100 protein-coding genes, 1 tRNA gene and 2 pseudogenes (2 of these 103 only partly in view) are annotated in these 114,200 nt (G+C 67.5%); 58 read left to right on the top strand and 45 right to left on the bottom strand.

Going from position 1 to position 114,200, the window contains the following annotated elements:
* The 6 genes from MF270_RS07900 to MF270_RS07875 all read right to left on the bottom strand — a co-directional run.
* Positions 1–159, bottom strand: partial view of a nickel-dependent hydrogenase large subunit gene (locus MF270_RS07900; RefSeq protein WP_238365333.1) — the 5' end (the start) only. 1,635 nt of this gene lie to the left of the window's left edge; 159 of the gene's 1,794 nt are visible here — the first part of the coding sequence; the start codon lies at positions 157–159; its stop codon lies off the left edge, out of view.
* Between the two features lie 3 nt (positions 160–162).
* On the bottom strand, positions 163–1,260 hold the full coding sequence (locus MF270_RS07895) for a hydrogenase small subunit (RefSeq protein WP_238365332.1): 1,098 nt from the start codon (positions 1,258–1,260) through the stop codon (positions 163–165).
* 218 nt (positions 1,261–1,478) lie between these two features.
* Positions 1,479–3,722 carry a carbamoyltransferase HypF gene (gene hypF, locus MF270_RS07890; RefSeq protein ID WP_238365331.1) on the bottom strand — a complete coding sequence of 748 codons (2,244 nt, stop codon included), beginning with the start codon at positions 3,720–3,722 and terminating at the stop codon, positions 1,479–1,481.
* A gap of 191 nt (positions 3,723–3,913) precedes the next feature.
* Positions 3,914–5,341 (bottom strand): nickel-dependent hydrogenase large subunit, encoded by a 1,428-nt coding sequence (locus tag MF270_RS07885; protein WP_238365330.1) that lies wholly within the window; start codon positions 5,339–5,341, stop codon positions 3,914–3,916.
* Positions 5,338–6,327: an NADH-quinone oxidoreductase subunit B family protein gene (locus MF270_RS07880; protein WP_238365329.1), complete on the bottom strand. Its 990-nt coding sequence runs from the start codon at positions 6,325–6,327 to the stop codon at positions 5,338–5,340. The genes MF270_RS07885 and MF270_RS07880 overlap by 4 nt, the downstream gene beginning before the upstream one ends.
* Positions 6,324–7,634: a sensor histidine kinase gene (locus MF270_RS07875; RefSeq protein WP_238365328.1), complete on the bottom strand. Its 1,311-nt coding sequence runs from the start codon at positions 7,632–7,634 to the stop codon at positions 6,324–6,326. Before MF270_RS07875 ends, MF270_RS07880 begins: the two co-directional genes overlap by 4 nt.
* A 195-nt stretch (positions 7,635–7,829) precedes the next feature.
* Between MF270_RS07875 and MF270_RS07870 the strand changes: the two genes are divergently transcribed.
* The 5 genes and pseudogenes from MF270_RS07870 to mmsB all read left to right on the top strand — a co-directional run bounded on the left by MF270_RS07870 (position 7,830) and on the right by mmsB (position 15,203).
* A complete protein-coding gene (locus MF270_RS07870) occupies positions 7,830–10,085 on the top strand; it encodes an Ig-like domain-containing protein (RefSeq protein WP_238365327.1) in 2,256 nt (751 codons plus the stop codon).
* Positions 10,086–10,154: 69 nt separating this feature from the next.
* Positions 10,155–11,846 carry an adenine deaminase gene (gene ade / locus MF270_RS07865; RefSeq protein WP_238365326.1) on the top strand — a complete coding sequence of 564 codons (1,692 nt, stop codon included), beginning with the start codon at positions 10,155–10,157 and terminating at the stop codon, positions 11,844–11,846.
* Between the two features lie 298 nt (positions 11,847–12,144).
* A complete protein-coding gene (locus tag MF270_RS07860) occupies positions 12,145–13,290 on the top strand; it encodes an acyl-CoA dehydrogenase family protein (RefSeq protein WP_238365325.1) in 1,146 nt (381 codons plus the stop codon).
* A pseudogene (locus MF270_RS28350) lies at positions 13,290–14,255 on the top strand (enoyl-CoA hydratase/isomerase family protein); the annotation flags it as partial. The gene MF270_RS07860 and the pseudogene MF270_RS28350, both read left to right, overlap by 1 nt.
* Before the next feature lie 75 nt (positions 14,256–14,330).
* On the top strand, positions 14,331–15,203 hold the full coding sequence (mmsB, locus tag MF270_RS28345; RefSeq protein ID WP_336246004.1) for a 3-hydroxyisobutyrate dehydrogenase: 873 nt from the start codon (positions 14,331–14,333) through the stop codon (positions 15,201–15,203).
* On the opposite strand, the gene MF270_RS07850 is transcribed toward mmsB, so the two are convergent.
* On the bottom strand, positions 15,200–15,577 hold the full coding sequence (locus tag MF270_RS07850; protein WP_238365323.1) for a hypothetical protein: 378 nt from the start codon (positions 15,575–15,577) through the stop codon (positions 15,200–15,202). The genes mmsB and MF270_RS07850 overlap by 4 nt on opposite strands.
* 115 nt (positions 15,578–15,692) lie before the next feature.
* Here MF270_RS07850 and MF270_RS07845 point away from each other — a divergent pair, with 115 nt between their 5' ends.
* The 3 genes from MF270_RS07845 (at position 15,693) to MF270_RS07835 (ending at position 17,693) form a co-directional block, all read left to right on the top strand.
* Positions 15,693–16,346 (top strand): Crp/Fnr family transcriptional regulator, encoded by a 654-nt coding sequence (locus MF270_RS07845; RefSeq protein ID WP_238365322.1) that lies wholly within the window; start codon positions 15,693–15,695, stop codon positions 16,344–16,346.
* A gap of 85 nt (positions 16,347–16,431) precedes the next feature.
* A complete protein-coding gene (locus MF270_RS07840) occupies positions 16,432–16,635 on the top strand; it encodes a YgaP family membrane protein (protein ID WP_238365321.1) in 204 nt (67 codons plus the stop codon).
* A gap of 95 nt (positions 16,636–16,730) precedes the next feature.
* A complete protein-coding gene (locus MF270_RS07835) occupies positions 16,731–17,693 on the top strand; it encodes a hypothetical protein (RefSeq protein ID WP_238365320.1) in 963 nt (320 codons plus the stop codon).
* A 66-nt stretch (positions 17,694–17,759) separates the two neighbouring features.
* On the opposite strand, the gene uvrA is transcribed toward MF270_RS07835, so the two are convergent.
* The gene (gene uvrA, locus MF270_RS07830) at positions 17,760–20,645 is read right to left on the bottom strand and encodes an excinuclease ABC subunit UvrA (RefSeq protein WP_238365319.1); all 2,886 of its coding nucleotides are present in this window, start codon (positions 20,643–20,645) and stop codon (positions 17,760–17,762) included.
* Between the two features lie 202 nt (positions 20,646–20,847).
* On the opposite strand from uvrA, the gene MF270_RS07825 reads away from it, so the two are divergent.
* Entirely contained in the window at positions 20,848–21,885 is a 1,038-nt protein-coding gene (locus MF270_RS07825) for a LacI family DNA-binding transcriptional regulator (protein WP_336246003.1), read from the top strand.
* Between the two features lie 40 nt (positions 21,886–21,925).
* Complete coding sequence (locus MF270_RS07820) at positions 21,926–22,888, top strand: glucokinase (RefSeq protein WP_238365317.1); 963 nt, start codon at positions 21,926–21,928, stop codon at positions 22,886–22,888.
* A 52-nt stretch (positions 22,889–22,940) separates the two neighbouring features.
* On the opposite strand, the gene MF270_RS07815 is transcribed toward MF270_RS07820, so the two are convergent.
* Positions 22,941–30,908 carry a hypothetical protein gene (locus tag MF270_RS07815; RefSeq protein WP_238365316.1) on the bottom strand — a complete coding sequence of 2,656 codons (7,968 nt, stop codon included), beginning with the start codon at positions 30,906–30,908 and terminating at the stop codon, positions 22,941–22,943.
* 233 nt (positions 30,909–31,141) lie between these two features.
* Between MF270_RS07815 and MF270_RS07810 the strand changes: the two genes are divergently transcribed.
* Positions 31,142–32,521 carry an FAD-binding oxidoreductase gene (locus MF270_RS07810; RefSeq protein WP_238365315.1) on the top strand — a complete coding sequence of 460 codons (1,380 nt, stop codon included), beginning with the start codon at positions 31,142–31,144 and terminating at the stop codon, positions 32,519–32,521.
* A 287-nt stretch (positions 32,522–32,808) separates the two neighbouring features.
* On the opposite strand, the gene lipA is transcribed toward MF270_RS07810, so the two are convergent.
* Positions 32,809–33,759: a lipoyl synthase gene (gene lipA, locus MF270_RS07805; RefSeq protein ID WP_238365314.1), complete on the bottom strand. Its 951-nt coding sequence runs from the start codon at positions 33,757–33,759 to the stop codon at positions 32,809–32,811.
* 310 nt (positions 33,760–34,069) lie between these two features.
* On the opposite strand from lipA, the gene MF270_RS07800 reads away from it, so the two are divergent.
* Positions 34,070–34,615, top strand: coding sequence for a peroxiredoxin (locus tag MF270_RS07800; protein ID WP_238365313.1), 546 nt, complete (start codon positions 34,070–34,072; stop codon positions 34,613–34,615).
* 121 nt (positions 34,616–34,736) lie between these two features.
* Here the strand turns inward: MF270_RS07800 and MF270_RS07795 are convergent, their stop codons facing one another.
* On the bottom strand, positions 34,737–35,918 hold the full coding sequence (locus tag MF270_RS07795; RefSeq protein WP_238365312.1) for an alpha/beta hydrolase: 1,182 nt from the start codon (positions 35,916–35,918) through the stop codon (positions 34,737–34,739).
* A gap of 154 nt (positions 35,919–36,072) precedes the next feature.
* Between MF270_RS07795 and MF270_RS07790 the strand changes: the two genes are divergently transcribed.
* On the top strand, positions 36,073–36,267 hold the full coding sequence (locus MF270_RS07790; protein WP_238365311.1) for a hypothetical protein: 195 nt from the start codon (positions 36,073–36,075) through the stop codon (positions 36,265–36,267).
* 144 nt (positions 36,268–36,411) lie between these two features.
* On the opposite strand, the gene MF270_RS07785 is transcribed toward MF270_RS07790, so the two are convergent.
* Positions 36,412–36,729, bottom strand: a complete 318-nt coding sequence (locus MF270_RS07785; protein ID WP_238365310.1) for a hypothetical protein — start codon at positions 36,727–36,729, stop codon at positions 36,412–36,414.
* A gap of 46 nt (positions 36,730–36,775) precedes the next feature.
* Complete coding sequence (rlmB, locus tag MF270_RS07780; RefSeq protein WP_238365309.1) at positions 36,776–37,552, bottom strand: 23S rRNA (guanosine(2251)-2'-O)-methyltransferase RlmB; 777 nt, start codon at positions 37,550–37,552, stop codon at positions 36,776–36,778.
* 127 nt (positions 37,553–37,679) lie between these two features.
* On the opposite strand from rlmB, the gene MF270_RS07775 reads away from it, so the two are divergent.
* A tRNA-Tyr gene (locus MF270_RS07775) sits at positions 37,680–37,763 on the top strand.
* Positions 37,764–37,819: 56 nt separating this feature from the next.
* Here MF270_RS07775 and MF270_RS07770 read toward each other — a convergent pair.
* Complete coding sequence (locus MF270_RS07770) at positions 37,820–38,287, bottom strand: hypothetical protein (RefSeq protein WP_238365308.1); 468 nt, start codon at positions 38,285–38,287, stop codon at positions 37,820–37,822.
* A gap of 84 nt (positions 38,288–38,371) precedes the next feature.
* On the opposite strand from MF270_RS07770, the gene MF270_RS07765 reads away from it, so the two are divergent.
* Positions 38,372–39,373 (top strand): hypothetical protein, encoded by a 1,002-nt coding sequence (locus tag MF270_RS07765; RefSeq protein ID WP_238365307.1) that lies wholly within the window; start codon positions 38,372–38,374, stop codon positions 39,371–39,373.
* 93 nt (positions 39,374–39,466) lie between these two features.
* Here the strand turns inward: MF270_RS07765 and MF270_RS07760 are convergent, their stop codons facing one another.
* On the bottom strand, positions 39,467–40,051 hold the full coding sequence (locus MF270_RS07760) for a hypothetical protein (protein ID WP_238365306.1): 585 nt from the start codon (positions 40,049–40,051) through the stop codon (positions 39,467–39,469).
* Positions 40,052–40,263: 212 nt separating this feature from the next.
* Between MF270_RS07760 and MF270_RS07755 the strand changes: the two genes are divergently transcribed.
* The gene (locus MF270_RS07755; protein WP_238365305.1) at positions 40,264–41,538 is read left to right on the top strand and encodes an O-acetylhomoserine aminocarboxypropyltransferase/cysteine synthase family protein; all 1,275 of its coding nucleotides are present in this window, start codon (positions 40,264–40,266) and stop codon (positions 41,536–41,538) included.
* A gap of 70 nt (positions 41,539–41,608) precedes the next feature.
* On the opposite strand, the gene MF270_RS07750 is transcribed toward MF270_RS07755, so the two are convergent.
* Positions 41,609–42,331 carry an SIMPL domain-containing protein gene (locus tag MF270_RS07750; protein ID WP_238365304.1) on the bottom strand — a complete coding sequence of 241 codons (723 nt, stop codon included), beginning with the start codon at positions 42,329–42,331 and terminating at the stop codon, positions 41,609–41,611.
* A gap of 64 nt (positions 42,332–42,395) precedes the next feature.
* Positions 42,396–43,094 carry an SIMPL domain-containing protein gene (locus MF270_RS07745; RefSeq protein WP_238365303.1) on the bottom strand — a complete coding sequence of 233 codons (699 nt, stop codon included), beginning with the start codon at positions 43,092–43,094 and terminating at the stop codon, positions 42,396–42,398.
* A gap of 170 nt (positions 43,095–43,264) precedes the next feature.
* Here MF270_RS07745 and MF270_RS07740 point away from each other — a divergent pair, with 170 nt between their 5' ends.
* Positions 43,265–46,411, top strand: coding sequence for a hypothetical protein (locus MF270_RS07740; protein WP_238365302.1), 3,147 nt, complete (start codon positions 43,265–43,267; stop codon positions 46,409–46,411).
* Between the two features lie 255 nt (positions 46,412–46,666).
* Positions 46,667–48,568, top strand: coding sequence for a cation:proton antiporter domain-containing protein (locus tag MF270_RS07735; protein ID WP_238365301.1), 1,902 nt, complete (start codon positions 46,667–46,669; stop codon positions 48,566–48,568).
* Positions 48,569–48,942: 374 nt separating this feature from the next.
* Here the strand turns inward: MF270_RS07735 and MF270_RS07730 are convergent, their stop codons facing one another.
* The 5 genes from MF270_RS07730 to MF270_RS07710 form a co-directional block, all read right to left on the bottom strand.
* Entirely contained in the window at positions 48,943–49,452 is a 510-nt protein-coding gene (locus MF270_RS07730) for a CarD family transcriptional regulator (protein WP_238365300.1), read from the bottom strand.
* A gap of 354 nt (positions 49,453–49,806) precedes the next feature.
* Positions 49,807–50,145, bottom strand: coding sequence for a ferredoxin FdxA (gene fdxA, locus MF270_RS07725; protein ID WP_238365299.1), 339 nt, complete (start codon positions 50,143–50,145; stop codon positions 49,807–49,809).
* 207 nt (positions 50,146–50,352) lie between these two features.
* Positions 50,353–50,739: an RNA-binding S4 domain-containing protein gene (locus MF270_RS07720; protein WP_418887866.1), complete on the bottom strand. Its 387-nt coding sequence runs from the start codon at positions 50,737–50,739 to the stop codon at positions 50,353–50,355.
* Positions 50,736–53,741, bottom strand: a complete 3,006-nt coding sequence (locus tag MF270_RS07715; RefSeq protein WP_238365298.1) for a helicase-related protein — start codon at positions 53,739–53,741, stop codon at positions 50,736–50,738. The genes MF270_RS07720 and MF270_RS07715 overlap by 4 nt, the downstream gene beginning before the upstream one ends.
* 36 nt (positions 53,742–53,777) lie before the next feature.
* Positions 53,778–54,380 (bottom strand): tetratricopeptide repeat protein, encoded by a 603-nt coding sequence (locus MF270_RS07710; protein ID WP_238365297.1) that lies wholly within the window; start codon positions 54,378–54,380, stop codon positions 53,778–53,780.
* Positions 54,381–54,511: 131 nt separating this feature from the next.
* Here MF270_RS07710 and MF270_RS07705 point away from each other — a divergent pair, with 131 nt between their 5' ends.
* The 12 genes from MF270_RS07705 to MF270_RS07650 all read left to right on the top strand — a co-directional run bounded on the left by MF270_RS07705 (position 54,512) and on the right by MF270_RS07650 (position 66,393).
* On the top strand, positions 54,512–54,802 hold the full coding sequence (locus MF270_RS07705) for an SCP2 sterol-binding domain-containing protein (RefSeq protein ID WP_238365296.1): 291 nt from the start codon (positions 54,512–54,514) through the stop codon (positions 54,800–54,802).
* Positions 54,802–55,776, top strand: a complete 975-nt coding sequence (locus MF270_RS07700) for an alpha/beta fold hydrolase (protein WP_238365295.1) — start codon at positions 54,802–54,804, stop codon at positions 55,774–55,776. The genes MF270_RS07705 and MF270_RS07700 overlap by 1 nt, the downstream gene beginning before the upstream one ends.
* A gap of 39 nt (positions 55,777–55,815) precedes the next feature.
* A complete protein-coding gene (locus MF270_RS07695) occupies positions 55,816–56,814 on the top strand; it encodes a ligase-associated DNA damage response exonuclease (RefSeq protein ID WP_238365294.1) in 999 nt (332 codons plus the stop codon).
* Positions 56,811–58,409: an ATP-dependent DNA ligase gene (locus MF270_RS07690; RefSeq protein ID WP_238365293.1), complete on the top strand. Its 1,599-nt coding sequence runs from the start codon at positions 56,811–56,813 to the stop codon at positions 58,407–58,409. Before MF270_RS07695 ends, MF270_RS07690 begins: the two co-directional genes overlap by 4 nt.
* A gap of 54 nt (positions 58,410–58,463) precedes the next feature.
* Complete coding sequence (locus tag MF270_RS07685; RefSeq protein ID WP_238365292.1) at positions 58,464–59,324, top strand: ATPase; 861 nt, start codon at positions 58,464–58,466, stop codon at positions 59,322–59,324.
* A gap of 46 nt (positions 59,325–59,370) precedes the next feature.
* Complete coding sequence (locus MF270_RS07680) at positions 59,371–60,291, top strand: homoserine O-succinyltransferase (RefSeq protein WP_238365291.1); 921 nt, start codon at positions 59,371–59,373, stop codon at positions 60,289–60,291.
* Complete coding sequence (locus MF270_RS07675) at positions 60,275–61,246, top strand: alpha/beta fold hydrolase (protein ID WP_238365290.1); 972 nt, start codon at positions 60,275–60,277, stop codon at positions 61,244–61,246. Before MF270_RS07680 ends, MF270_RS07675 begins: the two co-directional genes overlap by 17 nt.
* Before the next feature lie 261 nt (positions 61,247–61,507).
* Complete coding sequence (ppk2, locus tag MF270_RS07670) at positions 61,508–62,377, top strand: polyphosphate kinase 2 (protein WP_238365289.1); 870 nt, start codon at positions 61,508–61,510, stop codon at positions 62,375–62,377.
* Entirely contained in the window at positions 62,370–62,984 is a 615-nt protein-coding gene (locus MF270_RS07665; protein ID WP_238365288.1) for a TetR/AcrR family transcriptional regulator, read from the top strand. Before ppk2 ends, MF270_RS07665 begins: the two co-directional genes overlap by 8 nt.
* Positions 62,985–62,987: 3 nt before the next feature.
* The gene (locus MF270_RS07660) at positions 62,988–63,767 is read left to right on the top strand and encodes a hypothetical protein (protein ID WP_238365287.1); all 780 of its coding nucleotides are present in this window, start codon (positions 62,988–62,990) and stop codon (positions 63,765–63,767) included.
* A gap of 200 nt (positions 63,768–63,967) precedes the next feature.
* Positions 63,968–65,542 carry a methyl-accepting chemotaxis protein gene (locus MF270_RS07655; RefSeq protein ID WP_238365286.1) on the top strand — a complete coding sequence of 525 codons (1,575 nt, stop codon included), beginning with the start codon at positions 63,968–63,970 and terminating at the stop codon, positions 65,540–65,542.
* 197 nt (positions 65,543–65,739) lie between these two features.
* A complete protein-coding gene (locus tag MF270_RS07650; protein WP_238365285.1) occupies positions 65,740–66,393 on the top strand; it encodes a TorF family putative porin in 654 nt (217 codons plus the stop codon).
* Between the two features lie 104 nt (positions 66,394–66,497).
* Here MF270_RS07650 and rpsI read toward each other — a convergent pair whose 3' ends face one another.
* The 3 genes from rpsI to MF270_RS07635 form a co-directional block, all read right to left on the bottom strand.
* Complete coding sequence (gene rpsI, locus MF270_RS07645; protein ID WP_238365284.1) at positions 66,498–66,989, bottom strand: 30S ribosomal protein S9; 492 nt, start codon at positions 66,987–66,989, stop codon at positions 66,498–66,500.
* Between the two features lie 3 nt (positions 66,990–66,992).
* Positions 66,993–67,457 carry a 50S ribosomal protein L13 gene (rplM, locus tag MF270_RS07640; RefSeq protein ID WP_238365283.1) on the bottom strand — a complete coding sequence of 155 codons (465 nt, stop codon included), beginning with the start codon at positions 67,455–67,457 and terminating at the stop codon, positions 66,993–66,995.
* A 168-nt stretch (positions 67,458–67,625) separates the two neighbouring features.
* A complete protein-coding gene (locus tag MF270_RS07635) occupies positions 67,626–69,065 on the bottom strand; it encodes an aminotransferase-like domain-containing protein (RefSeq protein WP_238365282.1) in 1,440 nt (479 codons plus the stop codon).
* A gap of 98 nt (positions 69,066–69,163) precedes the next feature.
* Here MF270_RS07635 and MF270_RS07630 point away from each other — a divergent pair, with 98 nt between their 5' ends.
* A complete protein-coding gene (locus MF270_RS07630) occupies positions 69,164–69,391 on the top strand; it encodes a DUF1127 domain-containing protein (RefSeq protein WP_238365281.1) in 228 nt (75 codons plus the stop codon).
* A gap of 88 nt (positions 69,392–69,479) precedes the next feature.
* On the opposite strand, the gene MF270_RS07625 is transcribed toward MF270_RS07630, so the two are convergent.
* The gene (locus MF270_RS07625; RefSeq protein ID WP_238365280.1) at positions 69,480–69,914 is read right to left on the bottom strand and encodes a PaaI family thioesterase; all 435 of its coding nucleotides are present in this window, start codon (positions 69,912–69,914) and stop codon (positions 69,480–69,482) included.
* Between the two features lie 49 nt (positions 69,915–69,963).
* Here MF270_RS07625 and MF270_RS07620 point away from each other — a divergent pair.
* From MF270_RS07620 to gluQRS, 4 genes and pseudogenes are all read left to right on the top strand, one after another.
* Positions 69,964–70,758 (top strand): annotated as a pseudogene (locus MF270_RS07620) (enoyl-CoA hydratase); the annotation flags it as partial.
* Positions 70,759–71,027: 269 nt separating this feature from the next.
* Positions 71,028–72,380, top strand: coding sequence for a methylenetetrahydrofolate--tRNA-(uracil(54)-C(5))-methyltransferase (FADH(2)-oxidizing) TrmFO (trmFO, locus tag MF270_RS07615; protein ID WP_238365278.1), 1,353 nt, complete (start codon positions 71,028–71,030; stop codon positions 72,378–72,380).
* Positions 72,377–72,592 carry a hypothetical protein gene (locus MF270_RS07610; RefSeq protein WP_238365277.1) on the top strand — a complete coding sequence of 72 codons (216 nt, stop codon included), beginning with the start codon at positions 72,377–72,379 and terminating at the stop codon, positions 72,590–72,592. Before trmFO ends, MF270_RS07610 begins: the two co-directional genes overlap by 4 nt.
* Positions 72,592–73,425, top strand: coding sequence for a tRNA glutamyl-Q(34) synthetase GluQRS (gene gluQRS / locus MF270_RS07605; protein WP_238365276.1), 834 nt, complete (start codon positions 72,592–72,594; stop codon positions 73,423–73,425). The genes MF270_RS07610 and gluQRS overlap by 1 nt, the downstream gene beginning before the upstream one ends.
* Positions 73,426–73,604: 179 nt before the next feature.
* Here the strand turns inward: gluQRS and MF270_RS07600 are convergent, their stop codons facing one another.
* Positions 73,605–74,405: a hypothetical protein gene (locus MF270_RS07600; RefSeq protein WP_238365275.1), complete on the bottom strand. Its 801-nt coding sequence runs from the start codon at positions 74,403–74,405 to the stop codon at positions 73,605–73,607.
* A 127-nt stretch (positions 74,406–74,532) separates the two neighbouring features.
* On the opposite strand from MF270_RS07600, the gene MF270_RS07595 reads away from it, so the two are divergent.
* Positions 74,533–74,895: an SUF system Fe-S cluster assembly protein gene (locus tag MF270_RS07595; protein WP_238365274.1), complete on the top strand. Its 363-nt coding sequence runs from the start codon at positions 74,533–74,535 to the stop codon at positions 74,893–74,895.
* Positions 74,896–74,930: 35 nt separating this feature from the next.
* Here the strand turns inward: MF270_RS07595 and MF270_RS07590 are convergent, their stop codons facing one another.
* Complete coding sequence (locus MF270_RS07590; RefSeq protein WP_238365273.1) at positions 74,931–75,734, bottom strand: DUF2189 domain-containing protein; 804 nt, start codon at positions 75,732–75,734, stop codon at positions 74,931–74,933.
* Positions 75,735–75,923: 189 nt separating this feature from the next.
* Here MF270_RS07590 and MF270_RS07585 point away from each other — a divergent pair, with 189 nt between their 5' ends.
* On the top strand, positions 75,924–76,820 hold the full coding sequence (locus MF270_RS07585) for a Hint domain-containing protein (RefSeq protein ID WP_238365272.1): 897 nt from the start codon (positions 75,924–75,926) through the stop codon (positions 76,818–76,820).
* Positions 76,821–76,890: 70 nt separating this feature from the next.
* On the opposite strand, the gene prfB is transcribed toward MF270_RS07585, so the two are convergent.
* The 3 genes from prfB to MF270_RS07570 all read right to left on the bottom strand — a co-directional run bounded on the left by prfB (position 76,891) and on the right by MF270_RS07570 (position 81,908).
* Positions 76,891–78,012 carry a peptide chain release factor 2 gene (gene prfB, locus MF270_RS07580; protein ID WP_238365271.1) on the bottom strand — a complete coding sequence of 374 codons (1,122 nt, stop codon included), beginning with the start codon at positions 78,010–78,012 and terminating at the stop codon, positions 76,891–76,893.
* A 188-nt stretch (positions 78,013–78,200) separates the two neighbouring features.
* Positions 78,201–80,726, bottom strand: coding sequence for a penicillin-binding protein 1A (locus MF270_RS07575; RefSeq protein ID WP_238365270.1), 2,526 nt, complete (start codon positions 80,724–80,726; stop codon positions 78,201–78,203).
* Between the two features lie 288 nt (positions 80,727–81,014).
* Positions 81,015–81,908, bottom strand: a complete 894-nt coding sequence (locus MF270_RS07570; protein ID WP_238365269.1) for a DMT family transporter — start codon at positions 81,906–81,908, stop codon at positions 81,015–81,017.
* Positions 81,909–82,056: 148 nt separating this feature from the next.
* On the opposite strand from MF270_RS07570, the gene MF270_RS07565 reads away from it, so the two are divergent.
* The 6 genes from MF270_RS07565 (at position 82,057) to MF270_RS07540 (ending at position 87,557) form a co-directional block, all read left to right on the top strand.
* Entirely contained in the window at positions 82,057–82,989 is a 933-nt protein-coding gene (locus MF270_RS07565) for a CorA family divalent cation transporter (protein ID WP_238365268.1), read from the top strand.
* Between the two features lie 154 nt (positions 82,990–83,143).
* Positions 83,144–84,034, top strand: coding sequence for a cation diffusion facilitator family transporter (locus MF270_RS07560; RefSeq protein WP_238365519.1), 891 nt, complete (start codon positions 83,144–83,146; stop codon positions 84,032–84,034).
* Between the two features lie 60 nt (positions 84,035–84,094).
* A complete protein-coding gene (locus tag MF270_RS07555; RefSeq protein WP_238365267.1) occupies positions 84,095–84,982 on the top strand; it encodes a DMT family transporter in 888 nt (295 codons plus the stop codon).
* A 125-nt stretch (positions 84,983–85,107) separates the two neighbouring features.
* On the top strand, positions 85,108–86,385 hold the full coding sequence (gene eno / locus MF270_RS07550) for a phosphopyruvate hydratase (RefSeq protein WP_238365266.1): 1,278 nt from the start codon (positions 85,108–85,110) through the stop codon (positions 86,383–86,385).
* Between the two features lie 137 nt (positions 86,386–86,522).
* Entirely contained in the window at positions 86,523–86,819 is a 297-nt protein-coding gene (locus MF270_RS07545) for an antibiotic biosynthesis monooxygenase family protein (protein ID WP_238365265.1), read from the top strand.
* 51 nt (positions 86,820–86,870) lie between these two features.
* Complete coding sequence (locus MF270_RS07540; RefSeq protein ID WP_238365264.1) at positions 86,871–87,557, top strand: haloacid dehalogenase type II; 687 nt, start codon at positions 86,871–86,873, stop codon at positions 87,555–87,557.
* Between the two features lie 55 nt (positions 87,558–87,612).
* Here MF270_RS07540 and MF270_RS07535 read toward each other — a convergent pair whose 3' ends face one another.
* On the bottom strand, positions 87,613–87,885 hold the full coding sequence (locus tag MF270_RS07535; protein ID WP_238365263.1) for a glucose-6-phosphate isomerase: 273 nt from the start codon (positions 87,883–87,885) through the stop codon (positions 87,613–87,615).
* A 164-nt stretch (positions 87,886–88,049) separates the two neighbouring features.
* On the opposite strand from MF270_RS07535, the gene MF270_RS07530 reads away from it, so the two are divergent.
* Entirely contained in the window at positions 88,050–88,475 is a 426-nt protein-coding gene (locus MF270_RS07530; protein ID WP_238365262.1) for a cupin domain-containing protein, read from the top strand.
* A gap of 357 nt (positions 88,476–88,832) precedes the next feature.
* Here the strand turns inward: MF270_RS07530 and pgi are convergent, their stop codons facing one another.
* The 3 genes from pgi to zwf all read right to left on the bottom strand — a co-directional run bounded on the left by pgi (position 88,833) and on the right by zwf (position 92,633).
* Positions 88,833–90,434, bottom strand: coding sequence for a glucose-6-phosphate isomerase (pgi, locus tag MF270_RS07525; RefSeq protein WP_418887870.1), 1,602 nt, complete (start codon positions 90,432–90,434; stop codon positions 88,833–88,835).
* A 17-nt stretch (positions 90,435–90,451) separates the two neighbouring features.
* Positions 90,452–91,123, bottom strand: a complete 672-nt coding sequence (pgl, locus tag MF270_RS07520; protein ID WP_238365261.1) for a 6-phosphogluconolactonase — start codon at positions 91,121–91,123, stop codon at positions 90,452–90,454.
* A 61-nt stretch (positions 91,124–91,184) separates the two neighbouring features.
* Positions 91,185–92,633 (bottom strand): glucose-6-phosphate dehydrogenase, encoded by a 1,449-nt coding sequence (gene zwf / locus MF270_RS07515; RefSeq protein ID WP_238365260.1) that lies wholly within the window; start codon positions 92,631–92,633, stop codon positions 91,185–91,187.
* Positions 92,634–92,855: 222 nt separating this feature from the next.
* Here zwf and MF270_RS07510 point away from each other — a divergent pair, with 222 nt between their 5' ends.
* Positions 92,856–93,803, top strand: coding sequence for a radical SAM protein (locus MF270_RS07510; protein ID WP_238365259.1), 948 nt, complete (start codon positions 92,856–92,858; stop codon positions 93,801–93,803).
* Positions 93,804–94,029: 226 nt separating this feature from the next.
* Here the strand turns inward: MF270_RS07510 and MF270_RS07505 are convergent, their stop codons facing one another.
* A complete protein-coding gene (locus MF270_RS07505) occupies positions 94,030–95,124 on the bottom strand; it encodes an anhydro-N-acetylmuramic acid kinase (protein ID WP_238365258.1) in 1,095 nt (364 codons plus the stop codon).
* Positions 95,125–95,187: 63 nt separating this feature from the next.
* Between MF270_RS07505 and tyrS the strand changes: the two genes are divergently transcribed.
* A complete protein-coding gene (gene tyrS / locus MF270_RS07500) occupies positions 95,188–96,441 on the top strand; it encodes a tyrosine--tRNA ligase (RefSeq protein WP_238365257.1) in 1,254 nt (417 codons plus the stop codon).
* Positions 96,442–96,746: 305 nt separating this feature from the next.
* Here tyrS and MF270_RS07495 read toward each other — a convergent pair whose 3' ends face one another.
* The 4 genes from MF270_RS07495 to tatA are packed head-to-tail and all read right to left on the bottom strand — an operon-like array spanning position 96,747 to position 99,180.
* A complete protein-coding gene (locus MF270_RS07495; RefSeq protein ID WP_238365517.1) occupies positions 96,747–97,544 on the bottom strand; it encodes an ATP-binding protein in 798 nt (265 codons plus the stop codon).
* 35 nt (positions 97,545–97,579) lie between these two features.
* Complete coding sequence (gene tatC / locus MF270_RS07490) at positions 97,580–98,491, bottom strand: twin-arginine translocase subunit TatC (RefSeq protein ID WP_238365256.1); 912 nt, start codon at positions 98,489–98,491, stop codon at positions 97,580–97,582.
* Positions 98,488–98,958 (bottom strand): Sec-independent protein translocase protein TatB, encoded by a 471-nt coding sequence (gene tatB, locus MF270_RS07485; protein ID WP_238365255.1) that lies wholly within the window; start codon positions 98,956–98,958, stop codon positions 98,488–98,490. Before tatB ends, tatC begins: the two co-directional genes overlap by 4 nt.
* Positions 98,959–98,964: 6 nt before the next feature.
* Positions 98,965–99,180: a twin-arginine translocase TatA/TatE family subunit gene (tatA, locus tag MF270_RS07480; RefSeq protein WP_238365254.1), complete on the bottom strand. Its 216-nt coding sequence runs from the start codon at positions 99,178–99,180 to the stop codon at positions 98,965–98,967.
* Between the two features lie 183 nt (positions 99,181–99,363).
* On the opposite strand from tatA, the gene MF270_RS07475 reads away from it, so the two are divergent.
* A complete protein-coding gene (locus MF270_RS07475; protein WP_238365253.1) occupies positions 99,364–100,011 on the top strand; it encodes a helix-turn-helix transcriptional regulator in 648 nt (215 codons plus the stop codon).
* Positions 100,012–100,061: 50 nt separating this feature from the next.
* On the opposite strand, the gene MF270_RS07470 is transcribed toward MF270_RS07475, so the two are convergent.
* The gene (locus tag MF270_RS07470) at positions 100,062–101,162 is read right to left on the bottom strand and encodes a hypothetical protein (RefSeq protein ID WP_238365252.1); all 1,101 of its coding nucleotides are present in this window, start codon (positions 101,160–101,162) and stop codon (positions 100,062–100,064) included.
* Positions 101,163–101,263: 101 nt separating this feature from the next.
* The gene (locus MF270_RS07465; protein ID WP_238365251.1) at positions 101,264–102,370 is read right to left on the bottom strand and encodes an ABC transporter ATP-binding protein; all 1,107 of its coding nucleotides are present in this window, start codon (positions 102,368–102,370) and stop codon (positions 101,264–101,266) included.
* Positions 102,371–102,523: 153 nt separating this feature from the next.
* On the opposite strand from MF270_RS07465, the gene secG reads away from it, so the two are divergent.
* From secG to MF270_RS07420, 9 genes are all read left to right on the top strand, one after another.
* Positions 102,524–102,886: a preprotein translocase subunit SecG gene (secG, locus tag MF270_RS07460; RefSeq protein WP_238365250.1), complete on the top strand. Its 363-nt coding sequence runs from the start codon at positions 102,524–102,526 to the stop codon at positions 102,884–102,886.
* A gap of 172 nt (positions 102,887–103,058) precedes the next feature.
* Entirely contained in the window at positions 103,059–104,702 is a 1,644-nt protein-coding gene (locus MF270_RS07455; RefSeq protein WP_238365249.1) for a CTP synthase, read from the top strand.
* A 25-nt stretch (positions 104,703–104,727) separates the two neighbouring features.
* Positions 104,728–105,168, top strand: coding sequence for a tellurite resistance TerB family protein (locus tag MF270_RS07450; protein WP_238365248.1), 441 nt, complete (start codon positions 104,728–104,730; stop codon positions 105,166–105,168).
* Between the two features lie 122 nt (positions 105,169–105,290).
* Positions 105,291–105,728, top strand: coding sequence for a tellurite resistance TerB family protein (locus MF270_RS07445; protein ID WP_238365247.1), 438 nt, complete (start codon positions 105,291–105,293; stop codon positions 105,726–105,728).
* Positions 105,725–106,456, top strand: a complete 732-nt coding sequence (locus tag MF270_RS07440) for a phosphate/phosphite/phosphonate ABC transporter substrate-binding protein (RefSeq protein WP_238365246.1) — start codon at positions 105,725–105,727, stop codon at positions 106,454–106,456. Before MF270_RS07445 ends, MF270_RS07440 begins: the two co-directional genes overlap by 4 nt.
* A 131-nt stretch (positions 106,457–106,587) precedes the next feature.
* Entirely contained in the window at positions 106,588–107,364 is a 777-nt protein-coding gene (locus MF270_RS07435; RefSeq protein WP_238365245.1) for an ABC transporter ATP-binding protein, read from the top strand.
* Between the two features lie 19 nt (positions 107,365–107,383).
* A complete protein-coding gene (locus MF270_RS07430; protein WP_238365244.1) occupies positions 107,384–108,121 on the top strand; it encodes a transporter substrate-binding domain-containing protein in 738 nt (245 codons plus the stop codon).
* A 154-nt stretch (positions 108,122–108,275) separates the two neighbouring features.
* Positions 108,276–109,160, top strand: coding sequence for an ABC transporter permease (locus tag MF270_RS07425; protein WP_238365243.1), 885 nt, complete (start codon positions 108,276–108,278; stop codon positions 109,158–109,160).
* A gap of 118 nt (positions 109,161–109,278) precedes the next feature.
* Entirely contained in the window at positions 109,279–110,085 is an 807-nt protein-coding gene (locus MF270_RS07420) for an ABC transporter permease (protein ID WP_238365242.1), read from the top strand.
* A gap of 123 nt (positions 110,086–110,208) precedes the next feature.
* On the opposite strand, the gene MF270_RS07415 is transcribed toward MF270_RS07420, so the two are convergent.
* Both MF270_RS07415 and MF270_RS07410 read right to left on the bottom strand, forming a co-directional pair.
* Positions 110,209–110,757, bottom strand: coding sequence for a peptidylprolyl isomerase (locus MF270_RS07415; protein WP_238365241.1), 549 nt, complete (start codon positions 110,755–110,757; stop codon positions 110,209–110,211).
* Positions 110,750–111,256 (bottom strand): peptidylprolyl isomerase, encoded by a 507-nt coding sequence (locus MF270_RS07410; protein WP_238365240.1) that lies wholly within the window; start codon positions 111,254–111,256, stop codon positions 110,750–110,752. The genes MF270_RS07415 and MF270_RS07410 overlap by 8 nt, the downstream gene beginning before the upstream one ends.
* 132 nt (positions 111,257–111,388) lie before the next feature.
* On the opposite strand from MF270_RS07410, the gene MF270_RS07405 reads away from it, so the two are divergent.
* Both MF270_RS07405 and MF270_RS07400 read left to right on the top strand, forming a co-directional pair.
* A complete protein-coding gene (locus MF270_RS07405; protein ID WP_238365239.1) occupies positions 111,389–112,576 on the top strand; it encodes a phosphoglycerate kinase in 1,188 nt (395 codons plus the stop codon).
* A 302-nt stretch (positions 112,577–112,878) separates the two neighbouring features.
* Positions 112,879–113,769 (top strand): fructose bisphosphate aldolase, encoded by an 891-nt coding sequence (locus MF270_RS07400; protein ID WP_238365238.1) that lies wholly within the window; start codon positions 112,879–112,881, stop codon positions 113,767–113,769.
* A gap of 354 nt (positions 113,770–114,123) precedes the next feature.
* Here MF270_RS07400 and MF270_RS07395 read toward each other — a convergent pair whose 3' ends face one another.
* Positions 114,124–114,200, bottom strand: partial view of an MmcB family DNA repair protein gene (locus MF270_RS07395; RefSeq protein WP_238365237.1) — the 3' portion only. It continues 367 nt past the right edge of the window; 77 of the gene's 444 nt are visible here — the last part of the coding sequence; its start codon lies beyond the right edge, outside the window; the stop codon is at positions 114,124–114,126.

Here is a 114,200-nt window from a genome sequence, read left to right as displayed (position 1 = left end):
GCGCCACATGGTCCCGGTCGAGACCGCGTTGCGGATATAGCCCTCTTCGTCCACGTTCACCTCACAGCGCATGTGGCCTTCGATACGGGTCACGGGATCGACAACGATCCGCTGGCCCGAATTGTCCAGGTTGAACCCGTTGGGGGTTTGAACGACCATGGATTATGCCTCCTCTTTCGACGGGGCTGCGCCTTGCGTCTTTTTCTGTGCGGATTTCAGCGCCGAGACGGCGGCGTGCAGGGCGATCCCGCCGCCCACGGCGGCAGCGGCGGTCAGGCCCACCTTGTCGGCATTCGCCTCGACCCCGAACTGCGTCAGGTCGGTGACGCGGTCGTAGAAGGACCCCTGGTCCCAGAACCCGTCTTCCGAGCAGCCGATGCAGCCATGGCCGGACTGGATGGGAAAGCTGACCCCTTCGTTCCAGCGCACGGTCGAGCAGGCGTTGTAGGTGGTCGGCCCCTTGCAGCCCATCTTGTAAAGGCAATAGCCCTTGCGCGCGTTGTCGTCGTCCCAGGCCTCGACGAACTGGCCGGCGTCGAAATGCGGACGGCGGTAGCACTTGTCGTGGATGCGCTGGCTGTAGAACATCGCCGGGCGGCCCTGGCGGTCAAGCTCGGGCATCTTGTCGAAGGTCAGCATGTAGGTGATGACGCCGGTCATGACCTCGGCGATGGGCGGGCAGCCCGGCACCTTGATGATCGGCTTGTCGGTGATGACCTTGTGCACGGGCGTGGCACGTGTCGGGTTCGGCTTGGCCGCCTGGACGCATCCGTAAGAGGCGCAGGCCCCCCAGCTGATGATCGCCTTGGCATGTTCGGCCGCGTGGCGCAGCTGGTCGACGAAGGGCTTGCCGCCGACGATGCAATACATCCCGTCCTCGTTCAGCGGCGGGTTGCCCTCGACCGCGAGGATGTAGTTGCCCTTGTACTTGTCGATGGTCTCCTGCAGCGCCGCCTCGGCCTGGTGGCCCGCCGCCGCCATCAGCGTGTCGTCGTAATCGAGGCTGATCATCGACAGCACGACATCCTTGGCCAGCGGATGGGCGCTGCGGATGAAGCTCTCCGAACAGCAGGTGCATTCCAGCCCGTGCACCCAGATGACCGGGGTGCGCGGCTTGGTCTCCATCGCGTGGGCGATCCTGGGCACGAAAGCGGGGCCCAGCCCCAGCGCGGCAGCGGTCAGCGAGCAGTATTTCATGAAACTGCGCCGGGTGATCCCCTGGCTTCGCATGACCTCGTAAAAGGTTTCGATCTGGCTCAAGCTTGTCCCTCCTCCACGAAGTGTACCCGGCGACGGAGAGCCTCCGTCACGCCCTGTCATGGCAGGATCGACGGTATGCCGGCGTGTGCGAAGGGAATAGGAGGCCGTGACGCAATACTGTCGATTTCCCATCCTTGTCAGAGACTTGCAGAACAATCCTGCATGTTAACGCGAAGAGTTAATCGGTTAAGGCGTGACCAGCAGCCGCGGGCGGCCGGTCAATCGCTTTCCAGCCGCGCCAGCGCGACCAGCGCCTGCCCAAACGCCAGCCCCCCGTCATTGGCCGGAGTCGTCCGGTGCGTCAGCACCGGCAGCCCCTCAAGCGCGGTTGTGGTCAACCGCAGCAACAGCGCGTTCTGGAAACACCCGCCCGACAGGGCCACGGCGCCCGCCTGCCCGCTCTCGACCAGCCCACGGGCTGCACCTGCAAAGACCTGCGCGAGGCCCGCGTGAAACCGCCGCGCGATGACCCCGGCCTCCGTCCCGGCGGCCAGGTCCCGCGTCAGCGCCTGCCACATCGGCACCGGGCTCAGCGCGCCATCTGCGGTGCCGAACGGATAGGCATCCGCGTCCTCGGCCCCCGCCGCGAGCGTCTCGAGCCGCATGGCAGCCTCGCCCTCATAGCTCTGCCCGCCAGGACAGATCCCCAGCACCGCCGCCACCGCATCGAACAGCCGCCCGGCCGAGGACGACAGCGGCGCGTTCAGCCCCCGCGCCGCCGCCATGCGCAACATGCCCAGCGGCTGGTCGGCAAACAGCCTGTCGGCCAGGTCGCCCAGTCCCGCCGCGTCCAACTGCATCACGGCGTTCCGCCAGGGCTCCTTCTGCGCCAGGTCCCCGCCGACCAGCCGCACCGGCGCCAGCCATCCGCGCCGCTCGAAACCGTCGTAATCGCCCAGCAGCAGCTCTCCGCCCCAAACCGTGCCATCCGACCCCAGCCCCAGCCCGTCCAGCACAATGCCCGCGACCTTGCCGCCTTGCCGCGGCCAGAGGTTTTCGCCCATGCAGGCGGCGAGATGCGCGTGGTGGTGCTGCACCTCGATCAGCGGCAGAGCCTGGGCCTCCGCCCGATTCCGCCCATGCCGCGTGGCCCGGAAATCGGGATGCAGGTCGACCGCCACCGCCTCGGGCGCATGATCGAACAGCCGCGCATAATCCCGGTCGGCCTGCACGAAGGCCTCCCAGGTCAGCGCCTCGTCCAGCTCGCCCAGGTGATGCCCCAGCAGCGCCTGACCGTTCTTCACAAGGCAAATCGCCGCCTTCATCTGCCCGCCATAGGCCACGACCTGGCGCGGCGCAAAGCCCTTGGGCAGCGGCAGCGTCCCCGGCACCCGGCCCCGCGCCCGCCGCAGCACCATCGGCGGATCGGCCCGCTCGACGCTATCGTCGAGCCGCCGCGCAATGTCGCGGTCGTGCATCAGGAAGGCATCGGCAAAGCCCGAGAGCTTGTCCCGCGCCTCGCCGTTGCCGATCACCTGCGGCGCGCCCGAGAGGTTGCCGCTGGTCATCACCAGCGGACGATCCATCGCAGCGCACAGCAGGTGGTGCAGCGGCGTGTAAGGCAGCATCCAGCCCAGACGCTCCTGCCCCGGGGCAACCACCTCGGGCAGGCCACCGCGCCCCGCGATCAGCACGATCGGCGCCGCGGCGTCGCGGAGCAGGGCCCAGTCCGCCTCTGTCGGCGCAACATGCCGCGCAAGGACCGCCGCATCGGCCATCAGGGCCAACGGCTTGCCCGGTCGCCGCTTGCGGCTGCGCAGCAGTGCGACCGCCTCGGAACGGGTCGCATCGCAGCACAGGTGAAACCCGCCCAGCCCTTTCACCGCAAGGATCTCTCCGCGCGTCAGTGCCTCGACAGCCTGCCCAAGCCACGCGCCGGGCAGCTCGACGCCATCCCGTTCCAGCCAGACACGCGGCCCGCAATCCGGGCAGGCCACGGGCTGGGCATGGAACCGCCGGTCGGCTGGATCCTCGTACTCGGCCCGGCAGGCGGCGCACATCTCGAACGGCGCCATGGTGGTCTGAGCGCGGTCATAGGGCAGCCCGGTCAGGATGGTGAAGCGCGGCCCGCAATTGGTGCAATTGGTAAAGGCATAACCCGCCCGCCGCCCGGCACCCTGAACCTCGGCCACGCAGTCCGCACAGGTTGCCGCATCCGGCGTCACCCGCGTTTCGGCCCCCGGCCCGCCCGAGGCGATGATATCGAACCCCGCGCCCGTCACCTCCGCCGGCGCCCCCTCGACCGCATCGACCCGCGCCAGCGGCGGCGCTTCGGCCGCCAACGCCGCCTCGAACGCGGCCACCTCGGCCCCGCGCGCCAGGATCAGCACCCCCTCGGCATCGTTGGAAACCGTCCCCTCGATCCCCAACCGCCGCGCCAATTGCCAGACGAAAGGCCGGAACCCGACCCCCTGCACCTGCCCCCGCACCCGGATGCGCCGCCCGTTCGCCCCCTCACGCAAACCCGATCCCTTTCATCTTTCCAGAAATATCCCGGGGGACGTCACCAAGTGTGACGGAGGGCAGCGCCCCCAGCTCCGTCTCCCATCCCGCGACACATCCGAACACCCCTCCCGATCCCGCTTCATCTTGCCGATAAACTCCGGGGGAGTCGCCAAAGGCGACGGGGGCTGGCCCCCTGCCCGGCCCGCCATCAATGCACCGTGCAGACCATGCAGGGATCGAAACTGCGCACCACGTGCTGCACGGCGATGGGCGTCTCGTCCCCCGCGCCCACGGGCGTACCGACCAGCGCGGCCTCGACCGGCCCCGGCACGCCGCCCGCATCGCGCGGGCTGAAGTTCCAGGTCGTCGGCGCGACGATCTGGTAGCCGGCGATCCGGCCCTTTTCGATCCGCAGCCAATGGCCCAGAGTGCCACGCGCCGCCTCGACCAGACCGGCGCCCGCGCCGCTGTCGGGCAGCGTCCAGGCCGACATGAAGCGCGCCGAGGGGTCAAGCCGCGTCGCCCAGTCTTCCAGCCAGATCTGCGTGCGGGCGATCTCGAGCAGGCGCCCAACGATACGCGCCCGGACGCCGCCCTCGGCCGTCAGCGCCAGCGCGAGGGGGTGGCCGTCGACCACTTGGCGGGCAAGGGCGCCGACCTCGATCGTTGCGCCGCCCAGGCGCGGGGCCTTGCACCAGGAATAGGCGGGGGCGGTCATGTCCTCGTCGGGCGCGGTCACGCCCGCCTCGGGATGCGCGGCACCTCCCAGCATCCAGGCGTGGCTGACGTCCTCGACGATGGCGGCGGGGTCGAAATCGCGGACCGTGCCATCCGACCAGACCCCGGCCCGCGTGGTGTGAACCCCGTTCATCGGGTAGGCCCCGGACGACAGGTACCGCCCCGGCCCGCGCCCCAGCGGCCCGAGGTCCAGGTCGCGCGCGATCTCGAGGAAGAGCCTCGCAGCCCCGCCCTGCCAGGCCTCGAGCGCGGCGATGCTGTCGAGCCCGGCGAAGGCTTCCAGCCTGTCGCCGAACATCACCGTCTCGAGCACCCGGCGGAAGGCCCGCAGCGAGGTGAGGATGCGCATGCGGTCACGGGCATCGGGGGCGCGGGTCACGCCGCCGGGCTGGATCGCCAGCGTGTGGGGCCACTTGCCGCCCAGGAGGCCGACGATGTGCAAGAGCTTCGCGCGGGCCTCGACCAGGGTCCGGGCGGTGCTGCCCTCCATCGCCGTGAACTCGGCCACGGCGCGGGCGTGCCAGGCGCGGCCCGCGTATACGGGCCGGGCGAAATCGGGCATGAAGAACAGGGAGAAATGGGTGACGTGATCCGCGAGGTTCTCGACCCCGTGCAGGATCGACATGGCCAGCGCGCCCTGCTCGCGCATCCGCGTGCCGCCGCTATCCGCCAGCGCCAGCGCGGCGGCGGCAGACTGGCTGATGCTACAGATCCCGCAGATCCGCGGCGTGATCGTCAGCGCATCGCGCGGGTCCTTGCCCAGCATCATCATCTCGAAGCCGCGGAACAGCGGAGAGTTCACCCGCGCCGCCGACACCCGGCCGTTCTCGATCTCGAGCTGGATCTCGAGGTCGCCCTCGACCCGGTTGAAGGGCCCGACCAGCAGCTGCCGGGTCATTTGCCGTCCTTCCGGCGCGGCGCGATCTCGATCCGGTCGGAATGGGCGTTGACGTCGATCCGTTTCGGCGTTGCGGCTTTCGACAAAGACGCCAGCGCCATGAACCACGCCTTCGGCATGTCGGTCGGCAGGCCCACGGGGATGCCCGCGATGGTCGGCGTCTCGGTGAAGGCGTGGCGCGGTTCTTCGAACTCGGGCGAGGTGCAGGCGATGCAGGGGTAATTGCCGCGCGTGCAGGACCCTTCGCCGTTCCAAGGCCGGATGTTGCAATCGCCCACGGCCTGGGTGCCGACACAGCCCAGATGCTCCATCATGCAGCCCATTTCCGACAGGCTGCGCGCGCTGGCCTTGTATTCGTAGAACTCGTTCTTGGTGCAGCCATGATGCACCAGGTGATCGGCATAGAACCGGGGCCGGCGCAGGTGGTCGAGGCCCGACTCGTCCAGGACTCCCTCGGCCAGCATCAGCAGCGTTTCGGTCACCCAGGCGGGATGCGTCGGGCAGCCGGCCACGTTGATCACCGGCAGGCCGGTCCGGTCGCGGAAGGACCCGGGCAGCGCTCCGCCCTCGTGCTGGCCGTCGTATTGCAGACCGATCGCGCCCGCCGGGTTGCCGCCCGCCGCCGTCATGCCGCCATAGGCCGCGCAGGACCCCACGGCCACCACGTGCCGCGCCCGGGGCGCCAGCGCGCGCAGCCAGTCCAGCATCGACCGGCCCGTGCCCGACAGCATGTGATAGCGCCCCGTCCCCTTGGGCCCGGTGACGATCGACCCCTCGACACAGAGGATGTCGAGCGGGATCTCGCCGCGTTCTACGCCCGCCAAAAGCGCGCGCACCTCGGCCCCGGTCTCGACCGACAGCGCGGGATGCCAGAGCATGGTCAGCCCCGCGTCGGACAGCAGGTCGAGCACGTTCGGATCCTCGGCGCAGAGCAGCGACATGGTGCAGCCCCCGCAGCCGGCCGATTGCAGCCAGAGTATGTTCAAGACGCGCCCTCCAACGGCAATTCCAGCCGAAAACAGCCCCCCGGTCCGGGGTCAAGATGCAGCCGGCCGCCGTGTTCCTCGGCGATCTTGGAACTGATCGCAAGGCCCAGCCCCGTGCCCTGCCCCACCGGCTTGGTGGTGAAGAACGGATCGAACACGGATGCGCGCAGCGCTTCCGGCACCCCCGGCCCGTTGTCGCAGACCGAAAGCTGCGCCTTGCCGTCCCGTTGCGCGATGCGAATGGTCATCTGCGGCGCCTCGGTCCCCCTGAGCGCGTCCATGCCGTTCTGAACGAGGTTCATGACGATCTGCTGCACATGGCCCGGCGCGCCGGTCACGCGCAGGCTGTCCGGGCCTTCGTAGCCCACGTCGATGCCGGATTTCGAGCCGCGTTCGACCCAGCGGGCGGCCACCTGCGCCACCTCGACCAGGTCGAAGGGCACCCGTTCGCCCGTCCCGTCGGCCGAGAGGCGCCGCAGGTCGGCGACGATGTCGCGCACCCGCTCGGCCCCGTCCCGGGCGCCGGTGATGGCCTGGCTGAGGTTGCGCAGGTTACGCTCCAGCTTCAGCTCTTCGCGCAGCGATATCAGCTCCTGCCGGGGCGCGCCGGCCTGCACGCGTTCGAAATAGGTCTCGAACTGGCCGACGTACTTTTCCAGCGCATGGACCGAGGCATAGACGAAACTGATCGGGTTGTTCAGCTCATGCGCCACCCCGGCCAGCAAGCGGCCGAGCGAGGCGAGCTTTTCGTTACGCACCAGCTGGCTCTGCGTCTCCTTCAGTTGGCGGTGGCTCGCCTCGAGCTCGGCATAGGCCTTGCGCAGCTCGCCCAGGGGGCGGCCGGTCAGCACGGCCCCGGCATAGCGCCCACCGTCCGACAGGCGCGCAGCCAGCACGATCTCGACCGGCTGCGGGCCCTCGGGAGTCATCATCTCGCCCTCGAACCGCGCCGTCTCGCGGCTGAGGCGCAGCGCCTCCAGCGCCTGCCCGAGGCGCAGGGCGCCGTCGCCTTCGAACAGCGCGGTCACCGCCCGGCCGACCAGCGCGCCGGGCTCGGACTGCAGGGCGCGGGCGAAACTGGCGCTGACCTCTTCGACCGCGCCGTCGCGGCCGACGACCACCATGACGTCACTGACGGAATCCAGCACGCTGTCGATGAACCGACGCGCCGCGCGCAGCTCTTCGTTCTGCCGTTCCAGCCGTTCCTGGTACTCGACCAGCTCGGCATAGGTGCGGTCGACGGCGGTCAGCACGTCGCCCCAGGCGTCGTCGGAAAACGGGCTGTCTGTCGCGGGCAAGATGGGCATCGCGGGTCTCCTCGATGGTTCAGCCTAGCCCCATCGCGGGACCGGATCAATGATGTCTCCCAAACCCGCATTTTCCCGGTAACGCATTGAAAAATATCGCCCTACAACCCGGGTTTAGAGCGGTTTGATTGACACCTCCGGCGCCGCATCACAGGCAGGTTCCGGAAACGCCGCGCAACCAACCGGAGTATGCAGATGTCCCTCAACACGACCTGCGCCACGCTCGACTTCATCTTCCTGCAGGACCTGTCGGGCTCCTACGCGGACGATCTGCCGATCCTCAAGGCCCAGATCAGCAACGTGATCGCCACGGTCGAGGATATCGACCCCTTTGCCGATTTCGGCGTCGCGAGCTTCATCGACAAGCCGATCAGCCCCTTCGGCGCGACCACCGATTACGTCTACCAGACGCACCTGGCCGTCACCTCGGACAACGACGCGGTGATCGCGGCCATGCAGGCCTTGACCACCCGCTCGGGCGCAGACGGCTTCGAGGCGCAGCTGTCGGGCCTCTTGCAGGTCGCCCTGCGCACGACCGAACTGGGCTACCGCGAGGGCACCAAGCGCATCGTCATGCTCTCGACCGACGCGGGCTTTCACCAGGAGGGCGATTTCGCCTCGGCCGGCACCAACAACGGCGACGCGGTGCTCGACGGCGGCGGCCTGGGCGAAGATTACCCGTCCATCGCCATGGTCGCCGCGGCGCTGGCGGCCGCTAACATCTTTCCCGTCTTTTCGGTCACCGCGGCGACGCGGGCGACCTATGAGGCGCTGGTGGCGGATCTGGGCACCGGCGCGGTGGTCGAGCTGACCGCGAACTCGTCGAACTTTTCCGACGCGGTGCGGCTGGCCATCGCCAAGTCCTGCGGCCATGTCACCCATGAAGGCACCGAGGGCGACGACGACATCCACGGCACCGAGACCGAGGATGGCATCTACGGCAATGGCGGCGACGACAGCCTGCGCGGGCTGCGCGGCGACGACGTGGTCGATGGCGGCTCGGGCGACGACACCTGCGAAGGCGGCTCGGGTCGCGACGACATCCGTGGCGGTTCGGGCCGCGACGACCTGCGCGGCGGCTGGGGTGCGGACACGCTGTCGGGCGGGCTGGACGACGACCTGCTGCGCGGCGATGGCGGGGCCGACACCTTCATCCTCAACCCGAGCGACGGCCATGACACGGTGATGGATTTCGAGAACGGCACCGACGTGATCGACCTGTCGGCCTTCACCCGGCTCGAGGGGTTCAACGCCGTGATGAACGCCGTTCAGGCCGGCCTTGACGTCACGCTCACCCTGCCCGGCGGCACGACGTTGACGCTCAAGGGGTTTTCGCTGGCCGACTTCGGGCTGGAAGACGTGCTGCTGAACACCGAGTTGGGCGCGCCGCTCGTCACCGCCGACACGGCCGAGGTCACCGCCAGCGGCAGCGTCAGCATCGACGTGCTGGCCAATGACCTGGACCCGGACGGAACGCCGCTCACCATCACCGGGACCAGCGCCGCGGCCCATGGCACGGTCACGGTCGAGGCCGATGGCACGCTCACCTACGCCGCGACACCGGGCTATATCGGCACGGATGTCTTCACCTACACCGCCACCAACGGCACCGCCCCGGCCACCACGACCGTGACCGTGACGATCCACCCGAACCTGACCGGCACCTCGGGCAACGATTACCTCGTGGACGACAACGGCAGCCACCTGATGCGCGGGTTTCGCGGCCATGACACGCTGGTCGCCAATGGCGGCGACGACACGGTCCTGGGCCATGCCGGGCGCGATTCCATCGTCGCGGGGCTGGGCAACGATTCGGTCAAGGGCGGTGGCGGCGCCGATACCATCGACGCGGGCGTGGCCACGGCCACCGTTCTGGCCACCGACGACGATACGGTCGGCGGCGGTGCCGGCGGCGACCTCATCAGCACCGGCGACGGGATGGATTCCATCCATGGCGACAATGGCAACGACACGATCCACGCCGGCGACTCGGACGACGAGGCCTTTGGCGATGCCGGCGACGACATGCTTTACGGCGAGGGCGGCGGCGACCGGCTGGCGGGCAATGCCGGCAACGATTCCCTCTACGGCGCGGGCGACGATGACCGGCTTGACGGCGGCACCGGCGACGACCTGATGGAGGGCGGGGACGGCAAGGACGAATTCCTGGCCTCGGGCAATGCCGCCCTGGGTTCGGACAACGACACCATGACCGGCGGCAGCGGCGCCGACACCTTCGTGTGGGAGTTCCGCGACGACCGCAACAACTCGGGTTTCGACGTCATTACCGATTTCGAGGCCGGCATCGACGAGATCCAGCTGGACGGCGACGTCAACGTCACGCTCACAGACACGGCCGATGGCGCGCTGATCGCCAACATATGGGGCGACATGATCCTGGTCGAAGACGTGACCGTGGCCGAGGTGACGCCCTGGATTGTCGGTCTTTGAACCGCTCTGGACCTTCGGGGCAAAAAGGTCTCTGCTGGCGGTAACGCCGCCCGCAGAAGGACCCCGCCCATGGCAGATCTCGAGACCCGCATCGCCCAGGCCCGGGGCGACGCCCCGGCCGACCTCGTCCTGCGCGGGGGCGCCGTGTTCTGCGTCGTCACGGGCGAGAAGATCCCGGGCGACGTGGCGATCTGCGGCGACACCATCGTGGGGATCGGGGCCGACTACGACGGGGCGCAGGTGGTGGACGTGACGGGCCTGACGCTGGTGCCCGGCTTCATCGACACCCACCTGCACGTCGAAAGCAGCCTCGTCACGCCCTTTGAATTCGACCGCTGCGTCACCCCGCGCGGGGTGACGACCGCGATCTGCGACCCGCACGAGATCGCCAACGTGATCGGCGCGCCGGGCATCCGCTGGTTCCAGCACGCGGCCGAGCGCACGGTGATGGACCTGCGCGTGCAGCTTTCCTCCTGCGTGCCCTCGACGGATATGGAGACAGCGGGCGCCGAGCTGACGGCCGACGACATCGCCGCGCTCATGGGCCACCCCTCGGGCATCGGGCTCGCCGAGTTCATGAACTACCCCGGCGTGATCCACCGCGACCCGGCCGCCATGGACAAGCTGCGGCTCTTCGAGGGTGGCCATGTCGACGGCCATTGCCCGCAGCTTTCGGGGCGGGACCTCAACGCCTATGCCGCCGCCGGCATCCGGACCGAGCACGAGGCGACCACCGCCGAAGAGGCGCGCGAAAAGTTGCAAAAAGGCATGCGGGTGCTGATCCGCGAAGGGTCCGTCTCCAAGGACCTGCACGCGCTGCAACCGCTGCTGACCGAGGCGACGAGCCCCTACATGTGCCTGTGCACCGACGACCGGAACCCGCTGGACATCGCGGAACACGGCCATCTCGACTACATGATCCGCGAGCTGATCGCGCTTGGCACCTCACCGCTTGCCGCCTACCGCGCGGCGTCGCTCTCGGCCGCGCAGGCCTTCGGGCTGCGGGATCGCGGCATGATCGCGCCGGGCTACCGGGCGGACATCGTGGCGGTGGACAGCCTCGAGGGCTGCCATGCGCAGGCGGTCTGGTGCGCGGGCCGGCTGGCCGACGCCGCCGCCTTCGCCGCGCGGGGGGACCTGCCGCCCATAGGCCGGAACTCCGTCGCGGCGCCCAGGATCACCGCCCGCACCTTCCGACACGCCGGCAACCACGAGGACACGCCGGTCATCGGCATCCTCGAAGGCAAGATCATCACCGAGCACCTGACCGAGCAGATCCCCATCACCGATGGCGACAAGCGCCCCGACCCGGCCCGCGACCTCGCCCGGATCGCGGTGATCGAACGGCACGGCAAGAACGGCAACGTCGGCACCGGCTTCGTGCGCGGCTTCGGGATGACCCGCGGGGCCATCGCCTCGACCGTCTGCCATGACCACCACAACATCGCCTGCGTCGGCGCCGACTATGACGACATGGCCCTTGCCGCCCGTCGCCTGACCGAGATCGAGGGCGGCTTCTGCGTCGCCGCCGGCGGAGAGATCCTGGCCGAGCTCGCCCTGCCCGTCGCCGGGCTGATGAGCCTCGAGGATTTCGAGACGGTCGAGACATCACTGGAAGTCCTGCGCGCCGCCGCCAAGTCCCTGGGCGTGGTGTTGCAAGAACCCTTCCTGCAACTCGCCTTCCTCGCCCTGCCCGTCATCCCGGCATTGAAGTTGACGGACCGCGGCATGGTCGACGTGACCCGGTTCGAGATCATCTGACCGGGTCATGTATCCCGACGCCGCCCCACGAGGGGGCGCCGCCGCGATGCCTCCGGCGGAGGTATTTATGGAAACAATGAAGGCAGGGGCGCACCCGCTCCTTCATTGTTTTCCAAATACCTCGGGGGCGGCACCGCAGGTGACGGCGGGGGCAGCGCCCCCGTCCGCGCCATCAATCTTGCGAAAATGCAGGACCAATTGGCGAAACATCCTCTTGCCTCTGCGTCGATACCGGCTCTTGCTAGGCGCGGGTGCCGGGCGTAGCACGGTACCGCGACGACAGGGGAAGGAGGAGCCCATGGATTTCGCCCTGAGCGAGGAGCAATCCGCGATCTTCGACATGGCCTATGACTTCGGCCAGGACCGGATCGCCCCGCATGCGCGGGCATGGGAGCAGGCCGGGACCATCCCGCGCGACCTCTGGCCCGAGGTGGCGGCGCTGGGGCTGGGCGGCATCTACGTCTCGGAAGAGCACGGCGGATCGGGCCTCAGCCGGCTCGACGCGACGCTGGTCTTCGAGGCGCTGGCCATGGCCTGCCCCTCGGTTGGGTCCTTCCTGTCGATCCACAACATGTGCGGCGGGATGATCGACAAGTTCGGCAGCGCCGCAGACAAGGCGCGCTGGCTGCCGGATCTCTGCAGCATGGAGAAGGTGTTTTCCTACTGCCTGACCGAGCCGGGATCGGGTTCAGACGCCGCTGCCCTGCGCACGCGGGCCGAAAAGACCAATGAGGGCTGGAGCCTCTCGGGCACCAAGGCCTTCATCTCGGGCGGCAGTTATTCCGATTGCTACCTGACCATGGTCCGCACTGGCGACGATAGCCCCAAGGGGATCAGCGCCATGGTGATCGAGGCCGGCAGCGAGGGCCTGTCCTTCGGCGGGCTCGAAGACAAGATGGGCTGGCGGTCGCAACCCACGGCCCAGGTGCAGTTCGACGACTGCCGTATCCCCGCCGAGAACCTGATGGGCGACGAAGGCCGCGGCTTTGTCTACGCCATGGCCGGCCTCGACGGCGGGCGGCTGAACATCGCCGCCAGTGCCCTGGGCGGCGCGCAGCAGGCGCTGACCCTGACGCTGGCCTACATGGGCGAACGGAAAGCCTTCGGCAAGACCATCGACCAGTTCCAGGCCCTTCAGTTCAAGCTGGCCGAGATGGAGACGCAGCTGCAGGCCGCCCGCACCTTCCTGCGCCAGGCCGCGTGGAAGCTGGACCAGGGCGCGCCCGACGCGACGAAGTTCTGCGCCATGGCGAAACTGATGGTCACCGACGCGGCCTTTGATGTCGCCAACGGCTGCCTGCAACTGCACGGCGGTTACGGATATCTTGCCGATTACGGAATCGAAAAGATTGTGCGCGACCTTCGGGTTCACCAGATTCTGGAAGGAACGAACGAAATCATGCGCCTCATCATTTCCCGCAGCCTGCTCGCGGAGCGTGGCTGATGTCCGACATTTCCATTCGCAAGGTCGGACGTATCGGCCGCATCACCCTGACCCGCCCGCAGGCGCTGAACGCGCTGAGCTACGACATGTGCCTGCAGATCGAACAGGCCCTCGACGGCTGGCTGCACGATGACGGCGTGGAAACCGTCCTGCTGGATGCCGAAGGCGACCGCGCCTTCTGTTCCGGCGGGGATGTCGCCAAACTTTTTCACACCGGCCGCGCCGGAGACACCGGCTATGCCGAGCAGTTCTGGCGCGACGAGTACCGGCTGAACGCCAAGATCGCGGATTACCCCAAGCCCTTCCTGTCCTTCATCCAGGGTTTCTGCATGGGCGGCGGCGTGGGGCTGGGCTGCCATTCCTCGCACCGGATCGTCTGCGAAAGCACGCAGATCGCCATGCCCGAATGCGGCATCGGCCTGATCCCGGACGTCGGCGGCACCCATGTGCTGGCCCAGGCGCCGGGGCACCTTGGCGAATACCTTGGCCTCACCGGCAAGCGTATGGGACCGGGCGCCGCGATGTTCGCCGGCTTTGCCGATCTTTTCGTGCCCCACGCCCTTTGGCCCAAGCTGATCGAGGCGATCGAGAAGACCGGCGATTTCAGCCTGGTGGTGCGCAATGCCAAGACCCCGCCCGCCAATTCGCTGGGCGCGGTGATGGACGAGGTGAACCAGCATTTCTCCAAGGGCTCACTGGCCGAGATCTTTGCCAGCCTCGCCGCCTCGGACACCCATTTCGCGGACGAGACGACCAAGGCGCTGACCCGCAACTCGCCCCTGTCCATGGCCTGCACGCTCGAGGCGATCCGCCGGCTGCGGGGCCCCGACCTGACGATCCGCCGCGCGCTCGAGATGGAGTTCCGGTTCACCTCGCGCGCGATGGCGCACAGCGATTTCCTGGAAGGCGTCCGCGCGACCCTGATCGACAAGGATCGCAACCCGACCTGGATGCATCGCATCAACAACGTACCGGCCGAAGACGTCGAAAAGATGCTGGCCCCATTGGGAGAGAGGAAGTTGAGTTTCGTGGAGGACGGATTGAAAATCGCATTCATCGGTCTTGGCAACATGGGCGGGCCGATGGCGGCCAACCTGGCCAATGCCGGCTATGCCGTGACCGGGTTCGACACCCAGAACGTGAGCATCGACGGGGTCACCCCTGCCGCAAGCGCGGCCGAGGCGGCCAAGGGCGCGGATGTGGTGATCACCATGCTGCCCAATGGCCAGATCCTGCGCGCCGTCGCCGGAGAGGTGATCCCGGCCATGCAGAAGGGCGCCGTGCTGCTTGATTGCTCGACCGTGGACGTGGACAGCGCACGCGCCGTGGCCGACCAGGCCAAGGCCGCCGGGCTGCTGTCGCTGGACGCGCCCGTGTCGGGCGGGGTCGGCGGGGCCACGGGCGGCACGCTGACCTTCATGGTCGGCGGCTCCAAGCCCGCCTTCGCCAAGGCCAGGCCGCTGTTCGAGATCATGGGCCAGAAGGCCGTCCATTGCGGAGAGGCCGGCGCCGGCCAGTCGGCCAAGATCTGCAACAACATGATCCTCGGCGTCACCATGATCGCCACCTGCGAGGCCTTTGCGCTGGCCGACAAGCTGGGCCTGTCGCGCGAGGCGATGTTCGACGTGGTCTCGACCTCGTCGGGCTATTCCTGGTCGATGAACGCCTATTGCCCGGCGCCCGGCGTCGGCCCCGAAAGCCCGGCCGACCGCGACTACAAGCCCGGATTCGCGTCCGAACTGATGCTCAAGGACCTTGGCCTGTCGCAGATGGCGGCCGAGGCGGTTGATGCCGACACGCCCATGGGCCAGGCCGCGCTGGACCTCTACCGCCGCTTTGTCGAGGACGAGGATGGCAAGGGAAAGGATTTCTCGGCCATGCTGCCGCGGTTCGAAAAACGCGGGCGCGGCTAATCCGCCGCGGCCGAAAGGTCGAGGCCCCGGTGACGGGCAAGGCTGGCGCAATATGCGAACCAGTCCTGGCCGTCATCGGTGAACATGTAGAACTTGCCCCTGGCGTCCCAGCTGTCCTGCTTGGCGTGCCAGACCTGGGTCATGTAGGCGACCACTTCGCGGCGCCCTTCCTCTTGCGCGACCCGTTCGGCCTCGCCCAGCAGCGCGTCCGTGACCGCCTGGATCTTGCGCGCCTTGGGGCTCGACGCCCGCTCCGGGAACCAGCGGTTGGAACTGTCGAACAGCGCCGCGCATTCCAACAGGCTTTCGCTGATCGGCTGCCCCGCCACGGCCGGCGATGCGGCAAGGACCGCGGCCAGTATGATCGACTTCATGCCCATTCTCCAAGGTCAATGGCCGCAGGTTGCCGCGGAAATCGGGCAGGCGCATGACGTCGCAGGGACGCCGCCGGGGCTTTCCTCGCCCGGCGCGGCCCGCCATTCTGCCGCCATGACTTGGACCGACGCCGCCCCCTTCGACATGCTCGCCCCCGCCAGCCGCGCCCGGCTTGACAAGTTGATCCCGCAGCAGGTGCCTGCCGGAACGACGCTCTTTCACCCCGGCGACGCGGTGCAGGGCTTTGTCATCGTGCTGTCTGGCCGGATCGACGTCTTCCTCGCCAATGCCGCCGGGCGCGAGATCCTGCTCTACGCGGTCGAGCCGGGGCAAAGTTGCATCCAGACCACGCTGGGCCTGCTGGGCGAAGACAGCTACACCGGCCACGCCGTCACCCGGCGCGACACCTCGGTCGTCCTGATCCCGCGCGGCCCCTTCCTGGCTTTGATGCAGGACGACCCGGCCTTCCGCACCTTCGTTTTCGGCGCCTTTGCCCGGCGGGTGCAGACCATGATGGCCCTTGTCGAAAGCGTGGCCTTTGACCGGGTCGAGGCGCGGCTGGCGCGCTTCCTGCTGGACCGGGCCGAGGCCGGCCACATCGCCGCCACCCATGCCGAGATCGCCACTGCCATCGGCTCGGCCCGCGAGGTCGTCTCGCGCCGGCTGGATGCGCTGGCGCGGCAGGGCGCGCTGCGGCTGGGGCGCGGCGCGGTCGAGGTTCTGGACCACGAGGCCCTGCGCCGCCTCTCGGACGCCCCCGCAATGTGATCCAGGTCACAGACGGTGCGGGATTCGCATGGTTAACTGCCCTCGTGATGCGGGCAGATAGCCCGCGCAAACCGGAGCAAGACACATGTTCAAGACCAACGTTGGCAGCATCGACAGGATCCTGCGGATCGTGGTTGGCCTCGCGCTGATCCTCGGCTTTTTCCTCAACATGGGCGGGGCTTACAGCTGGCTGTACCTGATCGGGATCATCCCGCTTGCGACGGGCCTGATGGCCACCTGCCCGCTCTATTCCCTCTTCGGCATGTCCACCTGCCCGATCAAGAAGTGACGCCGGCGCGGCGGGCCATGCGCGGTCCGCAGCCCCCCTTCGGAACAGTTCCTCTCCGCGTTCGTTGATCTGTCGATGAACAGAAGGATTGTCCGATGAAACGCGCCCTAGCCGTCCTGATGACGGGAACGCTCGCCCTGCCCCTCACCGCCCTGCCGAACCTGGCCGGGTCCTCGCCCATTGCCATGCCCGCGCTTTCGGCGCCGGACGGAGCGGTGGTCGAGGTCAAGAGCAACGGAAATGGCAAGGCCAAGGGCCATGCCAAGAAGAAGATCAAGGCGCGCGGCAATGGAAATGCCGCCGTCAAAGTGCCGCCGGGCCAGGCCAAAAAGGCCGCTGGCAACGCCGATGTGAAAGTGATCGACCGGCGCGATGCCGATGTGCGGGTAATCGAAAAGCGCGACACCGATACTGTGGTGCTGCGCAGGGATGGCGACCGCCTGGCCCGCATCGCGACGTTTGGCATTCCGCTGGCGACCCTGGGCACCGTGGGCCTTTCCGAAGTGCTGGTAGACTGCCCGCCGGGACTGGCCAAGAAGGCCGTGCCCTGCGTCCCGCCGGGCCAGGTCGACAAGCAGAACGTCGCGGCCGAGTGGCTGGACGAGGACGAAGAGACCATCCGCCTTGCCCTGATCGACCGCTGGACCGAGTATGACGGCTGGGTCGAACGCAATCCCGACATCGACGGCGTGCCGGACGGCGTGTCGATCCTGTCGCAGCAGCGGATCATCGACGTCTTCGACCTCGACCCCGCGCCGGCCGGTCAGCGCTACGCGGTGATCGACGGCCGCCCGCTGCTGCTGGACGAAGACGACTGGCGACAGCTGCGCCAGTTGCAGACCCTCGACGAGGTGGAAGTCTATGAGGTGAGCGAGATCGACCTCCGCGACCAGCGCAGCCATGTCGGACTGCTCGACCTCTACGACCTGCCCGAGCCGCGGCCGGATCATTACTACACCGCGATGGACGGCGACATCTACGAGGTGCCCAGCCGGATCTACGAGATGCTGCAACTCCTGCGCATCGCGGCCCTGGCACCGGGCCTCAACCTCGGCTGACGCGGCCGTCTATTGACCCTCGCGTGACGCGCGACGGGGCGGCGGATCATCCCGCCGCCCCGTTTGTCATTCCGCAGCCACCTTGCGCGCGTCGAGCATCGGCTTGAGGTAGTGCCCGGTGTGGCTGCGCGGCTCGTTCGCCACGTCCTCGGGCGTGCCGACAGCCACGATCTCTCCGCCGCCATCACCGCCTTCAGGGCCGATATCGACCAGCCAATCGGCGGTCTTGACGACGTCGAGGTTGTGTTCGATCACCACCACGGTGTTGCCCTGCTCGACCAGCTCGTGCAGCACCTCGAGCAGCTTGCGCACATCCTCGAAATGCAGGCCCGTGGTGGGCTCGTCGAGGATGTAGAGCGTGCGCCCGGTGGACCGCCGCGCCAGCTCCTTGGACAGCTTGACCCGCTGCGCCTCACCGCCCGAAAGCGTAGTCGCCTGCTGGCCGACCTTGATGTAACCCAGTCCCACGCGCATCAGCGCATCCATCTTTTCCCGGATGCTCGGCACCGCCTGGAAGAAGTCCTGCGCATCTTCAACCGTCATATCAAGAACGTCGGCTATGCTCTTGCCTTTGAACTTTATTTCCAGGGTTTCGCGGTTGTAGCGCTGGCCTTGGCAGGTCTCGCAGGTGACGTAGACATCCGGAAGGAAGTGCATCTCGATCTTGATCAGGCCATCGCCCTGACAGGCCTCGCAGCGGCCACCCTTGACGTTGAAGCTGAACCGCCCGGGCTTGTAGCCGCGCGCCTTGGCCTCGGGCAGCCCGGCGAACCAGTCGCGGATCGGGGTAAAGGCCCCGGTATAGGTCGCCGGGTTCGACCGCGGCGTCCGCCCGATCGGCCGTTGGTCGATGTCGATCACCTTGTCGAGATGTTCGAGCCCCTTGATCGTCTCGCAGGGCGCCGGCGTCTGCCGCGCGCCGTTCAGCCGCATGGAGGCGGTCTTGAACAGCGTTTCAATCGTCAGCGTGGACTTTCCCCCGCCCGACACGCCCGTCACGCAGACGAACTTGCCCAGCGGGAATTCGGCCGTGACATCGCGCAGGTTGTTGCCGCTCGCCTTGACCACGGTGATCTTCTTTCCGTTGCCATCACGCCGCACCGCCGGCACCGCGATCTCGCGCTCGCCCGACAGGTATTGCCCGGTGATCGAGGCGGAATCGGCCGTGATCTCGGCCGGCGTCCCGTGCGAGACGACCCGCCCGCCATGCACCCCCGCGCCCGGACCGATGTCAAAGACGTAATCCGCCTCGCGGATCGCTTCCTCGTCATGTTCGACCACGATGACCGTATTGCCTTGATCCCGAAGGGATTTCAGCGTGCCCAGCAGACGGTCGTTGTCGCGTTGGTGCAAGCCGATGGAGGGCTCGTCGAGCACGTAGAGCACCCCGGTGAGACCCGAGCCGATCTGCGACGCCAGCCGGATGCGCTGGCTTTCGCCGCCCGACAGCGTGCCAGCATTGCGCGACAGGGTCAGGTATTCAAGCCCGACGTTGTTCAGGAACCCAAGCCGCTCGCGGATCTCTTTCAGGATCGCGCGGGCGATCTCGTTCTTCTGCGCGGTCAGGTGGTCCGGCACCTCCTTGCACCAGTCGAAGGCCTCGCGGATCGACATCTGCACCACCTGGCCGACATGCAGGCGCTTGGCCGGGTCCTTGGCGGGGCCGATCTGCACCGCCAGCGCTTCCTCGCGCAGGCGGTAGCCGTGGCAGGTGCCGCAGGGGCGGTTGTTCTGGAAGCGCTCGAAATCCTCGCGGACCCAGCTGGAATCGGTCTCGCGGTAGCGCCGCTCCATGTTGGGGATGACCCCTTCGAAGGGCCGCGTGACCTGGTAGACGCGCCCGCCCTCGTCGTAGCGGAACGGGATCTCCTCCTTGCCGGAACCATAGAGGAAGACCTTCTGCGCCTCTTCCGGCAGGTCCTTCCAGCGCGATTTCTTGTTGAATCCGTAGTGCTTGGCAATTGCCTCGATGGTCTGGAGGAAATAGGGCGACTTGCCTTTGCGCCAGGGCGCAATGGCGCCATCCTCGACCTTGAGCGTCACGTCGGGCACGACCAGCCGTTCGTCGAAGAACAGCTCGACCCCCAGACCGTCGCAATCGGGGCAGGCGCCGAAGGGCGCGTTGAAGGAAAACAGCCGCGGCTCGATCTCGGGGATGGTGAAGCCACTGACCGGACAGGCGAAATTCTCGGAGAAGGTAAAGCGCTCCGGCTCGCCCTCCTCGGGCTTCGGCGCGGTTTCGAGGATCGCGATGCCATCCGCCAGGTCCAGCGCGGTGCGGAAGGAATCCGCCAGACGTGTCTCCATCCCCTCGCGGACCACGATCCGGTCGACCACCACGTCGATGTCGTGGCGGTATTTCTTGTCGAGCTTGGGCGCCTCGTCCAGCTCGTAAAATGCGCCGTCCACCTTGACGCGCTGGAAGCCCTGCTTGCGCAGCTCGAGGAATTCCTTGCGATACTCGCCCTTCCGGTCGCGGATGATCGGCGCCAGCAGGTAGCCGCGCGTGCCTTCGGGCATCTCCATCACCCGGTCGACCATGTCCTGCACCTGCTGCGCCTCGATGGGCTGGCCGGTCGCGGGACTGTAGGGCGTACCGACCCGCGCATAGAGCAGGCGCATGTAATCGTAGATCTCGGTCACCGTGCCGACGGTGGACCGGGGGTTCTTGGACGTCGTCTTCTGCTCGATGGAAATCGCCGGGGAGAGACCGCTGATATGGTCCACGTCCGGCTTTTCCATCATGTCGAGGAACTGCCGCGCATAGGCGCTGAGCGACTCGACATAGCGGCGCTGCCCCTCGGCGTAGATCGTGTCGAAGGCGAGGCTCGACTTGCCCGACCCCGACAGCCCCGTGATCACCACCAGCTGGTCGCGCGGGATGTCGACGTCGATGCCTTTCAGGTTATGTTCGCGCGCGCCGCGCACTTCGATGAACTTCTGTTCGGCCATGACAGACACCCCGGGGCTTGGACAGCGCCACAGATAACCCGCCTGCCCGGCTCGGCCAACCAAAAAGTGAGAACATAAGGTAAACATTGGGCGAGAACGCGCTGAACACGGTTCAGCTGCGGGCGATTGACGCAGGCGTGTTGCCTCCTTACGCTTTGGTCAAGCAATCGAAAGGCCGGTTTCCCGCATGAATCTCAAGCAATTGTCCGATTTGCTGGGGGTGTCGCAGACCACCGTCAGCCGTGCGCTCAACGGCTATCCCGAGGTCAGCGAAGCCACCCGAAAACGGGTGCAGGAGGCGGCGAAGGCCCATGGGTACACGCCCAATGCCCGGGCGCTGGGGCTGGCGACGGGCCGCGCCTTCCAGGTGGCGCATGTGCTGACGACCTCGGCCTCGGACGAGATGGTGAACCCGATCTTCGGCGATTTCCTGGCCGGCGCCGGGGAGGTCTATGCCAGCCGCGGCTATGAGCTGCTGCTGACCGTCGTCGGCGCGGGCGAGGAAGAGGCAGCCTATGCCAAGCTCAAACGCCGCAGCGCCGTCGACGCCGTGGTCGTGCAGGGCCCGCGGCGCGGGGACACCCGGCCGGCGGTGCTGGACCAACTGGGCCTGCCCTACGCGGTGCACGGTCGGATGCCGGACATGGACGCGGACAGCTACACCTGGGTCGACGTGGACAATTTCGGCGCGTTCCAGCAGGCGGCGCGCAAGCTGCTGGCGCTGGGGCATCGCCGCATCGCGCTGGTCAACGGGGACGAGGCGATGGCCTTTGCCGAGGCGCGGCGCGACGGCTACAGGACGGCGCTGACCGAACATGGCGTCACGCCGGACCCCGCGCTGATGCGGTCGGGCGCCATGACCGTTGCCGCAGGCCTGCAGGCCGTGGCCGAGATGCAAGCGTTGCAGGACCCGCCCACCGCCTATCTCACCGCCTCGAGCGTCACCGCCATGGGCGTGCAGCGCGCCCTGTCGCAGGCTGGCCTCGCGTTGGGGCGCGACGTGTCGCTGATCACCTTCGACGATGCGCTGACCTATCTCGGCGACGGGCCCGCGACCGCGCCGTCCTTTGCCGCCATGCGGTCCTCGGTCCGGGCGGCGGGGCATCACCTGGCGCACCTTCTGATCGACAGGGTCGAGCGTCCCCGGCAGCCGCATCGCAATTCCCTCATGGTAATCGATTACATCGACGGGGCCTCGATCGGTCCGGCGCCTGTTGCGCCGTCGCGCGTCAACGCCTAAAGCTGGGGTCGGACCCGTTCGCAAGCCTTGGGAGAGCGCGATGACCGAAGGCCCCCTGTTCCTGCTGGCCGATATCGGCGGCACCAACACGCGCGTTGCCCTGTCGCAGGGGGCGGTGTTGCAGCGCCAGACCATCCAGCGGTTCCGCAATGCCGAACATGACGGGATCGTGTCGATCCTGTCGGCCTACCTCGCGCAGGCCGGCAGCCCCGAACCCGTCGCCGTCGGCGTCGACCTGGCCGGGCCGGTCAAGGACAACGTGGGCCAGCTGACCAACCTTGACTGGGTGGTGGATGGCGCCGAGATCGCCGCGCTGACCGGCGCCGCGACCGTGTCGATCCAGAACGACATGCAGGCGATGGGCCATTCGGTCGGCCACCTGGGCCCCGAGGCGCTGACGACCCTGCGCGCGGGCAGCCCGGCCGCGGGCCCGGCAGCGCGGATGGTGGTCAACGTGGGCACGGGCTTCAACGCCGCGCTGGTGCTCGAGGGGCCGCAGGGCACCATCGTGCCGGCCTCGGAATCGGGCCATGTCACCCTGCCCCAGCGCAATGCCGACGACGCCCGCCTCGCCGCCTGGCTGGCCGAGCGGCACGGCTTTCCGTCGGTCGAAGAGGCGCTCTCGGGCCGCGGCCTGGGCCAGGTCCACGGCTGGCTTCTGTCCGAAGGGCATCCGGGCGCGCCGCTTGACAGTGCGGGGATCTTCGCGACCTGGGACGCAGAGCCGACATCCTACAAGGCGCTCGAGACCTTCGTGCGGCTTTTGGGCAATGCGACCGGGGACCTGGCGCTGGTTCATCTGCCCTTCGGCGGGATCTACATGGTCGGCGGCATGGCCCGCGCGGCCGCCCAGCACGCCGAGCGCATGGGGTTCGAGGCAGCGTTCCGCGACAAGGGACGCTTTTCCGACTATCTCGCCGCCTTCCCGGTGCACGTGGTCGAGGACGATTACGCCGCGCTGGTTGGCATGGCGGCCCACGTCTCGCAGCTGGTCCTGCTGTGACCGCGCAAGGCGGGCGCCGGGCGCCCGCCTGAACACGGTTCAGACGATGTGATCAGACAAAGTCGTAATTGGCCGACGTGAGGGTGGCCGAATCCACGCCCTGCAGCACGATGGCGGTCAGCCCATCGACCACGATCAGCGTCTCGAACGTGCCGATGACGGTCAGGTCGGACATCGCAACCCCTTCGAATCGCAGCACATCCGCCGTGATGTCGAAATCGGTGATCGTGTCGGTGCCCTCGTCCTGCGTGCCGTCGAAGACGAAGACATCGGCCTGCGTCCCGCCCGTGAGCGTGTCGTCTCCAAGCCCGCCGGTGATCTCGTCCGCGCCGCCGTCTCCTTCGATCACGTCGTTGCCATTGTCGCCCTTCAGCGTGTCCGCGCCCCAGCCGCCGATCAGCAGGTCGGCGCCAAAGCCGCCCTCGATCCAGTCGGCCCCGCTGGCCCCGTCAAGCGTATCGGCCCCGCCTTCGCCAAACAGCGTGTCGTCACCGTTGTTGCCCAGCACGTCGTCGTCACCCACACCGGCCGCGATGGTGTTGGCGAACTCGTCGCCGCGCAGGTCGTCGGCAAAGCCTGACCCGATCAGCCCCTCGATAGAGAGGAACACGTCGTTCGCCGCCTGCCCCGTGTTCAGCGCCATGTTGCCCATGACCACGGTCACGCCGGCCTCGGCCGTCAGGTAGCTCGCCACATCGGTGCCGTCGCCGCCGTCCAGCGTATCCGCCCCGCCGCCGCCGGTCAGCCAGTCGTCGCCTGCCTCGCCCTGCAACAGGTCATGGCCGTTCTCGCCGTAAAGGTAGTCACGCTCGGCCCCGCCACGCAGCGAATCGTGCCCGTCACCGCCGTAAAGGAAGTCGGTGCCGCCATTGCCGCGCAGGCTATCCGCGCCCGCGCCGCCGCGGATCGTGTCGCTTGCGCCGGAGCCGCGCAGATCGTCGGCATGGGCGCTGCCCTCGAGCTGTTCGACCGCGTAATAGCTGTCGCCCGCCGCGTCGCCCGCGTTGATCCCGGTATTGGCCAGCGCCGCCACCACGCCGGCGCCCGCATCGGCGTAGCTGACAAGGTCGATGCCCCCGCCGCCGCGCAGCTCGTCCGCGCCGGCGCCGCCGGTCAGCGTGTCATTGCCGCCCGCGCCGTAAAGCGTGTCGGCCCCGTCCTCTCCGAAAAGCGCGTCGTTGCCGTCGCCGCCGCGCAATTCGTCGTCGCCGCCGCGCCCGTAAAGCACGTCGTCATCGGCCCCCGATACAAGCCCGTTGCCCGCGTCGTCGCCGATCAGCGTGTCGGCGCCCGCCCCGGTCTCGAGGTTTTCGACGCCGAGGTAGGTGTCGCCCGCAGCCGAGCCGGTGTTCTGCGACGGATCCTCGAGCGAGACGACCAGCCCGCCGAGCGGCAGGCGCAGGGTCTCGACATAGCTCGCCGTGTCGTCACCGAAGCCGCCGTTCAGCACGTCCGCCCCGGCGCCGCCGATGAGGCTGTCATGGCCCGGCCCGCCGTAAAGCGTGTCATTGCCGCCGCGCCCCTCGATCGTGTCGTTGTCGCGGAAGCCCAGCAGCTGGTCGTAAAGATCCGTGCCCTCGATCCGGTCCTCGACCGGGCCGCCGGTGGCGTAAACGCCCGTGACCGGCGCGAGGAAGATCGCGGTATCCAAGAGCCCGTCGCCGCCGTCCGCCACGCTCAACTCGAGCAGGTTGGCACCGTCGAAGATCGGTCCCTGCACCGTCAGCACCTGAGTATAGGCATCGGCGCGCAGCACGTCGCGCAGCGCGCCTTCGCCCACGAGGTTGAAAAGCGTATCCTCGGACCAGGCGCCCGTCAGATCCACGGCGAGCGAGGTCATGTCGGCCTGCCGCCCGTCGCTCAGCACCGCGGCCGAGAGCCCGTTGATCTTGACCTCGAACCGGTCGGGGTCGAGCGGGGTGCGATTTTCCGGGAATTCCTCGGAGACGATGACGAGGTGGAAGAGGTCGCGGTAATCGACGCCGCCATAGCTGCCCGGCAGGGTCACGTCGAAATCGACCCGCACCGTCACCGCGTCATCCGCCGCCCCCGCGCTGCCGAAGTCGCGGCTGAGATCGCCGCCCGTCGCGGCCACGTTGGGCGAGACGACGACGGAACTGGCCAGCTCTTCACCGTTGTCGAAGGCCTCGGCCACGTAGAGGTAGAGCGGCTCGGAGGTGTCCACGGTCTCGGTCAGGGCAAAGGTCACCTGGCCTGCGTCCCCCAGCGAGAAGGCGCCGCCAAGCGCCGTGTCGCCCGAATAATCGACCTGGCCCAGCCGCGCGAAGCCTTCGTTGATCGTGCCGTGGCCGGTGCCCAGCAGGTCGTCCCCGTAGATCGGGAACGGCAGGTTCACGACGCGGGCACCCATGCGCCCCGCCTCGAACGCCGTACCGGCGGGCGTGTAGTCGAAGACGTCCAGCGCGCCGTCCAGCAAGGCCGGATCGAAGGTGGTCACCGTCTCATCCTGCGTGGCGATGAAGTCGCGCGACAGCACCACCGCGTCCAGATCGAAGCCCGAGACGATCCCGCCCTCGCCCTCGAGGTTGGCGCTATCGCGCAAGGTGAGCGTGTTGATCCCGCCCGGCACATGGGGCACCAGGGCGCGGAAGATGACCGAGCCGTCTGCCGTGACGCCGATGCGCTCGAACTCCAGCCCCCGCTCCATCGCCAGCGACAGGCCCGCGCCATCCGCGTTGTCGACCAGGTTTTCGCCCGCAAGCTCCGAGATGTCGCCGGTCGAAAGCACGAAGCCGTCGCCCATGGCAAAGGGCCCGTCCCGCATCCAGCCCGCATCCGCCCCGCCGGTCACCGAAAAGCCGGTGAAGCCGCCCGCGCCGGGGCCGTAGAGCACCTCGACCATGTTGTCGATGGCGCCGCCCATGATGTCGTTGTTCAGCGAGGTGAAATCGAACGGGGTCGGCCCGATGGGCCCGGGGGTCGGCCCGGGCGGGATGATCGGCGCGTTCGGCGCCCCGGCGCTGCCCGTCATCGACGATGTGCCCGACAGCATCTGCGGGGCCGAGGGCGTCACCGGAACATAGTCGATCGCCGTGCTGTTCGACGGCAGCAGCGTGAAGAGAAGCCGCCCGACCAGCCCCGACAGGTCGGCGGTGTAGATATAGGTATCCCCGCCCGAGAAGCTGAAGAAGTAATCCGACGCCGTCCCCGCCAGTTGCAACGTGTCGCGGCTGGCGTCGAAATCGTAGAGATAGGCGATGTCGCCGATGAATTCGCCGTAATGCATGCCCGAGGCGTCGCCCAGCACGAAGGTGTCGGACCCGCCCTGGCCCCACAGCTCGTCCGTGCCGTCGGCGATGCCCTGCACGCCGCCCTGCAACCAGTCGTTCCCGGACCCGCCCCAAAGCGAATCCTCGCCCGCGCCGCCTTCCAGCGTGTCGTTGTCACCGTAGCCCGAGATGTAATCGTCGCCCCCCCCGCCGATCAGCAGGTCGCCGAAGCTGAGGTCCGTCTCGTCCGAGGTGATGCCGAGGATCTCGTCGTCGTTATCAGTGCCGTGGACGCGCAACCGTTCGATATCGTTGAAGAACGTGCTGCCGATCGTGTCCGGGCCGTCCATCACGTAATAGACGCCCTGCACGTCGAGAGTCGGCGTCGCGATGTCGTTGTCGCTGATGAGCGCAAAGGCCGTGACGCCCGAGAAATCCAACGTCAGCCAGTCGGCTTGCGACCCGGTCTCGGAATTGCCCTCGCCGCCCTCGATCCAGTTGTCGCCGAAATCGACCTGGAAGCGGTCGGCCCCGAGGCCCCCGTCGAAGGCGTTGTCGTGATCGCCAAGCTGGGTCAGCCGGTCGTCGCCCGAGCCGGCGGTGATGTCGCCCAGCAGCTCGAAATCGACCATGGCGGCGCCGGTGTCGGTGTAGATGTCGAAACTGACCGAGCCGTCGGCCGCCCCCTCGATCTCGAGCGCGGTGACCATGGCCGACAGGTCCGCCGACAGCCGGTCGATGCCGAGGCCGCCGGAATAGAAGAACGCCTCGGCCAGGCCCGAGAGGCGCGCCACGTCGTCGTCGCCCGAGCCGGCAAAGACCACGTCATAGCCGTCGCCCAGCTGGATCGTGTCGTCGCCCGCGCCGGTCGAGATGTAGTCGTCCCAGCCCTCCTCGTCCGCGCCGTCGAGCGCGGCGGCGATCAGGTCGTCGCCATCGCCCGTCTCGATATCCAGCTGCTCGGTCGAATAGGCGATCAGGTCGTTGGTCAGCGGGGTGAAGAGCACATCCACCCGCACCTCGGCGCTGGTGAAGCGGCGGATCTCGACCGGCACGAAGATGTCGAGCGCGTAGCGCAGCTGCAGCGTGTCGATGCCGAAGCGGCCGTCCACCGTCTCGAGCACGCCGGTGGTGAACAGGCCCGGGTCGATGATGTTGTCGACGCCCCGGCCGTAGAGTGTGTCGGAATAGGCCGAGCCGATAATGTGTTCCATGTCGCGGATCACGTCGCCCTCGGCGGTGCCGCCCAGGCCCCAGCCATCGCGGATGTCCACCTCGACCGCCGCGCCCGAGCCCGAGTAATCGACCCAGTCCTGCCCGCCGTCGCCATCCAGCGTGTCCGCGCCATTGCCGCCGATCAGCGTGTCGTTCCCGTCGAGCCCGCGGATGCTGTCGGCGCCGTTGCGGCCGCGGATCACGTTTTCCGACGCGTCTCCGGTCAGCGTGTCGGCATAGGCGGTGCCGGTCAGGTCCTCGAAGGATGACACGAAGCCCTGCGCCACCTGGGTCACGCCGCCGGCGCCATCGTCCTGGTAAAGCGTGGCGTGGGCGATGGTGTCGCCCAGCTCGGGTGCCAGCCCGGCCATCACCGCGTAGCCGTCCAGCAGCGAGGCATCGACCGCCCCGGTCATGTTCTGGAAGCTGATGAGGTCGCGATCCCGGCTGTTGAACCCGGAGTTTACCCCGTCGAACAGGCCCCCGCCGCCGTGGAACGTGCCGCCGAGGCCGTAACCCATGACGGTGTCCTCGCCCTCGCCGCCGTCGATATCGTCCAGCCCGCCGCGCCCGTCGATGTAATCGTCGCCGTCGAAGGCCGTGACTACGTTGGTATTGGCATCGCCATAGAAGGTGTCGCCATGGAAGGTCAGCATGGCGTTCTCGATATGGATCAGGACGTCGCCCGTCGCCTCCCCGCCGAAGTTCACGCCCGCGTCGAAGTCGAGCCAGACGGCAGCGGTGGAAAAGACATAGGAGACCCAGTCCTCGAGATCGTCGAGGCCACCGCCCGGGCCGCCGCCGTCGATCGTGTCGGCCCCGACCCCGCCCGACAGCAGGTCGGCATGGTAGCCGCCCGTCAGGCTGTCGTTGCCGCCGTTGCCCTGCAGCACGTTTTCGGCGTGCAGGTTGCCGCCGAAAATGTCGTCGTAGTCCGAGCCGCGGATGTACTCGATGCCGCGCAGGGTGTCGCCCTCGGCCTCGATGGCGCCGGTGGCGCGGTACTCGGTGAAATCGGGGCCCGAGTAGACGGCGGTCAGGGTCACGCCCGCGCTCGCCTCTGAATAATCCACCTCGTCGAAGCCCGCGCCGCCGTCGATCAGGTCCGCGCCTTCCTCGCCGTTCAGGATGTCGTCGCCGTCGCCGCCGCGCAGCACGTCGTCGCCCGCACCGCCCGCCAGCACGTCATCGTCCGAGCCGCCGTAGACCGTGTCGTTGCCGCCGCCGCCCTGGATCGTGTCGCTGCCCTTGCCGCCGAAAACCTCGGCGTCCAGCGTCACCGCGTCCTCGATGTAAAGCGCATCATTGCCCTCGCCGAAGCTCGCGTCGATGGTCGCAAGATCGTCCAGCCCGGCCTCGTAGACCTCGAAGATGCCAAAGGCATGGACGGCCACGCCCCGGTTGACGCCCAGCCCGTCCTCGGCCGGGGCCAGGGTGATGGAGACATTCTCGTGCATCGCCTCCTGCGCGATGTCCTCGGCCACCAGCTGCTTCTTCTGGTAGGTGTCGATGATCTTGGCCAGTTCCGGCGGCACGGTGTCGGGGTTGTAAAGTTCGACCGGGCCGACAGTATCGACCGCGCGCGGCAGGGCGCGTTCGTCCGCCGCGCCGCCCACGTTCAGCTCGAGCGTCGCGCCGATCACGTCCGACAGGCCGGTGCCCACGTGGCGGTTGGTCATGTCCGGGCTGTCGCAGGGGTCGATGTTGAACTGCGCCAGCGTCACGGTCGCCAGTTCGAACCGGTCCGAGATGGCCAGAGGCTTCTTGCCCACTGTAAACTCGATCTCGATCCCCGCCGTTACAGTGCCCGAGATGTCGCTGATGATGCAGGGCATCAGCTCCTGGATGTAGGTCTTGCCGTCCTCGGACCCGGTCAAGTTAAGGCCCAGCGTGCCGGTGATCCCGCCCGAGACGGTGACCGAACCGATGATGACATTCAGACCGCCGCCCGCCTTCAGCGTCATGCTGAGCGTGGCAAAGGGGTTGGCGACCCCGGCCGGCCCCTGGTCGGTGGCCAGGTAGAAGCCTTGCGCGAAATCCACCCCGTCCGCGCCAAGCCCAGAAGTGTCGTAGCCGACCCCCATGTCGATGGTCGCGCCGAAATCCCCGCCGATAAAGGCCACGACGGGCCCGAAGTAGAAGGGAATGTCGATCCCCTTCTCGAACTCCAGCACCGGCAGGTCGTATTCCACCAGCTCGACCGTGGGCGTGCCGAAGCCGTTGAAGAGGATGGCCGACAGCGATTCCAGCGGGGTCTCGAGGAAGGGCAGCCGCAGCCCGATCCCGGCGTCAAGCTGCGCCAGCAGGTCGAGGTAGGCCTGCGGCAGCGGCTCGGTCGTGGGCAGAGCCGAGCCTGCGTCGATGATCGCGGACCCGTCCGGCAGCGTGCCCGCCGCCAGCTCGGCCGAGGCAGAGGCCGAGACGCCGATGTCGCCCAGCGGGATCACCCCGTCGCCCAGGTCCGCGAGCGTCTGGATCAGCTCGGCCACAAAGATGACTTGCTCGAGGAATTCGGTGTCGATGCCTGCGTTGCCGGGCAGGAAATCCACCAGGTCGGTGATCGTGATGATGGTGTCGCCATCGTCATCCGATTCCATGCCCGGGATCAGGTCGGGCAGCACCGGCAGCTCGGCCGTCAGGATGTCGAGCAGCGGCCCCAGCGGCACCGTGTCGAGGATGTCGTCGAGCTGGCCGAAGATCGCGCCCAGGAACTCGGCCAGCTTCGCGAGGTCCATCGCCATGTTCTCGAGCCCGATGGCGGCGGTCGCCTCGACCGTGGCGCCTTCGCGCATGATCGCGCCGGCGAAGTCGAACCCCATGACCAGGTCGCCGTAGATCGTCGGCAGGTAGGCGGTGATGCCCTCCGCCTCGCCGTCGAGATTGCCGGGCCCGGCCTCGAGATGGGCGCCGTAGTGGATGCCGCCCGAGACGGACGCGCGCCCGCCGCCGTTGATCCAGTTGGTCATGTTGAAGTCGAGCGCGATGGCCTCGTCCATGCCCGGGATGGCCTCGAGCGCGGCGCCGAGGAACCCCAGCGCGCCGGTCTCGGGCAGCGCGATGCCGCCGGTCAGCGAGATGTTCAGCGCCGCATCGGCCACGCCATCCTGCGCCAGCGCGCCGGTGGTGCCGTCGATGACAAAGGCGATTTCGGAACTCACGGCCGCGGCAAGGTTTTCCAGCGTACCGCCCAGGTCGAACCCGCCGCCGGGCAGGCCCAGGTCGCCCGCGATCTCGGCCGCGGCCAGGTCGACCACGGCGGCCGTATCCACGCCGAACGAAACGTCGAAGGCGATGTTGCCGCCGACCTCGACCGCGTGGAACCCGTCGATCGCGTCCAGCGCGGCCGCCACATCCGCAAGCTCGGCCGTGGCGAAGTCGATGGTGGACAGAACGCTGTTCAGCGCAGTGCGCCAATCGGCGACGAAGCCAAGCAGCGTGTCCACCTGCCCGCGCAGCGCATCGCCGATCACGGGGATGTCCGAGCCGAGGATCTTTTCCTCGACCCGCGCCACCATCGCGTCGAAATAGGCGTTGAACTCGGTCTCGAGCGTGACGGGATCAATGGTCGTCGGCATGGAATGCCCCCCTTGTCGACTGGTCCGGGCGGATGGGCCCACCGCCCCGCCGGGATATTGGAATGCTCTGTCCTGCAATCTTTTGCCGCGCCGCGCGCGGCCGGAAACGGATCGATCTCAATCCCCGTATCCTTGCCCGGACAGGCGAAAAAGGCAAGCTTTCGTCGCGGGGCAAGGCTTGCGCCGCCGCCCGTGTCGGCCGATAAACGCGCCTGCAAATCGGGGGGAGAACCATGAGCATCGACGGCGCAATCGCAGCCCTGAAACCGGTCCTTGGCGACCGGCTGTCCACGGCCCAGGCCATCCGCGACCAGCATGGCGCGAATGAATCGCATTTCGCTCCGGCCCCGCCCGACGCGGTGATCTTTCCCGAGACGACCGAAGAGGTCGCCACCGTGATCCGCGCCTGCGCCGAACACGGCTGCCCTGTCGTGGCCTGGGGCACCGGCACCGCGCTCGAGGCACAGCACCTGGCGACGCAGGGGGGCATCAGCCTCGACATGAGCCGGATGAACAAGGTGCTCGAGGTGCGCGGCGAGGACCTGAACGTGGTGGTCCAGCCCGGCGTGACCCGCGAGCAGTTGAACGAGGAACTGCGCGCCACCGGGCTCTTCTTTCCCATCGACCCCGGCGCCAATGCCTCGCTGGGCGGGATGGCGGCGACCCGGGCCAGCGGGACGATGGCGGTCAAGTACGGCACGATGCGCGAGAACATCCTGGCGCTCGAGGCGGTCATGGCCGATGGCAGCGTGATCCGCACGGGGAGCCAAGCGCGCAAGTCCTCGTCCGGTTATGACCTGACGCACCTGCTGATCGGCTCCGAAGGCACGCTCGGGATCATCACCGAGCTGACGCTGAAACTGCAGGGCATCCCCGAGGCGATCAGCGCCGCCACCTGCCGCTTCGAGAGCGTCGAGGACGCGGTGAACTGCGTGATCCTGACGATCCAGTCGGGCATCCCCATGGCCCGGATCGAGCTGGTGGACGGGATGATGGTCAAGGGCTTCAACGCCTTTGCCGGGTCGGACCTGCCCGAAAAGCCGCACCTGTTCCTCGAGTTCACAGGCTCGCCTTCAGGCGTGGCCGAACAGGCCGAGCTCTTTGGCGGCATCGCCGAGGAGTGCGGCGCCACGGGCTTTCGCTGGACCGAGAAGACCGAGGAACGCAACGAGCTGTGGAAGATGCGCCACAACGGCCATTTCGCGACGGCGACGCTGGACCCTGGCAAGCGGACGCTCGCCACGGATGTCTGCGTGCCGATCTCGCGCCTGGCCGAGGCCGTGCTGACCGCGCAGTCCGAGGCCGCGCGGCTGGGCCTCACCGCTCCGATCGTCGGGCACGTGGGCGACGGCAACTTCCACTGCGGCGTGCGCTGCGACCCCGCCGACCCCGAGGAAATGGCCCGCGTGGGCGAGTTCACCCATATCCTCGCCGAGACCGCCCTGCGCCTCGGCGGGACGGTCTCGGGCGAACACGGCATTGGTCTTGGCAAGCAAAAATACATGCAGGCGGAACATGGCCCCGCCCTGCACTGGATGCGCGCCATCAAGGCGGCCTTCGACCCCGGCAACATCCTTAACCCGGGCAAGCTGCTGCCCCCGGGGAACCTGTAAGAGGTTTCGGATCGCGTCGCGATCCAACCGGGGGCGCGCGGCTGCGCCGCGCGCCCGGCACGTGGCATGACCGGTTCTGTCGATGTGAAGGCATCACGTCTTGAGACGTCGGAGTGAGGGGCCAGCCCCTCACACTCCCCGGAGTTTAGAGGCACAATGAAGAGCGGATCGGATCCCCTGCTTCATTGTGCCGATAAACTCCCGCCGGAGGCACGCCCGAGGAACCGGCCCCTGGGCCGGTTTCGAGATATCAAGCGCGCGCGGCACGCGCGCCCCTTGGGATCAGGTCAGGCGCGGCCGAGCTTGGCGGCGCGGGCGTCGCGCATGCGGGCGAAATCATCGCCGGCGTGGTAGCTCGACCGGGTCAGCGGCGTGGCCGAGACCATCAGGAAGCCCTTGCCGCGCGCGGTCTTTTCATAGGCCGCGAATTCGTCGGGGGTCACGAAACGGTCGACGCGGTGATGCTTGGGCGTCGGTTGCAGGTATTGCCCGATGGTCAGGAAATCCACGTCAGCCGCGCGCATGTCGTCCATCACCTGGTGCACGGACTGGCGGTCTTCGCCCAGCCCCACCATGATGCCGGACTTGGTGAACATGCCCGGATCGAGCTCCTTCACCCGTTGCAGCAGCCGCAGCGAATGGAAATAGCGCGCGCCTGGCCGCACGGTCGGGTAAAGGCCCGGCACAGTTTCGAGGTTGTGGTTGAACACGTCGGGCCGCGCCTCGACCACCGTCTCGAGCGCGCCGGGTTTCGACTTCAGGAAATCCGGTGTCAGGATTTCGATCGTCGTGCCCGGCGACTTGCGCCGCACCGCGCGGATCGTCATGGCGAAGTGTTCCGCCCCGCCATCGTCGAGGTCATCGCGGTCGACCGAGGTGATCACCACGTGGTTCAGCCCCAGCTTGTCCACCGCATCGGCCACCCGCCCCGGCTCGAACACGTCGAGCGCATCGGGACGCCCCGTCGCCACGTTGCAGAAGGTGCAGCCGCGGGTGCAGATCTCGCCCATGATCATCATGGTGGCGTGGCCTTGGCTCCAGCATTCGCCGGCATTGGGGCAGCCCGCCTCTTCGCAGACCGTCACCAGCTTGTTCTCGCGCATGATCCGGCGCGTGTCCATGTAGGCCTGGCCGGTCGGCGCCTTGACCCGGATCCAGTCCGGTTTCTTCGGCTGGGCATTGTCGGGGCGGTGCGCCTTTTCCGGGTGACGCTGGTCCGGGATCTTGAGGTCTCTCACGTGTCTTTCCCCGTAACGGCCGTTAACTGTGCCTGCTACACCATATGGGCAGGCGGGAGGAATTGCCAGTGACGCATGCCTGCCATGCACACTGGTGCGCTACGTCCCCAATGTTAGTCCCCGCTTCCCGCCTGCAATCCCTGCCCGATCCGAATTCTGCCGCTTTTTCCGACGCTTCGACCGCCGCGCGCGCATTCCCCGGGCGCCGAAATACTGCAATGCGGCATGGCGCCACTTCGCAGTTGCGGCATCGCGGGGCTTGGCTTATCTCCGCCGCATCCTCACTCGAAACCACCTGGAGAGACCAGCCATGAAGACAGGCGTGACCCTGCCCAACGTGACCTTCCACACCCGCGTGCGCGACGAGGCCGTGGGCGGCCCGAACCCGTTCCGCTGGGAAGACAAGACGACCGCCGACTACTTTGCCGGCAAGCGCGTGATCCTGTTCTCGCTGCCCGGCGCCTTCACCCCCACCTGCTCGACCTACCAGCTGCCCGGGTTCGAGAAGGGCTTTGAGGACTTCAAGGCCCAGGGCATCGACGAGATCTACTGCATGTCGGTCAACGACAGCTTTGTCATGAACAAATGGGCCGAGAGCCAGGGCCTCAAGAACGTCAAGGTCATCCCCGACGGCTCGGGCGCCTTCACGCGCAAGATGGGCATGCTGGTCGACAAGGACAACCTGGGCTTCGGCATGCGCTCGTGGCGCTATGCGGCCATCGTCAACGACGGCGTGATCGAAGCCTGGTTCGAAGAGCCCGGCCTGATCGACAACTGCCCCGACGACCCCTACGGCGAATCGAGCCCCGAGACGCTGATGGCCTGGCTCAAGGAAAACGCGACCGTTTCGGCCTGAGGCTGAGCGGGTTTGAGAATGTGAACGCGGCCTCCGACCGGGGGCCGCGTTTCTGCGTCTGGATGCCCGGATGGCCATGACCTGTTCGCCCCATGCCCCGAGAGGCACGACCGACCGGCACTCACTCCGCAAGGAAAGTCGTCAGGGCAGCGACATAGGCATTCCACAACGGATGGCCGGCCAGAGGCAGGTGGTTCGCCGTTTCGAAGACCACGAGCTCGGCGTTGGGGATTCCGGCGGCCAGTTTCTGGGCCTCCTCCAACGGGTGCACCGCATCGTGACGGGCATGGAGAAGCAATGTCGGACATTGAACACCGGGCAGCAGCGGCACGACACTGGCCGCGTTCAGCCGATCCCTGATGGCAAGGATGGTCTCTTTCGAGGTGGCCTGCCGGGCCATCTCGGTGATGGCGCGCAGATCGTCGAACGGACCTTCGGGGCAATAGCTCGATACCCAGCCCATCAGAAAGCCGCCATGGGACTGGTCCCATCCAGCGTCGATCGAGGTGCGGATCGGATCGACCAGACGGGACGCGGCCCGGCGGTTCGGTCCATCGGCGTATCCACCGATGATGGCCAGTTTGGTGACTCGGTCGGGATGGCGCGCCGCCAGGTGAATCGCGGCCAGCACGCCGCCGGATTCCGACAAGACCGCCGTCCGGTCGATTCCGGCCGCGTCCAGAACCCTGCAGATGTGATCCGCCTGGCTGTCGAAATCGAGAGCGGCGACCCGTCGATCCGACTGGCCCGATCCAAGCGTGTCGCTGCGGATCAGAAGGTTCTGCCGCGAAATGGCGTCGATCATGCGGCGTTTGGTCGGGATATGCCATTCGGCCTCCAGATCGTTGGTCATGTTCGGCGTGAACCGAACGACGGCGGGGCCAGAGCCGGTCATCGAATAGGCGATCCGGTGCCCGTCGCTGGTCGCGGCAAAGCGGATACGCTGGGTTTCCTGAATGTCGCCCTGGAGGCGCGGCGCGGTGTCGGTAAAGCCCGCCCCCCTCACGGGAGCCACCAGCATGAGCCCCCGCCGCGCGATGGTCCGGATCACCTTTTGCGTCTTGCCGTCATCGCCCACGGCCTTGCGCGCCGACGCGATGCAAGCCGAGATGGCCGAATCCGACACGATCCGCCCGCCCCAGACCTCCTCGATCATCCGCTCGCGTGTGACAAGGTCACCGGCATGGCGCACCAGCAGGTGGATCAGGTCAAAGACCTTGGGCTCGACGGCGAAAGGCGCGCCGCCCCGGGTCAGCGTCAGGCGCGAGTCGTCCAGCGTGCAATCGGCAAAAACATGATCCATTCCTGTCAGGCTACACCGATTTTGGCGGGCGCCAGCGGAAATCTTGCGGGCACAGCAGGTTCCCAAGACAATCCCGGGAATTTCCCAAGGCCGGGCTCAAGCGGGCTATTTCGGATCATGGCACCTTGGCTGCATGAGCCAAGGGAGACCCCGGATGATCAGCCCCATACACATCGACCTCATGAAGCACAGTGGCCCCGTCGGCCCCACCCCGCAGGAGCGTGTGGCGATGCACCTCGTCCGCAAGGCCCGCACTGCCATGCTCGTTTTGCGCCTGCGCCAGCTGTTCGCGACGGCACTGCGGGCCCCGGCTTCGGCCCGTCTGATCGGCCCACGCAAGACTGTCTGATCATTCGGTGCGGTTTCAGATCCTGTCCGGTCTTCCGATCCAACGGATGCGCGCCGCCTGAAATCTCCGGCACCCAACCTGGCAGAGACGGCCAGTGGTCGCTCTTGCCCGGTCAGGGGCCAAACGGAGCCGACGCATGCGGCCTCAGTCGAAAATGTCCTCGATCGCGTCGAACGCTTCTTCCAGGAACCACCGCCCGAAACTCTTGCGCTTCTTCTGTTTCTTCGGCCGGTTCGGTTTGCCCTGCGTCCCATGGTAGCCGTGGGGCGCAGGGGTCCCGTGACGCGCCGGATGGCGAATGTCATCCCGGTGCCGCTCCACGCGCTCGCTGGGCAGGCTCTTGAGGTCATGTAGCGGGGCGCCGCAGCCCTGGCAGCTCAGCTCGTGGCGCGTCTCGCCGCGCAGGACAAGCGCAGCGCGCAGGCCGCAATAATTGCAAGTGGCGATCTTGGTTTGCGGCATCCGGCCCTCCGTTCTGCCCCCGATATGGGGGCGGAGGGGCCGTGCCTCAAGCGGGCCGCGCCGCGTAAAGCGCCACGGCGGCGGCGTTGGACACGTTGAGCGAGCCGAAATCGCGGGCGAAGGGGATCTTGACCAGCTGGTCCACCGTCTCCTTCGTCTTTTCGCGCAGGCCCGGCCCTTCGGCCCCAAGCACCAGCGCCACGGGGCGGTCGCGGCGGCCCTCGATTGCCTCTTCGATGGTCTGCTCGGCCGTGCCGTCAAGGCCGAGGACGATGTAGCCCATGCCCTGCAACTCGGTGATCGTCTCCGACAGGTTGCGCAGGCGCAGGTAGGGCTGGCGTTCCAGCGCCCCGCTCGCCGTCTTGGCCAGCGCGCCGGTCTCGGGCGCCGAATGGTGGCGCGTGCCGATCACCGCCGCCGCGCCGAAGACCTCGGCCGAGCGCAGGATCGCGCCCACGTTATGCGGGTCGGTGACGCGGTCGAGCAGCACGAGGCGCGGGCAGGCATCGCCCACCGCCACATCCGCCAACTGCCCCCAGTCCAGCGGCTTCACCTCGAGCGCGGCGCCCTGGTGGACCGAGTTCGAATCGAGCGGCGCGGCAAAGTTGCGTGGATCGCTCATCTCGGGCTCCATCCCGCTGGCGGCGATGGCGTCGGCCAGCTTGTCGGCGGCGTTGCGGGTCACGATCAGGCGCAGCCGTTCGCGCCGGGGATTTTCCAGCGCGTCGCGCACGGCATGCAGGCCAAAGAGCCAGACGGTTTCCGCCGCCGAGGCCTTTTTCGCCTGTTCCTTTTCCACCACCCACTTCGGTTTCTTCGCCATTTTCCCGCCTTTCGAGACCTTGCCCCCCTTTGCCTTGGCGCCGCACGAATGCCAAGGATTTTTCCGGTTGACGCCGCCCCGCCCCCTTTGTAATCAGCGCCTCACACCGGCTAGCCCGGTGCACGGTGGGCGACAGGCCGCAAGGTGTGGCAGGGGACTGTAACTCCCTCGAGGCGACTCACGCCTGGTTCGATTCCAGGGTCGCCCACCATTCTCACCGCCCGGACGGGGCGGTGGATTTTCCAGACAGGACAGCGCGTTACGGGGTCAGTTGATCTGAATTCCCGCGCGGTCGAAGGTCGCCTCTTCCACCCCCAGATCGTCGTAAAGCAGCCGGATCGTCACCGTCTCGACGGACCCGAGCGGCCGGCGGATATAGGGCAAGCCGTCCTCGGGCAGCAGCGCGCCGGGCGCGGCGGTCGCTACATGGCAGTCGGGCATCGGCCAGACCTCCAAGGCGCCGCCATTCACCGCGTATTCGATCTGGTGCAGCCCGCAGCGCCAGGCCAGCAGGTGCGTCAGGTACAACAGGTCGGCCCCGTCGTATTCGCGCACCGCCACCCAGCTGGCGCGGGTGGCGCCCAGGATGGGGCGCACCTCGGTCGCGGTCAGGAACTTGCCCGTGGGGGCCTGGTCCTCGGCGGTGAACCCTGTGGCGGCCGGTGCGGCCTCGGCCTGCGGCTCGGCATCGCCGCCCAGGGTCATGGCGATCACGAACAGGATCACGTCCAGCATCAATCCCTCCCTGCCCCGCAAGCGCGCGCTTTCGCGCCGCGTCGCCCGGGCCTATAAGACGTCACATCAATCAATGGGCAGAGTATGGCAGGCAAGCGGGGCAAAGGCCAAGCCTTCAACATCCTGGTGGTCGGCCAGGCGGGGCGGCTGGAATACGAGGCGGCGCTGTTCGCGGCGAGCCTGCATGCGGCCGCGCCGGACTATCCCGGCCGCGTGGTGGTGGCCGAGCCGCAGCCCGGCCCCCTGTGGCCCGGCGAGACGCGGATGTCGGAGCCGGTGCGCGACCTGCTGGCCGAGCTCGACGTCGAGATCCTGCCGTTCGAGTCCCGCCACTTCGGCGCCCGCTACCCCCATGGCAACAAGATCGAGGCGCTGTTCGCGCTGCCGCCGAACCAGCCCTTTCTCTTCCTCGACACGGACACGCTGGTACTGGACGACCCGGCCCGCGTGCCCATCGATTTCGACCGCCCCTCGGCATCGCTGCGCCGCGAGGGCACCTGGCCGAAGATCGAGCTGTACGGGCCGGGCTACGAAGAGATCTGGGGGTCGCTCTACACCCGCTTCGGGCTGGATTTCGACAGCTCCAAGGACCTGTCGCAGCCGGTCGAATACTGGCAGCGCTACCTCTATTTCAACGCCGGGTTCTTCTATTACCGCTGCCCCCATGCCTTCGGCCGGCGGTTTCTTGAATTCGCGCTGTCGATCCAGGGCGACCCGCCGCCTTCGCTGGTGTGCCAAAGTCTCGATCCCTGGCTCGACCAGGTGGCGCTGCCGCTGGTGATCCATTCCCTCGGCGGCGGACGCGATGCGCTCGAGCCCGGCTGGCTCGACGGGCGCACGACTTGCCATTACCGCACCCTGCCGCTGCTTTACGCGCGCGAAAGCGACGGCGTGGTCGAGGTGCTGGAACGCGTGACGGCCCCGAACCGGGTCAAGAAGGTGCTGAAAGAGTACGAGCCCTTCCGCCACATGATCTACCACAAGAGGGGCCATAAGGCCCGGGCGCTGTTCGACCGCAGCGACCTGCCGCGCAAGGAACAAGGCATCCGCAACCGGCTGCGCGACGCGGGGCTGTGGGAGAGGTAGCCCGAACGACACAGGGCGGACCATCGGCCCGCCCTGCCTGCAGGCACAACGCCCGGGCATGGGATGTCGGGTGGGGTTCTACCCCACCACCCGTCACGCCGCCTTTTCGACCAGCGTGTAGCTGGTGATCAGCTCGTCGCTGACCTGGGCACGCATCGGCTTGCCGTCCTCGGCCCGCTTGGCCTGGGCACCTGCGGCACGCAGGATCATCCGGCCCAGTTGGCGGTTCAGCCGCGCCTTGCGGGCATTGACGCCCTTTTCGTTCGCGGTGTTGATTGCCTGGTCGTAGCTGGCCGAGAAATCCTTGTCCGACGCGGCGGTCTTGATGACCGTCAGGATGAAATGCTCATCGAACTTGCCGGCCTCGTTCAGCTCGAGCGCGGTCGACACGGTCTTGTCCAGCACCGCGCGCTTGGCATTCAGGCGCTGCACCAGCTCGTCCTCGGCCGGGATATTCGACACGAGGTAGCCCTCGATCGCCTTCTGCAGGAAATGTCCCAGCTCGCGGCCCTCGGCCTTGGCTTCGCGCTTGGCCAGGGCCAGCACCTCGGGTTCGAGGTTGAAGGTCACCTTGCCCTTGGGCGCCTTGGCCACCTTGGCGGCTTTCGCGGCCTTGCCCCTGCGGTTCTTGCCTGCTGCCTTGCCCGGTTTCACGCCGGTCTCTTCGGTTTTCGCCATGATGTGACACTCCTTGTCAACATGAGTTAGCTTTATGTTGACAACATAAAGACACTTTATGTTATTGCAAGCCCTTTCCGACCTGCGGCGACCTCTGTCACGCGGCTGTTTCCAAAGAGTCACAGCGCGCCGCACACGGGAATCGCTTGCAAGCGCGGACGGGCTTCGAAACGATGCGCACAATCACTTCGATCACGACGGGAGGACAGACCATGGCCGACTATGGCTTTGATACTTTGCAGATTCACGCCGGCGCCCGGCCCGACCCGGCGACGGGCGCGCGGCAGACGCCGATCTACCAGACCACCGCCTACGTGTTCCGCGACGCCGAACACGCGGCCGCGCTCTTCAACCTGCAGGAGGTGGGCTACATCTATTCCCGCCTGACCAACCCCACGGTCAGCGTGCTGCAGGAACGCATCGCCACGCTCGAGGGCGGCGCGGGCGCGGTCTGTTGTTCCTCGGGGCATGCGGCGCAGATCATGGCGCTGTTCCCGCTGATGGGTCCGGGGCTGAACGTGGTGGTCTCGACCCGGCTTTACGGCGGCTCGATCACCCAGTTCAGCCAGACCATCAAGCGCTTCGGCTGGTCGGCCAAGTTCGTCGACACGGACGATCTGGACGCGGTCAAGGCCGCCATCGACGACAACACCCGCGCGGTGTTCTGCGAATCCATCGCCAACCCGGGCGGCTACATCAGCGACCTCGACGCGCTGGCCAAGATCGCGTCCGACGCGGGCCTGCCGCTGATCGTCGACAACACCTCTGCCACCCCCTTCCTCTGCCGTCCCATCGACCACGGCGCCACGCTGGTCGTGCATTCCATGACCAAGTACCTGACCGGCAACGGCACGGTGACGGGCGGTGTGGTGGTCGACAGCGGCACCTTCGACTGGTCCGCCTCGGACAAGTTCCCGTCGCTCTCGGCGCCGGAACCCGCCTACCACGGGCTCAAGTTCCACGAGACCTTCGGGCCCCTCGCCTTCACCTTCCACGGCATCGCCATCGGGCTGCGCGATCTGGGCATGACGCTGAACCCGCAGGCCGCCCATTACACGCTGATGGGGATCGAGACGCTGTCGCTTCGGATGGAGCGGCATGTTGCCAACGCGGAAAAGATCGCCGCATGGCTCGAGGGCCACGAGGCCGTCGCGGGCGTGACCTATGCCGGGCTGGAAAGCTCGCCCTACAAGGATCGGGTGACGCGGATCTGCCCCAAGGGTGCGGGCGGCCTCTTCACCGTGCGGCTCAAGGGCGGCTATGACGCCTGCGTCAAGTTCGTGGATTCGCTCGAGATCTTCAGCCATGTCGCCAACCTGGGCGATACGCGCAGCCTGGTGATCCACTCGGCCTCGACCACCCACCGCCAGCTGTCCGAGGAACAGCAGATCGCCGCCGGGGCCGCGCCCGACGTGGTGCGCCTGTCGATCGGCATCGAGGATGCGGACGACCTGATCCGTGACCTGGATCAGGCGCTGAAGGCTTGATCTGTCGCACAAAATGAAAACGGGCGCGGCCACATCGGTCGCGCCCGTTTTCCTTGCCCGCTGGCGGGAATTATTCCGCGCCGGGCGCCACCAGTTCCCAGACGATAGTGACTTTCCCAATGGCGGTGACGTCCCCGGCAGAGATCGGCACGCCGGTCGGCCCTGTGCTGGCGGCTTCCTCAACGATCACGGGGGCCTCCTGGACGGGGAACGGCAGCGTGACCAGCGGCGCGGCGCTGTCGCTGATCGACAGGATCGCGCCAAGGTCCAGCCCCGCCGCCACCGCGTAGTCCTGTGCCTTCTCGCGCGCATTTTCGACCGCAGCGATCCGCGCCTGGCGCCGCAGCTCGGACGCATCCTCGAGACGGAAGTGCATGTCACCGACATCGTTGGCCCCGTCCGCCATCAACGCGCCCAGCAGGTCGGACATCTTCGACAGGTCACGTATCCGAAGGTCGAGCTCGTTGGCCGCGAAGAAGCCCAGCTCGATCCGCTTGCCCTGGTCGTATTCATAGTCTCGTCGGACCATGAGAGTGCTGGTCTGCATGTCCGAAGGCGCGATCCCGGCGGCTTCGAGGCGCGCGATAAGCGTCTCCATCTTGGCCGAGACACCGGCCATCGCCGTATCGGGGGCTTCGGACTGCTCTGTCACGCCAATGGACAGTGTCGCAGAATCCGGCGCCGCCGACGCGCGCCCCTCGCCCGTCACGGTCAACGTTGGAACAATGGACTGCGCCATGCCCGCCCCGGCGAGGAAACAGGCCAGCAGGGCCACCGAAAAGGTCTTGTTCATGATGCGCTCCGACAGAATACCTGCCGGAACGCTAGGGGTGCGGGAAGCCGACGACAAGCACGACCTACTCGGCCGCGCCAATCTCCCAGGTCATGGTGACATTGGCGTTGACCGTGACCTCGCCGGCCGCGACCGGGACGGCGCCTGCGCTGCGCGCCTCCATCATCGGGGCGGCCACCGGGTAGGGCATGCCGCCGCCGCCGTCCTGGATCGACACGAGCTTGCCCAGCGTGACGCCCGCCGCCTCGGCCAGCACCTCGGCGCGGTGACGCGCCTCGGCCACCGCGTCGCGGCGCGCCTCGTCCATCAGCGGGGCCGGGTCCGACAGGCCAAAGCTGAGCCCGTTCAGCGTGTTGGCCCCCGCCTCGCGCACCAGCGTGTCAAGCACGCCACCGAGGCCGTCGAGGTCGCGGATGCGCAGGGTCAGCGTGTTCACCGCCTCGAATCCCACCTGCCGCTCGACCCCCGAGGACCGGCTGTCATAAACCGGGTTCAGCCGCAGGCCCGAGGTCTGCATGTCCCGCGCCTCGATCCCCGCCGCACTCAGCGCGGCCAGCATCGCATCCATCGCGGCACTCGCCGCATCCATCGCGGCATCGGCGCTGTCGGCCGCCTCGCGGACGCCGATCCGCACCATGGCCATGTCGGGCGCCGCCTCGACCTCGCCCTCGGCCGAGACGGTGATGGTCGCGGCCTCCTGGGCCATCAGCCCCGACGCCGCGCAGCTCGCGGCCAGCACCAGTGAAAACAAAGACTTGCGCATGGAAGCTCTCCCTTGACTTGTGGCTCAAGGTCGGGCCTTTGGAGGGGGAGTACAAGACCAGGGGGAGGCGTGCCCTTGCGGCAGGCGGATTTCGGCGGTTTCCCGCCCGAGAGTCCGGCTGCACGAGGCTGTGACTCCCCTGCCCCCGCGCGCAATGGTAAGGGCATGACATGAAACCGGATTTTGCGCTATCGCTGTCCTTCGATGGCATCTCCCTGCTGGTGCGGGAGGGCGCCGCTTGGCGTGCCATCGACCGGGTGGCCATTGATTCCCCCGACCTCACCGCCGCCCTCGCCGGCATGCGCCGCAAGGCCGAGGACACGGCCACGTCGAAACTTCTCAGCAAGTTGCTGATCCCCGAGGCGCAGATCCGCTTCATGGAGATCGCGCTGCCCCAAGCCGGCGACCCGGCCGAGATCGTGCGCGCCGCGCTGGAAGGTGCGACGCCCTACCCGGTCAACGACCTGGTCTGGGACTGGGCCATCGACGGCGAGGTGATCCGCATTGCCGCCGTCGCGCGCGAGACGCTGGACGAGGCCGAGGATTTCGCCCGAACCAACGGGTTCAACCCGGTGTCCTTTGCCGCAGCACCCGGCGTCGGCGGGATGGGAACCGAAGTGTTCTTTGGCCCCACGCGACTTGGCTCGACCCTGCTGGCGCCCTGGCAGAAGGTGACCCGGGACGGACCCGCGCCGGTTCAGGCCCGCGCCTCCGAAACGGCCGAGCCCGAGGCAACCCCCGAGGGCGAGCCCGAAGCGTCGCCGGATCCGCTGCCGGTTTTCATCCATGATCGCGGGGCGCCCGATCCCGCCGAGGCAGAGGTGCCGGCGTCCGATGAGGCCGCGGCGGTTATCCCCGCGCCCGAAGAACCCGACGAAGCGGCAGAGCGCGACGCCGATGCGCCGGGCCCGCTTGCAGACCATGTCCAGGGCCCGCCAGAAGACCAAGAGCCCACCCCTCCGCCCCTCGCGGCACACGCACCCGCGTTTCAGGCGGCCAAGGACCCGGAACCGGTCTTCACCCATGTCCGCCCCGAGCCGCAGTCGCCCCCCCCGACCGCGCCGGGCCCCGACCGGCCCCAGGTTGCCGCCAGGCTGACGATTCCGCCCGCGCCCGCTGCAGGGCTGGCTGCATCCTCGCCCGCGCCCGACCTGCCGGTGGGCAGCTTCCACTCAATCCGCGCGACCCGGGGCGAACCTGCAGCCGCCCCGTCCCCACGCCTCGACGGTGCCAGCCGCGGCAACATCTCGGCGCCCGGCATTCCTATCCCTGGCTTCCGCGCCGCGCCCGAGGACGCCTTGGACGAGCCGCTGCCGCCCAAGCCGGCGCCGGCAATCATCCGTGACCGCGTGAACGGCACCGCGCAGGCGAATGACGCCGCGCCCGCATTCGACGCGCCCGACGCCCAGGACCCGAACGAAGAGCGCAAGGCCGAGGTCGCCTCGAACCTCGGGCGGATCCTGCAGCGGTCGCGCGCCACCCGTGCCGACAGCCTGCCGCCCGGGCTCGCCGCGGCGATGACACCGCCCGCCGCCGAGGCCGCGCCCGAGGAAAGCCCCGCCGCCCGGATGCGCAAGCTGATGGCGCGACGCAGCGGCACCGCCACCCGCGACAGCGACCCCGAGGCGGCCGCCCGCCGCGAGCAGATGGAGGCGGAGCGCGAGCGCATGACCGTCTTTGGCGCCCGGGGCAACGCCAAGGCGCAGATCGGCGGCAAGCCGCGCTTCCTGGGCCTGGCGCTGACGCTGGTGCTGCTGCTCTTCATGGCCGCCGTGGCCGCGCTGGCCTCCACCTACGGCGACCGCATCGTGGCCCTCTTCCGCGCGCCGGACGCCCCGATCACCGTGGCCCAGCCCGCGCCCGAGATCCTGCCCGAGGCGCCCGATGCTGGCACGCCCGAGGTCACCGGCCCGCAGATCTCGCTGACCGAGGCCGACCCGGGCGTCGATACCGCGCCCGAGACGCCCGACGTCCAGGCCCTGCGCCAGCCCGCGCCGCAGCCCAGCCAGGCCGTCACGCCCGAGGCCGCGCAGGCCCGTTATGCCGCAACCGGCATCTGGCCGGCCGCCCCCGACGCTCCGATGCCGCCGCGTATCAGCCTGCAGGAACAGCTGCAGGTTGCCGCGATCGACCCGAACCTCGGCCTGCCGCGCCTGCCCGAACGGCCGGGCGCCGGCACCGCCCCAAGTGCCGACGATTCGGGCATCCTGGTGCAGGCGCCGCCCCCGCCGGGCGTGATCTACGACCTCGACGCGCGTGGCATGATCGTGCCGACGCCCGAGGGCATCGTGACCCCCGACCGCTTCCTGCTGGTCGCCGGGCGTCCGCCGCTGCTGCCGCCGACGCGCGGCGGCCTCGTCGATCCGGACACCGGGCAGGTCACGCTGGCCGCCCTGGCCCAGCCCGAGGCCTTCAATCCCGGCATCAGCCCCCGCCTGCGCCCCGAAGGCCTGGCCCCGGCGCCCGAGACCGCCGCGCCCGAAGCGGCCCCCGAGCCGACTGCACCGGAAGCCGCGGCCGAGGAAGACCCGCTGGTCACGCCCGAGGCGCCCGAGTTGTCGGACACCGCCACGCCGCCCGACGCCATCGCGACCGAAGAGCAGCCCGCCGCCCAGGCCACCGTGCCCTTTGACGGGCCGACCCCGCCGGCGCGCCCTGTCGGCCTGGGATCACTTGCGCCGCTGGGCCAGCCCGAGGCCGCCGCGCCCGAGGCGCCCGTAGAGGAGCCTGTCGCGACCGAAGACTCCGCCGCTGCCCTGCCCGTCTTCGACGGCCCGCGCCCGCGCCCCCGCCCCGCAGAGGTGGAGACGCGCGCAACGGCCGCCGCGCCGAGCGCTCCCGAGGCAGCGCTGGAAGCGGAGGTCGAAGCGGAGGTCGAAGCGGAACCGGAACCCGCTGCGACAACCATCCTCAACGCGACCAACCAGGCGGTCTCCGCCTCGCTCGTGCCCTCGGGGCGGCCGGCGAATTTCTCGCGACAGATCGCCCGGGCCGAGCGGCAGGCCGCGCGCGAACCGGCGCCGCAGCAGGTCGCCCAGGTCGCGCCGCGCACCGTGCAGCAAAGCGCACAGACCGCCGCCTCGGTATCGACCCAGGCAACGGTGCGCAACGCGATCAACCTGAACCGGCTGAACCTGATCGGCGTCTACGGCAAGCCCTCGAGCCGCCGCGCCCTCGTGCGCCTGCCCAACGGCAGCTACAAGAAGGTCCAGGTCGGCGACCGGATCGACGGCGGCCGCATTGCCGCCATCGGCGAGGCCGAGCTGCAGTACACCAAGAACGGGCGCAGCATCACGCTGAGCATGCCCCGCGGCTGATGCTGCCCAAGCGGGCGGCACCCTGCCCGATTTCTGCGCGCCATCCGAAGCTTGCGGCTTTGACCCCGCCGCCCCATCGCGTAACCTGACCGCGTCCTGCGCCCTGCGCGGACCGCATGTCATCGCCACCCTGACCCCGAAACCGGCGCGCCGGCCGGGTGCCCGGCTCCGGGCCCTGGCCACCGTGCCCCTGAACGCCGCAGCTTTCGCCCCGCGCCCCCGGGGCCAATTCCCCTCGAGAGGGTTCGCACCACCATGGAAGTCTTTCTGTACCAGGCGTCGATCTACCTGCTGGCGGCCGTGATCGCCGTGCCTTTTGCCGCGCGGCTGGGGCTTGGGTCCGTGTTGGGCTACCTCGCCGCCGGCATCGCCATCGGCCCGGTGCTGCAACTTGTCGGTTCCGAAACCCAGGACCTGCAGCATTTCGCCGAGTTCGGCGTGGTCATGATGCTGTTCCTGATCGGGCTCGAGCTGGACCCCCGCGCGCTTTGGGACATGCGGCACCGGCTGATCGGCCTCGGGGGGCTGCAGATCCTGCTGACCATCGCCGCCGTCACCGGGGGCGCGCTGCTGATGGGTTATGCCTGGCAGACCGGGGTCGCGCTGGGGATGATCCTGTCGCTCAGCTCGACCGCCATCGTGCTGCAGACCCTGAACGAAAAGAAGCTGATGCAGACCAGCGGCGGGCGCTCGGCCTTTTCCGTGCTGCTGACCCAGGACATCGCGGTGATCCCGATGCTGGCGGGCCTGCCGCTGCTGGCCGTGGGCACGCTCGCCTTCGGCACCGACGGCTCCATCGCCCGCGCCGGGCAGGAGGCCGCGGGCCACGGCGCCGCCAATCATGGCGACGAGGTCCACGCCGCCATGTCGCTGGTCGAGGGCCTGCCCGGCTGGGGCGTCACACTGGTCACGCTGGGCGCCGTCGCTGCGGTGGTCCTGGCGGGGATCTACCTGACCCGGCCGGTCTTTCGCTACATCCACCACGCCCGCCTGCGCGAGATGTATACCGCCGTCGCCCTGCTGATCGTCGTGGGCATCGGCCTCTTGATGACGCTGGTGGGCCTCTCGCCCGCGCTCGGGTCCTTCCTGGCCGGCGTGGTGCTGGCCAACAGCGAGTTCCGGCACGAGCTGGAAAGTGACCTCGAGCCCTTCAAGGGGCTGCTGCTGGGGCTCTTCTTCATCACCGTGGGCGCGGGCATCAACTTCAACGTCCTGCTGCGCGACCCGGTCGGGATCGTCGGGCTGACGCTGGCGCTGATCGCGATCAAGCTCGCCGTGCTTTATGGGCTGGGGCGGCTGTTCAAGCTGCGGCGCCGGGCGCTCATGCTGTTCACGCTGAGCCTGGCGCAGGCGGGTGAATTCGGCTTCGTGCTGACCTCGTTCTCGGTACAGCAACAGGTGCTGCCGGCGGGGCTGTCCGAGCGGCTGCTACTGGTCATCGCCCTGTCGATGCTGATCACGCCGCTGCTCTTCATCCTCTACGAGCTGCTCAGCATGCGGCTGGGCCATGACGTGGCGCCGGACGAGGAGGACGTGATCGACGAGACCGGCCCGGTGATCATCGCCGGGATCGGCCGCTTCGGGCAGATCGTGAACCGGCTGGTCCGCTCGGTCGGGGTCAAGACGGTGGTGCTGGACAACGACATGCGCACGATCCAGCTGATGCGCCGCTTCGGCTATCGCGGCTATTTCGGCGACCCGACGCGGCCTGACCTGCTGCACGCGGCAGGGCTGGAACATGCCTCGGTGCTGGTGGTGGCGCTGGACGATCCGCAGGCGGCGCTGACGCTGGTACGCCATGCGCGGCAGATCCGGCCGGACCTGCACATCGTGGCCCGGGCGCGCGACCGCAACCACGTCTACAAGCTCTATGCCGCCGGGGCGAACGACATTGTGCGCGAGCTGTTCGACAGCTCGCTGCGGGCCGGGCGCTACGTACTCGAGAACATCGGGCTGAGCGAGTTCGAGGCGGCCAAGGCAGAAGAGACCTTCTACCACCACGACCGCCACACGATGCGCGAGCTCGCCGAGCTGTTCGATCCGGACATCCCCTCGCACGAGAACGCGGCCTATGTGCAGCGCTCGCGGGAATTGGCGAAGGAGCTCGAGATGGCCCTGCAGCAGGCGCTGGAGGAGGACGGGCAGGACGCGGCCTGACAGGCGTGTCTCCCTGGGCTGGTCGGCCCGGCCCGCGGCCGCCCGGCCGACCTCTTCGACCTCTGCCGCGACGCGTCCCGATTCCCTGGCCCATCGCAAGCGGGCCCCGTCGCCCGGCCCCGCGATCCTTTCGCTGCGAGCAGATCCCGGCGATCCGCCTTGCCAAGCTCCAGCGGGGCGCGCACATGTCGCCACATGTCATGCGAAGCAGGAGGATTTGCGCCGCACGTCGTGCGTCGCCCGGGGGGCGGGGGCGCGCTGCGCGCGCCCCCGCCCCCCGGGCGACGCAAAACGGCCCCGGTGCGCCAGCACCGGGGCCGTTTTCGTTCGGACCATCAAGCGGCCCGCAGGGCCACCGATGGATCAGGCTGCGTTCAGGCGGCGCGCGAGGTCAGTACCTCGTCGACCTTGCGCGAAGCGGCCAGTTCGTCGCCGCCCGATACGGCCGCGACTTCGCGGGTCAGCCGCTCGAGTGCCGCCTCGTAAAGCTGGCGCTCGGAATAGCTCTGCTCACGCTGGTCATCGGTGCGGTGCAGGTCGCGCACCACCTCGGCGATGGCGATCAGGTCGCCCGAGTTGATCTTCTGTTCGTATTCCTGGGCGCGGCGCGACCACATGGCCCGCTTGACCTTGGCCTTGCCCTTCAGGGTCTTCATGGCCTGGCTCACCACGTCAGGGGAGCTCAGCGACCGCATGCCGATCTCCGTCGCCTTGTTGGTCGGCACGCGGAGCGTCATCTTGTCCTTCTCGAACGAGATCACGAAGAGCTCCAGCGTCAGGCCGGCGATCTCCTGCTCCTCGATCGAGACGATCTGGCCCACGCCATGCGCGGGGTAGACGACGTAATCGTTGGGGCGGAACTCGGTCTTCTTGGTCTTGGTCATTCGGTCCTTCCTCGGGGCGCGGACCCCGGTCCTCAGAGGCGACAAGACCACCGGACGGAAACGACTGAGGTCCCGAACACGGTGGTCATGAGAGTTGGGTTACACGTCTTCCCAGAAGAGAAAGCAGCGATCAGGGATGTGGCAGACGTGTTTCATGTGAGCGCAAATATATCAAAAAACGCGCATCATTCCTAGCGGGCTCGCACGGCGCCCACGGACCGGACTTATCTCAATGTAATCAATTCGTTACAGACAAACAGACATCCAGACGCCGCAAAAACACGCCGATCCGGGGCGAATCAGCTTGACCCCGAAGGGACGGCCCGGCAACCCGCCGGGCCCGTATCCTGCCGCTCAGCCGCCTTCGCCCGGCGCCTCTGAGAAGTACTTCTCGAGCTTGCCCGTCTCGCCGTCGCGCTCTTCGGCCTCGGGCAGCGGGTCCTTGCGGGTGATGATCACTGGCCAGAGCTCGGCGTACTTGCGGTTGAACTCGACCCATTTCTCGGCATCGCCGTCAGTATCGGGGCGGATTGCGTCCGCCGGGCATTCCGGTTCGCAGACGCCGCAGTCGATGCATTCGTCCGGGTGGATCACCAGCATGTTCTCACCCTCGTAAAAGCAATCCACGGGGCACACCTCGACGCAGTCGGTGTACTTGCAGGCGATGCAGGCATCATTGACGATGTAGGTCATATCGGGTTCTCGTTCTTGCCTTTGTCCGCCTAGCTAATCCAGACCCAAGGGGGGATCAAGCCATCCGGGCGCCGAAAGGACGGCGTGACGCATCCGGGCCCGCCCTTGGGCGAAAGTTCCGGCAGCGCGACCTGCCCATGGAACAAACATACGGCACAGGGTCATCTTTGGCGATCCCCTCTTGCGCGCCGCTCGCGCGCGGCGCGATCACCGGGGCGACTCGCCCGGATCGCCCTCGCCTTTCAGCTGGTCGATCTCGCGCCGGTCCTTCTTGGTCGGGCGCGGACCGACGCGCACCGGGCGCGGCTCGTCTGGCGGCGTGAGGTCGGTGTAGAGCGCCTGCGCCTCGACCGCGGGGCCGCGGCGGGTGCCGATGCCCTCGATCCGCACCACGCGCACGCGGTTGCCTTGGGTAAAGGTCAGCACGTCCCCCGGCCCCACCGGGGCCGCGGGCTTGAGCACCTTTTCCGCGTTCACCCGGCAATGCCCGCCCGAGACGACCTTGGCCGACAGGCTCCGCGTCTTGAAGAAGCGGGCCTGCCAGAGCCATTTGTCCACGCGCTGGCGCTGCTGCGGGGCCGCGTCCAAGGTCACTCCTTGTTCTTCAGCCCCATCAGCGCGGCGGCGAAGGGGTTGTCGGGGTCGATCTTGTCCTTCTTGCGATCCGGCTTGGCCGAGAAGCTGCGCGGGCCCTCCTCGCGGCGGGGCTTGCCCTTGTCACCGCGCGGACCGCCTTTCGGGCCGCCCTTGCCGCGCGGCTTTCCGCCACCCGACCGGGGCTTGTCGCCACCTTCACCGCGCGCGCGGTCACCGCCGTCGCGGCGGCCCCGACCGCCCTCGCCCTCGGCTGCGCGGGCGCCACGCTGCGGACGGTTGCCGCCGCGGCGGTTGCCGGCCCAGGTGAAGGTGTAGAAGGTCTCGATCTCGGGGCCGGCGATGGCCGCATCGGCCGCCGTACCGGGCACAACCTCGTCCGCGGGCACCTCGGCCACGGCCTCGGCAGGCTCGGCCGGTTCGGGCGTGGCGTCGACGGGGGCGACGCCCTCATCGGAAATGGTGTCCACTCCAGCGGGCACGTCATCGGCAGCCGGCGTCTCGGGCGCGTCGATGACGGCACCGGGCGCGGCCTCTGCGGCCACATCCATGACCGGCGTGTCCGCCTCGGGCGTCTCGCCCTCGACGGGCGCCGCGTCACCGGGCACGGTCGTGTCGACCGCCTTGACCTTCTCGCGCTCGCCCTTCTCGGCCTTGTAGCCAAGGCCCTGCATCAGGTCGGCGAACTGGTCCAGCGTCATGCCGGTGATCGACAGCATGTCGGGGTTCGCCTCGAACCCGCCCCGGGTATCCTGCACGCGCAGCATGTCGGCCAGACGTTCCAGCATGTCGATGCGGATCGCCCGGGTGCCGGCGTTGCGGTAACCCGACATGGTGTCGTAGCCCTCGGGCGCGGCACCGTCCACGGGCACGGTGACAAGGCCCGGCGGCGGGGATTCGGGGAATTCGCCCAGGTCTTTCGCCAGCGACCACAGCACCAGCCGCAGGCGCGTCGGCGCGGGCTTGAGCAGCAACGGCAGGAAGATGGTGAACTGGCCGAACCGGATGCCATGCTTGCGCAGCGCGCCGCGCGCATCCTGGTCCAGCGCCTTGACGTCATCGGCGACAGCCTGGCGCGGCAGCACGCCGAAGCCCTCGACCATCTGGAAGGCAAAGCCACGCGCCAGCCCGCTGAGAGCCTCGTCCCGTTGCAGGTTCAACAGCGGCTCGAACAGGGTCGCCACCTTGCGGTCGATGAAATGCTGCAGCCGGCGCTCGACCTTCTGGGCCACGTCCGGGCCCGCCTCTTCGTCGACGAAGGCCTGCACGCGGGGTTTCAGCGGATCATCGCCCTTGACCAGCTTGCCGACAGCATCCGAGCCCCACATGAGGCCGCCCTGCTCGGTATAGTCGATCTCGGTATCGGGGGCATTGTAGAACCGGTCGGCCCGCAGATGGAAATGCGGCGCCAGCGCCTGCGCCGAGGCGGTCTTGATCGCCTTGGCTTCCGCGCCCTGCGCCTTGTCGTCCCGGCGGAACCGGAACCCCTCGAGACGGCCGACGAATTCGCCCTCGACCGTCACTTCACCCTTGTCGTTCACTTCGGCCAAAAGGGCCTCCTTCTGCTTCAACCGTTTCAGCAGCACCGATGTCCGCCGATCAACGAACCGCTGCGTGAGCGCCCCATGGAGCGCATCCGACAGGCGGTCTTCTACAGCGCGCGTCGCCTCACGCCAATGGCTTTCGTCCTCGGTCCAATTCGCGCGCTGCGCGACGTAGGTCCATGTGCGGATATATGCCAAACGCTTGGAGAGCGTATCTATGTTCCCGTCGCTGCGGTCCAGCCGGTTTACCTGACGGGCCATGAAATCGAACGGAACCCGCCCACGTTCGTGCAAGTGGTTGAACAGCACCATCAAAAGCGCGGCATGTTCGGCATGGCTGATGCCGCGAAAATCCGGCACGCGGCAGACATCCCACAAAAGGCGCACCGAGGGGCCGTCGCTGGCGCGGGCCATCACCTCGGCCTCGCCGGCGAGGGATTTCAGCGCCATCAGGTCGTCGGCCTCGCGCGATTTGACCAGCCTTTCGTCGGCCGGGGAGCGTTCGAGCGAGTCGATCAGCGCGTCCACGGTGCCAAAGCGCAGGTCGGCATTGCGCCAGTTCAGCTTTTTCAGCGGGGTGAACTGGTGGTCCATGATCGCGCGGGCGGTGTCCTCGTCCAAGGGGGGCGCCTCTCCGGTCGTGCCGAAGGTGCCGTCGGACATGCCGCGCCCGGCCCGGCCCGCGATCTGCGCCAGCTCGTTCGGGGCCAGCATCCGCATCCGCCGACCGTCGAACTTGGTGAGCGAAGAAAAGGCCACGTGGTCGATGTCGAGGTTCAGCCCCATGCCGATCGCATCCGTCGCGACAAGGTAATCGACCTCGCCATTCTGGTACATCGCCACCTGCGCATTGCGGGTGCGGGGGCTGAGCGCGCCCATGACCACGGCCGCGCCGCCCTTTTGCCGGCGGATCAGTTCTGCGATGGCATAGACGTTTTCCACCGAAAAGCCGACGATGGCCGAGCGCGCCGGCATCCGGCTGATCTTTTTCGACCCCGAATAGACCAGCTGGCTCATCCGCTCGCGGCGGATGTACTCGACCCCCGGCACAAGCTGCGCAATCGGCCCGCGCATCGTGTCCGAGCCAAGAAACAGCGTCTCGTGCAGTCCGCGCGAGCGCAGCAGGCGGTCGGTAAAGACATGGCCCCGTTCAGGATCGGCACAAAGCTGGATCTCGTCCACGGCAAGGAAATCGCAGCCCATGCCTTCGGGCATCGCCTCGACCGTGCAGACCCAGTACTGGGTGCGCGGCGGCACGATGCGTTCCTCGCCCGTGACCAGCGCCACGACCGAGGGACCGCGCAGCGCGACGATGCGGTCATAGACCTCGCGCGCCAACAGCCGCAGCGGCAGGCCGATGACGCCGGTGCGGTGGCCCAGCATCCGTTCGATCGCATAGGTGGTCTTGCCGGTGTTGGTGGGGCCAAGCACCGCGACAACGCGCGTCCTGTCTGCCATGATTCCCCCCGGTTGGGCCTTGCTTCGGGCCCGGGCTTACAGCGAGGTGCCGCGCAGGCCAAGCTCAAGCCGGTCCCGGGCCTCGCGCGCATCTGCGTCGGTGGGGTTCAGATCAAGCGCCATGCCATAGGCGGCGTGGGCCTCTTCTTCCATGCCCAACTGCTCCATCACGGTCGCAAGGCCGCGCATGGCGCCGAAATGGTGGGGGTTGAGGGCCAGCACCTGCTCGAGATCGGCAATCGCCGGCCCCCAGCGTTCGGTGTTGTAGAAGGCCAGGGCGCGGCCCATGTAGCCTTCGGCGAAATCCGGCGCATGGTCGACCAGCGCCGAGAAATGGTCGATCGCCGCCTCCCAGTTCTGCCGCTCGGCGGCGTTGCGGCCCCGGCGCAGCAACAGGTCCATCGTGGCCGAGCCCGACTTGGACCAAAGCGTCATGATCTGATTGGTGATGCGCGCGCCCTGTTCGGGCGTCTCGGCCTCGCGCAGGCGCATCAGCAGCTCGTCTTCCTCGGAGCGGTCGGCATCGGTGGGGGCCATGGCACTGGGCGCGTCCAGTTCGATCCCCGGGCGCGGCATGGGGATCGGCGGCAGGTCCGTCTCCTGCGCCAGCGACGGTCCGGCGAGAGGTAAGGAATACATGACTACCGCGAGGAATGTCGCGACGGTATGTTTGAAAGGTATCCGCGATGCGCCCATGATGGGGATGAGTGTAGCGTGCCTGCGCCCGGATGCAATGCCGGCGCGGGCCAGATCCGGAGACAGGACACAGAATGAACGACATCGTGAACGGCGCGGTTGCCGCCCTTTCCCAGAAAATCGACGCCGGCGACTTTGACGGCTCGGCCAAGTTCGTCATCGAGGGCGAAGGCTCGGTCATCATCGACGGCGCGGGCGTGCGCGCGGGCGACGAAGAGACCGACGTGACCCTCACCGCCGATGCCGACACCTTCCAGTCGATGCTGGCGGGCGACACCAACCCCACCGCCGCCTTCATGTCCGGCAAGCTGTCCGTGGACGGCGACATGGGCAAGGCCATGCAACTCGGAGGCTTGCTGAGCTGATGCAGATCACCCCCGCCCCTTACCGTGCCGACATTGCAGACGGGCCCGACGCGACCGAGTCGCATTGGCTGATGGCCGATGACGATGTCCGCATCCGGGTCGGGATCTGGCGTGCGGCGAATGCCTCGGGAACGGTGCTGCTGTTCCCGGGTCGCACGGAGTTCATCGAGAAATACGCCCGCAACGCGCGCGATCTCGTGGCGCGGGGGATGAACGTGGTGACGGTCGACTGGCGTGGGCAGGGCATGGCGCAGCGCCTGCTGCCCGACGCCATGACCGGCCATGTCGGCATCTTCGCCGATTACCAGCGCGACGTGGCGGCGGTGACGGCCGCCCTGCCCGCGTTGGACGTGTCCGGCCCCTACGTGCTGCTGGCCCATTCCATGGGCGGCTGCATCGGGCTGCGGTCGCTGATCGACGGGCTCAACGTCAAGGCGGTGGTCTTCACCGGCCCGATGTGGGGCATCCGCATGGCGCCGCAACTGCGTCCCGCGGCCTGGGCGCTCAGCTGGGGCAGCAACCTAGTTGGGTTGTCGCATGTCTATGCCCCTTCGACCAGTTCGGCCAGCTACGTGGCCGAGGCGGATTTCGCCGACAACACGCTCACCCGCGACCGCGAGATGTGGGATTACATGAAGCGCCAGGTGCTGGAGTATCCCGATTTCCAGCTGGGCGGGCCGTCGCTGCGCTGGCTGAACGCCGCGCTGGTGGAAATGCGCCGCCTGTCACACCTGCCTTCGCCCGACCTGCCCTGCGTTACCTTTGTCGGCGACAACGAACGCATCGTGGACGTGTCGCGGATCCGCGACCGCATGGCGCGTTGGCCCGGCAGCCAGTTGCGCATCGTGGAAGAGGCCGAACACGAGGTCCTCATGGATCGCCGCGCCGTGCGCGAGGACATCGCGGACACGGTGCAGGGGCTTATGGATGGCTCCGCTCTCCCTTTGGCCGATGAGGACCGCGCCTGCGCCTGAGGCGCTGGCCGCCCCGCGCGGCCGTGCTAGATTGCGCGCATGGCCGTCCTGACCTTCACCCCCGAGGGCATCTATTGCCCCGCCGGCGATTTCCACATCGACCCCTGGCGCCCCGTGCCGCGGGCGCTGATCACCCATGGCCATGCCGACCACGCGCGGCCCGGGCACGGCGCTTACCTCGCCACCCATGCGGCCGGGCCGGTGATGCGGCATCGGCTGGGCGACATCGCGCTGGACTGGATCGCCTATGGCGAAACGCGCCGGATCGGCGGGGCGAATGTGTCGTTCCACCCGGCAGGGCATGTGCCGGGCTCGGCCCAGATCCGCGTCGAGGTGGGCGGAGAGGTCTGGGTCGTCTCGGGCGACTACAAGGTCGAACCGGACGGGTTCTGCGAGCCGTTCGAGCCGGTCAAATGCCACGCCTTCATCACCGAATGCACCTTCGGCCTGCCGGTCTTCCGCTGGCGCCCTCAGTCCGAGATCGCCGCCGAGATCAACGCCTGGTGGGCCCGCTGCGCCGCCGCCGGCCAGACCGCGATGCTGGGCGCCTATTCGCTGGGCAAGGCGCAGCGCCTGCTCGCCGCCATCGACTCGTCCATCGGCCCGATCCTGACCCATGGCGCGGTCGAGAACACCAATGCCGTGCTGCGCGCGCAGGGGCTGTCCCTGCCGGACACGATCCCCGTGACGCCCGAGACCAAGGGCAAGGACCACCCCGGCGCGTTGGTGATCGCGCCGCCTTCGGCGCTGGGGTCGACCTGGGCGCGGCGGTTCCGGCCCGTCTCGACCGGCTTCGCCTCGGGCTGGATGCAGCTGCGCGGCATCCGGCGGCGCCGGGCCGCTGACCGGGGCTTTGTGCTGTCGGACCATGCCGACTGGCCGGGCCTGTTGCAGGCCATCCGCGCGACGGAGGCCGAAAAGATATTCGTCACGCATGGTTACACCGAGATCTTCGCGCGATACCTGCGCAGTGAAGGCTGGGATGCGGAGGTTGTGCCCACCGAATTTACCGGCGAGGACCTGGAGGAAGAGGCATGAAGGCCTTTGCCACGCTCTTCACCGCGCTCGACGAGACCACCAAGACCAGCGTGAAGACTGCCGCGCTGGCGGAATATTTCCGCAGCGCGCCCGATGACGACAAGCTCTGGACCGCCGCGCTGTTTTCGGGCCGTCGCCCCAAGCGGGCCGTGACGACCACCCTGCTGCGCGAATGGGCGGCGGAGCGGGCCGGCATCCCGCTGTGGCTGTTCGAGGAAAGCTATCCCATCGTCGGCGACCTAGCTGAGACCATTGCGCTGGTCCTGCCCGAGACGGAGACACCCGAGGAACGCTCTTTGTCGTTCTGGATCAGTGAGTTGCTGACGCTTTCCCAGGTGCCGCAGGAAGAGCGCAAACCGCGCATCCTCTCGGCCTGGGACCGGCTCGAGACGCGGCAGCGGTTCCTCTTCAACAAGCTGATCACCGGCGGGTTTCGCATCGGGGTCAGCCAGAAGCTGATGACCCGCGCATTGGCGCAAGCCACCGACCGGGACGAGTCCGAGCTGGCCCACCGCCTGATGGGCGACTGGACCCCGCAAACCACCTCGTGGCACGCGTTGATCGAGGCCGAGGATGCCGAGGCGCCCCTGTCGCGCCCCTACCCGTTCTGCCTGGCCCACCCTGTCGAGGACGGGCCGGAAAACCTCGGTCCACCAACGGATTGGCATGCGGAGTGGAAGTGGGATGGCATCCGCGGCCAGCTGATTCTGCGCGGCGGCGAACACTTCCTGTGGTCTCGGGGCGAAGAGCTGATGACCGACCGCTTCCCCGAGTTCGCCCGCGCCAAGGACGTGCTGCCCGACGGCGTGGTGATCGACGGAGAGATCCTGGCCTGGGACCATGCCACCGAGACGCCGCAAAGCTTCGCCAACCTGCAACCGCGCATCGGACGCAAGACCGTCCCCAAGAAGCTGCTCAAGGACGCCCCCGCGATCCTCTATGCCTATGACCTCTTGGAAGAAAACGGCCAGGACCTGCGCGACCGGCCGTTCGACGAACGGCGTTCACGCCTCGCCCATCTCCTCGAAAACCAACCGGATCACTCGCCGCTGCGCCTGTCGCCCGAGCTGGCTTTCGACAGCTGGGACGCCCTCGCCAGCCAGCGCAAGTCGGCGCGCGAGAACCGGGCCGAGGGGCTGATGCTCAAGGCCCGCGCCAGCACCTACCACGCCGGGCGCAAGCGCGGCGATTGGTGGAAATGGAAGCTGGACCCGCTGACCATCGACGGAGTGATGATCTACGCCCAGCAGGGCCATGGCCGCCGCGCCAACCTCTTCACCGACTTCACCTTTGCCGTCTGGAAGGGCAACGAACTTGTCCCCTTCACCAAGGCCTATTCCGGCCTGACGGACGAGGAATTCGGCCAGATCACCGCCTGGGTGCGCAAGAACACGCAACAACGGTTCGGCCCGGTCCGGCAGGTCAAGGCCGTCCATGTTTTCGAGATCGCCTTCGAAGGCATCCAGGCCTCCCCCCGCCACAAGTCCGGCATCGCCCTGCGCTTTCCCCGCATGGCCCGCTGGCGGCATGACAAGTACGCCGCCCAGGCCAACACGCTGGATGACCTTCAGGAACTGCTCAGCCTCTACGGCTGAGTTGACCGCCCCGCGCCCCCGCAATAAACGCGAAGGCAAGAGGCAGGAGTGGCCATGATTTACGAAACCGCCGAAGACTGGCGCGCCGCGCCGCGCAAACGTGTCCTGCTGTTCGCCATGTCGGGCCTCGGCAAGACCCATGTCAGCCAGGCGCTGCGCGATGGCGGCGACTGGTTCCATTACTCGATCGATTACCGCATCGGCACGCGCTACATGGGCGAATACATCGCCGACAATGCCAAGGCGCATGCGATGCAGGTGCCCTTCCTGCGCGATCTGCTGATGTCGGATTCGATCTACATCGGCTCCAACATCACCTTCCACAACCTGACGCCCGTGTCCTCCTACCTCGGCAAGCCCGGCGACACGGCCAAGGGCGGCCTGCCGTGGGAGGAATATACCCGCCGCCAGGACCAGTTCCGCGAGGCCGAGATCAAGGCCCTGCTCGACACCGGTTATTTCATCGACCGGGCCGAGCGGCTCTACGGCTACCCGCATTTCATCTGCGACACCGGCGGGTCGATCTGCGAATGGGTCGATCCCGATGATCCGGAGGACCGGGTGATGCAGGCGCTCTCGGAGGCGTGCCTGATGATCTGGATCAAGGGAACCGAGGCCCATACCGAAGAGCTGATCCGCCGCTTCGACCGCGCCCCCAAGCCCATGGCCTACCAGCCCGCGTTCCTGGCCCGGGTGTGGGACGAATACCTCGCGACCAAGGGGATCGCGGCGGACAAGGTGGACCCCGACGCCTTCATCCGCTGGACCTATGCCCAGGCGCTGGCGCACCGCCAGCCGCGCTACCAGGCGATGGCCGACCGCTGGGGCCTGACCATCGACGCCGGCGACATGGCCGGGGTGCGCGATGAGGCGGGTTTTATCGACCTCGTGGCCCATGCTCTTGAGACCCGCTAAGGACCGGTCTATCTAAGCCCCTCCCCATCAACCCGGGATCACACCAATGCCCATCAAGCTGCCCGAAGACCTGCCCGCCTACGACGTCCTCACCCGCGAGGGCGTCATGGTCATGTCGGAAGAGCGCGCGATGCGGCAGGACATCCGCCCGCTGCGGTTCGGCCTGCTGAACCTGATGCCCAAGAAGGTGCAGACCGAGAACCAGTTCGCGCGGCTGCTGGGGGCGACCCCCTTGCAGATCGAGCTGAGCCTGATCCGCATGAGCGAGCACCAGACCAAGAACACCGCGGCCGAGCATATGGAGGCGTTCTACCGCCCCTTCGCAGAGGTGGCCGACAGCGGCGAGAAGTTCGACGGGTTGATCATCACCGGCGCCCCGATCGAACACCTGCCCTTCGAGGAGGTGACCTATTGGGACGAGCTCACCCAGGTCTTCGACTGGACGCAAAGCCATGTGCAAAGCACCTTCGGCGTCTGCTGGGGCGGGATGGCGATGATCCACCATTTCCACGACGTCCCCAAGCACATGCTGGATGCCAAGGCCTTCGGCGCGGTGCGCCACGTCAACCTCGCGCCCGCCTCGCCCTACCTGCGCGGCTTTTCCGATGACATGGTCATCCCCGTCAGCCGCTGGACCGAGATCCACCGGGACGAGGTCGAGGCAGCCGGCCTGCCGATCCTGATCGACAGCCCCGAGACCGGCCCCTGCCTGGTCGAAGATCCGTGCCACCGCGCGCTCTATATCTTCAATCACCTCGAATACGACAGCGGGACCCTCAAGGAGGAATACGACCGCGACGTGGCCGAGGGGAAACCGATCAACGTGCCGGCCAATTACTACCCCGGCGACGATCCGTCGAAGAAGCCGCAGAACCGGTGGCGCAGCCATGCCCACCTGCTCTACGGCAACTGGATCAACGAGATCTACCAGTCGACGCCGTTCGACCTGAATGACATTGGCCGCTAAGATCCTGATAGCCTTGGTCGCCCTGGTCCTGGCCGGGGCGATCGCGACGCTTTGGAAAGCGCGTCACCATGAACGGGCGGCCGAAGCGCGCTGGCCTGCCGAAGGGCAGTTGCTCGATGTCGGCGGCCACCAGGTCCACGCGGTGGTGATGGGCGCGGGGCCCGACCTCGTGCTGATCCACGGTGCCTCGGGCAACACCCGCGACATGACCTTCCGCCTGGCCCCCGCGCTGGCGGAGCATTTCCGGGTCATTGTGCTGGACCGCCCCGGGCTGGGCTATACCCACCGCATCAATCGTACGGGCGCGACGATCACGGATCAGGCGGCGCTGCTTTCGGGCGCCGCGCGACAGCTTGGGGCCGAGCGGCCGCTGGTGGTCGGCCAAAGCTACGGTGGCGCGGTGGCGCTGGCCTGGGCGGTGACGCAGCCCGATCACATCGCCGGGATGGTGTCCATCTCCGGCGCCTCGCACCCCTGGGACACGGGGCTTTCGACCTATTACAAGGCGCTCTCGCATCCCTGGATCGGTCCGCTGGTGATCCCGCTGCTCACCGCCTGGGTCCCCGACCGGGTGGTCGAGGCGAACCTGTCCGAGGTCTTTGCCCCGCAGGCGGTGCCCGAGGGCTATGCCGCCCATTTCGGCCCCGGCCTGACCCTGCGGCGCGAGTCCCTGCGCGCCAACGCGCTGCAACGGGCCAACCTGCTGGGCGAGATCGAGACGCTGTCGCCGCGCTATTCAGACCTCACCCTGCCGATCGAGATCGTCCACGGCGATGCCGACACCACCGTCAGCCCCGAGATCCATGCCCGTCGGCTGGTGGCGGAGGTGCCTTCTGCCCGGCTCGAAATCCTGCCCGGCATCGGCCACATGCCGCAGCATGTCGCGGTCGAGGCGGTGGTGGCCGCTTGCCTCCGGACCGCCGCGCGGGCGGGGCTCGGGGTTTCGGATCGCTGACGCGATCCGACCCGCCGGGGGCTGCGCCCCCGGACCCCGCTGGTGGTGGGGGCCAGCCCCCACACCCCCGGAGTTTAGCTGGCAAGATGAAGGGGATCGGGGCGGTGGCTTTCCCTCCTGCACACCGCCCCCTTTCATTATTCTACAAATACTCCTGCCCCTGGCGCCGTGTGCGCAACGTCGGCTGCGACGCTCTTGGATTTGCGTTAATCGCCTTTACATTCCATAGTCCGAGCCAACGAGCAGAAGCGGAGCCGGCCCATGAACCTGCCCTTTGACGGTGCGATCAGCGCCTATTTCGAGACCGAGGCCCCGGAGGAGATCCGCACGGCCATCGAAGAGGGCAGCAAGAAGGATATCCTCGATCCCGGCTATCCCTATGACGCCTGGATGGGAAAGGACGACTACGAAGACCAGATGGACGCATTGCAGCGCGAACTGGTCAAGGTCCAGCACTGGGTCAAGGAGAGCGGCCAGCGCATCGCCGTGGTCTTCGAGGGGCGCGACGCGGCCGGCAAGGGCGGCACGATCAAGCGCTTTCGCGAGAACCTTAACCCCCGCGTCGCCCGCACCGTCGCCCTGTCGAAACCGACCAAGACCGAGGCGACGCAATGGTATTTCCAGCGCTACATCGATCACCTGCCGGCGGGGGGCGAGATGGCACTTTTCGACCGCTCCTGGTACAATCGCGGCGTGGTCGAAAAGGTCTTTGGCTTCTGCACCGACCACCAGCGGGCGCATTTCTTCCGCCAGGTCCCGGAGTTCGAACGGATGATAGTCGACGAGGGCATCCACCTCGTCAAGCTCTGGCTCAACGTCGGGCGGGCCGAGCAGTTGCGCCGCTTCCTGTCGCGTGAAAGCGATCCGCTGAAGCAGTGGAAGCTGAGCTGGATCGACGTCGAAGGGCTGAAGCGTTGGGAGCCCTATACCGAGGCCATCGCCGAGACGCTGACCCTGGCGCATACACCCCATGCGCCCTGGACCGTGATCCGCTCGGACGACAAGCGGCGCGCCCGGCTGAACGCCATTCGCGCGGTGCTGGCGGGGCTGGATTACCCCGGCCGCGACGGCGCGAACATCGGAGAGATCGACCCGAACGTCTGCGGCGGGCCGGAGATCTGGCATGCCTAAACGTGGCTACCACCACGGCAATTTGCGCCAGGCCCTGGTCGAGGCGGCGCTGCAACTGATCGAGGCGAAGGGCCCGACCGGCTTTACCCTGTCGGAGGCCGCCAAGCAGGCCGGCGTCACCCCCGCCGCCGTCTACCGCCATTTCGAGGGCCGCGAGGACCTGATCGCCGAGGCCGCGCGCCAGGGCTACGAGATCTTTGCCGACGTGATGCAATACGCCTATGACAAGGGCCAGCCCTCGGCGCTGGCGGCGTTCGAGGCGACGGGGCGCGCCTATCTCGCCTTTGCGCGCAAGTATCCTGGCCATTACATCGCGATGTTCGAAAGCGGCATCTCGGTCAACCGCACGCCCGAGCTGGCAAAGGTCGCGCGCCGCGCCCGCGATGTGCAGGAACAGGCGGCGCGCGATCTCAGCCAGCACATCCCGCCGGAAAAACGCCCGCCGCCCTCCATGTTCTCGGCGCATGTCTGGGCCATGTCCCACGGCGTGGTCGAACTGTTCGCCCGCAATTCGCCCGGCACGCAAAGCCCGTTCCCGCCCGAGGATCTTCTTGAGACCGGGATCGGGATCTACCTGCGTGGCCTGGGCCTGATCCCGAGGGATTGAGCGATGAGTGATGAGCCGGACCTGGGGTCCGAGTTGACCTACAAGGGCGGCTTTGGCGGGCTGCTGCCCGGCCCCGAAAAAAGGCGGCCCTATGACGGCATGGCCGAACTGCTCGACGCCTACGCGGCGCGCGGAGTTGCGGAGCTGTGGAAGATGACCACCCCCGCGCCGCGGGTGAAACCGCCGCGCTGTGACACCGCCCGCGAAAAGCTGGCCGAGCTGGCGCATGAATTCCAGGGCCGGCCCATGGCGCTGACCGTCCATGCCCTGACCATCGCCGCCGCGCGCCGCCAGGACACGCCCGAGGTCGCCGGGCGGCTTTTCCGCGCGATCTGGACCGAGACCCCCTACGAGATGCTGGATGCGCTCGACATGCGCTGGCGGCTGTCGGCGATCCAGACCTTCGTCGATTTCGGAACGAACGAGGTTCAGCGCCGCGCCGCCGCGCGGCTCACGACCTTTTTCCAGGTCATCAAGCTTTACGAGGCCGAGCGGCTCTATTCCCGCTTTGGCCCCGGCGCGGTCTTCAAGGTGCTGGGCCAGCATGACGGGCCGCTGCCCTACGGGCTCAAGGGCTATTCCATGCGCAAGGGCGATCTTGACCGCAATCTTCTGGGCACGCTCTGGGTCGAGGCCGAGGAGGACCCGGTGCTGCGCCCGCTTGCCTGTCGCCTGCTGAACGATCTCAACCGCGCGGACGAAGGGCTGTTTCACCGGCTGATGAAGATGCGGCGTCGGCTGCAGAAGATCGCGGCCGACAAACGGACGGCCGATCCGGACTGACCGGCGCGCGTTAGCGAAATCACAGGAATTGGGCCCGATACTGCGGCAAACCCCACCGCGGGATGCATGAGCCGGAGTCGCCCGATGCTGGACGCCCTCGTCAACCATTTCCCGGCCCTGCTGCCGGCGGTGACCCGCGTGGCGGGCCCCTGTCGATACCGCGCCCCCGGCCCTGCCTGCAACGAGTGAAGCGGACCCAAATGTCAGATCTTCCCGAGCCCAAGACCAACAAGGACGAATTCGAAATCAACCGTGTCCGCGCCACCCGCCTCGTGGCGCGGATCGCGGTCCTGTCGATCCTCGTGATGCCCGTCGCCGCGTGGTACGCCGGCACATCGATCCTAATTGCCGCCATGCTGAGCGGGCTGCTGGCCGCGCTTGGCGTCCATGCCCACATACGTGCCGAAAGCAAGTCCGGGCGCATCCTGGCCGCCCAGGCGTTGACCGGCCAGGTGATCGTGCTGAACGCGGTCTTTGCCGGGCATTCCATGCAGCTTGACATTCACATGGTCTATTTCGCGGCGCTGGCCGTGATCTCGACCATGAACGGGTTCAAGGCATTGGTGGGATCGGCCGCGACGATCATCCTTCACCATGCCGCGCTGACCTTCGTCTTTCCGGTGCTGGTCTACCCGTCGTCGGACCTGGTGTTCAATCTCGGTCGCACCGGCTTTCATGCCCTGATCGTCGTGGCGGAAACCTGGATCCTCGCGCAATCCATCAAGGAACGGTTCGATTTCGTCGCCGAGGCTGACGCCCAGACCCGCCGGGCCCAGCAGGCCGAGGCGCAGGCGTCCGAACTCCACACCCGCCACGGGGCCGAGGTCGCGCGCGTGCTGGACACCTTCCGCGACAACCTCGAGCGGCTGGCCGAGGGCGACCTGAGCCAGCGCATTCATCACCTGCCCGAGGATTACGCGGACCTCGGATTCTATTTCAACCGGGCCAGCGACCGGCTCGAGGATGCGCTGCGCCAGGTCACGGAGCGCGCGCACGAGATCAGCGCGCAATCGGGCGAGCTGAGCCGCGCGGCCGCCGAGCTGGCCGACCGGACCCAGGGTCAGAACGCGACCCTGGCCGAGTTCACGACATCGCTTGCCGCCCTGGCGCAAAGCATCGAATCGACCGCCAGCGATGCGTCGAACGCGCAGACGCTGTCTCAGACCACCAGCGTCTCGGCCGCCAATGCGGGGGACGTGATGCAGCAGACCCGCGACGCCATGAAGGGGATCGAGGGGTCGTCGAACGAGATCCGCGACATCGTCTCGGTGATCGACGACATCGCCTTCCAGACCAACCTGCTGGCCCTGAACGCCGGGGTCGAGGCCGCGCGCGCCGGCGATGCGGGCAAGGGCTTTGCCGTCGTCGCGAGCGAGGTGCGCGGGCTTGCGCAGCGTTCATCCGATGCCGCGCGCGAGATCCACGCGCTGATCGCCGGCAGCGTGGACGGGGTCAAGAAGGGCGCCGACCTCGTCAATCGCACGGGCGAGGTGCTGGACCAGATCCGCGAGTCGATCGGCAAGATCACCCGCTCGATGGAAGGGGTCGCCGGCACCAACACCTCGCAATCGCGCCAGGTGACCGAGCTGACCAGCGCGATCGACATGCTGGAAGACGTCGCCAACGACAACGGCGCCATGGTCGAGCAGACGACCGTAGCCAATGAACGCCTGCATGCCGGGGCCGAGGACCTCGTGGCCCTGGCCGAACGCTTCACCCTGTCGCAGGGCGCCTCCGCGCGGCGCGACTCGCATCGGCCCCGCGCGGTGGCCTGATCGGGCCCTGCCCTGCGGGCGCTGCAAGGCCGCGCCGCATGCGGTGAAAGGCAGGTGCCTGCCGATTGTGCACCTGCGGCACAATCCGCACATCCGCCTGCCAATCCGGCCCGTTCACGAATAGTTTGACTGCCGTCAGGCGCTGCGGCGCGGCATTCTGCCCGCACCAACCACCCGCATTCAACAAGGACAAAGCGATGCGTCTCTCCTCCCTCGCAGCGGCGACCGGCCTGGTCTCTGCCATCGCACTGACGGCTGCCCCCGCCGTCGCCAACGAGCTCGAGATCTCCGGCTCGGCCGCCCTCAACATCGAAGCGGACACCGGTGACGGGATCTCTCATTCCGCCAGCACCGCCGAGATCGGCATCGACCTGTCGTATGGCGGCGCCTTCGGCGGCATCTGGGTCGGCTCGCTCTACGACGACCCGTCGGACGAGCTCGAGATCGAGCTGAGCCTCGGCTACGGCGGCGAATTCGCCCCCGGCTACACCTACGGCATCACCTATACCCACTACTTCCTGAACAACTCGGGCGAACAGGGCTACGACCTGACCTTCGGCCTTGCCGCCGCCGTGTCCGAGCAGTCCGAGATCGGTATCGACGTGATCTACGCCCCCGAGGACGAGACGACCGATGTCGAAGGCTGGGTCGCCGTCTCGCTCACCGACCGCTGGAGCCTTGCCGGCCTGGTCGGCAAGAGCCAGGCCGACGACAACACCTACTACGAGTTCGGCGTGGGCTACGCGCTCACCGACTCGGCCGGCCTTGGCCTGGTCTACGAGGATGCCGACGATTCCGACGGCACGCTGACCTTTTCGGTCACCTACGATTTCGACATCCTGGGCGGCTGACGCCCCTGCGGCGGCCCGTTCCCGGTCGCCGCATCCCCCCGGAAAAGCAAAACGGGCGCCCGATCGGGCGCCCGTTTCGTTTGTCGGTGATGCCGAAGCCGCGATCAGCGCTTCGAGAACTGGAAGCTGCGGCGCGCCTTGCGCTTGCCGTATTTCTTCCGTTCCACCACGCGGCTGTCGCGGGTCAGGAAACCGGCGGCCTTGAGGGCCGAGCGCAGCGACGGATCGTAAAGCTGCAGAGCCTTCGAGATGCCGTGCTTGACCGCACCGGCCTGGCCCGAAAGACCACCGCCCTTGACGGTCGCCTGCACGTCGAACTGGCCTTCGACACCAGCGATCGAGAACGGCTGGCGCAGGATCATCTGCAGCACGGGACGGGCAAAGTACTTGTCCATTTCCTTGCCGTTGACGGTCACCTTGCCCGAGCCCGGCTTGATCCAGACGCGTGCGACGGCGTCCTTCCGCTTGCCAGTGGCATAGGACCGGCCCAACTCGTCACGGACGGGCTCGGCGTTGACGATTTCGGCTGCGACCGGGGCAGAAGCACCCTCGACGACCGCACCCAGCTCTTCGAGCGAATTCACTTGATCGGCCATGGTTTACGCGCTCCGGGTGTTCTTGGCGTTCATGGACTTGACGTCCAGGACTTCGGGCGATTGCGCATCATGCGGGTGCTCGGCACCGGCATAGACGCGCAGGTTGGTCATCTGCTGACGCGACAGGCGGTTGCCGGGCAGCATCCGCTTGACGGCAGCGGTGACGACGCGCTCGGGGTACTTGCCTTCCAGCAGCTCGCCCGCGGTGCGGTGCTTGATGCCGCCCGGGTGGCCGGTGTGCCAGTAGTATTTCTTGTCCGTGCGCTTCTTGCCGGTCATCTGCACCTTGTCGGCGTTGATGACGATGACATTGTCGCCCATGTCCATGTGGGGGGTAAAGGTCGCCTTGTGCTTGCCACGCAGGCGCATGGCGACGATCGAGGCGAGGCGGCCCAGCACGACGCCCTCGGCGTCGATGATGATCCACTTCTTCTCGATGTCTGCAGGCTTTGCAGAGAAGGTTTTCATGTCGGGTCCAGTCTTGATTGGTCTCGGGCGCCCCAAAGGGTCGCCGGCAATTCGGATTGCGGCGTTATACAGGGTAATTGGCCCCAGTCAACGCCCCACATTCCTAATTTTCTATTACAAAACAGATACTTGCAAAAACGGTATCTATTTACCCCAATTTCGAAGGCGTCAGACCGCCAGATTCTCGGGCGGCCTCCCCAGCAGCAGGCCCAGACGGCTCACCGCATGCTCGAAGATCTCGGTCGACACCTGCCCGTTCAGCGCGATCCGCACCGCGTGGACGGGCCGCGCGTCGCGGGCCGCAAACTCGTCCGAGGTCTTCAGCCCCACCTTTTGCGCGGCCGCCGCACGGGCAAAGCTCTCGGCCCGCCAGGTCTGCGGCAGGTCGAGCCAGAGGAAGGGCACGTCCTCCTGCCAGGTCAGCGCGTGGCCGCCCAGGTGATTGACCGCGATCCGCAGGTCGTCGTTGATGCGCTGCCGCACCGCCTCGGCGAGGGCGGGCATGCGCGGATCGTCGACCATGCGCACGAAGAGGTCGGTCAGCGGCGACGAGACGCCAAACGAATTATGCGCCGCGATGCGCGCCAGCGGCAGGCCCCACCCTTCGGGCGCGGCGACGAAACCAATGCGCAGCGCGGGTGTCAGCACCTTGGACGGAGAGGTCACGTACCAGCCCAGCTCGGGCAGCAGCGCCCGGTAGGCCGGGGCCCGGTGCGGCCCGATGCGGTAACAATCGTCATCGATCACATGCATGTGCAGCCGCTGCGCGACCTCGGCGATCTGCTGTCGGCGTTCGGGCGTGGTGGCGCGGGTCGTCGGATTGCAGACCTCGGCCGAGGTACAAAAGGCCTGCGCCCCATGCAGCCGCCCCAACGTCTCGAGCGCCTGCGGATCCGGCCCCTCGCGATCCCACGGCACCGGAATGCAGGTCGCCCGCGCCAGCTCGGCCGCGCGGCGGTAGCCGGAATAGGTCAGCTCGTCGACCAGCACGACCGGGCCCGGCCCCCGCAGCACGCATTGCAGTGCCATGACGATGCCCGATTGCCCGCCATGGGCGGTGACAAGATCGTCGTCGGTCAGCGGCCCGATCGGCGCCGCACCCATCCAGCGCCGGAACGCCTGCCGCGCCGGCAGGTCACTGTCGCGGCCCGGGTAGTTCATCAGCCGGTCGGTCGGCATCTCGGCCGCCAACCCGGCCAGATGTTCGCGGATCAGCTGGCTCTGGCCGAGATCGGGCAGCATCGGCGTGCGCAGGCTGACCTCTCCGTCCCCCTGCGGCAACCAGGCCGAGGGCGCGAGTGTCGCCGGGTTGGCCACGGGCGGCGCCGGCGGCACCGACCGTTCGGCGACAAAAGTGCCCCGACCGACCCCCGCAGTCAGCAGCCCCGAATCGGTCAGCGTCGAATAGGCCCGCGCCACGGTGCCCGGCGTCACGCCCAGCCGCCACGACAGGTCCCGCACCGGCGGCAGCCGCGTGCCGGCGGGCAATCCCCCGCCCAGGATCGCGCGCTCCAGCCCCTCGGCCAGCCCGCGATACTTGGCCCGCCCCGCGGCAGTGATGGCCTGGCCGAGGTCGCCGACAAGAGCGCCGGACAATATTGTACCCATTACAATGTTTCCATGGACGGAGAAATTTCGCGAATGTATCCCTTACATATCGCGCATCCGCGATTGTATCAACACATTAATGAACGAAGGAACATCCCATGTCGCCGCAGCACGCCCTGCATCCCGCCTTTGCCGACCTCTATGATCGCAGCCACGCGCTGCCGGTCGTGGCCCGTCTGGCCCTGGCCGTGGCTGTCAAGGTCGAGACATGGGACCGAACCCGTCGCACGCGACAGGCGCTCAAACAGCTCGAGCCGTGGCAATTGCACGACGTCGGCCTGACCCCCGACATGGTCAACGCCGAGCTGCGCCGCCGCGGCCACTGACCCCACACCTCTCCCCCGCCCCGCGGCATCCCTGTCGGGGCGGCACCTTCGGGTCGGAGCGTTGCTCCGGCCCTTTTTGCAGTCGGGCTCAGCCCGCGGGCGGAATGGAGTAGGTCATCGAGGCCCGCGCCACCGGCTGCGCCATACCGTCCGAGTAAAGCAGCACGTCCCCCACCGCCAGCACCCGGCCGAGCTTGAGCAGCCGCGTCTCGGCCACCAGGTCCGCATGCGCCACGGGCTTGCGCATGAAATCGAGCGCGGCCGAGGTCGTCACGCTCAGCGCCTTGGGCCCGATCCGCGCAAGGATGGCGAGGTAGACCGCCACGTCCGCCAGGGCGAACATCGACGGTCCCGACACCGTACCACCCGGCCGCAGGTGCTTGTCCTGCACGACAAGGCGGATGCGAATGCCGTCCGAGGTCACTTCCTCGACGGTGAATTCACCGGCAACCTGCTGGAAGAACTCCTCGAGAAAGCGGTTCAACGCCGCCTCGTCCATCACGATATCCGCCAGATCGGCCATGCTTTCCTCCCGCTTCGCTTGGCCCTAGACTTGCCCGGAATCGGAGGCGGAGGACAAGATGAGCATACTGGAACGTTGCGACACGAACGGCGTGGCGCATCTGCAGATGAACGCGCCCGAGCGGCTGAACGCGCTGTCGGACGCGATGCTGGCCGCATTGCAGGCGGAACTCGATACAATCAGGACCGATGCTGCGATCCGCGCGGTGGTGCTGTCGGGCGCGGGCAAGGCCTTCTGCGCGGGGCACGACCTCAAGGAAATGCAGGCCGGACGCCAGTCCGAGGACGCGGGGGCGGCGTACTTCGCCGACCTCTTCACGCGCTGCGCCACGATGATGCAGACCATCCGCGCCCTGCCCCAGCCGGTCATCGCCGAGGTGCACGGCATCGCCACCGCCGCCGGTTGCCAGCTGGTCGCGTCCTGCGACATGGCCGTGGCAGCGGAAGGCACCCGGTTCGGCGTCAACGGCGTGAACATCGGCCTCTTCTGCTCGACCCCCATGGTCGCGCTGACCCGCAACATTCCACGCAAGCAGGCGTTCGAGATGCTGACCACCGGCGCCTTCATCGACGCCGCCCGGGCCGTGGAACTGGGCCTCGTCAACCGCGTCGTCCCCGCCGAAAGCCTGACGGCGGAAACCACCGCCCTCGCCGAAACCGTCGCCGCCAAGCTCGCCACCGCCGTGCGCATCGGCAAGTCCAGCTTCTACGACCAGCTCGAGATGCCGCTGGGCGAAGCCTATGCCTTCACCGGCGCCGCAATGGTCCAGAACATGCTCGACCGCGACACCAACGAAGGCATCCAGGCCTTCCTCGAAAAGCGCAAACCGGACTGGCCGCGCTGATCCCCTTCATCTTTCCATTAAACTCCGGGGAGCGCGAGGGGCTGGCCCCTCGCTCCGCAGCTGGCCATTGACGCCTCGGCTGGCGCCAAAGGCGCCATAAGCGGGAGTATTTCAAGAATAATGAAAGCAGGGCCCCCGATCCCCTTTCACCTTTCCAGTAAACTCCGGGGGAGTCGCCCATGGCGACGTCAAGCGTCGCCAAAGGCGACGGCGGGCAGCGCCCCCTCTTCCCCCGTGACAAACACGCAACGAAACCCTACATGCGCCCCATGACGCAAGAACTCCACATCGTGGGCGCCGGCATGGCCGGGTCCGAAGCCGCCTGGCAAGCCGCCGAGGCCGGCGTACCCGTGGTCCTGCACGAGATGCGGCCGCAGGTCGAAACCTTCGCCCATACCTCCGGCAATTTCGCCGAGATGGTCTGTTCGAACTCGTTCCGGTCGGACGACCATGAACAGAACGCCGTGGGCCTGCTGCATTGGGAGATGAAACAGGCCGGTGGACTCGTGATCGAGCACGCCTATCGCCACCGCCTGCCCGCCGGCGGCGCGCTGGCCGTGGACCGCGATGCCTTCTCGGCCGCGATCACGGCCAGGCTGCAAGCCCATCCGCTGATCCGCACCAGCCTCGAGGAAGTGACCGAGCTGCCCGACCAGGGCCAGTGGATCTTTGCCACCGGCCCGCTGACCTCGCCTGCGCTTGGCGCCGCGATCCAGGCCGAAACGGGCGCCGAACGGCTCGCCTTCTTCGACGCCATCGCGCCCATCGTCTATACCGACAGCATCGACATGGACGTGGTCTGGCGCCAGTCGCGCTATGACAAGGGCGAGACCGAGGAGGAGCAGAAGGCCTATCTCAACTGCCCGATGACCAAGCCGCAATACGAGGCTTTCATCGACGCGCTGCTCGCCGCCGACAAGACCGAGTTCCACGACGGGGAAACTGCCGGCTATTTCGACGGCTGCCTGCCAATCGAGGTCATGGCCGAACGCGGCCGCGAGACCCTGCGCCATGGGCCGATGAAGCCGGTGGGCCTGACCAATGCGCACAAGCCCGACGAAAAGCCCTACGCCGTGGTCCAACTGCGCCGCGACAATGCGCTGGGGACGCTCTACAACATCGTCGGCTTCCAGACCAAGATGAAGTACGGCGCGCAAGCCGAGGTTTTCAAAACCATTCCCGGCCTCGAAAACGCCAGCTTCGCGCGCCTTGGCGGTATCCACCGCAACACCTTCCTCAACTCGCCCACGCTGCTGGATGCCCAGATGCGGCTGCGGTCCAAACCGAACATCCGCTTTGCCGGCCAGGTCACAGGCGTCGAAGGCTATGTCGAATCCACTGCCATGGGCCTGCTCGCCGGCCGCATGGCGGCGGCCGAGATCCTCGGCCGCACCCTGCCCACCGTCCCGCAGGACACCGCCATGGGCGCGCTGATCCACCACATCACCGGCGGGGCCGAGGCCAAGACGTTCCAGCCGATGAACGTCAACTTCGGCCTCTTCCGCCCGCTCGAGGACGTGCGCGGCGGACGTCGTGGCCGCAAGGACCGCTACAAGGGCTATACCGACCGGGCCAAGGCGGCCTGGACCGACTGGCTTGCCGCGCAGGAGGTGTCGGCATGAACTATGTCCTCGCCATCCTGCTGCCGCCGCTGTCGATCCTGCTGACGGGGCGGCCGATCCTGTCGGTCATCGTGTTCCTGATCTGGGTTCCGGCAATCATCTTCTCGGGCGGGCTGACGCATCCGATGTTCATCATCCTCGCTTGGATCCTGATCTTCCAGTCGCGCGAGGACAGCCGAGCCCGCCGCTACGGACGCTACCGCGACGAGTGATGCGCACCCGTTTCGCGCCCTCGCCCACCGGCCCGTTGCACCTGGGCCATGCCTTTTCGGCGCTGACCGCCCATGACATGGCCCGCGCGGCCGGCGGCTCCTTCCTGCTGCGGATCGAGGATATCGACCAGTCCCGCGCGCGGCCCGAGTGGGAGGCGCAGATCGTCGAGGACCTGCACTGGCTCGGCCTCAGCTGGGATGCGCGCCCGCTGCGCCAATCGGACAACATGGCCGCCTATGACGCGGCGCTGGATGCGCTCTGGGCGCGCGGGCTGCTCTACCGCTGCGACTGCAACCGGCGCGACATCGCCGCGGCGGCCTCGGCCCCGCAGGAAGGCGCGCCGCTGATCGGCCCCGATGGCCTCGTCTACCCCGGCACCTGCCGCGAGAAACACCGCCGCAGCGGCCCGCGCCCCCATGGTGCGGCCCTGCGCCTCGACATGCCGCGGGCCTGCGACGACCTGACCGAGGTCCGATACACGGAGAAGGACACCCCCGTCGCGCTCCCCATCCACCAGTTGATCGACGGGATCGGCGATGTCGTCCTCGCCCGGCGCGAGATGGGCACCTCCTACCACCTCTCGGTCGTGGTCGACGACGCGGCCCAGGCCATCACCCACGTGGTGCGCGGCGAGGACCTGGCCGACGCCACCCCCATCCACCGCCTGCTGCAGATCCTGCTGGGCCTGCCCGAACCGTTCTACCACCACCACCGCCTCATCCGCGACGATCATGGCAAGCGCCTGGCGAAACGCGACGACGCCCGCGCCATCGCCCGCTACCGGGCCGATGGCGCCTCCCCTGCAGACATCCGCGCCCTGGTCGGCCTCTGATCCGCCCTTCATTGTGCCAATAAACTCCGGGGAGCGCGAGGGGCTGGCCCCTCGCTCCGACACCACCGAAGACGCAACGCCCGTGTATCGGCCTGGCATCCCTGCCTCGCCCCGCCGTTCATTATTCCACAAATACTCCGGGGGAGTCGCCGCAGGCGACGGGGGCTGGCCCCCCTCCGTCAGTTGAGCATGCGCCAGGGTTTGGGCATCAGCACCCAGCGCCCATGCACCTTGACCAGCCCGTCGAAGGACAGCCCAAGCTCCTGCCCCGGCTCGACAAAGCGGAAGCGCGCGATCGGCACGTCCTCCTTGAAAAAGCCGAGCACGTCCCGGTAGCCGCCGGGGAACTCAACGAGCTCGCTGGCCCCGTCGCGCAGCGCATGGGTGGTCGAGACGGTCATCGTCACCTCGGTCTGGCCCGGCTTGGGTCCGATCGCGATGCCCGGCTGGAAGGTGGCGGCATAGGCCATGACCAACCGCTCGGCCAGCGGCGCCTCGTAGACCGCGCGCACGTCGTCCGGCGTGGGTTTCAGCTGCGCGGTCAGCGCCACGAGGTCGGCCTGCGGGTCCAGGAACGCCTCGAGCAGCGCGCGCGCCTCCTGCTCGGGCGTCATCGGCTCGGGCGCGGGGGCCGGCGCGGCGGTGGCCGTCATCATCACCGGCATCGGGCTGTCCGAGAGGTTCGCCACCACCTCCATCAGCGAAGCGCCGGGGCTGGCCCGGCACGAATCGGCGATCTCTCCGGCGAAGCTGGCCGTCGAAAGCAGCGTCACCAGCTGCGGTGGCTGCCCCGAGGCGGCGAGATATCCCAGCGCCCAGGCCGCCATCGACAGCTGTTCGCCCGGGTACATGGCGGCGATCTGCGGCGCGCAGGGCTGCTCGGGGTCGAACCCGTGCCCCTGCGCCTGCGCCATCCCGGCGCCCAGCCAGATCGCGGCCAGGGCCGCCCAGCACCCTCCTGGTGCCCATCTTGTCAGCATTGCGTGTCCTCCGCGATCTGACGTCTGCGGGCCGCCTTCTGACGGCCCCTTCAAATCGCCGCGGGCCCACTGGACCCTGCCGCCGCGATTTCCTATATAATCACTCAGGAAAGCCAAGAGAGACGAGATGACCGGACCCACGCCCCCGCTGGAAGGCACACCGCTGATCGCCCCATCGACCACCGACCACCCGCTGTACGATGCGGTGGTCGAGGCATGCCGGACGGTCTACGACCCGGAAATCCCGGTCAACATCTATGACCTGGGCTTGATCTATACCATCGACATCAGTTCCGAAAATTCGGTTAAGATTGTCATGACTCTGACCGCGCCCGGTTGCCCGGTGGCCGGGGACATGCCCGGATGGATCGTCGACGCGATCGAACCGGTGGCCGGCGTCAAAGACGTCGACGTCGAACTGACCTGGGACCCGCAATGGGGCATGGACATGATGAGCGACGAGGCGCGGCTGGAACTGGGCTTCATGTGAGCCCTTCGGCCCGGTGAACGGCGTTCAGCCGGGCCTCATTCCTCGGCCGACGCGTCCACGGCGCCCCTGTACAGGTGCCAGGTGGCGTGCCCGAACAGCGGCAGAACGACGAATAGCCCCAGGAATCCCGGGATCAGCGCCAGCAGCGTCGACAGCGCGATCACGGCCGCCCACAGCATCATGACGGCAAAGTTTTCCTGCACCGCCTGGAAACTGGTGATCATCGCGGTGATGAAATCCACCTCGCGGTCCAGCAGCAGCGGCAATGCGATCACGGTGATCATGTAGAGCAGCAGCGCGAAGGCCGCCCCGACCACCGTGCCCACCGCCAGCATCGTCAGCCCGTCAGCGCTAAGGTAGACGTCGTAGCTGGACGATACGTTGGTCATGGTCGACAGCCCCAGGAACAGGGCAAAGATCATGTGGCCCAAGAAGAACCAGAACAGCAGCACCACGATGATGATCGCGCAGATCGAGGGCAATTGCCGTTTCGACTGGCTGAGGATCACGCCGAAGATCTCGCGCTTGTCCAGCGGCAATCCCTGGTCGATGCGGTGCGAGACCTCGTAAAGCCCCACGGCCGAAAACGGCCCGATCAGCGGAAAGCCGAAGACCGCCAGCACCATCCAGTAGCTTTGCCCGGTCCATTGCGTGACCGCCCAGATGCCCCAGCCGGCGGCCACGTAGACCGCGGCCGTCACCAGCCCGAAGAACGGGAAATGCCGGAAATCGCGCCAGCCGCGGATCAGCGCATCGCGCAGCAATCCCGGCCGGATGCGCCCGATCTCGGGCACGCCCGGTTCCTTATCCAGCAACCTGTTGTCGGCTGTTGACTCCATGGCCACTCCCCTCCGGCACTCCACGCAGGCTTACTTGACCCGGGGACGCAGACAAAATCAAGGCAGGCCCTTCAATCACAAGCTGCCGGACATGCAGCATTACGCCCTTGGGTTTATTGTCGAAATCCGGGCAGAACCGTAACATTCCACACAGGATCATGACACAGGACAAGACAAAGGAAGAGAGCCATGGTGACCTACGCAACCAGAAATTGGGTGAATTACGATCCGGACACGGGGAACCTGATCGGCGGCCCCTACGGAAACAACGCTGGTGCGTATTCGATCTATGATGACGGCAACGACGGCATCTGGACCGATGGCGAAGAGATTTCCCTGCAAGGCACGACCGCAATCTACGAATATCAAGGCACCGTCGAGGTCAACGGAACGCTTTATCCGCTGGTGCTGAACACTGGCGAGACCGGCACCCTTCTCATCATGTTCGACAATTACGACGATGCCCTTTGGGCGGTGAACAATATCCCCTCGGTTTCGGGCAATGGCGCAGATTTCACCGCGTGTTTCGGCGCGGGAACGCAAATCGCCACGCCAGACGGCCAGCGCGCTGTAGAGACGCTTGCGATCGGCGACCCTGTCCTGACGGTAGACGGTCGCGAAATACCGGTCAAATGGGTGGGACGTCAGACCGTGATCCCTGCCTTTCATCTCCCCTCCCGGCTCAAGCCGGTCCTGATCAAGGCCGGGGCGTTGGGGGACGGCTTGCCGACCGTCGACCTGACGCTGACCGCGGACCATGCCCTGCTGATCGACGGGATCCTTGTCCACGCGGGTGCGCTGGTCAACGGAACGACGATCCGCGAACGGCCCTGGGCAGAGACCGAGGTTCGCTTTACCGTCTACCATGTCGAGACCGAGGCGCATGACATCATCCTGGCCAACGGGTGCCCGGCCGAGACCTTCATCGACAATGTCGGGCGCCGGGCCTTTGACAACCACGCCGAGTACATTGCGCTTTACGGCAGCGAAGAGAGCATTCCCGAGTTGGACCTGCCGCGCGCAATGTCGCAACAGCAAGTGCCCGCCGCCCTGCGCGCCAAGCTCGCGGCCCGCGACGCGGCCTGATCCGCGCTTCTGAAACAACAAAGGCCGGGGCAAACCCCGGCCTTTGTCATGTTTGCTTTTCAGTCCGCCCTCAACCGCCCGAGGCATCCGCGCGGCTTTTCCCCGCCACCTGCTGGGCCAGCGTGGCGGCCATGAACGGGTCGAGATCGCCGTCCAGAACCCCTTGCGTGTCGCTGGTTTCATGCTGGGTGCGCAGGTCCTTGACCATCTGGTAGGGCTGCAACACGTAAGACCGGATCTGGTTGCCCCAGCCCGCGCTGCCCTTGGCCTCGTGCGCCTCGTTGATGGCCGCGTTCCGCTTGTCGAGCTCGAGCTGGTAGAGCCGCGATTTCAGCGCCTTCATGGCGATGTCGCGGTTCTGGTGCTGCGATTTCTCGGAGCTCGTCACCACGATGCCGGTCGGCATGTGGGTGATCCGCACGGCCGAGTCCGTCGTGTTCACGTGCTGCCCGCCCGCACCCGAGCTGCGCATCGTGTCGATGCGGATGTCGCTTGGGTTCACCTCGATCTCGATATTGTCGTCCACCACCGGGTAGACCCAGACCGAGGCAAACGAGGTCTCTCGCGTGCCCTTGCCGAAGGGGCTGATCCGCACCAGCCGGTGCACGCCGCTTTCGGATTTCAGCCAGCCATAGGCGTTGGGGCCGGAAATCTTGTAGGCCACCGACTTGATGCCGGCCTCGGCGCCGGGTTCTTCCGACTGCAGCTCGACCTCGAAGCCACGCTTTTCCGCCCAGCGGACATACATCCGCTGGAGCATCTGCGCCCAGTCGCAGGCCTCGGTCCCGCCGGCACCGGCGTTGATCTCGAGGAAGGTGTCGTTGCCGTCGGCCTCACCGTCCAGCAGCGCCTCGAGCTCCTTCTCGGCAGCCTTGGTGTGCAGCGCCTTGATCGTGGCCTCGGCATCGGCGATGACTTCGGCATCCTCCTCCATCTCGCCCAGCTCGATCAGCTCGATGCTGTCCTCGAGGTCCTGCTTGATGGATTTGTGGGTCTCGTAGGCATCGACCAGCTGCTGGCGCTCGCGCATCAGCTTCTGCGCCTTGGCCGGGTCGTTCCAGAGGTTCGGATCCTCGACCAGGGCGTTGAATTCCTCGAGCCGATGCTCGACCGTTTCCCAGCCCATGCGCTGGCGCAGCAGCTCGAGCGATTTCCGGACCTCGCCGACGATGTTCTGAATTTCCGCGCGCATTTTGGTCTCCGGGATGTAAGTCCGGCGGTGATACTAGAGCCCCGCCGGACAGGCAAGGTCAGGCGCGGGCGGTCAGGGGATCCAGGACCGCGCACCGGATCCGGGCGCGGCGGTGATCGCCCGGCCGCGCCCATGCGCGCACCGCTTTCGTCCTGCCCCGAACCGGGCGCAGGCAGTCGCAGCCTTGGCTAGTAAAGCCCGCCCGAGGACATGGAGCCGAAGCTCGCCTTCGGCCCGACCACGGCCTTCTTGCCAGACGAAGTGGTGATCTGGCGGGCCGCCCCGCCGGCCTCCTCGAAGAGCTCGAAATTGCCGCTCATGGCCCAGCCGCCGTCCATGGTGATGCCAAAGATCGGCTCTTCGCCGTCGCGGAAATACTCGGCCACGACGTTGGGGCCCGAGGCGTTGTCCGAAAGACGCGCGCCGGTGAAGCGGTCGATCTTGATGAAATGGCCGCCCGGGGGCACGCGGAACTTGCCGCCGCCGTACTTGGCCACCGCCTCGGACATGAAGGCCTGGAAGACCGGGCCGCACATCGACCCGCCAAATGCGCCGCGGCCCAGGGGCTGCGGGCGGTCGTAACCGATGTAGCAGCCAGCCACGATGTTCGAGGTGAAGCCGGTGAACCACACGTCCTTGGCGTCGTTGGTGGTGCCGGTCTTGCCCGCGACAGGCACCGGCAGGGTGACCACGCCCTTGGCGGTGCCGCGCTCGACCACGCCCTGCATCATCGAGGTGACCTGGTAGGCGGTGATCGGATCGATCACGCTTTGCCGGTTGGTCTGGATGCGCGGCCCAAGGCCCGCCGGCAGCGCCGGGTTGGCGCAATCCACGCAGTCGCGCTGGTCGTGGCGGTAGATCGTCTTGCCGTAGCGATCCTGGATGCGGTCGACCAGTGTCGGCTCCACCCGCTCGCCCCCGTTGGCGAACATGGCATAGGCCGAGACGACCTTGTACAGCGTCGTCTCCTGGCTGCCGAGCGCATTGGCCAGCACGGGGCTGAGGTCATCGTAGAGACCGAAACGTTCGGCATAGGCGGCCACGGTGGGCATGCCGATTTCCTGCGCCAGGCGGATGGTCATCAGGTTCCGCGACTGTTCGATCCCCGTGCGCAGCGGCGTGGGGCCATAGAACTTGTTGCTGGCGTTCTTGGGGCGCCACACGCCCTGCGGGGTGTCGATCTCGATCGGCGCGTCGACGATGATCGTGGCCGGGCTGTAGCCGGAGTCAAGCGCGGCCGCATAGACCAGCGGCTTGAAGTTCGAGCCGGGCTGGCGCATCGCCTGGGTGGCGCGGTTGAAGACCGAATCCTGGTAGCTGAACCCGCCCTGCATGGCGATCACGCGGCCGGTGTTGACGTCCATCGCCATGAAGCCGCCCTGCACCGCCGGTACCTGCCGCAGCGTCCAGCGGATGAAACCGCCGGTGCCGTTCTCGCCCTCGGTCATGCGGCGCACGTGGACCACGTCGCCGATCTTGAAATTGTCAAAGAAATCGCCCTGGATCCAGGAAATGTCCTTGCGCGGCACGACAAAGGGCTCGGCCGCTGTTTCCTGCACGCCCTCGATCCCGAGACGCAGCTGGTTCTCCTCGACCGCCAGCACGACGGCCGGGTGCCAAGGCCCGCCCAGCGTCACGTCACGGGCTACGCGCACATCGGCCAGCGCCGCGCGCCAGCTCTCCTCGGACCCAAGCAGGTCCGCGTCGATCTCCTGCCCGGTCCCGCGCCAGCGGCCAAGGCCACGGTCGTATTGTTCAAGCTGATCCTGCAGCGCATGGGCGGCGATGACCTGCATTGCGGGGTCGATGGTCGCGCGCACGGTCATGCCGCCGGAAAAGAACTCCTCCTCGCCGAAATCGGCGCTGAGCTGGCGGCGGATCTCGTCGGTGAAATAGTCGCGCGGCGGCAGCTGGTCCTTGAAGCTTTCGAAATCGCCGTTCTGGACCGAGCGCAGCGGCTGCTGCACCTCGCTCTCGTAGACCGCTTCGGTGATGTAGCCGTTCTCCATCATCTCCTTCAGGACGAAGTTGCGGCGGGCGGTCACGCGGTCCTTCCGGCGCACCGGGTGGAAATCGGACGGCGCTTTCGGCAGCGAGGCAAGAAAGGCCGCCTCGTGCGGGGCCAGCTCGGATAGCGACTTGTTCAGGTAGGTCTGCGCGGCGGCGGTGACCCCGTATGCGTTCTGGCCGAGGAAGATCTCGTTCAGGTAAAGCTCGAGGATCTTGTCCTTGTCGAGCGTCTCCTCCAGGCGGGTGGCCAGGATGATCTCCTTGATCTTGCGCTCGATCTGGCGGTCGCCGGACAGCAGGAAGTTCTTCATCACCTGCTGGGTGATGGTCGAGGCGCCACGCACGTCGCGTCCGCGCGACTTGACAGCGTCGATGATCGCCGCCGCGATGCCGCGCGTGTCATAGCCGGCATGGGTGTAGAAGTTCTTGTCCTCGGCGCTGATGAAGGCGGCCTTGACCAGGTCGGGGATATCCTCGGCCGGGGTGAACAGGCGCCGTTCCTGCGCGAATTCGTCGATCAGCTGCCCCTCGCCGGAATAGATCCGGGAGATCGTGGCCGGGCGATACTGGGCCAGAGATTCGTGGCTCGGCAGGTCGCGACCATACATGTAGAAGACCGCGCCGAGCGACAGCGCGATCACGAAGATGGTCATGGTGACGAGGTTGAAAAGCCCGCCAAGCAAGGAGAGGAAAAACCTGAGCACCGCCCGCCCTTTCTGAATTCAGGATATCCTTACACTTAGGGCCCGCCGGGGTCAAAACACGTCGCGGTGTGACGCGGCGATTTCCTGCCGCCGACGCCTGTGTCAACGGGCGGATGCGAGGGGCCAGCCCCTCGCGCTCCCCGGAGTATTTCGAGAATAATGAAAGGGGGGCCCGGTGAATGGCCGGATATCGCGGCGCCGCACGCCTGCAGGGGGCAGAACTGACCGCGCTGGACAAGGCCCCAGCCCCTGCTTTCATTATTCCCCAAATACTCCCGCCGGAGGCGTCTAGTGCCGATGCCGGGCGGGCCGGTTGATCAGGATGAGGCCGACGGCCACCAGGGCCAGCGCGCCGATCAGCCGGGGCCCGAGCGGTTCGTCCAGCACCAGCCAGCCCAGCAGCGCGGCAAAGACCGGCGACAGGAAGCTGAAGCTGGCCACACCCGAGGCCGGGTAGACCGAGAGCAGCCAGAACCACATGGCAAAGCCGAAAGCCACCACGATGACGGCACCGAACAGCAGGCCGCCGACATGGATCAGCTGCGGGTCCGTGGCCCAGGGGCCGAAGAGCGGCGCGGCGACCAGCAGCAGCGGGGCCGAGATCGCGACCTGCCAGAACAGCTGCTGCTCGGGTTTCAGCAGCCGTGCCTCGGAGACGCGGGCGGTCAGGGCGATGCCCATCCAGCACAGGGCCGAGACCAGGGCCAGCAGGTCTCCAAGCAGCGATGCCTCGCCCGGACGGCTCGGGTCGAACAGCGCCCAGACGACGCCGGCCATGGCGAGGACAAGTCCCGCGATGCGGGCGCGGGTCAGGTGTTCGCCCGGTATCAGCACATGGGCCGTCAGTGTCAGCCAGACCGGCATCGAGTAGAAGACGATCGAGGCTCGCGCCACCGTCGTCATGTCGAGCGCGAGGAACAGGGTCAGGAACTCGACCGCAAAGAAGACGCCCAGCAGGATCGCCGGGCGGATCGCAGGGCGCGGCAGGCGGAACGGGATGCCGCGGTAGCGCAGCCATGCGGTCAGCGCCAGGACCGCCAGGACCGAGCGCAGCGCGGCCTGGGACACGGGCGGAAAGCCCCCGTTGGTGATCTTGACCACCACCTGGTTGCCGCCCAGCAGCAGGGTGAAGCCGATGAGCAGGGCCGCCCCGGCGGCATCGATGCGATCTTTGCGTTCCATGGCGGTGACAGACCGCGCGGCGCGGAAAAGGTCAAGCGAAAGCCTCGGGCGCCGCGCGGAACCGTCAGCCGCCCCGGCGGTTCCTGTTTGACGCCGCCCGCGTCCCGCCGCAGCGTGGGTGCAACCGCCAGCAAGACCCGGAGCCGCCATGCCCGTTGCCGCCTATGACATCGACGCCGAGGGCAAGTCCCGCCCGATCGCCCCGGACGATCCGCAGACCGGAACGCGCTGGGTCCACTGGGACCGCAACGATCCCGAGCTCGCCCCCTGGGCACGGCAGCACATGCCCGAACAGGCGCTTCAGGCGCTGCTCGAGACCGAGACCCGGCCCAGGTTGCTGAGCTTCGACGGCGGCCTCGTGCTGATCCTGCGCGGGGTGAACCTGAACCCCGGCCAGATGGCGGACGACATGGTCTCGTTACGGATGTGGCTGCGCGGCGACCTGCTGGTCACCTGCCGCATCCGCAAGGTCTTTGCCATCGATGCGATCCGGGCCGAGGCGGACCAGGGCCAACTGCCCGCCACCGCCCCCGCGCTCATGGCGCGCATCGTCTACGAGCTGTCGCAGCGAATCGAGCGCGAGACCGAGGACCTCGAGGACCGGGTCGACGACATCGAGGAGCTGATGTTCGAGGACCCGTCCCATGCCGATCTCGAGGCCCTGCCCCGGCTGCGCCGCGCGGTGATCCGCCTGCGCCGCTTCGTGGTGCCGCAGGCGGCGGCGCTGGGGGCGGCGGCGGCCTATCCCGGGCTGACGGAGCCGGTGCGCCATTCGCTGCGCGACAGCGCGGACGAGGCGGCGCGGGCCGTGGAACTGCTGGACGCGGCGCGGGACCGGCTCGCCTCGGCCGCCGAGCACGTGGAGCTGAACCGCGCCTCGGAGCTGGGCCGCAACTCCTACGTGCTGTCGGTGGTGGCCGCGATCTTCCTGCCGCTGGGGTTCCTGACCGGTCTCTTCGGCGTCAACGTGGCCGGGATGCCCGGGACCGGAGAGCCGATGGCCTTCTGGATGCTGACCGCCGGGATGGTGGCGGTGGGCGTTGTGGTCGCACTCGTGCTGCGCTGGCTGCGGCTGTACTGAAGGCCCGAAAGCCATGGCGCACAAGCACTTGCGCCCGGGTCTTCACGCGGATTTCCGCGAATGCCCCGCGCTTTGTCGGACGGCGTGCCTTTCGCTTGGCGGCGGCATGGCCTATGTACGGGCGGACGTGACTGCCCCAACGCCCGGCCTGCCGATGACCCGCACCTTCCGCCTTGCCCTCGGCAGCCTCGTCGTTGCCCTTGCCGTTCTCGCGCTCAAGCTGGTGGCCTGGTGGCTGACCGGCTCGCTCGCGCTGCTGTCCGACGCGCTGGAAAGCCTGGTCAACGTGGCGACCGCCGTGGCCGTCATCGTCGCCCTGCGCATCGCCGCCATGCCGGCCGATGCCGAACATCCCTACGGCCACCACAAGGCCGAGTTCTTCTCGGCCGTGATCGAGGGCGTGCTGATCGTGATCGCCGCGCTCTTCATCCTGCGCGAGGCCTGGGCCGCCTGGACTGTCCCGCCCGAGGTCGTGTTGACCCCCGCCGGCCTGGGCATCAACGGCGCGGCCAGCCTGATCAACGCCGCATGGGCCTTTATCCTGATCCGCTTCGGCCGCGCCGACCGCTCGCCCGCGCTGGTGGCCGACGGCAAGCACCTGATGACCGACGTGGTGTCGTCGGTCGCGGTGCTGGCGGGCCTGATCATGGTGCTGCTGACCGGCTGGGCCTGGCTCGACCCGGCCATGGCCGTGCTGGTCGCGGTCAACATCCTCTGGTCCGGCTGGACGGTGATCCGGCAGTCCGTGTCCGGTCTGATGGACGAAAGCGTCAGCGAGGAAGAGCTCACCCGCGTGCGCGAGATCATCAGCCAGGCGGGCGAAGGCGCGAACGAGGCGCATGACCTGCGCACCCGCCACGCCGGCCGCGCGACCTTCATCGACTTTCACCTCGTGGTGCCGGGCGAGATGACGGTGCACGAAGCCCATGCGGTCTGCGACCGGATCGAGGCCGCCCTGCACGACGAGCTGCCCGAGGCCCAGATCACCATCCACGTCGAGCCCGAGCACAAGGCCAAGCATTCGGGGATTGTGGTTCTCGGCTGATCGCGCTACGCCGCAAAGCATGCGCGTGGCATGTATCCCGCGCCCCAGCCCGGAGCCCCCATGAACGTCATTCGCGCCATCCTGATGATGATCCTCGCCATGGCGCTGCTGGCCCTGTCGGACATGTGCATCAAGCTGGCGGCGGGGCTGATGCCGATGGGCCAAGTCATGTCCATGCTGGGCGTGCTGGGCACCGGGGCCTTTTCCATCCTCGCGATCAAGCGCGGCGAGAAGCTGTTCAGCCGAGATTTCTTGCACCCGATGGCGCTGACCCGCAACGTGATGGAGATCTTCGGCGCCTTCGGCATGATCATCGGCATCGCGCTCAATCCGCTGACCACCGTGGCCACCATCCTGCAATCGGCGCCGCTGCTGGTGACGCTGGGTGCGGCAGTCTTCCTGCGCGAAGCGGTGGGGCCGCGCCGCTGGGCCGCGGTCATCATCGGATTTCTCGGCATCCTGCTGGTGCTGCGCCCGGGCACCGATGCGTTCTCCCCCGCCGCGCTGTTCTGCGTGGTGGGCGCCGCGGCGCTGGCCATGCGCGACCTCGTCACCCGGCTGGCGCCGGCGCGGGTCTCGGCGCTGGTGCTGTCGACCTGGGGCTTTGCCTGCACCACCCCGCCGGCGCTGGTCTACTGGGCCATCCAGGGTCAGCCACCGGTTCTCACCGGCCCCGCCTGGGCCGCGATCCTCGGCGCGGTGCTGACCACCACCTCGGGCTATTACGCGCTGACCACGGCGATGCGCATGGCCCCGGTGTCCATCGTCGCGCCCTTCCGCTACACGCGGCTGATCTTTGTTCTCGCCATCGGCGTCACGATCTTCGGCGAACGCCCCGACGGGCTGACCCTGCTGGGCGCGGCGATCATCATCGCCTCGGGCCTTTACGCCTTCCTGCGCGAACGTCAGCTGGCGCGGGCCGAGACCACGACCGAAAGCCTCGCCTGACGCACCGCCGCGCGATGTTGGCGCAACCATTTGGCCCAAGGGCGATGTTATCGCTAACGCAACATTTCCCTCGGGGCGCGTCCTCTGCTATGGCGGGGCGAAACTGACAGCAAGGGGGGCCCCCCATGAGCACGATCATCGACATCATCGGCCGCGAGATCCTCGACAGCCGCGGCAATCCCACCGTCGAGGTGGACGTCATCCTCGAGGACGGCACGCTGGGCCGTGCCGCCGTGCCCTCGGGCGCCTCGACCGGCGCCCACGAGGCGGTGGAAAAGCGCGACGGCGACAAGGCGCGCTACATGGGCAAGGGCGTGCTGGAAGCCGTGGCAAGCGTCAACGGCGAGATCGCCGAAGCGCTGGCCGGCATGGACGTGACCGAACAGCAAAGCATCGACGCCGCCATGATCGAGCTGGACGGCACCGCGAACAAGGGCCGCCTTGGCGCCAACGCCATCCTCGGCGTATCGCTTGCAGCCGCCAAGGCCGCGGCCGATTTCACCATGCAGCCGCTCTACCGCTATGTCGGCGGCACCTCGGCCCGCATCCTGCCGGTGCCGATGATGAACATCATCAACGGCGGCGAACATGCCGACAACCCGATCGACATCCAGGAATTCATGATCATGCCGGTGGCGGCGGAGAACATCCGCGAGGCCGTGCGCATGGGGTCGGAAGTGTTCCACACGCTGAAAAAGGAACTCTCGGCCGCGGGCCTGTCGACCGGGATCGGCGACGAGGGCGGCTTTGCCCCCAACCTCAGCTCGACCACCGACGCGCTGGATTTCATCCTGAAGTCCATCGAAAAGGCCGGCTACAAGCCGGGCGAGGACATCTACCTCGCGCTCGACTGCGCCTCGACCGAGTATTTCAAGGGCGGCAAGTACGAGATGACCGGCGAAGGCAAATCGCTGACCTCGGCCGAGAATGCCGATTACCTCGCCGCGCTTTGCGACGCCTACCCGATCATCTCGATCGAGGACGGCATGGCCGAGGATGACTGGGACGGCTGGAAGCTGCTGACCGACAAGCTGGGCGACAAGGTGCAGCTGGTGGGCGACGATCTGTTTGTCACCAACCCCGCGCGCCTGGCCGACGGGATCGCCAAGGGCGTCGCGAACTCGATGCTGGTCAAGGTGAACCAGATCGGGTCGCTGTCGGAAACGCTGAAGGCCGTCGATATGGCCCACCGCGCGCGCTACACCAACGTGATGTCGCACCGATCGGGCGAGACCGAGGACAGCACCATCGCCGACCTCGCCGTCGCCACCAACTGCGGCCAGATCAAGACCGGGTCGCTGGCCCGTTCGGACCGGCTGGCCAAGTACAACCAGCTGATCCGCATCGAGGAAATGCTGGGCGACGTGGCCGAGTTCGCCGGCCGGTCGATCCTCAAGGCCTGATCGCGGGGGCCGCGCCGGCCCCGTCCCCCGACGCTCCGATAGCCCCGTCCGCAACCCCGCAGGCGGGGCTTTTTCGCGCCCCCCGCCCGCCTGGCGGAAAAATGTGGTAGGATGTCCGCAGGGGGGAGGACCACGTCATGATCATCCGCATCTTTCGCGTGATCACCGAACCCGGCCAGCGCGACCGGTTCGAGGATTTCTTTCGCAACACAGCCGTTCCCTTGATGAAGGGCACCGACGGGATCGAGGACATCACCTTCGGCCTGCCGCGCCCCGAGACACCGGACGAGTTCAGCATCGTCATGGTCTGGCGCGATCTCGACGCGCTGCGGGCCTTTGTCGGCGAGGATTGGCAGGTCGCCCATGTCCACCCGGACGAGGTCGGCATCGTCAAGGAACGGCACCTGCATCACTACGAGCTTCTGCCAAGCTGAACCGCGCGCCTTCGCCTTGCCACGGCCGCGAGACGCGGTCACTCTGGGCGCATGGTACAAGCCCTCATCTTCGACGTTTTCGGCACCTGCGTGGACTGGCGCAGCTCTGTCGCCCGCGCGGTGTCCGAGCAATTGCCCGCCGCAGATCCCACCCTGTTTGCCGAGGCCTGGCGTGGCGAATACGACCCCGCCATGGCCCGCATCCGCGACGGCGAGCGGGGCTATGTCCCGCTGGACGACTTGCACCTCGAGAATCTCGAGCGTGTCTGCGCCAACCTTGGCCTCACCTGCCCCGACCCCGCCCGGCTCAACAAGGCATGGGAGGCGCTCGCCCCCTGGCCCGACGTGGTGGACGGTCTGCACAAGATGCGCCCCCACGCGCTGCTCGCCCCCTGCTCGAACGGGTCCATCGCCATGATGGCGCGGCTGGCGCGGCACGCGGGCCTGCCTTGGGATTGCATCTTGGGCGCGGAAATCGCGCAGGACTACAAGCCTGCCCCCGCCGTCTACCGCGCCGCCTGTGCCGCCCTGCGGCTGGACCCGTCAGAGGTCATGATGGTCGCCGCCCACAACGGCGACCTGGCCGCCGCCCAGGCCGAGGGGCTGAAGACCGCCTTTGTCGTGCGCCCCACGGAATACGGCGCGATGCAGCAGACCGACCTCGACCCCGAGGGTGACTGGGACTACGTCGCCGGCGACTTCGTGGCGCTGGCGCAGATGATCTGGCCCGAGGGCTGACAGACAAAAACGGGCGCCCCGCGGGACGCCCGTTCCGGATTTATTGGTGCTGCGCTCAGCAGGCCGCGCGGTAATAGGTGCCGTCGCCGCGGGCATAGTAGCATTGGCCCGTGCTCTGGTTCTGCGCGACCACGGTGCCGGCGGCGGCGCCGGCCAGCGCGCTGATCGTGGTCCAGTCGCCGTCGAGGTCGAGGATCTGCGCGGCCACGAGGCCCGCCGCAGCGCCCCCGGCCACGCCGGCCACGGTGCGCGAATTGCTGTCCATCGTCTCGCAGGCCGACAGGGTCATCGCCGAAGCGGCCACCAGGCCGATCATCAGGGTTTTCATGGGGGTACTCCTTCCACTCTCGTTCCAATCCCGACGGGTCATACCCGCGGATCGAAAGGTTAACGCTCGCGCTGGCCCCATGTTCCATGGCTTTCCAGATTCCTTGCCTCACCTTTCCGCGCGCGGCGCTTTTCCGCCGATCTGGCCCGCGCTAAGGTACCGTCATGACCGACGCAGACCGCATCATCGCGCAGCTGACTCTCGCCCCGCACCCCGAGGGCGGGCACTATCGCCAGACCTGGGCCACCGTCGCGCCCGAGGGCATGCGCCCCTCGGCCACTTGCATCCACTTCCTGCTGAAGGCCGGCGAGCGCAGCCATTGGCACCGGGTGGACGCGGATGAGATCTGGCTCTGGCATGCCGGCAGCCCGCTCACGCTGCGGATCGCGGAGACCGAGGCTGGCCCCGCCCGCGCCCATGCCCTTGGCCCGGATGTCCTGTCGGGCGAGGCGCCGCAAATCGTGGTGCCCGCCGGCCACTGGCAGGCCGCGGAAAGCGGCGGCGATTGGAGCCTCGTCAGCTGCGTCGTCTCTCCCGGCTTCCGTTTCGAAGGGTTCGAACTGGCCGCGCCGGGGTTCGACATTCCCTGAAGGGGACGCCCGGCTGCAGGCGGGGATGGGGGGCCAGCCCCCCGTCGCCATAGGCGACTGCCCCCGGGATATTTCTGGAAAGGTGAATGGGATTGGGGCGCGCCCAGCTTTGATCTAGCGCCGATATCGCCCGCCGGAGGTGCCTGTGGCCTCTACGGGAGTGAGGGGCCAGCCCATCGCGCCAAAGGCGCGGCACTGACATGTCGAGGGGCTCTGCCCCTCGGGCTCCCCGGAGTTTATTGGCAAGATGAAGGGGGATCGGCGCCCGCCCCACATTTCACTTTCCTCAAGTACTCCCGCCGGAGGCTCCCGCGCCGTGGCGCGAGATCGGCTTGCGCGCGGGAGTGTGTATCCCGGTCAGCGGTTCGAGAGGATGAAATCGACCAACTGGCGGGTCGAGCCATCCTTGCCCTCGGCGCTTTCGTCGCCGTCGATGACGGGCCCGAGGGCGGTGGCAAGCTCCTTGCCCAGTTCGACGCCCCATTGGTCGTAGGAGTTGATGCCCAGCACGGCGCCTTCGACGAACACGCGGTGTTCATAAAGCGCGATGATGCGGCCCAGCATGTCCGGGGTCAGCGACGGGTACACCAGCGTGGTCGAGGGGCGGTTGCCCGGGAAGACGCGGTGGCGGGCCTGCCGTTCCATCTCGTCGCCGGTGAAGCCCTTGGCCGCCATCATCTCGCGCGCCACGTCCAGCGAGCGGCCGCGCATCAGCGCTTCGGATTGCGCAAGGCAATTGGCGACCAGCAGGCGGTGGTGATGGGCGAGGTCGGGTTCGTGCCCCTTGGCGGCCACCATGAATTCGCAGGGAATGACCCGCGTGCCCTGGTGGATCAGCTGGTAAAAGGCGTGCTGGCCATTGGTCCCCGGCTCGCCCCAGACCACGGGGCCGCTGTCGTAAGGCAGGTCCGCGCCGTCCATCGACACGCGCTTGCCGTTCGATTCCATCTCGAGCTGTTGCAGGTAGGCCGGCAGCCGCTCCAGCCGTTGGTCGTAGGGCAGCACGGCGCGGGTGGCATAGCCGCAGCCCTGGTTGTGCCAGAGGCCCACGAGGGCCAGCATGACGGGCATGTTCTCGGCAGGCGCGGCCGACAGGAAGTGGTCGTCCATGGCGCGGCCACCGGCCAGGAACTCGCGGAACCGCTCCGGGCCGATGGCGATCATCAGCGGCAGGCCGATCGGCCCCCACATGGAATAGCGCCCGCCGACCCAGTCGGCGAAGCCGAAAACGCGGCTCGCGTCGATCCCGAACGCCGCCGTCTTGTCGCCGGCGGTGGAGACGGCGGCGAATTGGGCGGCCGGGTCGGCAACGGACCTAGCCATCCAGTCGCGGGCCGAGCGCGCGTTGGTCATCGTCTCGATGGTGGTGAAGGTCTTGGAGGCGACGATCACCAGCGTGGTCGCCGGGTCGAGCCCCTTGAGCGTATCAGCCAGGTGCGCGCCGTCGACGTTCGAGACGTAATGCAGTCGCGGCCCGTCGTGATAGGGCGACAGCGCCCGCGTCGCCATCACGGGGCCAAGATCGGACCCGCCGATGCCGATGTTGATGACATCGGTGATTGCGCCCCCTGCCCCGGTGAATCTGCCATCGCGCACCGCATCCGCAAACGCGCTCATGTCATCCAGCACCGTCAGCACCCCGGGCATCACGTCGGCGCCATCCACCAGCACCGGCTCGCCCGGGTTGCGCAGGGCGGTGTGCAGCACCGCGCGCCCCTCGGTGTCGTTGATCTTCTGCCCTGCGAACATCGCCTCGGCCTTGGCCATGACGCCGGTCCCGTCAATGAGGTCCAGCAGGGCGGCCTGCACCTCGCCGTCGATCTGCGTCTTGGAATAATCGAAGAGCATGTCCTCGAACCGGACCGAGTATTCCCTCGCCCGGTCCCCGTCGAAGAGGTCGATCATCGAACGCCCCGCGCGGGCAGAGGCGAGGTCTTGCAGCTTGTCGAACATGGTCATCGCGTGGTCATTCCGCTTCATTCGGCCCAGTGGATTGTCGCCCCGTCGAGGACGGCCCGGATGGGCGCCTCGTCCGGTGGCAGGGTCATCGCCGTCTCGATCACCCGGCGCTTTTCGGCGCCGGTGATCACGACATGCTTGTTCATCGCATCGTTGAGCACCCGGGCCGAGAAGGTGATCCGCGCCTCGGGCACGCCATCGGCGCGCATCGGCAGCAGGATCGGCGCCTTGGACGACAGCCCCTCGGCCAGTCGGTCCGCCCCGGGGAAGAGCGAGGCGGTGTGCATGTCGGCCCCCATGCCCAGGAGCAGCACGTGGATCGGCAGATGCGCCTCGAGCCGCTCGGCCAGGGCGTCCAGCACCGGCTCGGGCTCGGGCGCGTCGGCATAGAGCGGCAGCATGGTCGCCGCCGCGGCCCGGTCCTGGAACAGCCGTTCGCGCAGCAGACGGGTGTTCGAGCGGTCCGAGGTCTCGGGCACCCAGCGTTCGTCGTTCAGCACGACATCGACCCGGTCCCAGTCGAGCCGCGCGGCACAGAGGTCGTCAAAGATCGGCCCCGGGGTCGTGCCGCCCGGCACGCAAAGCGTGACGCGCTCCTCGTGCACGAGACCGGCGCGCAACTCTCCGGCCAGCTTCTGCGCCAGGTCGATCGCCAGCATTTCGCGGTCGGGATAATCGACGATGTTCATGATGCCCCCTCCGGTACTGCCTTGACCTGAGGTAACATGCCCAGCCCCCTCGGCAACAGGGTCATGTCCGGATCTCGCGCCACTTGCGCCCGTCCCGGTGCATCAGCATCATCGCGTCCTCGGGGCCAGACGAACCCGCGTCGTAAGGCTGCGGCACCTCGCCCCGCTTTTCCCAGCCGGCGATCAGCGGGTCGGTCCAGGCCCAGGCGGCCTCCACCTCGTCGCCGCGCATGAAGAGGGTCTGGTTGCCCCGGATCACGTCCATGATCAGCCGCTCGTAGGCGTCGGGAATGTCCTCGGCATCCGGCCCCAGCGCCTCGGCAAAGGACATGTCGAGCGGCACGTCGATCAGGCGCATCCCGCCCGGGCCGGGCTCCTTGATGGTGACGTCCAGCGTCATGCCCTCGTTCGGTTGCAGCTTGATGGTCAGAACGTTGCGGTTCCAGCCCGCGTCCTCGCCAAAGATCGAATGCGGCGCATCCTTGAAGGTGATCGCGATCTCGCTGGTGCGCGCCCGCAGCTTCTTGCCGGTGCGCAGGTAAAAGGGCGTGCCGGCCCACCGCCAATTGGCGATCCCGACCCTGAGCGCGACGAAGCTTTCCGTGCGCGAGCGGGGGTTCTCGACGTCGTCGCGGTAGCCGGTTCCGCCCTCGGTCGCCGCATATTGCCCGCGCACGACGTGATGCGGCGCGACCGGGTCGAGGGCGCGAATCACCTTGAGCTTTTCATCCCGCACCGCGTCCGGGTCAAACTTGGCCGGCGGCTCCATCGCGATGAGGCAGAGCAGCTGCATCAGGTGGTTCTGCACCATGTCCCGCATGGCGCCGGAATGGTCGTAGTAGCTGCCGCGCCCGCCGACGCCGACCGTCTCGGCCACGGTGATCTGGATGTTGTCGACGTAGTTCGAATTCCACAGCGGCTCGAACAGCATGTTGCCGAAGCGGACCGCCATGAGGTTTTGCACCGTCTCTTTCCCGAGGTAATGGTCGATCCGGTAGATCTGCCCTTCGTCGAAATAGGCGGCCAGCGTCGCGTTCAGCGCCTTGGCGGTTCCAAGATCATGGCCGAAGGGCTTTTCCACCACGATGCGCGAGGCATCCCCGGCGATCCCGTGCTCCTTGAGCCGCTGCGCGATGTCGCCGAAAAGCGACGGCGCGACAGAGAAGTAGAAGGCGTGGATCACCCCGTCCCGGACCTTGGACCCAAGCTCGGCCCAGCCGTCGGTGCCCTTGGCGTCGATGGCGACATAATCGAGATGGGCGAGGAAATCCTTCAGCACGGCCGGGTCATGGGTCCCGCCGAACTCCGCCACCGCATCCGCGATCATCTGGCGGTAGCCGTCGGCATCCATGTCGCTGCGGGCGGCGCCGATGATCCGTGCCCCGGCCGGCATCTGGCCCGAGGCGAACCGACGGTAGAGCCCCGGCAGGATCTTGCGCCGGGCCAGGTCCCCGGTGCCGCCAAAGATGACAAGGTCGAATTCATCGACCGGAATGACGCGCGACACCATGATCTGGTCCTCTTGCTGTGCCCCGGGGCCCGGGCGGGTCTTGCTCTTGCGCGGGTCGCCGCAGCGGCTGTTAGCGCTAACGACGCCAGTCATAGCCAATGGATCACGAAGAGTCTAACACCCGTTTGACGCTTCACAATGGCGTCAGGAAAAATTTGCCGCCTTTTCACCCGCCCCGCCCGCGCGCTAGGCAGAGAGCGCCAAGCAGGAAGGCCAGGACCGATGAAAGACGACGCCCCCGGGAATGCCGCGAAATTCCGCGACCCCTTCGTGACCGCCGACGGGTCGCAGCGCGCCTCCGTGCCCTTCCGCGGGGCCGAGACGCTGTGGTTCAACACCGGCACGCTTTGCAACATCACCTGCGCCAATTGCTACATCGAAAGCTCACCCACCAATGACGCGCTGGTCTACTTGACACTGGCCGAGGTGGCCCGCTTCCTGGACGAGGTCGAGGCGACGGGCCAGCCCACGACCGAGATCGGGTTCACGGGCGGCGAGCCCTTCATGAACCCCGAAGCGATCGCGATGATCGAGGCGTCGCTGGCCCGTGGCTTCGAGGTGCTGGTGCTGACCAACGCCATGGCCCCGATAATGCGGCCCCGCGTACAAGAGGGGCTCAAGCGCCTCGCCGCCCGCTACGGCGACAAGCTGATCCTGCGCGTCTCGCTCGACCATCACGAGCGTGCGCGTCACGACGCCGAGCGGGGCGCGGGCAGCTACGACAAGACGCTCGAAGGGATGGACTGGCTCCGTGACACGGGTATCCGCATGGCCGTCGCGGGGCGCAGCGAATGGCACGAATCCGACGCCGCCGCCCGCGCCGGCTATGCCGCGCTTTTCGCCGAGCGCGGCTACAACATCGACGCCGCCGACCCGGCCATGTGCGTGATCTTCCCCGAGATGGACGCCACCGTGCCCGTCCCCGAGATCACCACCGCCTGCTGGGGCATCCTGGGCAAGGAGCCCTCGGGCGTCATGTGCGCCAATTCCCGCATGGTCGTGCACCACAAGGGCGCACCGGCCGCTTCGGTCATCGCCTGCACCCTGTTGCCTTATGCCGAAGGCTTCGACCTCGGCGCCACGCTCACCGAAGCCGCCCGCCCCGTGCAGCTCAACCACCCCCATTGCGCCAAGTTCTGCGTGTTGGGCGGCGCCAGCTGCTCGGCCTGAACGCCCTCTCGACGTCACGCCCTTCGTACGGCCGGATTAGAGTATTTGAGGAATAGTGAAAGACAGGGCGCACGCCCTCGGCTCGATGGTCCGCCAGAAACCCCGGGGCATGCCACGGACGCCCGGCTCAAATCGCGCCACCCCATTCCTTCATCGTTTTGAAAATACCTCGGGGGAGTCCGCCCTGGCGGACGGGGGCAGCGCCCCCAAGCCCGCTCTCTACCCCTCACCCCGGCCGCGAGATCTCGCCCCCGCCTACCGCCGCCCGCACGCCGGTGGTCGAGGGGCAGGAGGTCGGCAGCCCCCGCGCCACCCGCACCGCGAGATAGGCAAAGGCCTGCGCCTCGAGCATGTCCCCGTCGAGCCCGACCGCCTCGACCGGATCGACCGGGCAGTCGAGCCCGGCGCGCAGCATCTGCATCATCACCGGGTTGTGGCGCCCGCCCCCCGTGACCAGCAGCCGCTCGGGCGGGCTGGGGCAGAACTGCATCCCCTGCATCACCGCCGCCGCCGCCATCGCGGTCATGGTCGCCGCGGCATCCGCGTCCTCCAGTTCGCGCACGAGGTCCAGCATCAGCGAGAAATCGTCCCGGTCCAACGACTTGGGCGGCTGCTTGAGGAAGTAACCATCCTCGAGAAAGAGCTCGAGCGCCCCGTCCACCACCTTGCCGCCCGAGGCCAGCGACCCGCCCTGGTCGAAAGGCAGACCCCGCCGCTGCATCATCAGGTCATTGATCGGCGCATTGGCCGGGCCGGTGTCGAAAGCCAGGAGCGCCCCCTCGGCCTCGGGCGCGGGCGCCGAAGGATCGACCCAGGTGATGTTGCCCACCCCGCCGAGGTTGAGAAACGCCAGCGGCGCCGTCGCGCCGATCCACTGCGCGCAGGCGAAGTGGTAGAAGGGCGCGAGCGGCGCGCCCTCTCCGCCCAGCCGCACGTCGGTGCAGCGGAAATCCCAGACCACCGGCCGCCCCAGCGCCTCGGCCAGCGCCGCCCCGTCCCCGGCCTGGTGCGTGCCGCGCCCCTTGGGCTCATGCGCCAGGGTCTGGCCGTGAAAGCCGATCAGCTCGGCCTCGAGGGGCCCCAGCACCTCGGCATGGGCCGCCTCGACCAGGGCCGCCACCTCGGCCACGCCCGCCTCGCCCGGCCAGCGGCCGAGGCCGGCGCGCAGCACCGCCTGCTCCTCGGTCGAATATGGGCGGAACACCGACGGCCCAAAGCCCATGATCCGCACGCCGTCGGTCTCGATCACCGCCGCGTCGACCCCATCCAGCGAGGTCCCCGACATGGCGCCAAGCGCGCGCACCACCTGCCCCTTCAACATGGTCTTTTCCTTTGGCCTGCTGCCCACTATAGGAATGCCCTGCAAAGCAGGAGCAAACAAGACATGACCTACCACCCGAAATCGGACTTCATGCGTGTCATGATGGAGCGCGGCTTTCTGGCCGATTGCACCGATTACCAGGGCCTCGACGAGGCGCTCTGCGCGGGGGTTGTGCCGGGTTATATCGGCTTTGACGCGACGGCGAAATCGCTGCATGTCGGCTCGCTCATCCAGATCATGACCCTGCGCTGGCTGCAGAAAACCGGCCACCAGCCGATCACGCTGATGGGCGGCGGCACGACCAAGGTGGGCGACCCGTCCTTCCGCGCCGATGAACGCCCCCTGCTGACCCCGGCCCAGATCGACGACAACATCGCCGGCATCAAGCAGGTCTTTGCGAAATACCTCGATTACGACCAGGCAGAGGCGCCCGCGCTGATGCTGAACAACGCCGAATGGCTCGACGGGCTCAACTACCTCGAGTTCCTGCGCGACATCGGCCGGCACTTCTCGGTCAACCGGATGCTGTCGTTCGAGTCGGTGAAATCGCGCCTCGACCGCGAGCAGTCGCTGAGCTTTCTCGAGTTCAACTACATGATCCTGCAGGCCTATGACTTCCTCGAACTGAACCGGCGCTACGGCTGCCTGGTGCAATTCGGCGGCTCGGATCAATGGGGCAACATCGTCAACGGGATCGACCTGACCCGCCGCGTGCTGGACCACCAGATCTTCGGGTTGACGACGCCGCTGCTGACCACCTCGGACGGCAAGAAGATGGGCAAGACCGCCGATGGCGCGATCTGGCTCAACGCCGACATGCGCAGCCCTTACGAGTTCTGGCAGTTCTGGCGCAACACGACCGATGCGGACGTGGGCCGGTTCCTCAAGCTCTACACCGAGCTGCCCGTGGAGGAATGCGACCGCCTGGGCGCATTGGCAGGGTCCGAGATCAACGCGGCCAAGATCATCCTGGCGAACGAGGTCACGACCCTGTGCCACGGCGCCGAGGCGGCTGCGACGGCCGAGGCGACGGCCCGCGAGGTCTTCGAGAAGGGCGGCATCGGCGACGACCTGCCGACCCTCGCCCTGACGGCGAGCGAGGTCGTCGACGGCATCTCGATCGTGCAACTGATCGTCCGCGCCGGCCTTGCCAAGTCCGGCAAGGAAGCCAAGCGCCTGATCGCCGAGAACGGCGCCCGCATCGACGATGCGCCGCTGACGGATGCCGGGCTGATGATCGACGCCGGCGCCCTCGCCTCGCCGATCAAGCTGAGCGCCGGTAAGAAGCGCCACGCCCTCGTGGTGCTCGAAGGCTGACCGATCCATCGGTGCGCTCCCGCGCGCTTGGATTCAGAGAACCCGGAGGCGACGCCCAACACAGGCGTCGCCTCTTGCCCATCTGTCGGATGCCTCCGGCGGGAGTTTTCAGGCACAATGAAGCAAGGGATCCGCTTCCGCTTCATTGTGCCGATAAACTCCGGGGAGTGTGAGGGGCTGGCCCCTCACGGCGCAACACATCCAAGCGCGCCGCCATATCCCGTGAAAGCCAACATCTCAACGACACCGGGCGCGCGGCGTCAGCCGCGCGCCCTCCGGTCGGATCGCGAAGCGATCCGAAACCTCTACCCCAGGGCCACACCCTTCCGCCCCGCGAGGTCGGTGAAATACTGCCAGGCCACCCGGCCCGACCGCGCCCCGCGCGTGGCCTGCCACTCGATGGCCTCGGCACGCAGCGTCTCCTCGTCGATCGCGACCCCGAGGGCATCGCAATAGCCGCGGATCATCGCCAGGTATTCGTCCTGCGAACAGGGATGGAACCCCAGCCACAACCCGAAGCGATCCGACAGCGAGACCTTCTCCTCCACCGCTTCGCTGGGGTTGATCGCCGAGGAACGCTCGTTCTCGATCATGTCCCGCGGCATCAGGTGGCGCCGGTTGGACGTGGCATAGAACAGCACGTTCTCGGGCCGTCCCTCGATCCCGCCATCCAGCACCGCCTTCAGCGACTTGTAATGCTGGTCGTCATGGGAAAACGACAAGTCGTCGCAGAACAGCAGGAACCGGCAAGGCGCATCGCGCATCAGGTTCAAGAGGCGCGACACGCTCGGCAGGTCCTCGCGCTGCAGCTCGACGATCTTGAGATTGGCGCCCTCGGCCCGCACGGCCGCATGGACCGCCTTCACGACCGAGCTCTTGCCCATCCCCCGTGCGCCCCACAAGAGCGCGTTATTGGCCGGGTAGCCGCGCGCGAACTGGCGCGTGTTCTCGAGCAGTGTGTCGCGCGCCCGGTCGATGCCCAGCAGCAGCGACAGGTCCACCCGGGCCACCTTGGGCACCGGCACCAGCCGGTCCGGCGACACGTGCCAGACAAAGGCCTCGGCCGCATCAAAATCGGGCGCCTCCAGCGGCGCCGGAGCCATCCGCTCCAGCGCCGCCGCGATCCGGTCCAGCTCGCTCACTTGGCCTTGTCCTCGTCGTCCCAGTCCTCGTCGAGATCAAAGAGGCTCTCGTCCTCGCCGATCACACCTTCGGCCCGCGCTTCCTCGTCCTTCTTGCGCTCGACCGCCTGCACCAGCCAGATCGAGATCTCGTAAAGCGCATAGACCACCACGAACAGGATCACCTGCGTCGTCACGTCCGGCGGCGTCACCAGCGCAGCCACCGTCAGGATACCCACGACGGCATATTTGCGCATGTTGCGCAGCCCGCGCGACGAGGCGAGCCCCGCCTTGCCCATCAGCGTCAGCAGCACCGGCAGCTGGAAGCACAGCCCGAAGGCCACGATCATCTTGAGCGTGATGTCCAGCGTCTCGTTGACCTTGCCGTTAAAGACGATGTCGATCCCGCGATCCACCAGCTCGGCATCATCCGGCACGCCTTCGGCCGCGAACATCGCCGCCACGAAACTGGGCAGGTCGGCAAAGCCGAGGAAGAAGTTCATGGCCAGCGGCACGACCACGTAATGCGCGAAGGCCGCCCCCAGCAGGAACAGCGCCGGCGAGGCCACGAGAAACGGCAAGAAGGCGTTCTTTTCCTGCCGGTAGAGCCCCGGCGCCACGAAGCGCCACAGCTGGTAGCCGATGACAGGGAAGGACAGCGCAAGGCCGCCCACCACCGAGATCCGGATCAGGGTAAAGAAGTATTCCTGCGGCGCGGTGTATTGCATCACCGGGTTCGGATTGCCGAGGTCCCGCATCGTCTTCTCGATCGGCACCAGCAGGAAATCGAGGATCTGCCCGCCCACGGCGAAGCAGGCGATCATCCCGACCAGGAAAGCCACCACCGACCAGATCAGCCGCGTGCGCAGCTCGGCCAGGTGTTCGATCAGCGGCGCGGCGCTGTCGTCGATGTCGTCCGATGCGCTCATGCGGCGCCTCCGCTCTTCACGCTGTCGGCGCTGTCGTCCAGCAGGGCCGCCGCGTCATCCTCGGCCGCTTCCGCCGCCGCGGCCTCTGCCGCTTCGCGATCCTTCCGCTCCTGCGCCTTCTTGGCGCTGGCGTCGCGGATCTTGTCGGCGGCCGCCTTGCGGTCCCCGTCAAGTCCGGCGGTCGCCTTCTTCGGGTCCCAGCTCGAGGCCGCCTTGGCCGCGCCCTTGACCTCGTCCATGGCCGAGCCGAGCGGGTTGGTCGCCGTCTTGAACGTCTTCTGCACGTCGCGCATGCCCGATTCCTCGGCTGCGTCGTTCATGGCGCGGCTGAACTCGCGCGCCATGCCCTTGGCCTTGCCGACAAAGCGGCCGACGTTGCGGAACAGGACCGGCAGGTCCTTCGGGCCCACGACGATCAGCGCGACGACGCCGACGACCGCCATCTCGCCCATGCTCAGGTCGAACATAGGGGCTTACACCTTTTCCTTCTCGGCGGCGGGGGTCACGTCATGTGCCTCGGCTGCCTTGTCGTCCTCCAGCTCGTTCTGGCCGTCGCTGACGCCCTTCTTGAAGGCGGTGATGCCCTTGCCGACCTCGCCCATCAGCGACGAGATCTTGCCGCGGCCGAACAGAACCAGCACGACGACGGCGATGAGAAGCAGGCCGGGAAGGCCGATGTTGTTGAGCATGTCCAGTCTCCCAAAGCTCCGGGGAAAGTCTGTCCCCCGTTGATATCCTGATCCCGTTCTACGCAGGCGCGCGCGGCGGCCAAAAGGGCCAAAGCGGCGCCCGGCATGGGCCTTGCCGCAGAAAATCGCGCCTTCAGCCGCCGCGCGCTGGACAACCGACAGGATTTTGTCAGTAATGCACCCATGCCCCGCGCCGACCGCCTTCTTCACCTGATGCAGATGCTGCGCGACGGCGCCTGGCACCGGGCGTCGGACCTTGCGCAGGCGACGGGCGTGACCGAGCGCACGATCTGGCGCGACATGGACCGGCTGCGCGCCGCGGGCCACCCGGTCACCGGCGCGCGCGGGACCGGCTACCGGATCGGCGCCGACGTGACCCTGCCGCCGCTCAACCTCAGCCATGACGAGCTCGAGGCGCTGCACATCGCCCTGGCCATCATCGGCGAAGGCGGCGAGGAAGATCTCGCCCGCGCCGCCCGGTGCCTGTCCGAAAAGATCGACGCGGGCCTCTCGGAGGACGCCACCACCGGCGCCGCCCGCTTCGGCCATGCCCTGCCACCCCATGCCGGGCCGGAACCGGCCCTCGCGCATCTCGGCCCCATCCGGGCCGCCCTGCGCGCCCGCCAGAAACTGCGCGCCAGCCTGGCCGATGGCGACCACGTGCTGCGCCCGCTCAAGCTTGATTACTGGGGCCGGGTCTGGGCGCTCACCGCCTGGGACGAGACCACCAATGGCTTCGCCACCCTGCGCCTCGACCACATCCGGTCGGTGGCCGCCCTGCCGGGCCTCTTCATGGACGAGCCCGGCAAGTCGCTCTCGGACCTCCCCTGACCCTTTCATTATTCCACAAATACTCAAATTCCGACCACGGCCGCGAAACCCTAGCCGCCCAAGGGCGAAAACGTCCCCGCCAGCGCCGCCAGGATCGGTGCGGCCACGGCAAGCCCCTCGCGCAGCGACTGGAGCCGCCCGTGCGACAGGCCCTGCGCCTCTTTCCAACTGTCGATCTGCCGGATGCGGCCCAGCTTGCCGTCCGGCGCCGCGTCCCGGATCACCGCATCCGCCAGCGCCCGGGCCCGCGCCTCGTGGATCAGCGCCACCGGCACGTAGAACCCGAGGATCAGCAGCGAATAGAACACGCCCGAGAACACCGCGTAGCCGTTGACGATCAGCTCGTATTGCGCGCGCCAGCCATCCTCGAGCATCTGCTGCGGCCAGCGCATCCAGGTCAGCGTCACGAACATGCCGATGGTCAGTTGCAGGCCCGACAGGTACAGGTACTTGCGCATTTCGCGCTGCCCCTGCGCCAGTTCGAAGGCCTTCTCCTCGGGTCGCAGATCCTTGTGGGTGCGCGAGCAGCTGAGGGTCAGGATCATCCCCGCGATCAGCAGCCCGATCCCCAGCGCCGAGATCAGGTTCATCAGGTCCAGCAGGTTGCGCAGCACCATGACCAGCGGCGCCTCGGTGCAGGACCACAGGAACCAGGACTGGTCGGCCCCGGAACAGGCGGCAAGATCACCGCGGGCCAGCGCCGCCTCGAACATGTCGCGGCCCAGCTGGTGATAGGACCGCGTCATCTCGGGCTGCTGCTGGTGCTTGACCACGCTTTGCCACAGCGGCACGACCGGAACCGCCACCACGGCCACCGCCAAGGCCCGTGTCAGCCAGTCGAGCGGCCGCGCCAGGTCCGACAGCACCACGGTGAAGACCAGGATCACCGACAGCGCGTAAAGCCAGACCGCCCCGACGAAGGGCATCCGCCCTGCGATCTCGAGCGCCTCGCGCGCCGGGTCCAGCGCCTCGGCCCCCAGCGAGATGCGCGACGACACGAGCGTCAGCGAGATGATCTCGAACATGCCGTAGATGCCCAAGGGCACGAAGACGATCAGGAAATAAAGCGGGTTGACCCCGGCCCGGACCGGGTCGGCACGCGCGGGAATGCCGCATTCGCCGTCCTCCATATCCGTCGCCTGATCGGTCATCACGCTCCTCCGCCACCCGGCCCGGATGCGCGTGGGCCATGGATTCACAACCATCATGCGAAGGAAGCGGACCTTGGGTCAAGTCAGGCAGACCTGACCTTTCAACGCTTGGCGGGAAAGACGAAACAGCGGTCGCGCCGCACCGAGAGCCACAACGGCCGGCCCTTTTCGGGCAGGAAGACGTTCGGCACCGTGGCCTTCAGGATCGACCCGTCGTGATCCATGCGGAACTCGACCAGGCTCTCGGCCCCCATGAAGCGCGCCCGTTCCACCAGCCCGCGCGCGGCCACGCCATGCGCCGGCGTCGGGTTTGGCCCCTTGCCGCCCCGGTCGAAGTCGATGCCCAGGTGCTGGGGCCGGATCACGATGTCGACCTCCTGCCCGTCCGACACCCCCGGCGCCAGGAACTGCCCGAAGGGCGTGTCGCAAAGCGAGCCCCGGACCTTGCCCCGGATCACGTTGATATCGCTGAAGAAGGCGACCGCCTGGCGGTCCACCGGCGCATTGTAGATGTTGTAGGGCGCGCCCAGCTGCACGATGCGCCCCTCGCGCATCAGCGCGATGCGGTCGGCCATGCGCATGGCCTCCTCGGGCTCGTGGGTGACCAGCAGGACGGCGGCGTTCTCTTCCTTGAGCACGGCCAGCGTATCGTCGCGGATCTCGTCCCGCAGGCGGTTGTCGAGGCCGGAAAACGGCTCGTCCATCAGCATGATGCGCGGGCGCGGCGCCAGCGCGCGGGCCAGCGCGACGCGCTGCTGCTCGCCCCCCGACAGGGAATGCGGGAAGGCGTCGATGTGGCGCGCAAGGCCCACGCGGTCCAGCAGTTCCTCGACCCGCGCGCGTTTCTCGGCCTTGCCGCCCTTGAGGCCGAAGGCGACGTTGTCGGCGACGCTCAGATGCGGGAACAGCGCGAAGTCCTGGAACATCAGCCCGATGTGGCGCCGCTCGGGCGGGATGCGAAAGACCGTGTCGCAGACCAGTTCCCCGTCCACGTGGATCGTGCCTTCGTCCTGCATGTCGACGCCCGCGATGCAGCGCAGCGTCGTCGACTTGCCGCAGCCCGAGGGGCCGAGCAGGCACATCACCTCGCCCGGCTGGATCGTCAACGACACGCCGTCCACCACCGTGGCGCCGCCAAAACGGCGGGTCAGGTCGCGAATCTCAAGCCGCGGATGCGTGATGCTGCCCGTCACCAGCCCTGCCTTCATGCCCGATAAAAAGGATCGGGAATGGCGTAGCAGCGCCGCGCGGGGGGTGCAAGCCACCCGGCCGGGGCGCGACAATTCTGCGTGGCCCGGGTTGCGCGGGGGCGGCGCTTGGCCTAGATAGCGCCGGATCATCCAAGCACGGGCCGCCACTCCATGGAAAACGTCGTTCTCATCGTTCACCTGCTTCTCGCGCTCGCCCTCATCGGCGTCGTGCTCATGCAGCGCAGCGAAGGCGGCGGCCTTGGCATGGGCGGCGGCGGCGGTGGCGCCTTTTCGGCCCGGTCGGCCGGCACGGCGCTTGGACGCGTGACCTGGATCCTGGCCGGCGCCTTCATCGTGACCTCGATGACGCTGACGGTCTTCGCCCGGATCGACGCCGGCGGCGCCTCGGTCGTGGACCGGCTGGGCGACGTGCCGATCGAGACGGCGCCGACGGGCACCGCGCCCGCCCTGCCCGGGCTCGAGCTGGCGCCGTCGGGCGACGCCGATGCGCCGTTGACGCCGCGCGCGGACTGATCCACCACACCTAGAGTTAACAGCGCATTCCGCAACAGCATCTTGCGGAGGCGCTTGCCTTTTCCCCCCGAATCCTGTATCGGTGAAACCCCGTGGCGAGGGCGTTTTTCAAACGCCTGAGGGCACCGAATCGATGCGGATTCAGCAACCAAGTCGCGGGAGACATCGACACATGGCGCGGTTCATCTTCATCACGGGGGGCGTGGTCTCGTCCCTCGGAAAAGGTCTTGCATCGGCGGCTCTTGGCGCGTTGCTTCAGGCGCGGGGCTATTCGGTGCGGCTGCGCAAGCTCGACCCCTATCTCAACGTCGATCCGGGCACGATGTCGCCCTTCGAGCATGGCGAGGTCTTCGTGACCGATGACGGGGCCGAGACCGACCTCGACCTTGGCCATTACGAACGCTTCACCGGCGTGCCGGCACGCATGACCGATTCCGTGAGTTCCGGCCGGATCTATTCCAACGTGCTCGAGAAAGAGCGGCGCGGCGATTACCTCGGGAAAACGATCCAGGTGGTTCCGCACGTGACCAACGAGATCAAGGAATTCCTGACCATCGGCGAGGACGAGGTCGATTTCATGCTCTGCGAGATCGGCGGCACGGTCGGCGATATCGAGGGCCTGCCGTTCTTCGAGGCGATCCGCCAATTCAGCCATGACAAGCCGCGCGGGCAATGCATCTTCATGCACCTGACGCTGCTGCCGTACCTGTCGGCGAGCGGAGAGCTGAAGACCAAGCCGACCCAGCACTCGGTCAAGGAGTTGCAGTCGATCGGCATCGCGCCCGATATCCTGGTCTGCCGCTCCGAGCAGCCGATCCCGGAGAAGGAACGCGAGAAGATCGCGCTGTTCTGCAACGTCCGAAAAGAGTCGGTCGTCGCCGCCTATGACCTCAAGTCGATCTACGAAGCGCCGCTGGCCTACCACGACCAGGGGCTCGACCAGGCGGTTCTGGACGCCTTCCAGATCTCGCCCGCGCCCAAGCCCGACCTGAGCCGCTGGTACGACGTCAAGGACCGGATCGAGAACCCCGAGGGCGAGGTCCGCGTCGCCATCGTCGGCAAGTACACGCAGCTGGAAGACGCCTACAAGTCCATCGCCGAGGCGCTGACCCACGGTGGCATGGCGAACCGGGTCAAGGTGCGCCAGGAATGGGTCGATGCCGAGATCTTCGACCGCGAGGACCCGGCCCCGCATCTGGAAGGCTTCGACGCCATCCTCGTGCCCGGCGGCTTTGGCGAGCGCGGCACGGAAGGCAAGATCAAGGCCGCGCAATTCGCCCGCGAGCGCAGGATCCCCTACCTCGGCATCTGCCTCGGCATGCAGATGGCGGTGATCGAGGCGGCGCGCAACGTCGCGGGGCTCGAGGATGCGGGGTCCGAGGAATTCGACCACGAGGCCGGCAAGAAGCGGTTCACCCACGTGGTCTACCACCTCAAGGAATGGGTGCAGGGCAACGAAAAGGTCGTGCGCAAGAAGACCGATGGCAAGGGCGGCACCATGCGGCTTGGCGCCTATGACGCGGTGCTGAAAGAAGGCTCCAAGGTCGCGCAGGCCTACGGGAGGCTCGACATCGACGAACGCCACCGCCACCGCTACGAGGTCGACATCCAGTTCCGCGAAGAACTTGAAAAGGCGGGCCTGTGCTTTTCCGGCATGTCGCCCGACGGCCGCCTGCCCGAGATCGTCGAATGGCCGGATCATCCATGGTTCATCGGCGTGCAATATCACCCCGAGCTGAAGTCGAAGCCCTTCGACCCGCATCCGCTGTTCCGCGACTTTGTCCGCGCGGCCAAGGATGCGGCGCTGCTGGTCTGACGAGGCCACCCGCCGAGGGAACACGATGAACCGCCTGATCGCCTATTTCAAACGCCAGAAACCGCAAGCGCCGGTGCCGCAGGTCACGCCGCACCTGGCGCTTGGCGCGCTGCTGGTCCACGTGGCCAAGGCCGACGATCACTTCGTGCTGGAAGAGCTGACGCAGATCGACCGGATCCTCGCGGAACGCTTCGGGCTCAAGGCGCTCGAGGCTGCCAAGATGCGCGCCGATTGCGAGCGGCTCGAGCGGCACATGACCGACCTCGGCGAATACGCCGCCCTTGTGCGCGACTCGGTCGAGTACGAGGACCGTCTGTCGATCGTCGAGGCGCTGTGGCGCGTCGTCCTGGCCGATGGCGTGCAGAAACTGGCCGAGGAACAGATGGTCCACCTGGTCGAGCATATGCTGGGGGTCGAGGCCCATCACTCCGAGGAAGCCCGCGCCGCGGCGGAAAGCATCCGCTGACCTCTGCCTCATAAGAAAATTCTGACGAATTTTCTTATGGCACCCGCGCCGCCCGACGCAGAATTTTCGTCAGAAAATTCTGTGTGATTGCACCCGCGTCCCGACGGCTTATATCTGCGCTCATGTTCGCTGATTTCCTCTCCCGCCTCATCCAGCCGCAGCCGCGGCCCCTTGGCGATGCCGATGCGCGGCTTGCCCTCACCGCCCTTCTCGTGCGCATCGCGCGCTCGGACGAGGATTACGCCCAGATCGAGCGGGATCGCATCGACCAGATCGCCGCGACGCGCTACGGGCTGACCGCCGAAGGCGCCGCCCAGCTGCGGGCCGAGGCCGAGGCGCTGGAGGCCGAGGCCCCCGACACCGTCCGCTTCACCCGCGCCATCAAGGACGCCGTCCCCTACGAACAACGCCTCGGCGTGATCGAGTCGCTGTGGCAGGTGGCCCTTGCCGACGGCAGTCGCGAGGCCGAAGAGGATTCGCTGCTGCGCCTCGTCGCCTCGCTACTGGGAGTGAGCGACATCGACAGCAACATGGCCCGGAAACGCGTCGAGGGGACATGATCGCCAGCCTGCCGATGTATGACCGGCCCGAGCTGCGGGCCGAGACGGATCGGCTGTGGTCGCTGTTCCGCGAGGCGCTGGGGCACGGCCCCGAGGCGCTTGATCGCGGCCCCGAACTTTTCGCCGTCTGGGAAAGCCCCGACCTTGTCCTGTCGCAGACCTGCGGCCTGCCGCTGCGGCGTGAACTCAAGGGCCGCGTAAGCTGTGTCGCCTCTCCCGATTTCGGGCTCGAGGGCTGTGCGCCGGGGCTGTACCGTTCGCTCTGGGTGGTGCGGAAGGGCGACAGCGACCGGCTGGCCGACCATGCCGGCCGGCGCTTTGTGGCCAATGAACTGACATCGCAAAGCGGCTGGGCCGGGCCGCTGACCGATGCGGCCAGCCGGGGCATCACCTTCGGATCGGTCGCGCCCACCGGCGCGCATCTGCACTCCATCGCCGCGCTGGACGCAGGCCAGGCTGACATCGCCTGCGTGGACGCCCACACCTGGCGCCTGGCCTGCCGTTACGATGACGCGCCGCGCCGGCTGCAGGTGATCGACGCCACGCCCCCGACTCCGGCCACGCCCTATATCACCGCGCTGGGTCGCGACTCCGACGCGCATTACGCCGCCCTCGCAACCGCCATCGACCGGCTGGGCGCCGAGGGCCGCACTGCGCTTGGCCTGCAAGGCATCACCCGCCTGCCCCTCGCCGCCTATCACGACGTCCCCACCCCCGAAGCGGCCTGAGCCTTAGCCCGCAAAACAGGCTTTCCGTGGCGGCATCCTGCCGGGAAAACGGGCAAGAACGTCGCTTCCCCATGGACAGCGCCGGAAATCCGCGCCTAACCTGCCGCCACACGACAAGACCCGGAGGCCGCGTGAGCCAAACCCCACCTGTCATCGAGATCCGCGACCTGCACAAGGCCTATGGCGAGCTGGAGGTGCTCAAGGGCGTCGACGTGATCGCCCATCGCGGCGATGTCGTGTCTCTGATCGGCTCGTCCGGGTCCGGCAAATCGACGCTGCTGCGCTGCTGCAACCTGCTCGAGGACAGCCAGCAGGGCGAGATCCTGTTCAAGGGCGAGGCGGTGCATTGGAAGGGCGAGGGCCGCGCCCGCCGTCCGGGCGATGCCAAACAGGTGCTGCGCATCCGAACCAACCTGTCGATGGTCTTCCAGCAGTTCAACCTCTGGTCCCACATGACCATCCTGCAGAACGTGATGGAGGCGCCGGTCACCGTGCTGGGCCGCGACAGGGCCGAGGTCGAGCAATCGGCGCGCAAGTACCTCGACAAGGTCGGGATCGGCGACAAGTGCGACGTCTACCCGGCGCAGCTCTCGGGCGGCCAGCAGCAGCGCGCCGCCATCGCCCGCGCCCTTTGCATGGAGCCCGAAGCGCTGCTGTTCGACGAGCCGACTTCGGCGCTCGACCCCGAACTCGAGCAGGAGGTGATCAAGGTCATCAAGGACCTCGCCGCCGAGGGGCGCACGATGATCGTCGTGACCCATGACATGCACCTGGCCGAAGATATCTCGGACCGGGTGATCTTTCTCCACCAGGGAAAGATTGAGGAAGAGAACGAACCCCACGCTCTGTTCCACAACCCCCAGACCGAACGTCTGCAAGGGTTCCTCAAAGCCGCGATGAAGCGGTAACACTCAGGGAGTCAAACACATGAAAAAGCTGATCCTTTCCACCGCCGCCCTGGCGCTGAGCGCCGGCTTCGCCATGGCCGAGAGCCACGGCATGACGGTGCGCATGGGCACGGAGGGCGCCTACCCACCGTACAACTTCATCAACGACGCGGGCGAGATCGACGGCTTCGAGCGCGAGCTGGGCGACGAGCTGTGCGCCCGCGCCGAGCTGACCTGCGAATGGGTCAAGAACGACTGGGATTCGATCATCCCCAACCTGGTGTCGGGCAATTACGACACGATCATCGCGGGCATGAGCATTACGGACGAACGGGACGAGGTGATCGATTTCACCCAGAACTACTACCCGCCGACCGCCTCGGCCTATGTCGCGGCCTCTGAGGATGCGGATCTTGAGGGCGGCGTGGTCGCCGCGCAGACCTCGACCATCCAGGCCGGCCACGTGGCCGAAACCGGCGCGACCCTGCTCGAGTTCGCCACGCCCGAGGAAACCGTCGCGGCCGTCCGCAACGGCGAGGCCGACGCGGTCTTTGCCGACAAGGATTACCTGGTGCCGATCGTCGAAGCCTCGGGCGGAGAGCTGATGTTCGTCGGTGACGACGTGCCGCTGGGCGGTGGCATCGGCCTGGGCCTGCGTGAAAGCGACGGCGAGCTGAAGGACAAGTTCGACGCGGCCATCACCTCGATGAAGGAAGACGGCACGCTGAACGCGCTGCTGATCAAGTGGTTCGGCGAAGAGACGACCATCTACGAATAATCGCATGATGGGGCGGCGCCGCGCGGTGCCGCCCCGCTTCGCATGTGGTCAGCCGGTCGCCCGTGGGGGTTTTGCACCCCCACACCCCCGCAGAGTTTATCGGCAAGATGAAGGGGGATCGGGGCGCCTTGGCCAGCGGAGTGAAGGGGGCTGCATGTTTTCCTATTGCGCGGATCCATCCACGCTGTCGGGCCTGACGTGGCTGTCGTGCTACCTCACGACGGGCGTGCACATGTCCTTCTATACCGCCTTCGGCAAGGTGCTGCTGCTGCTGGCCATCACCGCGCCGGTCGCTCTGGGCTTCGGCTTTCTCGGCGCCATGTCGGCGCGCAGCCCGGTGGCGCCGGTGGCCTGGCTCGGCAAGGCCTATATCGCGGTGGTGCGCGGCGTGCCGGATATCGCCTTCTTCCTGTTCTTCGTGATCGCGCTGGACCAGGGGTTCGAATACCTGCGCCACAAGGTGCTCTGCCCCGACTGGGACCAGCCGATCCGGCAGGGCAATGATTTCATCGTCTGCCAGGCGGCCAAGCTGCCGCTGGGCTCGGCGCCGGAATGGCAGCACGAGACCTACGGGTTCTTCCTGGCGGTGCTGACCTTTTCCATCGTCTTCGGCGCCTTTGCCGCCAACGTGATCTTTGGCGCCATGCGGGCCGTGCCGCGCGCGCAGATGGAGACGGCCGAGGCCTTCGGCATGACCCGCCGCCAGTCCTTCTGGCGCATCCTCGTGCCGCAGATGTGGGTCTACGCCCTGCCCGGCCTGTCGAACCTCTGGATGGTGCTGATCAAGGCGACGCCGCTGCTGTTCCTGCTGGGGATCGAGGACATCGTCTACTGGGCGCGCGAGCTGGGCGGCACGAAGACTCCGCGCTTTACCGATTATCCGCATGGCGATTGGCGGGTCTGGTACTTCCTGGCGCTGCTGGTCTTCTACCTGACCTTCACGCGGGTGTCCGAGAAGTTGCTGGACCGCATCATGCAGCGCCTGAGTCACGGCCAGGCCACCGCGGCGGGCGAAGCGCAGCGGAGGGCGCAGGCATGACCGGGCGCCGCGCTGACCTCACCTCTGTGCCGCACGCCTGTGCATGGCACAAGCTTTCGCGCAGGCGTCGCCCCTCGCGGGAGCGACGGGGACATTGCCCCCTTCGGGAGCAACGAAAATGAGCTGCTGGGAGACCCTCGCCGATTACGGCCTGCGCTCGCTCGGGATCGGCGAACGCCTCCTGCCGCGCTCGGATTTCACGATCTGCCAGCAGGTGGTGCTGATCGGCTCGGGGCTGATCTGGAACATCTATTTCGGCGTGCTGGCGCTGGTCTCGGGCTTCTTCCTCGCCACCGCCGTGGCGCTGGGGAAGGCCTCGCAACACCGCTGGCTGGCCAAACCCGCCGACTGGTTCATCCTGCTCTTCCGGGGGTCACCACTCTTCATCCAGTTCTTCTTTGCCTATTTCCTCTTCCTGTCGCTCAAGGGGCAATACGAGGCCTTCGACCTCTTCACCTCGGCCTGGGCTGGCGCGCTGATCGTGCTGTTCCTCAATACCGCCGCCTATTCGGCCGAGATCTTCTACGGCGCACTGCGCTCCGTCCCTAAGGGCGATATCGAGGCCGCGGATGCCTATGGCATGACCGGCTGGGTGCGGTTCCGGCGCATCACCTGGCCGACCATGCTGCGGCTGGCCTGGCCGGCCTATACGAACGAAGCGATCTTTCTTTTTCACGCGACCACGCTGGTGTTCTTTTCCGGCTTCCCGGCGCGGCAGCAAAAGGGCGATGCGCTTTATTACGCAAGCTATTTTGCCGACAAGACCTTCAACCCCTTCGTGCCTTATCCGATCCTGGCCGGCTACTTCATCCTGCTGACGCTGGTGATCGTCGGGATCTTCGGCCTGGCCAACAAACGCCTGAACCGACACCTGCCGCAAGAGGCCCGCTCCCGCATGCGGCTGCGGATGAACCTGATCCGATAAACCTTTCATTATTCAAGAAATACTCCCGCCGGATGCATCCTGACCTCACGGCTGCTCTGACCGCCGGGCAAAAGAAAAGGGCCCGCAGCGGGGCCCCTTTCCGATCCATCGAATGAACCGCGTTCACTCGGTCACGGTCACCGTGACCATGCGGTCGGGCTGGCCAAAGACCTCGCCGTTCCGCCCTTCGCCGCGCTTGATCGCGTCGACCACGTCCATGCCTTCGGTGACCTCTCCGACGACCGTGTACTGGCCGTTCAGGAAATGCCCCGGGGCGAACATGATGAAGAACTGCGAATTGGCGCTGTCTGGGCTCTGGCTGCGGGCCATGCCGACGACGGCGCGGTCGAACGGGCGGTCCGAGAACTCGGCTCCGAGGTCCGGACGGTCCGAGCCGCCACGACCCGCCATCCGCATGTCGCCGCCCATCTTGCCGTATTGTACGTCGCCGGTCTGGGCCATGAAACCCTCGATCACGCGGTGAAAGACCACGTCATCGTAAGCCCCCGCCTCGGCCAGTGCGGCGATCTGCGCGACATGGTTCGGCGCGACATCCTCGAAGAGATCGACGTGGATGGTGCCATTGGCCCCCTCGCCCGCGATCTCGATATCGAGGCCCGTCGCGCCCACCGGCGCCGCCGTCAGCATCAGAAGGGCTGCCAGCTTACGCATCGGCTGCGACCTTCACGCTGATCATCCGGTCCGGGCTCGCAGGCGGCTCACCGCGGGTGATCGCATCCACGTGCTCCATGCCGCTGATAACGCGGCCATAGACCGTGTACTGGCGGTTCAGGAAATGGTTGTCCTTGAAGTTGATGAAGAACTGCGAATTGGCCGAGTTCGGGTTCTGGCTGCGCGCCGCGCCCAGCGTGCCGCGATCATGGGGAATCCCCGAGAATTCTGCCTTGAGGTCCGGCTTGGCCGACCCGCCCGTCCCGGCGCGGCGGATGTTGAAATCGCCTTCCATGTTGCCATGCTCCACGTCGCCGGTCTGGGCCATGAAGCCCTCGATCACGCGGTGGAAGGCGACGTTGTCATAGGCGCCTTCGCGGGCCAGCTCCTTCATCCGCTCGCAATGCAGCGGCGCGATGTCGGGCAGCAGCTCGATGGTGACGGTGCCGCCTTTCAGCTCCATCAGGATGGTGTTCTCGGGGTCCTTGATCTCGGCCATGGGGGCCTCCCTTCCGTTCGTTTGGCGCCACACCTAAGCGCTTGCACGGGCCGGGACAAGACGCGCCCTTGCGCGCGGGGACGCAATCGGCAAGGAATCCGCCTCAAAGCGACACGCCAAGGAGGGCAAGCGATGGGCTGGAAGACACTTGACGACATGGACCTGGCGGGCAAACGCGTGCTGACCAGGGTCGACATCAACGTGCCGGTCGAGGACGGGCGCGTCACCGACACCACCCGCATCGACCGGATCGTGCCGACGATCAAGGACATCCTCGCCAAGGGCGGCCGCCCCGTGCTGCTGGCCCATTTCGGCCGGCCCAAGGGCGAACGGGTGCCGTCGATGTCGCTGCAACCGCTGGTCCCGGCGCTCGAGGCGGCCTTTGGCGTGCCGGTGATGTTCGCCGCCGATTGCACCGGCCCGGCCGCCGAGGCCGCGGCGGCAGCCCTGCCCGAGGGCCAGGTGCTGCTGCTGGAAAACACCCGCTACCACGCGGGCGAAACCAAGAACGACCCCGAGCTTGCAGCGGGCATGGCCAAGCTGGGCGACATCTACTGCAACGACGCCTTCTCGGCCGCCCACCGCGCCCACAGCTCGACCGAGGCGCTGGCCCGCCTGCTGCCCGCCTGCGCCGGCCGGCTGATGGAGGCCGAGCTGAAAGCACTGGAAGCCGCGCTTGGCGATCCGGTCCGGCCCGTGGTGGCGGTGGTCGGCGGCGCCAAGGTCTCGACCAAGCTCGACCTGCTGGGCAACCTGGTGGCCAAGGTCGATCACCTGGTGATCGGCGGCGGCATGGCGAACACCTTTCTCTACGCCCAAGGCACGCCCGTGGGCAAGTCCCTGTGCGAGACGGACCTGGCGGACACCGCCCGGGAGATCCTGCAAAAGGCGCAAGCCGCGGGCTGCGAGATCGTGTTGCCCAGCGACGTGGTCGTGGCACGCGAGTTCAAGGCGGGTGCGGCGAACGAGACCGTTCCCGCCACCGCCTGCCCCGAGGACGCGATGATCCTCGATGCCGGCCCCGAGGCGGTCGCGCGCATCGCGTCCATCCTCGAGGGCGCGAAAACGCTGATCTGGAACGGCCCCCTCGGCGCCTTCGAGATCGCGCCCTTCGACGCCGCCACAAACGCGGCCGCCCGCAAGGCGGCAGAGCTGTCGAAGGCCGGCAAGCTCATCTCGGTCGCAGGCGGCGGCGACACGGTGGCCGCGCTCAACAAGGCCGGCGCGGCGGAGGATTTCACCTATATCTCCACCGCCGGCGGCGCCTTCCTCGAGTGGATGGAAGGCAAGGCCCTGCCCGGCGTCGCCGCCCTCGGCTGACCCGGTGGGCTGGGCGCCGATCCGCCCTTCATTGTGCCAATAAACTCCCGCCGGAGGCATCCCGCACGCGACACAGGCGCCGCCCCACCCTTGGGGCGACGCCTGTCCACATTCCGGGCCATGGCGCGCGCGTGCGCACAATCGGATCAAACCCCTGCCCGCTGCATGACAGCGTCGAGACGTTATCGCTAAAGCCGCGCCTGTTACCGCTAACTCGTTTGCATCGCCCCGCGCCGCTTCCTACACCATGTCGCGACGGGGCATCCGCCCCCGCACAGTCAATTTCGAAACCCGAGGGCACCATGAACCAGGAACAGGCGAAACAGATGCAATCCGGCCAGGGCTTTATCGCGGCCCTCGACCAGTCGGGCGGCTCGACCCCCAAGGCCCTGCGCCTTTATGGCATCGAGGAAGACGCCTATTCCGGCGAGGCCGAGATGTTCGACCTGATCCACGGCATGCGTGAACGCATCGCCACGGCCCCCGGTTTCACCGGCGCGCGGGTGATCGGCGCGATCCTGTTCGAGATGACGATGGACCGCGATTTCGCCGGCAAGCCCGCGCCGACATATCTGTGGGAAGACAAGGGCGTGGTGCCCTTCCTCAAGGTCGACAAGGGCCTCGAGGACAGCGCCAACGGCGTCAAGCTAATGAAAGAGATCCCCGGCCTTGACGAACTGCTCGCGCGCGCGGCGTCAAAGGGCATCTTCGGTACCAAGATGCGCAGCGTGATCGACGCGGCTAATCCCCAAGGCATCAAGGACATCGTGACCCAGCAATTCGCGGTCGGCCAGCAGATCCTGAACGCCGGGCTGATGCCGATCCTCGAGCCGGAGGTGACGATCACGATTTCCGACAAGGCCGAGGCCGAAGAGATCCTGAAGACCGAGATCCTCGGCCACCTGGACCAGCTCGATCCGGGCACGCAGGTGATGCTCAAGCTCTCGCTGCCGAGCGTCGCGAATCTCTACAAGCCGCTGATCGACCACCCGGCGGTGATGCGCGTCGTGGCCCTGTCGGGCGGCTATTCGCGCGAAGAGGCGAACGCCAAGCTGGCCGAGAACACCGGCATGATCGCCTCCTTCTCGCGCGGGCTGACAGAAGGGCTGTCGGCCCAGCAATCGGACGACGCGTTCAACGCCACGATCGACAGCGCGATCCAGAGCATCTACGACGCCTCGGTCGCGGGGTGACCGGACCGGGCGCGAGGGGCCGGCCCCTCGCGCCGCAGGCGCGGACCTCAGGATGCGCGCCACAGGCGCGGACCTCAGATTGCGCCGCGGGCGCGGAACTGAGACTGCGGGCCGCAGGGGCGGCACCTAACCATGCGAGGGGCCAGCCCCTCGCGCTCCCCGGAGTTTATCGGCAAGATGAACAGGGGATCCTGCGCCCCTGCTTTCACTTTTCTGCAAATACTCTCGCCGAAGGCATGCGCGCCCGGTGGCGCGCATTCTTCCAGGCCCGGCTGACGGCGCTGCCCCTCAAACGCCCCGGGATATGTCTGGCAAGATGAAAGGGACAGGGCGCCTTCGGCCGCGGGCGCCCCGTCAGCCCCATGTGATCGCGTCGGGATCGCGCAGCGCATGCAGGCGGCGCGCGGCATGGGCGGCGAATTTCTGGATCA

Origin of the sequence: Mesobacterium pallidum, from assembly GCF_019966535.1 — a bacterium.
In the GTDB taxonomy this organism is placed as follows: Bacteria; Pseudomonadota; Alphaproteobacteria; order Rhodobacterales; family Rhodobacteraceae; genus Mesobacterium; species Mesobacterium pallidum.
This window is presented reverse-complemented; position numbering and strand designations above follow the sequence as displayed.

Excerpts from the sequence above, each read along its gene's own strand:
- MF270_RS07885 (WP_238365330.1), bottom strand. The coding sequence starts at position 5,341 with ATGACCCGGCAGCTGCTGGTCGGGCCCTTCAACCGGGTCGAGGGCGAC.
- MF270_RS07875 (WP_238365328.1), bottom strand. The coding sequence starts at position 7,634 with ATGCCCATCTTGCCCGCGACAGACAGCCCGTTTTCCGACGACGCCTGG.
- MF270_RS07870 (WP_238365327.1), top strand. The coding sequence starts at position 7,830 with ATGTCCCTCAACACGACCTGCGCCACGCTCGACTTCATCTTCCTGCAG.
- ade (WP_238365326.1), top strand. The coding sequence starts at position 10,155 with ATGGCAGATCTCGAGACCCGCATCGCCCAGGCCCGGGGCGACGCCCCG.
- MF270_RS07860 (WP_238365325.1), top strand. The coding sequence starts at position 12,145 with ATGGATTTCGCCCTGAGCGAGGAGCAATCCGCGATCTTCGACATGGCC.
- MF270_RS07850 (WP_238365323.1), bottom strand. The coding sequence starts at position 15,577 with ATGAAGTCGATCATACTGGCCGCGGTCCTTGCCGCATCGCCGGCCGTG.
- MF270_RS07845 (WP_238365322.1), top strand. The coding sequence starts at position 15,693 with ATGACTTGGACCGACGCCGCCCCCTTCGACATGCTCGCCCCCGCCAGC.
- MF270_RS07840 (WP_238365321.1), top strand. The coding sequence starts at position 16,432 with ATGTTCAAGACCAACGTTGGCAGCATCGACAGGATCCTGCGGATCGTG.
- MF270_RS07835 (WP_238365320.1), top strand. The coding sequence starts at position 16,731 with ATGAAACGCGCCCTAGCCGTCCTGATGACGGGAACGCTCGCCCTGCCC.
- uvrA (WP_238365319.1), bottom strand. The coding sequence starts at position 20,645 with ATGGCCGAACAGAAGTTCATCGAAGTGCGCGGCGCGCGCGAACATAAC.
- MF270_RS07820 (WP_238365317.1), top strand. The coding sequence starts at position 21,926 with ATGACCGAAGGCCCCCTGTTCCTGCTGGCCGATATCGGCGGCACCAAC.
- MF270_RS07815 (WP_238365316.1), bottom strand. The coding sequence starts at position 30,908 with ATGCCGACGACCATTGATCCCGTCACGCTCGAGACCGAGTTCAACGCC.
- MF270_RS07810 (WP_238365315.1), top strand. The coding sequence starts at position 31,142 with ATGAGCATCGACGGCGCAATCGCAGCCCTGAAACCGGTCCTTGGCGAC.
- MF270_RS07800 (WP_238365313.1), top strand. The coding sequence starts at position 34,070 with ATGAAGACAGGCGTGACCCTGCCCAACGTGACCTTCCACACCCGCGTG.
- MF270_RS07795 (WP_238365312.1), bottom strand. The coding sequence starts at position 35,918 with ATGGATCATGTTTTTGCCGATTGCACGCTGGACGACTCGCGCCTGACG.
- MF270_RS07790 (WP_238365311.1), top strand. The coding sequence starts at position 36,073 with ATGATCAGCCCCATACACATCGACCTCATGAAGCACAGTGGCCCCGTC.
- MF270_RS07785 (WP_238365310.1), bottom strand. The coding sequence starts at position 36,729 with ATGCCGCAAACCAAGATCGCCACTTGCAATTATTGCGGCCTGCGCGCT.
- rlmB (WP_238365309.1), bottom strand. The coding sequence starts at position 37,552 with ATGGCGAAGAAACCGAAGTGGGTGGTGGAAAAGGAACAGGCGAAAAAG.
- MF270_RS07770 (WP_238365308.1), bottom strand. The coding sequence starts at position 38,287 with ATGCTGGACGTGATCCTGTTCGTGATCGCCATGACCCTGGGCGGCGAT.
- MF270_RS07765 (WP_238365307.1), top strand. The coding sequence starts at position 38,372 with ATGGCAGGCAAGCGGGGCAAAGGCCAAGCCTTCAACATCCTGGTGGTC.
- MF270_RS07760 (WP_238365306.1), bottom strand. The coding sequence starts at position 40,051 with ATGGCGAAAACCGAAGAGACCGGCGTGAAACCGGGCAAGGCAGCAGGC.
- MF270_RS07755 (WP_238365305.1), top strand. The coding sequence starts at position 40,264 with ATGGCCGACTATGGCTTTGATACTTTGCAGATTCACGCCGGCGCCCGG.
- MF270_RS07750 (WP_238365304.1), bottom strand. The coding sequence starts at position 42,331 with ATGAACAAGACCTTTTCGGTGGCCCTGCTGGCCTGTTTCCTCGCCGGG.
- MF270_RS07745 (WP_238365303.1), bottom strand. The coding sequence starts at position 43,094 with ATGCGCAAGTCTTTGTTTTCACTGGTGCTGGCCGCGAGCTGCGCGGCG.
- MF270_RS07740 (WP_238365302.1), top strand. The coding sequence starts at position 43,265 with ATGAAACCGGATTTTGCGCTATCGCTGTCCTTCGATGGCATCTCCCTG.
- MF270_RS07735 (WP_238365301.1), top strand. The coding sequence starts at position 46,667 with ATGGAAGTCTTTCTGTACCAGGCGTCGATCTACCTGCTGGCGGCCGTG.
- MF270_RS07730 (WP_238365300.1), bottom strand. The coding sequence starts at position 49,452 with ATGACCAAGACCAAGAAGACCGAGTTCCGCCCCAACGATTACGTCGTC.
- fdxA (WP_238365299.1), bottom strand. The coding sequence starts at position 50,145 with ATGACCTACATCGTCAATGATGCCTGCATCGCCTGCAAGTACACCGAC.
- MF270_RS07715 (WP_238365298.1), bottom strand. The coding sequence starts at position 53,741 with ATGGCAGACAGGACGCGCGTTGTCGCGGTGCTTGGCCCCACCAACACC.
- MF270_RS07710 (WP_238365297.1), bottom strand. The coding sequence starts at position 54,380 with ATGTATTCCTTACCTCTCGCCGGACCGTCGCTGGCGCAGGAGACGGAC.
- MF270_RS07705 (WP_238365296.1), top strand. The coding sequence starts at position 54,512 with ATGAACGACATCGTGAACGGCGCGGTTGCCGCCCTTTCCCAGAAAATC.
- MF270_RS07700 (WP_238365295.1), top strand. The coding sequence starts at position 54,802 with ATGCAGATCACCCCCGCCCCTTACCGTGCCGACATTGCAGACGGGCCC.
- MF270_RS07695 (WP_238365294.1), top strand. The coding sequence starts at position 55,816 with ATGGCCGTCCTGACCTTCACCCCCGAGGGCATCTATTGCCCCGCCGGC.
- MF270_RS07690 (WP_238365293.1), top strand. The coding sequence starts at position 56,811 with ATGAAGGCCTTTGCCACGCTCTTCACCGCGCTCGACGAGACCACCAAG.
- MF270_RS07685 (WP_238365292.1), top strand. The coding sequence starts at position 58,464 with ATGATTTACGAAACCGCCGAAGACTGGCGCGCCGCGCCGCGCAAACGT.
- MF270_RS07680 (WP_238365291.1), top strand. The coding sequence starts at position 59,371 with ATGCCCATCAAGCTGCCCGAAGACCTGCCCGCCTACGACGTCCTCACC.
- MF270_RS07675 (WP_238365290.1), top strand. The coding sequence starts at position 60,275 with ATGACATTGGCCGCTAAGATCCTGATAGCCTTGGTCGCCCTGGTCCTG.
- ppk2 (WP_238365289.1), top strand. The coding sequence starts at position 61,508 with ATGAACCTGCCCTTTGACGGTGCGATCAGCGCCTATTTCGAGACCGAG.
- MF270_RS07665 (WP_238365288.1), top strand. The coding sequence starts at position 62,370 with ATGCCTAAACGTGGCTACCACCACGGCAATTTGCGCCAGGCCCTGGTC.
- MF270_RS07660 (WP_238365287.1), top strand. The coding sequence starts at position 62,988 with ATGAGTGATGAGCCGGACCTGGGGTCCGAGTTGACCTACAAGGGCGGC.
- MF270_RS07655 (WP_238365286.1), top strand. The coding sequence starts at position 63,968 with ATGTCAGATCTTCCCGAGCCCAAGACCAACAAGGACGAATTCGAAATC.
- MF270_RS07650 (WP_238365285.1), top strand. The coding sequence starts at position 65,740 with ATGCGTCTCTCCTCCCTCGCAGCGGCGACCGGCCTGGTCTCTGCCATC.
- rpsI (WP_238365284.1), bottom strand. The coding sequence starts at position 66,989 with ATGGCCGATCAAGTGAATTCGCTCGAAGAGCTGGGTGCGGTCGTCGAG.
- rplM (WP_238365283.1), bottom strand. The coding sequence starts at position 67,457 with ATGAAAACCTTCTCTGCAAAGCCTGCAGACATCGAGAAGAAGTGGATC.
- MF270_RS07635 (WP_238365282.1), bottom strand. The coding sequence starts at position 69,065 with ATGGGTACAATATTGTCCGGCGCTCTTGTCGGCGACCTCGGCCAGGCC.
- MF270_RS07630 (WP_238365281.1), top strand. The coding sequence starts at position 69,164 with ATGTCGCCGCAGCACGCCCTGCATCCCGCCTTTGCCGACCTCTATGAT.
- MF270_RS07625 (WP_238365280.1), bottom strand. The coding sequence starts at position 69,914 with ATGGCCGATCTGGCGGATATCGTGATGGACGAGGCGGCGTTGAACCGC.
- trmFO (WP_238365278.1), top strand. The coding sequence starts at position 71,028 with ATGACGCAAGAACTCCACATCGTGGGCGCCGGCATGGCCGGGTCCGAA.
- MF270_RS07610 (WP_238365277.1), top strand. The coding sequence starts at position 72,377 with ATGAACTATGTCCTCGCCATCCTGCTGCCGCCGCTGTCGATCCTGCTG.
- gluQRS (WP_238365276.1), top strand. The coding sequence starts at position 72,592 with ATGCGCACCCGTTTCGCGCCCTCGCCCACCGGCCCGTTGCACCTGGGC.
- MF270_RS07600 (WP_238365275.1), bottom strand. The coding sequence starts at position 74,405 with ATGCTGACAAGATGGGCACCAGGAGGGTGCTGGGCGGCCCTGGCCGCG.
- MF270_RS07595 (WP_238365274.1), top strand. The coding sequence starts at position 74,533 with ATGACCGGACCCACGCCCCCGCTGGAAGGCACACCGCTGATCGCCCCA.
- MF270_RS07590 (WP_238365273.1), bottom strand. The coding sequence starts at position 75,734 with ATGGAGTCAACAGCCGACAACAGGTTGCTGGATAAGGAACCGGGCGTG.
- MF270_RS07585 (WP_238365272.1), top strand. The coding sequence starts at position 75,924 with ATGGTGACCTACGCAACCAGAAATTGGGTGAATTACGATCCGGACACG.
- prfB (WP_238365271.1), bottom strand. The coding sequence starts at position 78,012 with ATGCGCGCGGAAATTCAGAACATCGTCGGCGAGGTCCGGAAATCGCTC.
- MF270_RS07570 (WP_238365269.1), bottom strand. The coding sequence starts at position 81,908 with ATGGAACGCAAAGATCGCATCGATGCCGCCGGGGCGGCCCTGCTCATC.
- MF270_RS07565 (WP_238365268.1), top strand. The coding sequence starts at position 82,057 with ATGCCCGTTGCCGCCTATGACATCGACGCCGAGGGCAAGTCCCGCCCG.
- MF270_RS07560 (WP_238365519.1), top strand. The coding sequence starts at position 83,144 with ATGACCCGCACCTTCCGCCTTGCCCTCGGCAGCCTCGTCGTTGCCCTT.
- MF270_RS07555 (WP_238365267.1), top strand. The coding sequence starts at position 84,095 with ATGAACGTCATTCGCGCCATCCTGATGATGATCCTCGCCATGGCGCTG.
- eno (WP_238365266.1), top strand. The coding sequence starts at position 85,108 with ATGAGCACGATCATCGACATCATCGGCCGCGAGATCCTCGACAGCCGC.
- MF270_RS07545 (WP_238365265.1), top strand. The coding sequence starts at position 86,523 with ATGATCATCCGCATCTTTCGCGTGATCACCGAACCCGGCCAGCGCGAC.
- MF270_RS07540 (WP_238365264.1), top strand. The coding sequence starts at position 86,871 with ATGGTACAAGCCCTCATCTTCGACGTTTTCGGCACCTGCGTGGACTGG.
- MF270_RS07535 (WP_238365263.1), bottom strand. The coding sequence starts at position 87,885 with ATGAAAACCCTGATGATCGGCCTGGTGGCCGCTTCGGCGATGACCCTG.
- MF270_RS07530 (WP_238365262.1), top strand. The coding sequence starts at position 88,050 with ATGACCGACGCAGACCGCATCATCGCGCAGCTGACTCTCGCCCCGCAC.
- pgi (WP_418887870.1), bottom strand. The coding sequence starts at position 90,434 with ATGACCATGTTCGACAAGCTGCAAGACCTCGCCTCTGCCCGCGCGGGG.
- pgl (WP_238365261.1), bottom strand. The coding sequence starts at position 91,123 with ATGAACATCGTCGATTATCCCGACCGCGAAATGCTGGCGATCGACCTG.
- zwf (WP_238365260.1), bottom strand. The coding sequence starts at position 92,633 with ATGGTGTCGCGCGTCATTCCGGTCGATGAATTCGACCTTGTCATCTTT.
- MF270_RS07510 (WP_238365259.1), top strand. The coding sequence starts at position 92,856 with ATGAAAGACGACGCCCCCGGGAATGCCGCGAAATTCCGCGACCCCTTC.
- MF270_RS07505 (WP_238365258.1), bottom strand. The coding sequence starts at position 95,124 with ATGTTGAAGGGGCAGGTGGTGCGCGCGCTTGGCGCCATGTCGGGGACC.
- tyrS (WP_238365257.1), top strand. The coding sequence starts at position 95,188 with ATGACCTACCACCCGAAATCGGACTTCATGCGTGTCATGATGGAGCGC.
- MF270_RS07495 (WP_238365517.1), bottom strand. The coding sequence starts at position 97,544 with ATGGCTCCGGCGCCGCTGGAGGCGCCCGATTTTGATGCGGCCGAGGCC.
- tatC (WP_238365256.1), bottom strand. The coding sequence starts at position 98,491 with ATGAGCGCATCGGACGACATCGACGACAGCGCCGCGCCGCTGATCGAA.
- tatB (WP_238365255.1), bottom strand. The coding sequence starts at position 98,958 with ATGTTCGACCTGAGCATGGGCGAGATGGCGGTCGTCGGCGTCGTCGCG.
- tatA (WP_238365254.1), bottom strand. The coding sequence starts at position 99,180 with ATGCTCAACAACATCGGCCTTCCCGGCCTGCTTCTCATCGCCGTCGTC.
- MF270_RS07475 (WP_238365253.1), top strand. The coding sequence starts at position 99,364 with ATGCCCCGCGCCGACCGCCTTCTTCACCTGATGCAGATGCTGCGCGAC.
- MF270_RS07470 (WP_238365252.1), bottom strand. The coding sequence starts at position 101,162 with ATGACCGATCAGGCGACGGATATGGAGGACGGCGAATGCGGCATTCCC.
- MF270_RS07465 (WP_238365251.1), bottom strand. The coding sequence starts at position 102,370 with ATGAAGGCAGGGCTGGTGACGGGCAGCATCACGCATCCGCGGCTTGAG.
- secG (WP_238365250.1), top strand. The coding sequence starts at position 102,524 with ATGGAAAACGTCGTTCTCATCGTTCACCTGCTTCTCGCGCTCGCCCTC.
- MF270_RS07455 (WP_238365249.1), top strand. The coding sequence starts at position 103,059 with ATGGCGCGGTTCATCTTCATCACGGGGGGCGTGGTCTCGTCCCTCGGA.
- MF270_RS07450 (WP_238365248.1), top strand. The coding sequence starts at position 104,728 with ATGAACCGCCTGATCGCCTATTTCAAACGCCAGAAACCGCAAGCGCCG.
- MF270_RS07445 (WP_238365247.1), top strand. The coding sequence starts at position 105,291 with ATGTTCGCTGATTTCCTCTCCCGCCTCATCCAGCCGCAGCCGCGGCCC.
- MF270_RS07440 (WP_238365246.1), top strand. The coding sequence starts at position 105,725 with ATGATCGCCAGCCTGCCGATGTATGACCGGCCCGAGCTGCGGGCCGAG.
- MF270_RS07430 (WP_238365244.1), top strand. The coding sequence starts at position 107,384 with ATGAAAAAGCTGATCCTTTCCACCGCCGCCCTGGCGCTGAGCGCCGGC.
- MF270_RS07425 (WP_238365243.1), top strand. The coding sequence starts at position 108,276 with ATGTTTTCCTATTGCGCGGATCCATCCACGCTGTCGGGCCTGACGTGG.
- MF270_RS07420 (WP_238365242.1), top strand. The coding sequence starts at position 109,279 with ATGAGCTGCTGGGAGACCCTCGCCGATTACGGCCTGCGCTCGCTCGGG.
- MF270_RS07415 (WP_238365241.1), bottom strand. The coding sequence starts at position 110,757 with ATGCGTAAGCTGGCAGCCCTTCTGATGCTGACGGCGGCGCCGGTGGGC.
- MF270_RS07410 (WP_238365240.1), bottom strand. The coding sequence starts at position 111,256 with ATGGCCGAGATCAAGGACCCCGAGAACACCATCCTGATGGAGCTGAAA.
- MF270_RS07405 (WP_238365239.1), top strand. The coding sequence starts at position 111,389 with ATGGGCTGGAAGACACTTGACGACATGGACCTGGCGGGCAAACGCGTG.
- MF270_RS07400 (WP_238365238.1), top strand. The coding sequence starts at position 112,879 with ATGAACCAGGAACAGGCGAAACAGATGCAATCCGGCCAGGGCTTTATC.